At 66.6% G+C, this 111,030-nt stretch carries 115 protein-coding genes and 3 riboswitches (1 of these 118 only partly in view); of the genes, 56 read left to right on the top strand and 59 right to left on the bottom strand.

Translation table 11 applies throughout. The annotated features are described in order from the left end of the window. From AC5RWT_RS00575 to AC5RWT_RS00565, 3 genes are all read left to right on the top strand, one after another. A protein-coding gene (locus AC5RWT_RS00575) for an extracellular solute-binding protein (RefSeq protein WP_494078683.1) crosses the window boundary here: on the top strand, positions 1-234 show its 3' end. Its footprint begins 963 nt before the window's first position; only the last 234 of its 1,197 coding nucleotides appear in the window; its start codon lies beyond the left edge, outside the window; it ends in the stop codon at positions 232-234. A 212-nt stretch (positions 235-446) separates the two neighbouring features. Next, complete coding sequence (locus AC5RWT_RS00570) at positions 447-1,376, top strand: ABC transporter permease (RefSeq protein ID WP_494078682.1); 930 nt, start codon at positions 447-449, stop codon at positions 1,374-1,376. A gap of 10 nt (positions 1,377-1,386) precedes the next feature. After that, positions 1,387-2,190 carry an ABC transporter permease gene (locus AC5RWT_RS00565; protein ID WP_494044375.1) on the top strand — a complete coding sequence of 268 codons (804 nt, stop codon included), beginning with the start codon at positions 1,387-1,389 and terminating at the stop codon, positions 2,188-2,190. Between the two features lie 96 nt (positions 2,191-2,286). On the opposite strand, the gene AC5RWT_RS00560 is transcribed toward AC5RWT_RS00565, so the two are convergent. The 4 genes from AC5RWT_RS00560 to AC5RWT_RS00545 form a co-directional block, all read right to left on the bottom strand. Then, positions 2,287-3,354, bottom strand: coding sequence for an enoyl-CoA hydratase/isomerase family protein (locus tag AC5RWT_RS00560; protein WP_494078681.1), 1,068 nt, complete (start codon positions 3,352-3,354; stop codon positions 2,287-2,289). Between the two features lie 124 nt (positions 3,355-3,478). Continuing rightward, entirely contained in the window at positions 3,479-5,266 is a 1,788-nt protein-coding gene (locus AC5RWT_RS00555; protein WP_494078680.1) for a DUF4389 domain-containing protein, read from the bottom strand. Between the two features lie 44 nt (positions 5,267-5,310). Next, positions 5,311-5,841 carry a flavodoxin family protein gene (locus tag AC5RWT_RS00550; protein WP_494078679.1) on the bottom strand — a complete coding sequence of 177 codons (531 nt, stop codon included), beginning with the start codon at positions 5,839-5,841 and terminating at the stop codon, positions 5,311-5,313. A gap of 379 nt (positions 5,842-6,220) precedes the next feature. Further along, on the bottom strand, positions 6,221-6,658 hold the full coding sequence (locus AC5RWT_RS00545) for a glutaredoxin family protein (protein ID WP_494078678.1): 438 nt from the start codon (positions 6,656-6,658) through the stop codon (positions 6,221-6,223). Between the two features lie 152 nt (positions 6,659-6,810). Between AC5RWT_RS00545 and AC5RWT_RS00540 the strand changes: the two genes are divergently transcribed. After that, entirely contained in the window at positions 6,811-7,578 is a 768-nt protein-coding gene (locus AC5RWT_RS00540) for a SurA N-terminal domain-containing protein (RefSeq protein WP_494044370.1), read from the top strand. A 161-nt stretch (positions 7,579-7,739) separates the two neighbouring features. Here AC5RWT_RS00540 and AC5RWT_RS00535 read toward each other — a convergent pair whose 3' ends face one another. The 11 genes from AC5RWT_RS00535 to AC5RWT_RS00485 form a co-directional block, all read right to left on the bottom strand. Next, entirely contained in the window at positions 7,740-8,330 is a 591-nt protein-coding gene (locus tag AC5RWT_RS00535; RefSeq protein ID WP_494044369.1) for a GNAT family N-acetyltransferase, read from the bottom strand. A 189-nt stretch (positions 8,331-8,519) separates the two neighbouring features. Beyond that, the gene (gene fmdA / locus AC5RWT_RS00530) at positions 8,520-9,776 is read right to left on the bottom strand and encodes a formamidase (RefSeq protein ID WP_494078677.1); all 1,257 of its coding nucleotides are present in this window, start codon (positions 9,774-9,776) and stop codon (positions 8,520-8,522) included. A gap of 40 nt (positions 9,777-9,816) precedes the next feature. Continuing rightward, positions 9,817-10,101, bottom strand: coding sequence for an FmdB family zinc ribbon protein (locus AC5RWT_RS00525; RefSeq protein WP_494078676.1), 285 nt, complete (start codon positions 10,099-10,101; stop codon positions 9,817-9,819). A 31-nt stretch (positions 10,102-10,132) separates the two neighbouring features. Then, positions 10,133-10,768, bottom strand: coding sequence for an AmiS/UreI family transporter (locus AC5RWT_RS00520; protein ID WP_494044366.1), 636 nt, complete (start codon positions 10,766-10,768; stop codon positions 10,133-10,135). Between the two features lie 202 nt (positions 10,769-10,970). Beyond that, positions 10,971-11,336, bottom strand: coding sequence for a fluoride efflux transporter CrcB (gene crcB / locus AC5RWT_RS00515; RefSeq protein WP_494078675.1), 366 nt, complete (start codon positions 11,334-11,336; stop codon positions 10,971-10,973). Next, positions 11,333-11,812, bottom strand: coding sequence for a fluoride efflux transporter FluC (locus tag AC5RWT_RS00510; protein ID WP_494078674.1), 480 nt, complete (start codon positions 11,810-11,812; stop codon positions 11,333-11,335). The genes crcB and AC5RWT_RS00510 overlap by 4 nt, the downstream gene beginning before the upstream one ends. A gap of 178 nt (positions 11,813-11,990) precedes the next feature. Continuing rightward, positions 11,991-12,158 carry a hypothetical protein gene (locus AC5RWT_RS00505; protein ID WP_494078673.1) on the bottom strand — a complete coding sequence of 56 codons (168 nt, stop codon included), beginning with the start codon at positions 12,156-12,158 and terminating at the stop codon, positions 11,991-11,993. Further along, entirely contained in the window at positions 12,139-13,911 is a 1,773-nt protein-coding gene (locus AC5RWT_RS00500; protein ID WP_494078672.1) for a dipeptide ABC transporter ATP-binding protein, read from the bottom strand. Before AC5RWT_RS00500 ends, AC5RWT_RS00505 begins: the two co-directional genes overlap by 20 nt. Beyond that, positions 13,908-14,774, bottom strand: a complete 867-nt coding sequence (locus AC5RWT_RS00495) for an ABC transporter permease (protein ID WP_494078671.1) — start codon at positions 14,772-14,774, stop codon at positions 13,908-13,910. Before AC5RWT_RS00495 ends, AC5RWT_RS00500 begins: the two co-directional genes overlap by 4 nt. Beyond that, a complete protein-coding gene (locus AC5RWT_RS00490; protein WP_494078670.1) occupies positions 14,771-15,853 on the bottom strand; it encodes an ABC transporter permease in 1,083 nt (360 codons plus the stop codon). Before AC5RWT_RS00490 ends, AC5RWT_RS00495 begins: the two co-directional genes overlap by 4 nt. A 12-nt stretch (positions 15,854-15,865) precedes the next feature. Then, complete coding sequence (locus AC5RWT_RS00485) at positions 15,866-17,611, bottom strand: ABC transporter substrate-binding protein (protein WP_494078669.1); 1,746 nt, start codon at positions 17,609-17,611, stop codon at positions 15,866-15,868. 275 nt (positions 17,612-17,886) lie between these two features. Between AC5RWT_RS00485 and AC5RWT_RS00480 the strand changes: the two genes are divergently transcribed. Next, a complete protein-coding gene (locus AC5RWT_RS00480; RefSeq protein ID WP_494078668.1) occupies positions 17,887-19,317 on the top strand; it encodes an NtaA/DmoA family FMN-dependent monooxygenase in 1,431 nt (476 codons plus the stop codon). A 110-nt stretch (positions 19,318-19,427) separates the two neighbouring features. On the opposite strand, the gene AC5RWT_RS00475 is transcribed toward AC5RWT_RS00480, so the two are convergent. Further along, the gene (locus tag AC5RWT_RS00475; protein ID WP_494078667.1) at positions 19,428-19,988 is read right to left on the bottom strand and encodes a type 1 glutamine amidotransferase domain-containing protein; all 561 of its coding nucleotides are present in this window, start codon (positions 19,986-19,988) and stop codon (positions 19,428-19,430) included. 202 nt (positions 19,989-20,190) lie between these two features. Between AC5RWT_RS00475 and AC5RWT_RS00470 the strand changes: the two genes are divergently transcribed. From AC5RWT_RS00470 to AC5RWT_RS00455, 4 genes are read left to right on the top strand one after another with little or no spacing between them, the layout of a single operon-like run. Beyond that, complete coding sequence (locus AC5RWT_RS00470; RefSeq protein ID WP_494078666.1) at positions 20,191-21,249, top strand: iron-containing redox enzyme family protein; 1,059 nt, start codon at positions 20,191-20,193, stop codon at positions 21,247-21,249. Beyond that, the gene (locus AC5RWT_RS00465) at positions 21,246-22,286 is read left to right on the top strand and encodes a glycosyltransferase family 2 protein (RefSeq protein WP_494078665.1); all 1,041 of its coding nucleotides are present in this window, start codon (positions 21,246-21,248) and stop codon (positions 22,284-22,286) included. Before AC5RWT_RS00470 ends, AC5RWT_RS00465 begins: the two co-directional genes overlap by 4 nt. After that, the gene (locus tag AC5RWT_RS00460) at positions 22,216-22,425 is read left to right on the top strand and encodes a CDGSH iron-sulfur domain-containing protein (protein ID WP_494044355.1); all 210 of its coding nucleotides are present in this window, start codon (positions 22,216-22,218) and stop codon (positions 22,423-22,425) included. Before AC5RWT_RS00465 ends, AC5RWT_RS00460 begins: the two co-directional genes overlap by 71 nt. A gap of 42 nt (positions 22,426-22,467) precedes the next feature. Next, entirely contained in the window at positions 22,468-23,334 is an 867-nt protein-coding gene (locus tag AC5RWT_RS00455; RefSeq protein ID WP_494078664.1) for a phosphatase PAP2 family protein, read from the top strand. A gap of 38 nt (positions 23,335-23,372) precedes the next feature. On the opposite strand, the gene AC5RWT_RS00450 is transcribed toward AC5RWT_RS00455, so the two are convergent. Next, complete coding sequence (locus AC5RWT_RS00450; protein WP_494078832.1) at positions 23,373-23,717, bottom strand: ArsR/SmtB family transcription factor; 345 nt, start codon at positions 23,715-23,717, stop codon at positions 23,373-23,375. A gap of 237 nt (positions 23,718-23,954) precedes the next feature. Here AC5RWT_RS00450 and arsB point away from each other — a divergent pair, with 237 nt between their 5' ends. The 4 genes from arsB (at position 23,955) to AC5RWT_RS00430 (ending at position 27,350) form a co-directional block, all read left to right on the top strand. Continuing rightward, positions 23,955-25,010 carry an ACR3 family arsenite efflux transporter gene (gene arsB / locus AC5RWT_RS00445; RefSeq protein ID WP_494078831.1) on the top strand — a complete coding sequence of 352 codons (1,056 nt, stop codon included), beginning with the start codon at positions 23,955-23,957 and terminating at the stop codon, positions 25,008-25,010. A 90-nt stretch (positions 25,011-25,100) separates the two neighbouring features. Then, positions 25,101-25,532, top strand: coding sequence for an arsenate reductase ArsC (locus AC5RWT_RS00440; RefSeq protein ID WP_494078663.1), 432 nt, complete (start codon positions 25,101-25,103; stop codon positions 25,530-25,532). 33 nt (positions 25,533-25,565) lie between these two features. Further along, positions 25,566-27,020, top strand: coding sequence for an FAD-dependent oxidoreductase (locus AC5RWT_RS00435; RefSeq protein ID WP_494078662.1), 1,455 nt, complete (start codon positions 25,566-25,568; stop codon positions 27,018-27,020). Between the two features lie 30 nt (positions 27,021-27,050). Further along, the gene (locus AC5RWT_RS00430) at positions 27,051-27,350 is read left to right on the top strand and encodes a hypothetical protein (RefSeq protein WP_494044351.1); all 300 of its coding nucleotides are present in this window, start codon (positions 27,051-27,053) and stop codon (positions 27,348-27,350) included. 2 nt (positions 27,351-27,352) lie between these two features. On the opposite strand, the gene AC5RWT_RS00425 is transcribed toward AC5RWT_RS00430, so the two are convergent. From AC5RWT_RS00425 to AC5RWT_RS00415, 3 genes are all read right to left on the bottom strand, one after another. Next, entirely contained in the window at positions 27,353-27,901 is a 549-nt protein-coding gene (locus AC5RWT_RS00425; protein WP_494078661.1) for a DUF488 domain-containing protein, read from the bottom strand. A 14-nt stretch (positions 27,902-27,915) separates the two neighbouring features. After that, positions 27,916-28,344, bottom strand: a complete 429-nt coding sequence (locus tag AC5RWT_RS00420; protein WP_494078660.1) for a LapA family protein — start codon at positions 28,342-28,344, stop codon at positions 27,916-27,918. Between the two features lie 124 nt (positions 28,345-28,468). Then, complete coding sequence (locus tag AC5RWT_RS00415; RefSeq protein WP_494078659.1) at positions 28,469-29,260, bottom strand: hypothetical protein; 792 nt, start codon at positions 29,258-29,260, stop codon at positions 28,469-28,471. A gap of 118 nt (positions 29,261-29,378) precedes the next feature. On the opposite strand from AC5RWT_RS00415, the gene glsA reads away from it, so the two are divergent. Then, positions 29,379-31,193 (top strand): glutaminase A, encoded by a 1,815-nt coding sequence (glsA, locus tag AC5RWT_RS00410; protein WP_494078658.1) that lies wholly within the window; start codon positions 29,379-29,381, stop codon positions 31,191-31,193. A 2-nt stretch (positions 31,194-31,195) separates the two neighbouring features. Here the strand turns inward: glsA and AC5RWT_RS00405 are convergent, their stop codons facing one another. Then, positions 31,196-32,659: an aldehyde dehydrogenase family protein gene (locus tag AC5RWT_RS00405; RefSeq protein WP_494078657.1), complete on the bottom strand. Its 1,464-nt coding sequence runs from the start codon at positions 32,657-32,659 to the stop codon at positions 31,196-31,198. A 422-nt stretch (positions 32,660-33,081) separates the two neighbouring features. Further along, a riboswitch (cyclic di-AMP (ydaO/yuaA leader) is annotated at positions 33,082-33,245 on the top strand. Positions 33,246-33,249: 4 nt separating this feature from the next. On the opposite strand from AC5RWT_RS00405, the gene AC5RWT_RS00400 reads away from it, so the two are divergent. The 3 genes from AC5RWT_RS00400 (at position 33,250) to AC5RWT_RS00390 (ending at position 38,090) form a co-directional block, all read left to right on the top strand. Further along, positions 33,250-34,149, top strand: a complete 900-nt coding sequence (locus AC5RWT_RS00400) for an NlpC/P60 family protein (protein WP_494044345.1) — start codon at positions 33,250-33,252, stop codon at positions 34,147-34,149. Positions 34,150-34,681: 532 nt separating this feature from the next. Then, the gene (locus tag AC5RWT_RS00395; protein WP_494078656.1) at positions 34,682-36,208 is read left to right on the top strand and encodes an MDR family MFS transporter; all 1,527 of its coding nucleotides are present in this window, start codon (positions 34,682-34,684) and stop codon (positions 36,206-36,208) included. 142 nt (positions 36,209-36,350) lie between these two features. Then, on the top strand, positions 36,351-38,090 hold the full coding sequence (locus AC5RWT_RS00390; RefSeq protein WP_494078655.1) for an HNH endonuclease signature motif containing protein: 1,740 nt from the start codon (positions 36,351-36,353) through the stop codon (positions 38,088-38,090). Positions 38,091-38,167: 77 nt separating this feature from the next. Here the strand turns inward: AC5RWT_RS00390 and AC5RWT_RS00385 are convergent, their stop codons facing one another. After that, positions 38,168-38,524, bottom strand: a complete 357-nt coding sequence (locus tag AC5RWT_RS00385; RefSeq protein WP_494078654.1) for a hypothetical protein — start codon at positions 38,522-38,524, stop codon at positions 38,168-38,170. A 192-nt stretch (positions 38,525-38,716) separates the two neighbouring features. On the opposite strand from AC5RWT_RS00385, the gene AC5RWT_RS00380 reads away from it, so the two are divergent. Continuing rightward, entirely contained in the window at positions 38,717-38,842 is a 126-nt protein-coding gene (locus AC5RWT_RS00380) for a hypothetical protein (RefSeq protein ID WP_494078653.1), read from the top strand. Between the two features lie 44 nt (positions 38,843-38,886). Here the strand turns inward: AC5RWT_RS00380 and AC5RWT_RS00375 are convergent, their stop codons facing one another. Then, a complete protein-coding gene (locus tag AC5RWT_RS00375) occupies positions 38,887-39,258 on the bottom strand; it encodes a DUF3040 domain-containing protein (RefSeq protein ID WP_494078652.1) in 372 nt (123 codons plus the stop codon). A 290-nt stretch (positions 39,259-39,548) separates the two neighbouring features. Between AC5RWT_RS00375 and AC5RWT_RS00370 the strand changes: the two genes are divergently transcribed. From AC5RWT_RS00370 to AC5RWT_RS00360, 3 genes are all read left to right on the top strand, one after another. Then, positions 39,549-39,956 carry a ferritin family protein gene (locus AC5RWT_RS00370; protein WP_494078651.1) on the top strand — a complete coding sequence of 136 codons (408 nt, stop codon included), beginning with the start codon at positions 39,549-39,551 and terminating at the stop codon, positions 39,954-39,956. Then, entirely contained in the window at positions 39,953-40,774 is an 822-nt protein-coding gene (locus AC5RWT_RS00365; protein WP_494078650.1) for a family 1 encapsulin nanocompartment shell protein, read from the top strand. Before AC5RWT_RS00370 ends, AC5RWT_RS00365 begins: the two co-directional genes overlap by 4 nt. 242 nt (positions 40,775-41,016) lie before the next feature. Continuing rightward, positions 41,017-41,667 carry an SDR family oxidoreductase gene (locus tag AC5RWT_RS00360; RefSeq protein WP_494078649.1) on the top strand — a complete coding sequence of 217 codons (651 nt, stop codon included), beginning with the start codon at positions 41,017-41,019 and terminating at the stop codon, positions 41,665-41,667. 86 nt (positions 41,668-41,753) lie between these two features. Here AC5RWT_RS00360 and AC5RWT_RS00355 read toward each other — a convergent pair whose 3' ends face one another. After that, complete coding sequence (locus AC5RWT_RS00355; protein WP_494078648.1) at positions 41,754-42,056, bottom strand: DUF4193 domain-containing protein; 303 nt, start codon at positions 42,054-42,056, stop codon at positions 41,754-41,756. A gap of 262 nt (positions 42,057-42,318) precedes the next feature. Then, on the bottom strand, positions 42,319-43,068 hold the full coding sequence (locus tag AC5RWT_RS00350) for a M50 family metallopeptidase (RefSeq protein WP_494044337.1): 750 nt from the start codon (positions 43,066-43,068) through the stop codon (positions 42,319-42,321). 69 nt (positions 43,069-43,137) lie between these two features. Here AC5RWT_RS00350 and AC5RWT_RS00345 point away from each other — a divergent pair, with 69 nt between their 5' ends. Then, entirely contained in the window at positions 43,138-43,752 is a 615-nt protein-coding gene (locus tag AC5RWT_RS00345; RefSeq protein ID WP_494078647.1) for a GyrI-like domain-containing protein, read from the top strand. Between the two features lie 136 nt (positions 43,753-43,888). After that, entirely contained in the window at positions 43,889-44,317 is a 429-nt protein-coding gene (locus AC5RWT_RS00340; protein WP_494044335.1) for a DoxX family protein, read from the top strand. Between the two features lie 175 nt (positions 44,318-44,492). Here the strand turns inward: AC5RWT_RS00340 and AC5RWT_RS00335 are convergent, their stop codons facing one another. After that, positions 44,493-44,918, bottom strand: coding sequence for a helix-turn-helix domain-containing protein (locus AC5RWT_RS00335; protein ID WP_494078646.1), 426 nt, complete (start codon positions 44,916-44,918; stop codon positions 44,493-44,495). Positions 44,919-45,074: 156 nt separating this feature from the next. On the opposite strand from AC5RWT_RS00335, the gene AC5RWT_RS00330 reads away from it, so the two are divergent. From AC5RWT_RS00330 to AC5RWT_RS00320, 3 genes are read left to right on the top strand one after another with little or no spacing between them, the layout of a single operon-like run. After that, entirely contained in the window at positions 45,075-45,494 is a 420-nt protein-coding gene (locus tag AC5RWT_RS00330; protein ID WP_494044333.1) for a MarR family winged helix-turn-helix transcriptional regulator, read from the top strand. Positions 45,495-45,499: 5 nt separating this feature from the next. Then, positions 45,500-45,700, top strand: coding sequence for a helix-hairpin-helix domain-containing protein (locus tag AC5RWT_RS00325; RefSeq protein ID WP_494078645.1), 201 nt, complete (start codon positions 45,500-45,502; stop codon positions 45,698-45,700). 28 nt (positions 45,701-45,728) lie between these two features. Next, the gene (locus tag AC5RWT_RS00320; protein ID WP_494078644.1) at positions 45,729-46,592 is read left to right on the top strand and encodes a class II glutamine amidotransferase; all 864 of its coding nucleotides are present in this window, start codon (positions 45,729-45,731) and stop codon (positions 46,590-46,592) included. Between the two features lie 24 nt (positions 46,593-46,616). Here AC5RWT_RS00320 and AC5RWT_RS00315 read toward each other — a convergent pair whose 3' ends face one another. Next, entirely contained in the window at positions 46,617-47,093 is a 477-nt protein-coding gene (locus tag AC5RWT_RS00315; RefSeq protein WP_364646072.1) for an acyl-CoA thioesterase, read from the bottom strand. A gap of 110 nt (positions 47,094-47,203) precedes the next feature. Here AC5RWT_RS00315 and AC5RWT_RS00310 point away from each other — a divergent pair, with 110 nt between their 5' ends. The 3 genes from AC5RWT_RS00310 (at position 47,204) to AC5RWT_RS00300 (ending at position 48,404) form a co-directional block, all read left to right on the top strand. Further along, on the top strand, positions 47,204-47,518 hold the full coding sequence (locus AC5RWT_RS00310; RefSeq protein WP_494044330.1) for a hypothetical protein: 315 nt from the start codon (positions 47,204-47,206) through the stop codon (positions 47,516-47,518). A gap of 137 nt (positions 47,519-47,655) precedes the next feature. Beyond that, positions 47,656-48,054, top strand: coding sequence for a YidH family protein (locus AC5RWT_RS00305; RefSeq protein WP_494044329.1), 399 nt, complete (start codon positions 47,656-47,658; stop codon positions 48,052-48,054). 17 nt (positions 48,055-48,071) lie between these two features. Then, positions 48,072-48,404, top strand: coding sequence for a DUF202 domain-containing protein (locus tag AC5RWT_RS00300; protein WP_494078643.1), 333 nt, complete (start codon positions 48,072-48,074; stop codon positions 48,402-48,404). A gap of 97 nt (positions 48,405-48,501) precedes the next feature. Here the strand turns inward: AC5RWT_RS00300 and AC5RWT_RS00295 are convergent, their stop codons facing one another. Together AC5RWT_RS00295 and AC5RWT_RS00290 are read right to left on the bottom strand one after the other, a co-directional pair. Continuing rightward, positions 48,502-48,900: a YchJ family protein gene (locus tag AC5RWT_RS00295; protein WP_494078642.1), complete on the bottom strand. Its 399-nt coding sequence runs from the start codon at positions 48,898-48,900 to the stop codon at positions 48,502-48,504. A gap of 85 nt (positions 48,901-48,985) precedes the next feature. After that, positions 48,986-49,657, bottom strand: coding sequence for a TetR family transcriptional regulator (locus tag AC5RWT_RS00290; RefSeq protein ID WP_494078641.1), 672 nt, complete (start codon positions 49,655-49,657; stop codon positions 48,986-48,988). An 81-nt stretch (positions 49,658-49,738) separates the two neighbouring features. On the opposite strand from AC5RWT_RS00290, the gene AC5RWT_RS00285 reads away from it, so the two are divergent. After that, positions 49,739-50,236, top strand: a complete 498-nt coding sequence (locus AC5RWT_RS00285) for a CarD family transcriptional regulator (protein ID WP_494044325.1) — start codon at positions 49,739-49,741, stop codon at positions 50,234-50,236. Between the two features lie 169 nt (positions 50,237-50,405). Here AC5RWT_RS00285 and AC5RWT_RS00280 read toward each other — a convergent pair whose 3' ends face one another. After that, complete coding sequence (locus AC5RWT_RS00280; RefSeq protein WP_494078640.1) at positions 50,406-51,464, bottom strand: App1 family protein phosphatidate phosphatase; 1,059 nt, start codon at positions 51,462-51,464, stop codon at positions 50,406-50,408. Between the two features lie 111 nt (positions 51,465-51,575). Between AC5RWT_RS00280 and AC5RWT_RS00275 the strand changes: the two genes are divergently transcribed. The 3 genes from AC5RWT_RS00275 to AC5RWT_RS00265 all read left to right on the top strand — a co-directional run bounded on the left by AC5RWT_RS00275 (position 51,576) and on the right by AC5RWT_RS00265 (position 53,633). After that, positions 51,576-51,971 (top strand): SRPBCC family protein, encoded by a 396-nt coding sequence (locus AC5RWT_RS00275; protein ID WP_494044323.1) that lies wholly within the window; start codon positions 51,576-51,578, stop codon positions 51,969-51,971. Positions 51,972-52,221: 250 nt separating this feature from the next. Continuing rightward, on the top strand, positions 52,222-52,386 hold the full coding sequence (locus AC5RWT_RS00270; protein WP_494078639.1) for a DUF4383 domain-containing protein: 165 nt from the start codon (positions 52,222-52,224) through the stop codon (positions 52,384-52,386). Positions 52,387-52,490: 104 nt separating this feature from the next. After that, positions 52,491-53,633: a hypothetical protein gene (locus tag AC5RWT_RS00265; RefSeq protein ID WP_494078638.1), complete on the top strand. Its 1,143-nt coding sequence runs from the start codon at positions 52,491-52,493 to the stop codon at positions 53,631-53,633. Positions 53,634-53,705: 72 nt separating this feature from the next. Here AC5RWT_RS00265 and AC5RWT_RS00260 read toward each other — a convergent pair whose 3' ends face one another. Continuing rightward, positions 53,706-54,437 (bottom strand): NADPH-dependent FMN reductase, encoded by a 732-nt coding sequence (locus AC5RWT_RS00260; protein WP_494078637.1) that lies wholly within the window; start codon positions 54,435-54,437, stop codon positions 53,706-53,708. Positions 54,438-54,603: 166 nt separating this feature from the next. Then, entirely contained in the window at positions 54,604-55,113 is a 510-nt protein-coding gene (locus AC5RWT_RS00255; protein ID WP_494078636.1) for an Lrp/AsnC family transcriptional regulator, read from the bottom strand. Between the two features lie 132 nt (positions 55,114-55,245). Between AC5RWT_RS00255 and AC5RWT_RS00250 the strand changes: the two genes are divergently transcribed. Both AC5RWT_RS00250 and AC5RWT_RS00245 read left to right on the top strand, forming a co-directional pair. Beyond that, entirely contained in the window at positions 55,246-56,493 is a 1,248-nt protein-coding gene (locus AC5RWT_RS00250) for an NAD(P)/FAD-dependent oxidoreductase (RefSeq protein WP_494078635.1), read from the top strand. Between the two features lie 155 nt (positions 56,494-56,648). After that, a complete protein-coding gene (locus tag AC5RWT_RS00245) occupies positions 56,649-56,867 on the top strand; it encodes a FitA-like ribbon-helix-helix domain-containing protein (protein ID WP_494078634.1) in 219 nt (72 codons plus the stop codon). 66 nt (positions 56,868-56,933) lie between these two features. Here AC5RWT_RS00245 and AC5RWT_RS00240 read toward each other — a convergent pair whose 3' ends face one another. From AC5RWT_RS00240 to AC5RWT_RS00230, 3 genes are all read right to left on the bottom strand, one after another. Further along, on the bottom strand, positions 56,934-58,244 hold the full coding sequence (locus tag AC5RWT_RS00240; RefSeq protein ID WP_494044317.1) for an Nramp family divalent metal transporter: 1,311 nt from the start codon (positions 58,242-58,244) through the stop codon (positions 56,934-56,936). A gap of 310 nt (positions 58,245-58,554) precedes the next feature. Next, complete coding sequence (locus AC5RWT_RS00235) at positions 58,555-59,043, bottom strand: PIN domain-containing protein (protein WP_494078633.1); 489 nt, start codon at positions 59,041-59,043, stop codon at positions 58,555-58,557. Beyond that, complete coding sequence (locus AC5RWT_RS00230) at positions 59,040-59,189, bottom strand: hypothetical protein (RefSeq protein ID WP_241913561.1); 150 nt, start codon at positions 59,187-59,189, stop codon at positions 59,040-59,042. Before AC5RWT_RS00230 ends, AC5RWT_RS00235 begins: the two co-directional genes overlap by 4 nt. A gap of 29 nt (positions 59,190-59,218) precedes the next feature. Then, positions 59,219-59,342: riboswitch (SAM riboswitch) on the bottom strand. Positions 59,343-59,620: 278 nt separating this feature from the next. Here AC5RWT_RS00230 and AC5RWT_RS00225 point away from each other — a divergent pair. From AC5RWT_RS00225 to AC5RWT_RS00215, 3 genes are all read left to right on the top strand, one after another. Beyond that, entirely contained in the window at positions 59,621-63,202 is a 3,582-nt protein-coding gene (locus AC5RWT_RS00225) for a TM0106 family RecB-like putative nuclease (RefSeq protein WP_494078632.1), read from the top strand. 230 nt (positions 63,203-63,432) lie between these two features. Then, positions 63,433-64,062, top strand: a complete 630-nt coding sequence (locus AC5RWT_RS00220) for a superoxide dismutase (protein WP_494078631.1) — start codon at positions 63,433-63,435, stop codon at positions 64,060-64,062. Between the two features lie 229 nt (positions 64,063-64,291). Beyond that, a complete protein-coding gene (locus tag AC5RWT_RS00215) occupies positions 64,292-64,717 on the top strand; it encodes a pyridoxamine 5'-phosphate oxidase family protein (RefSeq protein WP_494078630.1) in 426 nt (141 codons plus the stop codon). A gap of 99 nt (positions 64,718-64,816) precedes the next feature. On the opposite strand, the gene AC5RWT_RS00210 is transcribed toward AC5RWT_RS00215, so the two are convergent. Both AC5RWT_RS00210 and AC5RWT_RS00205 read right to left on the bottom strand, forming a co-directional pair. Further along, on the bottom strand, positions 64,817-65,440 hold the full coding sequence (locus tag AC5RWT_RS00210; RefSeq protein WP_494078629.1) for an FMN reductase: 624 nt from the start codon (positions 65,438-65,440) through the stop codon (positions 64,817-64,819). Between the two features lie 170 nt (positions 65,441-65,610). Continuing rightward, on the bottom strand, positions 65,611-67,398 hold the full coding sequence (locus tag AC5RWT_RS00205; protein WP_494078628.1) for an FAD-binding dehydrogenase: 1,788 nt from the start codon (positions 67,396-67,398) through the stop codon (positions 65,611-65,613). Between the two features lie 161 nt (positions 67,399-67,559). Between AC5RWT_RS00205 and AC5RWT_RS00200 the strand changes: the two genes are divergently transcribed. The 4 genes from AC5RWT_RS00200 to AC5RWT_RS00185 all read left to right on the top strand — a co-directional run bounded on the left by AC5RWT_RS00200 (position 67,560) and on the right by AC5RWT_RS00185 (position 70,172). After that, complete coding sequence (locus AC5RWT_RS00200; protein ID WP_494078627.1) at positions 67,560-67,751, top strand: hypothetical protein; 192 nt, start codon at positions 67,560-67,562, stop codon at positions 67,749-67,751. A 33-nt stretch (positions 67,752-67,784) separates the two neighbouring features. After that, positions 67,785-68,186, top strand: a complete 402-nt coding sequence (locus AC5RWT_RS00195; RefSeq protein ID WP_127515560.1) for a GlcG/HbpS family heme-binding protein — start codon at positions 67,785-67,787, stop codon at positions 68,184-68,186. Between the two features lie 92 nt (positions 68,187-68,278). Beyond that, the gene (locus AC5RWT_RS00190) at positions 68,279-68,893 is read left to right on the top strand and encodes an HNH endonuclease (RefSeq protein WP_494078626.1); all 615 of its coding nucleotides are present in this window, start codon (positions 68,279-68,281) and stop codon (positions 68,891-68,893) included. A gap of 196 nt (positions 68,894-69,089) precedes the next feature. Then, positions 69,090-69,263, top strand: a riboswitch (cyclic di-AMP (ydaO/yuaA leader). Positions 69,264-69,266: 3 nt separating this feature from the next. Then, positions 69,267-70,172: a M23 family metallopeptidase gene (locus AC5RWT_RS00185; RefSeq protein WP_494078625.1), complete on the top strand. Its 906-nt coding sequence runs from the start codon at positions 69,267-69,269 to the stop codon at positions 70,170-70,172. A 122-nt stretch (positions 70,173-70,294) separates the two neighbouring features. Here AC5RWT_RS00185 and AC5RWT_RS00180 read toward each other — a convergent pair whose 3' ends face one another. After that, positions 70,295-71,239, bottom strand: a complete 945-nt coding sequence (locus AC5RWT_RS00180) for an aldo/keto reductase (protein WP_494078624.1) — start codon at positions 71,237-71,239, stop codon at positions 70,295-70,297. Between the two features lie 207 nt (positions 71,240-71,446). Here AC5RWT_RS00180 and AC5RWT_RS00175 point away from each other — a divergent pair, with 207 nt between their 5' ends. Further along, positions 71,447-71,875 (top strand): very short patch repair endonuclease, encoded by a 429-nt coding sequence (locus tag AC5RWT_RS00175; RefSeq protein ID WP_494078623.1) that lies wholly within the window; start codon positions 71,447-71,449, stop codon positions 71,873-71,875. A 151-nt stretch (positions 71,876-72,026) separates the two neighbouring features. Here the strand turns inward: AC5RWT_RS00175 and AC5RWT_RS00170 are convergent, their stop codons facing one another. The 5 genes from AC5RWT_RS00170 to AC5RWT_RS00150 all read right to left on the bottom strand — a co-directional run bounded on the left by AC5RWT_RS00170 (position 72,027) and on the right by AC5RWT_RS00150 (position 78,102). Next, positions 72,027-73,829, bottom strand: coding sequence for an MFS transporter (locus tag AC5RWT_RS00170; RefSeq protein WP_494078622.1), 1,803 nt, complete (start codon positions 73,827-73,829; stop codon positions 72,027-72,029). A gap of 4 nt (positions 73,830-73,833) precedes the next feature. After that, positions 73,834-74,319: a MarR family winged helix-turn-helix transcriptional regulator gene (locus tag AC5RWT_RS00165; RefSeq protein WP_494044304.1), complete on the bottom strand. Its 486-nt coding sequence runs from the start codon at positions 74,317-74,319 to the stop codon at positions 73,834-73,836. Positions 74,320-74,515: 196 nt separating this feature from the next. Beyond that, entirely contained in the window at positions 74,516-76,162 is a 1,647-nt protein-coding gene (locus AC5RWT_RS00160) for a thiamine pyrophosphate-binding protein (RefSeq protein ID WP_494078830.1), read from the bottom strand. Between the two features lie 65 nt (positions 76,163-76,227). After that, complete coding sequence (gene speB / locus AC5RWT_RS00155; RefSeq protein WP_494078621.1) at positions 76,228-77,292, bottom strand: agmatinase; 1,065 nt, start codon at positions 77,290-77,292, stop codon at positions 76,228-76,230. 234 nt (positions 77,293-77,526) lie between these two features. Next, a complete protein-coding gene (locus tag AC5RWT_RS00150; protein ID WP_494078620.1) occupies positions 77,527-78,102 on the bottom strand; it encodes a helix-turn-helix domain-containing protein in 576 nt (191 codons plus the stop codon). 232 nt (positions 78,103-78,334) lie between these two features. Between AC5RWT_RS00150 and AC5RWT_RS00145 the strand changes: the two genes are divergently transcribed. From AC5RWT_RS00145 to AC5RWT_RS00130, 4 genes are all read left to right on the top strand, one after another. Further along, positions 78,335-78,826, top strand: coding sequence for a cation:proton antiporter regulatory subunit (locus AC5RWT_RS00145; protein WP_494044301.1), 492 nt, complete (start codon positions 78,335-78,337; stop codon positions 78,824-78,826). Between the two features lie 60 nt (positions 78,827-78,886). Continuing rightward, on the top strand, positions 78,887-80,002 hold the full coding sequence (locus tag AC5RWT_RS00140) for a cation:proton antiporter (RefSeq protein WP_494078619.1): 1,116 nt from the start codon (positions 78,887-78,889) through the stop codon (positions 80,000-80,002). 272 nt (positions 80,003-80,274) lie between these two features. Next, a complete protein-coding gene (locus AC5RWT_RS00135; protein ID WP_494078618.1) occupies positions 80,275-81,414 on the top strand; it encodes a VIT1/CCC1 transporter family protein in 1,140 nt (379 codons plus the stop codon). A gap of 180 nt (positions 81,415-81,594) precedes the next feature. Further along, complete coding sequence (locus AC5RWT_RS00130) at positions 81,595-82,644, top strand: matrixin family metalloprotease (protein WP_494078617.1); 1,050 nt, start codon at positions 81,595-81,597, stop codon at positions 82,642-82,644. A 7-nt stretch (positions 82,645-82,651) separates the two neighbouring features. Here AC5RWT_RS00130 and AC5RWT_RS00125 read toward each other — a convergent pair whose 3' ends face one another. Further along, positions 82,652-82,852, bottom strand: coding sequence for a hypothetical protein (locus AC5RWT_RS00125; protein WP_494078616.1), 201 nt, complete (start codon positions 82,850-82,852; stop codon positions 82,652-82,654). Between the two features lie 56 nt (positions 82,853-82,908). On the opposite strand from AC5RWT_RS00125, the gene AC5RWT_RS00120 reads away from it, so the two are divergent. Then, positions 82,909-83,112: a hypothetical protein gene (locus AC5RWT_RS00120; protein WP_494078615.1), complete on the top strand. Its 204-nt coding sequence runs from the start codon at positions 82,909-82,911 to the stop codon at positions 83,110-83,112. 138 nt (positions 83,113-83,250) lie between these two features. On the opposite strand, the gene AC5RWT_RS00115 is transcribed toward AC5RWT_RS00120, so the two are convergent. The 9 genes from AC5RWT_RS00115 to glyA all read right to left on the bottom strand — a co-directional run bounded on the left by AC5RWT_RS00115 (position 83,251) and on the right by glyA (position 94,553). Beyond that, positions 83,251-84,918 (bottom strand): MDR family MFS transporter, encoded by a 1,668-nt coding sequence (locus AC5RWT_RS00115; RefSeq protein ID WP_494078614.1) that lies wholly within the window; start codon positions 84,916-84,918, stop codon positions 83,251-83,253. Then, positions 84,915-85,541 carry a TetR/AcrR family transcriptional regulator gene (locus AC5RWT_RS00110; RefSeq protein ID WP_494078613.1) on the bottom strand — a complete coding sequence of 209 codons (627 nt, stop codon included), beginning with the start codon at positions 85,539-85,541 and terminating at the stop codon, positions 84,915-84,917. Before AC5RWT_RS00110 ends, AC5RWT_RS00115 begins: the two co-directional genes overlap by 4 nt. A gap of 272 nt (positions 85,542-85,813) precedes the next feature. Continuing rightward, positions 85,814-86,701, bottom strand: coding sequence for a formyltetrahydrofolate deformylase (gene purU / locus AC5RWT_RS00105; RefSeq protein ID WP_494078612.1), 888 nt, complete (start codon positions 86,699-86,701; stop codon positions 85,814-85,816). After that, complete coding sequence (locus tag AC5RWT_RS00100) at positions 86,695-88,101, bottom strand: L-serine ammonia-lyase (RefSeq protein ID WP_494078611.1); 1,407 nt, start codon at positions 88,099-88,101, stop codon at positions 86,695-86,697. Before AC5RWT_RS00100 ends, purU begins: the two co-directional genes overlap by 7 nt. 1 nt (position 88,102) lies before the next feature. Next, complete coding sequence (locus tag AC5RWT_RS00095) at positions 88,103-88,747, bottom strand: sarcosine oxidase subunit gamma (RefSeq protein ID WP_494078829.1); 645 nt, start codon at positions 88,745-88,747, stop codon at positions 88,103-88,105. A 7-nt stretch (positions 88,748-88,754) separates the two neighbouring features. Then, positions 88,755-91,703 (bottom strand): sarcosine oxidase subunit alpha family protein, encoded by a 2,949-nt coding sequence (locus AC5RWT_RS00090; protein WP_494078610.1) that lies wholly within the window; start codon positions 91,701-91,703, stop codon positions 88,755-88,757. Beyond that, the gene (locus AC5RWT_RS00085) at positions 91,700-92,026 is read right to left on the bottom strand and encodes a sarcosine oxidase subunit delta (protein WP_494078609.1); all 327 of its coding nucleotides are present in this window, start codon (positions 92,024-92,026) and stop codon (positions 91,700-91,702) included. The genes AC5RWT_RS00090 and AC5RWT_RS00085 overlap by 4 nt, the downstream gene beginning before the upstream one ends. A gap of 14 nt (positions 92,027-92,040) precedes the next feature. Further along, positions 92,041-93,258, bottom strand: a complete 1,218-nt coding sequence (locus AC5RWT_RS00080; protein WP_494044290.1) for a sarcosine oxidase subunit beta family protein — start codon at positions 93,256-93,258, stop codon at positions 92,041-92,043. Further along, a complete protein-coding gene (glyA, locus tag AC5RWT_RS00075) occupies positions 93,258-94,553 on the bottom strand; it encodes a serine hydroxymethyltransferase (RefSeq protein WP_494078608.1) in 1,296 nt (431 codons plus the stop codon). Before glyA ends, AC5RWT_RS00080 begins: the two co-directional genes overlap by 1 nt. Positions 94,554-94,723: 170 nt before the next feature. On the opposite strand from glyA, the gene AC5RWT_RS00070 reads away from it, so the two are divergent. After that, a complete protein-coding gene (locus AC5RWT_RS00070; protein ID WP_494078607.1) occupies positions 94,724-95,392 on the top strand; it encodes a GntR family transcriptional regulator in 669 nt (222 codons plus the stop codon). A 9-nt stretch (positions 95,393-95,401) separates the two neighbouring features. Here AC5RWT_RS00070 and AC5RWT_RS00065 read toward each other — a convergent pair whose 3' ends face one another. Then, complete coding sequence (locus AC5RWT_RS00065; protein WP_494078606.1) at positions 95,402-96,907, bottom strand: PucR family transcriptional regulator; 1,506 nt, start codon at positions 96,905-96,907, stop codon at positions 95,402-95,404. 159 nt (positions 96,908-97,066) lie between these two features. Between AC5RWT_RS00065 and AC5RWT_RS00060 the strand changes: the two genes are divergently transcribed. The 5 genes from AC5RWT_RS00060 to AC5RWT_RS00040 all read left to right on the top strand — a co-directional run bounded on the left by AC5RWT_RS00060 (position 97,067) and on the right by AC5RWT_RS00040 (position 102,193). After that, positions 97,067-98,653, top strand: coding sequence for a purine-cytosine permease family protein (locus AC5RWT_RS00060; RefSeq protein WP_494078605.1), 1,587 nt, complete (start codon positions 97,067-97,069; stop codon positions 98,651-98,653). A 47-nt stretch (positions 98,654-98,700) separates the two neighbouring features. Further along, positions 98,701-99,954 carry a M24 family metallopeptidase gene (locus AC5RWT_RS00055; protein WP_494078604.1) on the top strand — a complete coding sequence of 418 codons (1,254 nt, stop codon included), beginning with the start codon at positions 98,701-98,703 and terminating at the stop codon, positions 99,952-99,954. A 113-nt stretch (positions 99,955-100,067) separates the two neighbouring features. Then, on the top strand, positions 100,068-100,895 hold the full coding sequence (locus AC5RWT_RS00050) for a creatininase (RefSeq protein WP_494078603.1): 828 nt from the start codon (positions 100,068-100,070) through the stop codon (positions 100,893-100,895). A gap of 4 nt (positions 100,896-100,899) precedes the next feature. Beyond that, entirely contained in the window at positions 100,900-101,322 is a 423-nt protein-coding gene (locus tag AC5RWT_RS00045; protein WP_494078602.1) for a cupin domain-containing protein, read from the top strand. 61 nt (positions 101,323-101,383) lie between these two features. Next, positions 101,384-102,193, top strand: coding sequence for an IclR family transcriptional regulator (locus AC5RWT_RS00040; RefSeq protein ID WP_494078601.1), 810 nt, complete (start codon positions 101,384-101,386; stop codon positions 102,191-102,193). Between the two features lie 95 nt (positions 102,194-102,288). Here AC5RWT_RS00040 and AC5RWT_RS00035 read toward each other — a convergent pair whose 3' ends face one another. After that, positions 102,289-103,428: an aromatic ring-hydroxylating oxygenase subunit alpha gene (locus AC5RWT_RS00035; protein ID WP_494078600.1), complete on the bottom strand. Its 1,140-nt coding sequence runs from the start codon at positions 103,426-103,428 to the stop codon at positions 102,289-102,291. A gap of 52 nt (positions 103,429-103,480) precedes the next feature. Next, positions 103,481-104,686, bottom strand: a complete 1,206-nt coding sequence (locus AC5RWT_RS00030) for an NAD(P)/FAD-dependent oxidoreductase (RefSeq protein ID WP_494078599.1) — start codon at positions 104,684-104,686, stop codon at positions 103,481-103,483. 258 nt (positions 104,687-104,944) lie between these two features. Between AC5RWT_RS00030 and AC5RWT_RS00025 the strand changes: the two genes are divergently transcribed. Both AC5RWT_RS00025 and AC5RWT_RS00020 read left to right on the top strand, forming a co-directional pair. Beyond that, positions 104,945-105,295 carry a bifunctional 3-phenylpropionate/cinnamic acid dioxygenase ferredoxin subunit gene (locus tag AC5RWT_RS00025; protein ID WP_494078598.1) on the top strand — a complete coding sequence of 117 codons (351 nt, stop codon included), beginning with the start codon at positions 104,945-104,947 and terminating at the stop codon, positions 105,293-105,295. 116 nt (positions 105,296-105,411) lie between these two features. Next, positions 105,412-107,895 carry a GcvT family protein gene (locus tag AC5RWT_RS00020; RefSeq protein ID WP_494078597.1) on the top strand — a complete coding sequence of 828 codons (2,484 nt, stop codon included), beginning with the start codon at positions 105,412-105,414 and terminating at the stop codon, positions 107,893-107,895. An 87-nt stretch (positions 107,896-107,982) separates the two neighbouring features. On the opposite strand, the gene AC5RWT_RS00015 is transcribed toward AC5RWT_RS00020, so the two are convergent. The 3 genes from AC5RWT_RS00015 to sucC form a co-directional block, all read right to left on the bottom strand. After that, entirely contained in the window at positions 107,983-109,038 is a 1,056-nt protein-coding gene (locus AC5RWT_RS00015) for a zinc-dependent alcohol dehydrogenase family protein (protein WP_494078596.1), read from the bottom strand. A gap of 117 nt (positions 109,039-109,155) precedes the next feature. Then, positions 109,156-110,076 carry a succinate--CoA ligase subunit alpha gene (gene sucD / locus AC5RWT_RS00010; RefSeq protein WP_494078595.1) on the bottom strand — a complete coding sequence of 307 codons (921 nt, stop codon included), beginning with the start codon at positions 110,074-110,076 and terminating at the stop codon, positions 109,156-109,158. Positions 110,077-110,095: 19 nt separating this feature from the next. Beyond that, on the bottom strand, positions 110,096-111,030 hold a 935-nt coding region (sucC, locus tag AC5RWT_RS00005), incomplete at its 5' end, for an ADP-forming succinate--CoA ligase subunit beta (protein WP_494078594.1).

Here is a 111,030-nt window from a genome sequence, read left to right as displayed (position 1 = left end):
GTGAACGCCAAGATCGCGCAGAACTTCGGCATGGCCCCGGCCAACGCGCAGGCGTGCGAGGGCTCCAAGGAGAACGAGGAGCACTGCGCCACCTACCACGCCACTGACGAGGACTACTACAAGCAGGTCTGGATGTGGACCACCCCGGTGGAGCAGTGCATTGACGGCCGCACCGACGTCACCTGCACCAACTACCAGGAGTGGACCAAGGCCTGGACCGAGGTCAAGGGCTAGCCCTCCCCCGGCAGCCCACCCAGAGGCAGGGGTACGGCACGCGGTGAGCACCGCCGTCGTGCCCCTGCCCTGGGGTCACTCCCCCAGCACGACGCCGGTGCCCCGCCGGCCGTGCGCACCGCACCTTGATTAGCACCGCACCTGATCTGCACCGCACCTGATGAAACACCGCACCTGAAGGAGGATCGGCGGCCAGCCCGCCGGAAACCGCCATGGCAGCACCCACGATCGAACCGGAGGCCGAAGCCGGCAGCGTCCCGGCGCCCGGCAGCACGCGCAGCGGACTGGGCGACATGCTCTCCCGGCTGCTCTACGCGCGGCCGAAACTGCGGCTGACCGCGCTCCTGACCCTGCCGCTGGCCTGGCTGGGCGTGCTGTACATCGGATCCCTGATCCTGCTGTTCATCACCGCGTTCTGGACCACGGACTCTTTCACCTCCAAGGTGATCCCGGCGTTCACGCTGGAAAACTTCGTCGAGATCCTCACCGTGCCGGCGTACCAGCTGACCGCGTTGCGGACCATCGGCATAGCACTGGCCGTGACCGTGCTGTGCGCGGTGCTGGCGCTGCCGCTGGGGTTCTACATGGCCAAGGTGGCATCGCCGCGGATGCGGGCCGTGCTGGCCATTGGCATCACGCTGCCGCTGTGGGCCGGATACCTGGTGAAGGTGTTCTCCTGGCGCATCACGTTCATGAGCGGCGGCCCGCTGGACTGGCTGCTGGCGCCGCTGGGCATGACCGGGCCGGGCTACGGCACCGCGGCGCTGGTGATCACGCTGGCCTACCTGTGGTTCCCGTACATGGCCGTGCCGGTGTACTCGGCGTTCCGCCAGATCCCGGACAACCTGTTCGACGCTTCCTCCGACCTGGGCGCGAAGGCCTGGTCCACGGTGCGGACCGTGGCCGTCCCGCTGCTGAAGCCGGCGTTCATTGCCGGCTCCATCTTCACCTTCTCGCTGAGCCTGGGCGACTACATCGCCGCCCAGTTCGTGGGCGGGAAGACGCAGGTGATCGGCACCGTGATCGCCTCCAACATCAACCTCAACCCGCCGCTGGCCGCCGCGTTCGGCACCGTGCCCATAGTGGTGGTAGTCCTGTATCTCTTCCTGGCCCGCAAGTCCGGCGCCCTCAAGCAGCTTTAGGAACAGACCGATGAGACTCTCCTCCTCCGCCAAGGTCACCCTGCGCTTGTTCGCCGGCCTGGTGATGGCCGCCATCTACCTGCCGTTGCTGCTGGTGATCCTCAATTCCTTCAACGCCACCACCTCCGGCGCCTTCCCGATCACGGAGTTCACCACCCGTTGGTGGGAGGCCGCCTTCCACAACGAGGGCGTGCGCGAGGCCCTCTGGACCTCGCTGCGGGTGGCCGCGGTAGCCACCGTGATTGCGCTGCTGCTGGGCAGCATGATCGCGTTCGCGCTCTCCCGCTACGACTTCTTCGGCAAGAACACCGTGAACCTGCTGGTGGTGCTGCCCATCGCCCTGCCCGGCATCGTCACCGGCGTGGCCCTGAACAACACCTTCAAGACCGTGCTGGAGCCGCTGGGCATCGGGCTGGGACTGTTCTCGGTGATCGTGGGGCACGCGACGTTCTGCATCGTGATGGTGTTCAACAACGTGCAGGCCCGGCTGGGCCGGATGAACAAGGGCCTGGAAGAGGCAGCCATGGACATGGGCGCCAACGTGGTCAAGACCTTCTTCCAGGTCACGTTCCCGGGTTTCCGCTCCGCGTTCGTGGCCGGCGGCCTGCTGGCCTTCGCGCTGAGTTTCGACGAGATTGTGGTGACCACGTTCACCGCCCCGCCCGGCACCGAGACACTGCCGATCTGGATCTTCAACAACATGGCCCGGCCCAACCAGGCGCCGGTGGTCAACGTGATCGCCGCCGTGCTGATCATCGTGTCGATGATCCCGGTCTACCTGAGCCAGCGGCTGACCGGCGACGACAAGAAGTAGATACGGAAACGGCCGGCCCACTGCCGGCCGTCTTCGAGCCCCTAATTCGGCTGTGGCGGCGCGGGTTCCCGACAACCGGGCCCGCGCCGTCGGCGTTTAGCTTCCCGCTGCCGGTTCCGCTTGCACCGACGCGGCCAGCCCGAGTTCGTGCTCGCCGAGATCGGCGAAGTAGGACTCGACGGTGGCGCGGTCAACCTCGGCCAGGGTGGCCGGGTTCCACGTGGGGTTGCGGTCCTTGTCGATCACCTGGGCGCGGACGCCCTCGGCGAAGTCCGGGGCGGCGACCAGCCGGACCCCCAGCCGGTAGTCCTGGTCCAGCACTTCTTCGAGCGTCTCCATCTTGCCGGCACGGCGCAGGGCTTCGAGCGTGAGCTTCACCGCCGTGGGCGACTTCGCCGCGATCTCCTCGGCAGCGGCCTGGGCGGCCGGCTCCGGCGATTCCCGCAGGGCGGCGAGGATCTGCTCCACGTCGTCGTGCGCGTAGCACTCGTCGATCCACCCGCGCTCCTTTTCCAGGTCCGACGCCGGGACGTCCGTCCGGGAGAAGGCCGCCATGGCTTCCTGGGCCGGGGCCTCGGCGAGCGCGGCGGCCAGGGCCGGAAGCTCGGCGCTGTCCACAAAGTAGTCGGCCAGGCCCATGGCGATGGCATCGGCCCCGGTGCCGGTGCCGGCAGTGAGTGCCAAGTGGGTGCCCAGCTCCCCCGGCGCCCGGGAGTACAAGAAGCAGCCCCCGACGTCGGGAATGAAGCCGATGCGGGTTTCCGGCATCCCGACCTTGGTCCGCTCGGTCACCACCCGGTGCGAGGCGTGCGCGGAGATGCCGATGCCGCCGCCCAGCACCACGCCGTCCATGAACGCGACGATCGGCTTAGGGTACCGGGAGATCAGCGAGTTCATCCGGTACTCGTCTTCCCAGAAGATCTCGTCGCCGCCGTCCTTCATATGCCGGTAGATGGCCACGATGTCCCCGCCGGCGCACAGCCCCCGCTCGCCGGCGCCGGAGATGAGGACGCTCTCCACCGCGTCGTCCTCAGCCCACTCGTGGAGCGCGGCCGTGACAGCGGTGATCATCGAGTCGTTCAGGGCATTAATGGCCTTCGGCCGGTTCAGCACAATGTGTCCCAAGCGGCCGGTACGCTGCAGCAGAATCTCTTGAGTATTCATCGCAGCACAGCCTACCGCGGCAGGGCGTCAACGGGCAGGGCGCTGCTCGGCCGAAAAGGCGCTGGACCGAATGAACGACGGAGCCCCAACCGCCTTGCTGAGGGACGGCTGGACGATGGCCGGCTTAGGTGCCGGGCGGGCGATTGCCCTGCTCCGGCTCCCCGTTCCCCGGCGCGGCCGACCCTGGCCGAGGCGCTGCCCCTGGCGCTCCGGGCGTTGATCCCGGTCCGCCAGCACCTGACCCCGACGCTCCCGGCGCTGTCCCCGGTCCGCCAGCACCTGGCCCCGACGCTCCCGGCGCTGTCCCCGGTCCGCCAGCACCTGGCCCCGGCGCTCCCGTCGCTGTCCCCGGTCCGGGCGCCCAGTTTCCCGTTGCCGTTCCGGGCGTTCCAGGCATCCGTGGACCCTCGGGCGGTGCGGAAACCGGGGGTTCGTCGGCGCCCTGGTCAAGGCGGAACGGCGGGTACTCGTCGCGCATCAGCAGCACGTAGGCTGCCAGCCGATAAGCCCAACGGTTGAGCCCCATGATGAAGGCAAACATTTCATAGCGGTAGCGCGCCGTGAACAGCAGGATCACAGCGGTGATCAGGATGAGCACTCCCAGCAGGGACAGTCCCCAGGAGGACACCGATGCACCGTCGCCCCAACTGCGGCTCCAAACGAGTCCGCTGCCGCTGGTGAAGATGCCGACGATCAGCAGGTGCGGAATCGCCAGCAGCCACCACTTCACCAGCACCAGCCCGTGCGAGAGTCGCTGCGGATAGGCAACGTCCAGGTCGGCGGGATATTCGGCCGTGGCCAGCGTGAACGGCGGGTACCGGTCGGTGCCCAGCGCCGAGTATCCGTAGAACCCCACCCGCCAGGACCAGCGCAACACCCCGACGTTGAAGCAGAACCAGGACCGCGGGTACCGGCCGGTGAACAGGATGACGATTCCGGCCGCGATGGTGCTGATCACCAGCGCGAACCAGAGCAGCGCCAGGACAATGTAGTGCGGGATGACCAGCAACCACTTGACCAGCCATAGCCCCCGCGAGAGCCGGCTGTCCAAGTAGCCTGCCAGCCGGACGGGATACACCGACGTCGGCGTCCTCTCCCAGCCCGCGTTTCCGGCCAGGGTGGCGCCCGGGCCTTGGCCGGGGCGGGGACGCGCGAGGTCGATATTCCGGCCCAACCCCGCGGAACCGAGCAGTAGCAAGGGAATTCCGATGACCAGCGCGATGATTCCGGGGATCAGCAAACCGCTGCCGATCGGCCCCAGCAAATCGGAGCGCGCGCCGGCCTGCAGGTCCACCCAGACCGGACGGCTGGCATCGGCGTTCATCACCACCAGAGACCATTGTCCGGGTTGCACCTTCCAGGAGATCGTTTGAGAACCGGCGCCGGAGGCGGATTGGGTCCAGAAGTCCTGCTCCGCCGGTGCGGCGGGAGCGCGGTTGCCCGGCGTCGTCCGGTCGCGGTTGTCCCGCCAGGACATCTGCCCTTCCCCGGTTTGGGACCAAGAGGCACTACTGAGCCGAGTAACGGGCACGTCCCGCAGATAGGTCTGGACGTCGGAGGCCTTGGCGATGCCCACGAAGACTTCCTGGTCCGGGACCACGGCCTCGGCGCGCACCTGCACACTGGCAAGGTCACCGACCGGTGGCATGCCCTCGGACCAGGGGTCGACCATCACGGAGGGACTGGTCAGCGCGTACCCGGTGCTCTGGTATTGCCTGGTGCCGCCGGTCAGGTAGCCGCCGTCGCTTTGCGCGGCAGCAGCGCCCAACACGATCGATCCGGCGATGGTCATCCCTATCCCAAGCATGCTCAGCAGCACGCCAAGGACCAACAGGACCCAGTTGCCGGGCTTCATACGGGCCCGCGGCGGCCCGGGAGGGGGTGCGTACGGTGGGGCTGGTTGGGCGGTCATGGCGATCCTTTCGCACCGCGCCAAACCGTGGTCGGCGCGGCCGCCTAGGGCTGGATGGGCAGAATCTTGGCGGCCAGATCGGCTCCCCACTGACGCGCCCGGGCCTCCTCCTCCGGCATCAATTGGTTGGTAGAGGTGACCAGAAAGCTTTCCGGTTCGGCCAACAGTTCGAATCCGTGCCGGCGCAGGGCCTTGGCAATCGTGTGGCTGGCCCGGCCGGTGAATAGCGCGGGAGCTTTGATCCGGGTGTCGAAGGCGGCGGCCTTGCCGCTGCTTTTTCCCAGCGACGCCAACCAGTCGCGCACCGCCGGCCCCTGGGCCGCCGGGTCCATCTCCAGCTCATTCTTCGGGGCTTCCTTCGCCGCTGCCTTGCGGGTGGAGTCCCGGCTGAGTCCGTGCACGTGGGTAGGCGCCCCCACCACTAGAACGTCTCCGGGGCGGATCTCACGATCCCGTGCCGCGTCGACGGAGAAAACTTCAGCCGGGCAATGCGCTTCGGTCAGGCCGTGGCCGATGGCTCTCGCAATGTGGTGGGTATTTCCGTACATGGATTCGTAAACCACAACTACTGCCATGCTGTGTACCCTCTGCCGTGCCCTGGAAGACTCACCAGACGCCTTGGAGTCCGGCCGAGCGAGGGTCTCGGGCTTCGATGATGAGCCGCACCGGTCCGGCAACCAGGGCTTCAGCATGCGGTGCCAGGCCCGCTTGTTTGGGCACTTCGGCGTTAAACTGCGCGATTCCGCCGGTAGAACGCTGGGCGCTGACAAGGCCGATCAAGACATGCACTGCGGCACCACCCCCCCTTGGTGTGCTCCCCCATCCCGTCACATGACCGGCCCCCCGGCCCGAACGGCTGCAGGCACCATGCTACTCAGCCGCCCGGTACGTGGATAGGCCTAGGTGCAATGCAGGAGTACCGCATGTTGGCCCGGTGACTAACGACGGCGGTGCTCACCTCCCGGCGAGCGCCCGGCTGACAAGCCCGGGTTCCGGATTGGTCAGCACCTCGCCGCCCACCAGCACGGTGGGAACAGTTTCGTTCCCGTCGTTGTGATCCCGCACGAAGGCAGCGCCTTCCGGGTCCCGCCAGATGTTCACCCAGTGCGCGCTGCGGCCGCTGCGACCTAAGGAGGCCTTCAGCCGCAGGCAATAAACGCAGCCGGGCCGCCAGAAGATGACCACCCCGCCGTCGTCGTTCTTGTCTTTCAGCAAAGCCCACGGCTCCTGCCGGCCGCCGAAGAAAGGACTTACCGACCATGCGGCGGCCAGCAGAAGTGCGGCAACGACGATGCCCGCCAGCCAGTCTCCGTCCTGCCCGGAAGAGACCAGCATGGCCACCGCCGCAGCAGCAAAAGCGGCCGCCCCAAACCAGCGCTCAAAGCGTTTCATGCCCACAGACTACCCGGGGGCGCAACCGCGCTCCCGGCCGTGTTGGCGGGCGACTTGGGCAGCGGCGTCAAGGTTCCTCCCAGCTTTTGCCTTGCCCGCGCCCATCTGCGCAGGCTAACGTCGCACACTGGCCACCGAGATGGGAGATCAGTGTGACTAAGAAATGGTTGTTGAGTCTGGCTGTTGCCGGCTCCATCGCCGTCCTCACCGCTTGCGGCGGGGCGCCCGAGGACGGCGGCGCCAGCCCGGCCGCGTCGGCCGAGTCGAGCGCAGGCGCCGAGGGACAGGCGCAGATGCCGGAGCCGGACCTCAAGGACGTCCCGGATGTAGTGGCGGAAGTCAACGGCACCAAGATCACCAAGGACAAGTTCACCGCCGCCTACGAGGGCCAGTTCCAGCAGATGGCCATGCAGTCCCAGATGACGGGCCAGGAGGTGGACCAGGACGCGCTGAAGAAGCAGACCGCCGAAGCGATGGTCGGCACGCAACTGCTGATCCAGGAGGCCGACCACCGCGGCATCAAGGCGCCGCAGAAGGACGTGGACGCCGAGCTGGAGAAGATGGCCAAGGCCAACCAGTTCAAGACCGTCGATGAACTCCTTGCCGCCATCAAGAAGCAGGGCATGGACCAGAACGAGGTCAATGCCGAGATGGAAACCCAGGTCAAGGTGAACAAGCTGATCGCCGAGGAAGCCGGCGACACCAAGCCCTCCGAAAAAGAGCTGAAGGCCGCCTACGATCAGGCCAAGCAGCAGCAGGAGGCAATGGGCGAACAGTCCGGCCAGAAGGCCGAAGTTCCCTCCATGGAGGAAATGCGCCCGAACCTGGAAGAGCAGGTGAAGGCGCAGAAGGAATCCGAGGCGACCCAGGCGCTGGTCACCGACCTGCGGGAGAAGGCGGACGTCAAGATCCACCTCTGATTCTTCCCAAGCCAGAAGCGTTCGACGCCGGTGCCCGCCTCAGGTGGGCATCGGCGTCGTCATCTGTGTGCGGCACGCGCTGGCGGCAGCGGTAGTCCGCGCGAGAAGGCGGGGCCGCACTCCTTACTGGCCGCAGTCCCTACTGGCGCTCCGCGGCCTGATCACTGGCGGGCCGCGGACTGGCTGGCCAGCAGGGCCGGCTGCCGGACCGCCGCGTAGAGCAGCATGTCCCGGCGTTCACCACCGATGACCTGGTAGCTGCGCAGCAGGCCTTCGCAGCTGAAGCCGGCCGCTTCGGCGGTGCGGAACGACGCCGTGTTCCACGGCTCAATGTAGAGCTCCAGCCGGTGCAGCTCCGGGATGGTCCAGCCGAAGGATGCCAGCGCCGCCAGCGCGTCGGCCGCGCGGCCCTGTCCGCGGTGCACCGGCGCCATCAGGTAGCCGGCCGTGGCCCGGCCCTCCGGCAGGTAGGTCAGCCACAGCCCAATCTGGCCCAGCGCCCGGTCCGTCTGCGCGTCCGCCACTGCGAACGAGTACCCCGCGCCGGAGGTGAACCGGCCGTTCTGGCGCAAGATCCATTCCACCGCCTCGTCCTGCGGGCACGGCAACGGGATGGAACTGATCAGCGGAATGTACGGGTCCTCGGCCAGCTCCATGGCCAGGTGTGCGTCCTCGCTGCGGAACTGGCGCAGCACCACCCCGCCATGCGCCGGCGGGACCTCTGGCCAAGCGAGCGGCAGGCGTGCATCCATGACTTCGATTCTGCCAGTTGCCGCCGGCTTGGCCAGCGGTTGCGTCTCCGGGCCGGGCCGCTGAGCCCGAAGAACTCGGCGAGCGACCCTGCTGGAATCACTGCCAGTGGCCCCGATCCTTTCCATCGGAGCCACTCGCAGTGCGACTAAGCCACGGCCTCGGCAGCTGCCGAGCCAGAGGAGCGTGTGCTATTTGTTGGCGGCCGTGGGCGCTGCCATCTGCGATTCGACCTGGTGCGGTCCTCCTGCGGAGGGCCGGACGTCGAAGTCGAAAATCGAGGTGGGCAGGTACACGGTGGAACACGAGTTCGGGATGTCGACGACGCCGGACAGCCGGCCCTCGATCGGCGCGGCACCGAGCAGCAGGTAGGCCTGCTCCGGGCTGTAGCCGAACTTGGTCAGGTAGTCGATGGCGTGCAGGCAGGCCCGCTGATAGGACAGGTGCGAATCCAGGTACTTTTGCTCACCATCCAGTGTCACCGACGTGCCGGAGAACGCGAGCCATTCGCTGAACCGTGGATCCACGATGCCCGGCATGAAGATGGCGTTCTCGCTGACCCCGTACGTGTCCATGCCTCCCTTGATGAGATCGACGCGCAGGTCCAGGAAGCCGCCCATTTCGATGGCACCGCAGAAGGTGATCTCGCCGTCGCCCTGGGAGAAGTGCAGGTCCCCCATCGACAGGTTGGCACCGTCCACGAAGACCGGGTAGAAGACCCGGGTGCCCTTCGAAAAGTTCTTGATGTCCTGGTTTCCGCCGTTTTCACGAGGAGGCGCGGTACGGGCCGCTTCCCCTGCCACCCGGTCGAAATCGGATTGCGGCACGCCACCGAGGACGGCGTCTTGGGGAAGAGGAGGCAAGGCCAGTGGCGGCACCCTGTTCGGGTCCTTCGCGATGAGGTCGCCCTCGCGCTTGTTCCATCTGGCCAGCAGTTCCGCGGAGGGAGCCGTGCCCATCAATCCGGGGTGGATCAGTCCGGTGAACGAAACCTCTGGAACGTGCCGCGACGCGGCCACCTGGCCGGTGAAGTCCCAGATTGCCTTGTAGGCGTCCGGGAACTGGTCGGTGAGGAACCCGCCGCCGTTGTTTCGGGAGAAGATGCCGGTGTAGCCCCAGCCCTGTCCGGCCAATGGCCCGGAATCTTCCTGCGGGATCGGGCCCACATCCAAAATGTCCACAACCAACAGGTCGCCCGGTGCGGCCCCCTCGATGGCGAAGGGGCCGCTGAGTTTGTGCACGGTCGGAAGCGGGGCGTTGAGGATGTCCTCCGCCGAGTCGTCATTGACGATCGCACCGTCAAACCATTCACGGCAATGCACACGGAATACGTCACCTGGCCTGACCGTGGCCACCGGCGGAATCTCCGGGTGCCATCGGTTGTGGCCGACTTTCTCCTGGTCCTCGAATTTCTTTGTCGAATCAAGGGGGAATATAACCTCGGGCATTGTTCTCTCTCCTTAGGATGTTCGGCAAAAATTAGTTCTCTCAGTGCCTGGGCAGCTTTTGGTGCAGCGGGTTGGCGGTGTACGCCGTGCGATTCTTTCGCTTACCGGGCAGGCCGGTGACAACCGGCGGCTCGTGTGCACTGCGTTTAGCGTCGTCGATTAGCCGAAATTCCGCCGACCCGGCACGGGAAAGGTGCGGCGCGCTCATTTTCCGATGTGACGAAGTACCGCAGGCAGGGCAGGGCATCGAATCCGGCGCTGCACCCATTCCACAGATCAGGTCGAAAACCGCACATTCGGGGCACCGGTATTCGTAAATAGGCATCAGAAGCGGTTTCCTTTCCTGCTGCAACTCCCTAAGCAGTGGAGGCCGTGGCTGTATCTTCAGCGGTTGTTGAATGAGGGAAGCCCCTGCTGGCCAGGAAGAACGCCACGGCCAGGCAGATTGCTCCCGCGAGCGCCATGATCAGGGCACTGCCCCCGCCGGTCTCATACCTGTTCAGCAGCAGGAGGAACGCCGGGATGGTACCGGTCAGGAAGCTGACGAGAATGGTGAACCAACCGGTTGCGAGGGTAAGCGATACCTTGTGCAACCCCAGCACAAGAAAGAACATGAACCAGAGCACCGCCCAGATGAGCCAGATGGAGCCGAAGACCGGATCATGGACCGACGTGAACTGAATGATTCCAATGATCACGGCGCAGATGGCCACGAACAGGGAAAACCAGCCCAGCCCCTCCCCGGGGAAACCAGTGACTTGAAGAATTCCAACGTACAGGTACGTAAAGCCGAAAAGATACAACCCGGCTGCACCGAAAATCACCGCCGGGTCGTTATTTGCCTGCAGAATAATAAGCGTCGGGAAGACTACCTGCATGGTCCCGACAAAAAAGTTGAGGACCGCCGCCGACTTGCCCGGAATAAGCCCCACCAGCATGAGACCGTTGATGAACAAAACCGCACCAACGTACAATAAACCGACACTGCCCATGTTCGCTCCATGCGATACAGGTGATGATTGAGGTGTAGCTCTGAAGATGTGGTGCAGATCCCCCGCTTCGAGGGTTGCACACCACGCACCGTAATCGGCGCCCGGATAGCACGTGTTGGATGTTCGGGCCCAGCATAGTGGCCCAATTTCTGGAGTGTCAACGACGCGGCGTTTAACCTGCAAGGACGGGTTTAACCGACGGTTAAAGCAGCGTCAGGGCCAGTCCGGCGGCAGCTGCCGCAACGGTAACGATCAGCGTGCCCGCCGCATTGATCATCGCCAGGATCGGGCGGCGGGCTTGCAGGAGGCGGACGGTGTCCACGCTCGCCGTGCTGAAGGTGGTGTAACCGCCCAGGAAACCGGTTCCCAACACGGTCTGCAGGGCAGCCGGGGCACCGTGAAATATGACCGCTCCGGCGAGCAATCCCATGAGCAGCGAACCGCTGACGTTGACCAGTATGGTGCCCAGGGGCAGCTCGCCGCGGAAGCGTGAACTGATCAGCCCGCCGAGCACAAACCGGGCAACGGCGCCCGCCCCGCCGGCAAGCATCACCAGAAGGATGGTCATTCCACGTCCGTTTCGGCCCCGCCGGTGTTCCCGGGCTGGTTGGCGGCACGGCGAGCGGCAGCCACCCACACCCCGGCCGCCCCCGTTGCCAGGCCACCGATCACGGACAGCAGCATGAAAGCCACGGCGTCGGCAATCCTGTCGCCCGCCCAGAGGAGGTTGGCGTCCAGGGCAAGGGTGCTGTAAGTAGTGAAAGCTCCCAAAAATCCCGTGCCGGCGAGCAGCCGCAGTCTCTGTCGTACGCCGACGTCGGGGCCGCTCCGTGCGAGTGCTTCCATCAGTAGGCCGAGCGCGAATGCCCCGGAGAGATTGATGATCAGGGTCGGCAACGGCCAGCCGCCCGGTGAGGGGATCGCGGTATTCAACCAGTATCGGCACAGGGTGCCCAAGGCGCCGCCGCCCATGACCACCAAGATGGCGGGCAACTGCAGGTGCAGCGGTCTGGAGCCGGGGCGTTCTCGGCCGCCGCGGCTCACAGTCTCACCCTGCTGGGCAAATGGCTACGCAACAGCACATCAGCAAGTCTAGGGTTTCCGGCCGGGTTCAAGGGATAACCGACGTGGCGGAATTCTGGCTCGACGCTGCGGTTACCCGCTGTGCGCGGCCGGAACAGCGGTCAACAGTTGCAGCAGCGCCTCGCCGGGGGCCACCCCGTTAACCACGTAGTCGCCCACCGCCTGCTGCCGGTAGATGGCGGGGTGGCAGTCTCCGGTCCCGCTCCCGCTCCAGAGCGCCTTCGCGGATCCGGCTGAACACCGGCTGGAATATCGCGTCCAGTTCCTGGTCCGTGGCGGCGCGGTATTCAGAAATGGTGTGGGTCATGAGAGAGCTCCTTCGTGGTCGGTGTCCCGGTAGTAGCGGGCGCGTTCCGGCTGGCCCGTTCCAGTCCAAGCTGGGGCAGCGAGGCCAGTAGTTCGCGGGTGTACGGGTGCCGGGGTCGGTTGAAGACGTCCTCCGCGCTACCTTGCTCCACGGCCCGGCCGTCCTTCATCACCAGCACCCGGTCGCTCATGTGGTGGATAACGCCCAGGTCGTGGGAGATGAACAGGTAGCTCAGGCCCAGTTCCTGCTGCAGATCGGTGAGCAGGTCCAGCACCTGGGCCTGCACGGAGACATCCAGGGCGGACACCGCCTCATCCAGCACGATGACTTCCGGTTCCGGTGCGAGCGCCCTGGCAATGGCGAGGCGCTGGCGCTGGCCGCCGGAGAGCTGAAGCGGGTGCTTGGCCAGGTGCTCCACCTGCAGGCCGACCTGGCCGGCCAGCTCCAGCACCCGGGCCGCCCGCTCTGCTTCGCCGGGATAGTCCTGCCGCGCGATGGCGTCGCAGAGAATCCGTTGCGCGTTCCAGCGCGGGTCGAACGAGCTCAGCGGGTCCTGGTAGACCACGGTGACCGAGCGACGGCGGGAACGCCGGGCGGCGGTCGAGATTCCGGTCCATGCTGCACCGTCCAGCAGCACCCGGCCGGCATCCGGTTCCAGCATCGCCAGCGCGATCTTGGCCGTGGTGCTCTTGCCCGAGCCGGATTCGCCGACGATCCCGAGCGTCTCCCCCGCCCGGAGTTCAAAGGAGACAGCGTCGACGACGGTGCGCACCACGCCGTCGTGACCTTGGTAGCTCTTCACCAGTCCCTCCGCCTGCAGCACCGGCGGGGCGTCACCCGGGCGTGCGGTCCGGCGACGGCGGCTGGTGGCGGTGATGCGGGCGCGGCCGTCCCTGCTCAGCGGGGTGCCCTTGGTGTGTTCGGACGGAATGGCGTCCAGCAATGCCCGGGTGTAGTCGTGCTGCGGGTGGTACAGCACCTGGCGGGCCGTGCCCTGCTCCACGATGGCGCCGCCCTGCATCACGGCCACGTGATCGGCCAGGGTGGCCACCACGGAGAGGTCGTGGCTGATCAGCACAATCCCGGTGCCGCGTTCCTTCATTCGGCCCAGCAGCTCCAGAATCTGCGCCTGCACGGTCACGTCCAGTGCGGTGGTGGGCTCGTCGGCGATCAGCATCTTGGGGTCCAGGGCGATGGCGGAGGCGATCAACGCCCGCTGGCGCAGTCCGCCGGAGAGTTCATCCGGGCGCTGCCCGGCGCGCAGTTCCGGCTGCGGGACGCCCACGCTGGCCAGGAGTTCGACGGCGCGCGCGGCCCGGGAGCGTTGGTTGCCCCAGCCGTGCAGCCGCAGCGCCTCTTCGATCTCCTTGCCCACCGGGCGCAGCGGATCCAGCGAGACCAGTGCGTCCTGCAGCACGAACCCCACGTCCTTGCCGCGCAGCCCGCGCCACTGCCGCTCCCCCAGCGTCCCGACCCGGTGGCCGGCCAGTTCCACCTGCTCCGCCTGCACCGACGCGTTGGCGCCGGGCAGACCCACCAGGGTGCGCGCGGTGACGGACTTGCCGGATCCGGATTCGCCGACGATGGCCAGGCATTCGCCCGCGGCCAGCCGCAGGTCCACGCCCTTCACCACATGGTTCAGCCGCGCGTCCCTGCCGCGGCCGGCGCGGAAGGAGACGTTCAGGTTCCGGACCTTCAGCAGTTCCTGCCGGAGGGTGCCGGCGGCTGCGGTGTGTTCCAGCGTGGCGGTCATGATCGGGCTCCTTCAAGCTTCTTCTGCAGGTGGTGTCCCAGCACGGTGGCAGCCAGCGCAATGGCGACGATCGCCAGACCCGGCATCACTTCCAGCCACCAGGCCCGGGTGATGAACATGCGGCCGGCATCCAGCAGCGCACCCCATTCCGGCGACGGCGGGGCAACGCCCAGGCCCAAGAAGGCCAGGCCGGACGCCCAGACAATGGACTGCCCGATGCCCAGCGTGACGACGGCGACCAGCGGGCGCATGGCGTTGGGGAAAACGTGCTGGCGCAGCACCGTCCGGCGGCTGTGTCCAAGCGCGTGCGCCGCCTCCACGTACCCGGAGTTCTTCACGGCGAGGACCTGGCCGCGGATCATCCGCGCGTAGCCGGGCGCGGTGCCCAGCCCGACGGCAACAATCTGGGTGGTGACGCTGGGGCCGTAGACGGTCACGAACAGCATGGCCAGCAACAGCACGGGGAAGGCGAACAGGACCTCGAGGCCGCGGTTGATCAGCCCATCGAAAACCTTCCCGCCGAGCCCGGACACCACGCCCAGCACCACCGCGATGGCCATGGACAGCCCGGTGGCGCCGAGCCCGATCAGCAGCGACTCCCGGGTTCCGTAGACCACCCGGGTATAGAGGTCGCGGCCGGACTGGTCGGTGCCGAACGGGTGGGCCAGGCTCGGCGCCTGCAGCGCGTTGGGCAGGTCGATGGCGAACGGATCGCGGCCGGTGAGCAGGTGCGGTGCCAGCGCGGCCAGCACAAAGAAGAGCACGACGGCGGCCGCCACCGCCGGGAGCAGCGGAACCTCGCGCAGCCGTTGCCACGCGACGGCGGCGACGTTCGCGGGTGCGTTCAGGGTGGAGGTGCTCATGAGTTCTTCAGCCTCGGATCTATGAGTGTGTAGGCGATGTCCACCAGCAGGTTGGCCAGCACGTAGATGGCGGCGATCAGGATGACGATGCCGCAGACCACTGGCAGGTCGCGGGAGTTGACCGCGGTGACCAGGACCTTGCCCAGTCCGGGGCGGCTGAAAATGCTCTCGGCAATCACCGCGCCGGAGAACAGCGAGCCCAGCGCCCAGCCGGACAGCGTGACGCCGGGCAGCACAGAATGCCTCAGCACGTGGCGGAGCCGCACGCCGGTGTCCCCCATGCCGCGCATCCGGGCGGACAGGGCAAACGGCTGGTCCATGCCCTTTTCGAATTCGGTCCGAGTGACCTGGCCGAGGAATCCGGCCAGCGGGATGCCCAGCGTCAGGGCGGGCAGGACCAAACCGTCCAGGCCGGTGCCGCCGACCACCGGGAACCAGCTCAGGTTCAGCGCGAACACCACCAGCAGGATCACGCCCAGCCAGTACTGCGGCAGCCCGGCCGCCACGGCTTCCAGCCCGGAGGCCACCGAGGAGACCACCCGGCTGCGTCGGGCCGTGCCCACGATCACCGTCGCGGAGATGAGCCAGGCGACCAGCAGCGAGGCGAAGGTCAATCCGATGGTGGGCCCGACCTGGTCGCCGATCACTTCGGTGACCGGCTTGTGCAGCTGGTAGGAGACGCCCAGGTTGCCGGTGGCCAGATCGGCCAGGAAGCGGAAGTACTGCACGATCAGCGGGTCGTCGAACCCGTACTTCGCGTTGATCGGTGCCAGTTCCGCCGCGGTGCGTTGCTGGACCTGACCGGCGAGCTGGTTCAGCAGCAGCGTGGCGCGGTCGCCGGGCAGCAGCGCCTGGATCAGGAACGTGAAGGTGGCGGCGGCCCAGACCACGCCGACGGCGGTCAGCAGTCGGCCGCCGGCCCGGCGCAGTCCCGGCGAGGTCAGCAGGTTGTTCGGCCGCGGCCGGCACCGTCCCGGGTGATCGCCCGCGCCGCCGGTGCCGCCGCCCGCGGTGGAGGCACCGCCGTCGTGCGTTGGATCCTGCGGGAGAAGGCCGGTGCTGTGCTTGAGGGTGCTCATGGCGGCCGCTCCTTACTCGGTGAAAAAGGCGTCGTGGAAGACCGGCTCGCCCTGCGATGCCTCCAGCCAGACGTCCTGCAGCTTCTGGCTGGTGGCCACGGAGGAGGTCTGCGTGTAGAGGCCCACGGCCACCGCCTCGTCGCTGAGCCGCTGCTGGGCCTGCGCGTAGAACGTGTTGGCTTCCTCGGTGCTGGGCGCCGAGTTCGCCTTCAGGATCAGGTCCTCGATCTCCGCGTTGTTGTAGAACGCCGTGTTCGCGTAGTTCGGGTTCTTGGCGGTGTTCTGCCGGAAGTTGATGTAGAGGATGCCGGCGGTGGGGCTGGTCCAGTAACCCAGCTGGGCGTCGTAGCTATCCGGCGTGGAATAGGCCCCGCCGAACAGGTCCGCCTGCGTGACCGGCACCAGGTTCACCTTGAAGCCGACCGGCTTGACCTGTTCCTGCAGGTTTTGCAGCGCGGTGGCGCCTTCGGTGGTGACGATCGAGTTCAGGCCGAAGGCGATGTCGATGGCCAGCTCCTGGCCGTCCTTGGTGCGGACGCCGTCCGCGTTGCGTTCGGTCCAGCCGGCCTCGTCCAGCAGCGCGTTGGCCTTGGCCTGGTCGAACGGATAGTCGTCGGCGATGTCCGGGTTGTAGCCCGGGGTGCTCTGGCTGACCGTGCCGTTGGGCTCGAACGGGACCACGCCCAGGAACGCCGAATCCACCACGGCCTTGCGGTCCGCGCTGTAGGCGAAGGCCTGGCGGACCTTGGTGTCCGTGAACGGGCCCTCCACGGTGTTCAGCGAGAGCGTGACCGGACGGCCCGGCGTGATGTACTGCTGCACCCGGAACTGGGACTTGGCCGTTTCGAAGTCCACGGTAGGTACTTCGCCGATGGCGTCCGACTCGCCGCTGGCCAGCGAGCCGAAGCGCGAGGTGTTGTCCTGCACGAAGGACCAGACCACCGAATCCACGTAGGCCGGGCCCTGGTGCTTGGCGTTCTCCGGCGCGGAATTGTAGTCCGGGTTCTGGTTGAACGTCACGGATTCGCCGCGCTTCCACTCGCCCACCGTGAACGGCCCGGAACCGATGGGAGCCTCGCAGTTCTGCTGTTCGGTCCGCTCCTTCAGGGCGGCGGCGGACTGGATGCCGAAGTAGCCCTGGCTGAGCGCCGAGAGCAGCGGCGAGTACGGCGCGGACAGCTTCACTTCCAGCGTGCTGGAGTCCAGGGCCTTGCTGGACTCGTAGTACTCCTGGATGTAGGCCTGCACGGTGCCGTTGCCGCCGCTGGTCCAGTATTCAAAGTTGTCGCTCACGGCCTGCGCGTCCACCGGTGTGCCGTCGGTAAACTTCACGCCCTCCTTCAGCTTGAAGGTCCAGGTCAACTGGTCCTCGCTGACACTCCACTCCTCGGCCAACCAGGGCACGATGCTGCCGTCCTCGGTCTGCGACACCAGCGAATCCAGCACCTGCCGCGACAGGTAGGCCTGCTGGACCCAGCCGCCGTAGATGCAGGGTGGTTCCTGCAGGTGGGCGTAGCGGATGGTCCCGCCGTCCACTTTCTCCCCCGCGGCGGCGCCGGCCGCTCCGCCGGAGCCGCTGCCGCATGCCGTCAGGGCCAGCACGCCGAGGAGTGCGGCGGCGGAGGACGCTCTGCCGCCCGGCCCCTTACCGCGTTTGTGGCGCAGGCTGGCGCCCAGGCTGGTGCCCAGGCTGGTTCGCAGCCGCGGGCGGCTCGAGTCGGAGGTGGGCGGCTGGTACGCCGGCTGGCGATTTGTCACGGTGCTGCTCCTTGGGACGGCCGATCTGGATCGGTCAGCTAGATGGGTGGAGACAGTCCAACCCACGCCCGGCACCCGGCCAAAGTTTGTTGCGGCAGCCGGCCTCCGCCGTCGTCATCCCGTCACGGCGGGACACAAAGCGGCAATGTTGCGTCACGCGGCGCCTTGGAAACTACGACGGCGACACACAACTTCCGCTGCCCCGGGGACGGACGCCAGCATCGTGGACACAAGGAAACCGCCACGAGGACACCCCGAGGACAAGGACAGCCGTCATGCCCAAGCCGCTGCATTTCAACGCGTTCGTCATGAACACCACCAGCCACATCCACCACGGCCAGTGGCGCCGACCCGATGCCGGGCAGACCGAATTCAACGACGTGGATACCTGGATTGGCCTCGCGCAGACGCTGGAGGCCGCCAAGTTCGACGCGATGTTCTTCGCAGACGTTTCGGGACTCTACGGTGACCCGGAGGCCGACTTCGACGTCTACGCACGCGAGGGCCTGCAGATCCCGTCGAACGATCCGACCGTGCTGCTCGCGGCGCTCGCGGTACACACCCAGCACATCGGGTTGGCTACGACGTCGAACGTTGTGCAAAACCACCCGTTCAACTTCGCCCGGCAGATGAGCACTCTGGACCACATCTCCCGCGGGCGGATCGCCTGGAACATCGTCACCGGGATTAACGAGAACGCCTCGCGCAACTACGGCCTCCCGGCGCTGACGGACCACACCGAGCGCTATGCCTGGGCCGAGGAGTACGTCGACGTCGTGTACAAGCTTTGGGAGGGTTCTTGGGACGAGGGCGCGCTGCTGAAGGACAAGGAGGGCGGCCGCTTCTCCGACCCGTCGAAGATCCACAAGATCTTCCACCAGAGCGCCCGCTACCGGGTGGAGGGCCCGCACCTGCCCGCACCGTCGCCGCAGCGCACACCGGTGCTGTTCCAGGCAGGTTCTTCCACATCCGGCCGCGAATTTGCCGCGCGCAACGCCGAGGCCGCGTTCATCATCGCGCCGACCCGGGAGGTCGCACGGCAGATCGTCGCAGATACCCGACGCCGGGCTGCCACCCACGGCCGGCTGCCGGAGGACATCAAGTTTTTCGCCGGGCTGTCCTTCATCATCGGCGAGACGGAGGCCGAGGCGAAGGCGAAGGAGGCAGAGTACGACTGCTATGTCTCCGTCGAGGGCTACCTCGCGCACATGGCCATCCTGGACCGCACGGGCCGGGTCTACCCGCCAAAGACCCCACTGTCGGAGGTGGACACGAACACATCCAAGGGCTTTACCGAGTGGCTTTCCAAGGCCATCACCGGCCGCGAGCCGCTGATCGAGGACCTGGCCTGGCTGCAGGCCCGCAACTCGAGAATTGTCGGCACACCCGAGCAGATCGCCGACGAACTGGAGCTGTGGCGCGACGCCGGTGTGGACGGCATCAACGTGATCAACTGGGTGATCCCGGGCTCCTTCGAGGAGTTCGGCGAGAAGGTCATGCCGGTGCTGCGCGAGCGCGGCCTGGCCCAGAGCGAGTACGCCGAGGGCCCGCTGCGGCAGAAGCTGTTCGGCTCTCCCCTGCTCAACGACCGCCACCCCGCTGCCGGCTACCGCGGTGCTTTTGCCAACGGCCCGGCCAGCTGGGAGGAAGCCGGAACTGCCGGGGATGGCGGCGCGGCGGTAGTTTCAGACTCTGCCGCGGTCTAAGGAAAGCTGCCGTCCGGCTCTCACGAAGGGCCGCCGGGATCTTCTCGCAAAAGTGTGCGGTGTGAAATCGACCTTCACACCGCACACTTTTGAGACCTTTGGGTCGCCGTTCAGGCGGTTTCGGCGAGTACCTGCTTGATCCCGTCGACGAACTGGTCCAGGTCACCGGGGTTGCGGGAGGTGATCAGCGTCCAGCCCTGTTCACGGTCGATCACCACGGGTTCGTCGTTCCATTGGCCGCCGGCGTTCGTGATGTCCGCCTTGAGCGAGATGTACGAGGTCAGCGTCTTTCCTCGGGTGCGTTCGGTTTCCACCAACAGCCACGGCCCGTGGCAGATGGCGGCTATCGGCCGGCCGGATTCGGAGAAGGACCGCACGATTCCCTGGGCATCCGGGTCCAGCCGCAGCGCGTCCGCATTCAGCGTGCCGCCGGGCAGCACCAGCAGGTCGTAGTCGCCGTCGGACACATCGGGCAAGGGCTTGTCCACCGCGATTTTCTCGCCGCGTTCCCAGTCTCCGACCAGGGTTTCCACCTCGCCGGCTTCGGGTGCCGCGATGAGGACATCGACTCCGGCTGCCCGCAGTTTTTCCACCGGAACCTTCAATTCGTCCTGCTCGACGCCTCGATTGCTGACCGCAACCAAGACTTTTTTGCCTGTAATTTCGGGCATGGTTTTCCGTCCTTCGTTCGGGGATCTTGGGACGCTTTCCACCTTGCCACCGTTGGGAAGTGGTGCCAAGGACCCTGTCCCCAGCCAGGCCCGCCGTGGGGGCCTCGGCGCCATTGTGCCTCTTGACGTACCGAAACCGCCGGGATGCACTTGAAATCAGCGCACCGCCGCTTTCCCTGCGCCGGTTCAGTAAGGAGACGCCGTGAAGCTTCCACATCCCCGGGGTCCGGTCAGCCAGACTCTGCTTAATGCCCTGCCACGCAATGATGCTTCGGATGCGCTGCCGCAGTTGCTGACCGCCGCCGGGCACGCCTTGGCCGCAACTGAGGATGTGCTGTACGACGACGATCTGCAGTTGGCGCTGTTCTGCCTGTACGAACTGCATTACGGCGGGCTGGACGGCGTGGACGACCGGTGGGAATGGGACGTGCAACTGCTGCAGGTCCGCGCCCTAATCGAGCAGCAGGTGGAGGCCAGGCTGCGCGAATCCGTCCATGTTTCCGCCCCGCACCAGCTGACGCCGCAGGCCGTGGCGGACCGGCTCTTCGAGCTCGCGGCGGACGACGACGGGCCAAGCGTCTCCGCGTTCCTGGCCCGGGAAGCCACGACGGAGCAGGCGAAGGAATTCGTGCTGCTCCGCTCGGTGTACCAGCTCAAGGAGGCCGACCCGCATACCTGGGCCATCCCGCGGCTGCGTGGCCGGGCAAAGTCGGCGATGGTGGAAATCCAGGCAGATGAATACGGCGGCGGCAAGCCCGGCCGGATCCACGCGGAGCTTTTCGCCAACACCATGCAGGGACTGGGGCTCGATCCGTCCTTCGGAGCCTACGTGGACCGCATTCCGGCTATCACCCTGGCATCCGTCAACGCCATGTCCCTCTTCGGGCTGCAGCGCCGCCTGCGCGGAGCCATCTGCGGCCACTTGGCCATCTACGAAATGACCTCGTCGATTCCGAACGGCAAGTACGCCCGCGGATTCCGCCGGCTGGGATTCGGCAACGAAGTGACCGAATACTTCGACGAGCATGTGGAAGCCGATGCGGTGCACGAACAGATTGCCGGGCGGGATCTGGCCGGCGGGCTGATTGCCGAGGACCCGTCGCTGGCCGCGGATGTGTTCTTCGGCGCCGGCAGCGCCCTGTATCTGGACGGTCTGGCGGGCGGCTGGCAACTGGATGCCTGGACCGCCGGCCGCTCCGCGCTGCGGCAGCCGCTTGATCCGGGCCGGGAGGTGGCGGTCGCCGTCGGTGCATCCGCGTGAGGATCGAGTATGTCCTGCCGCTGAAGTGGCAGGACGGCGCCGGCGACGCCGAACTGACCGCCTATCTGGAGTCGCTGCCGGAGTGGGCGGACCTCACGGTGGTGGACGGCTCGCCCGATCCGGTGTTCGCCCGGCATCACCTGCTTTGGCGGCAGCGTGCGCAGCATGTGCGCCCGGACGGGCCGCCCACGCCCAACGGGAAAGTGCAGGGCGTGCTCACCGGGCTGCGGCATGCCCGGCATGAGTGGGTGGTCATTGCCGACGACGACGTCCGCTACACGCCAGAGTCCCTGGCTTCAGTGGCGGAATTGCTGGAGCATGCCGAGCTGGTGCGCCCGCAGAATTACTACGAGCCACTGCCCTGGCACGCCCGCTGGGACACGGCCCGGTCGCTGCTGAACAGGGCCTTCGCCTCCGACTACCCCGGCACGCTGGCGGTCCGCCGCTCGATGCTGCTGCAGACACAGGGGTACCGCGGCGACGTCTTGTTCGAGAATCTGGAGCTCATTCGGACCGTCCAGGCCGCCGGCGGCCGCCGCATCAGGGCCAACGGGGTGTATGTCCGCCGGCTGCCGCCGACGCTGCGGCACTTCGCCGGCCAGCGGGTCCGGCAGGCCTACGACTCGCAGACCCAGCCGGCCCGGCTGGCCGTCGAGCTGCTGCTGCTCCCACTGATGCTGGTCTTGGTCCGCCGCCCCGCGGCCTGCACCGCGCTGGCGGCCACCGCCGTCGTACTGGCTGAGGCAGGACGGCGGCGCGCCGGCGGTACGCAGGTGTTCGATACCTGGGCCGCGCTGTGGGCGCCGCTCTGGCTGCTGGAGCGGGCGGTGACGTCGTGGATTGCGCTGGCCTGGCGATGCGCGGGGGGCGTGCCGTATTCCGGCCGGCGCCTGCGGACCGCGGCCAGCAGCCCGGCGGCGCTGCGGCGGCAGCTGAGCCATCACAATTTCACGATAGGAGAACCGGATGACGAGCAAGGAACCGACGGAGATCGTGGTGTGCCCCGACGGGCCGTTGCTGGTGCGCGGCGCCTTTGACCTGGTGGATGGCGACGGCGAGGCGGTAGCCCGCTCGCGGGAGACCGTAGCGCTGTGCCGCTGCGGCGGATCGGGCATCAAGCCGTACTGCGACGGCACGCACAAACTGTTGGCGGCCCGCCGCAAAGCGGCCCAGTAGTGCGCTGGCGGCACCGTGCTTCCGGGGCGCTGAGAGCCAGCTATGCCTGAGGAGTTCAACCGGGGACCCGCCGACGAGCCGTCCGCGCCCGTCCGCGGGCTGGCTGACGAGCGCTTTGTGGGCGGGCGGGACCTGACCAGGTGGACCACGCCGCCAGGAAAGTTGCTGGCGCGGTGGATGCACCGGATCAGCAGCATCCTGGGCCCGCACGCGGTGCTGATCCTCACGCTGGCAGCCGGCGCGCTGGTCGCCGTGCTGCTCACCGTCGCGTCGACGGAGATCTATGAGGCCGTGACCGAGGGCGACGGGGTTGCCGAATTGGACCGTCCGGCCCTCGACGCCGCCGAAAGCCTCAGGTCACCCTGGCTCAACACGGCGGTGACCACGTTCACGAACATCGGCGGCCCCATCGGCATGCCCATCCTCGCGGTCCTGGTTTTGGTCATCCTGACGTTCCGGCGGCGGTCCCGGACACCGGCCATCTTGATCATCACTGCTGCCGGAGGGTCCCTGTTGATGACCGTGGTGGCCAAGCAGTTCATCGGGAGGGCCCGGCCGGCGCTCGCAGATGCCGTGCCGCCCTTCGAATCTTCCGCGTCCTTTCCCAGCGGACATTCGCTGAACGCGGTGGTCATCGCCGGGATCGTGGCCTACCTGCTCATGCTCCGCCAGACGACCCGACGAGCCCGGTTCCTCACGGGCGGCGCCGCCGTTTTGTTTGCGCTGGCCATGGGGTTAAGCCGGGTCTACCTCGGCCATCACTGGTTCACCGACGTTCTGGTCGCCTGGACCCTCGGAGTAGCGTGGCTTGCCCTGGTCATCACCGCCCACCGGCTGTACCTGACGGTCTGGTATCGCCGGGAGGGACCGGTCCACAGCCATCGGAAGTCCCCGCCCGCCGAGCGCTGACCAACTGCCGGCGGGTGCGCGCTCGCTGCAGACGGCCTTCATCGGGACTCGGCCAGGACCCCGGCAAGATGGTCGAGCGCGCCGGGAACCAGCGAGAAATAGGCCCACACCCCGCGCTTTTCCCGGTGCAGGATGCCGGCGTCCACCAGGACCTTCAGGTGGTGAGATACCGTAGGCTGCCCCAGCCCGAGTGGCTCGGTGAGATCGCAGACGCAGGCCTCTGATCCGTCGCTGGCGGAGATCATGGAGACCAACCGCAAACGGTTCGGATCGGCCAGGGCCTTGAACTGCGCGGCCAGCGAGCCGGCACGTTCGGCGCTCATCGGGCGCGCGCCGCTTGGCGTGCAGCAGGAAACATCGTCCCCCTCCGCGCCGGTCGGCATCCGTTCGCCGTCGGGACCGGTTTGCGTGGGACCGATTTGCTCGGGACCGGGCACCAGATCGGTAACTGACGTCATGCCATCCATTATGCACAGATTGACAGTTGTCGATGTGTCCGCGGATACTCTGTATCGACGAACATCGATGCCTGTCCGTCGCCCCAACGCCGTGTCCCCGTCCTGAGGAGCCTTGTGAGCACCACCGTTGCAGCACCGGATACCAGCCAGGTGGCGGCCCGGATGTCCACCCTCGACCGTTTCCTTCCGGTCTGGATCATCGCGGCCATGGTCGTCGGCCTGCTGCTCGGCCGCTTCGTCCCCGGCATCGGACCGGCTCTCGATTCCGTCCAGATCGCCGACGTTTCGCTGCCCATCGCCGTCGGGCTGCTGGTGATGATGTACCCGGTGCTGGCCAAGGTCCGCTACGACGAAACCCACCGGGTGGTCGGCGACAAAAAGCTCATGGTCGCCTCACTGGTGATCAACTGGCTGGCCGCGCCCGCGTTCATGTTCGCGCTGGCCTGGATCTTCCTGCCGGACCTGCCTGAATACCGGACCGGCCTGATCATTGTGGGACTGGCCCGCTGCATCGCCATGGTGATGATCTGGAATGACCTGGCCTGCGGCGACCGCGAGGCCGCAGCCGTGCTGGTGGCGATCAACTCCTTGTTCCAGGTCTTCGCTTTCGGCGCGCTGGGCTGGTTCTACCTGCAGCTGCTGCCGTCCTGGCTGGGCCTGCCGACCACCAGTGCCGAGTTCTCTTTCTGGGCGATCACGGCGTCCGTGCTGGTGTTCCTGGGCATCCCGCTGCTGGCCGGATTCCTGACCCGCACGCTGGGTGAAAGGGCCAAGGGGCGCCAGTGGTACGAGGGCAAGTTCCTGCCGAAGCTGGGGCCGTGGGCGCTGTACGGCCTGCTGTTCACCATTGTGCTGCTGTTCGCGCTGCAGGGCGACGAGATCACCTCCCGCCCGCTGGACGTGGCCCGGATCGCGCTGCCGCTGCTGGTCTACTTTGTGGTGGTGTTCGGCGCCGGCATGGTGGTGGGCAAGCTGCTGAAAATGGGCTACGAGCGCACCACCACGCTGGCCTTCACGGCGGCCGGCAACAACTTCGAACTGGCCATCGCGGTGGCGATTGGCACCTACGGGGTGACTTCCGGGCAGGCGCTGGCCGGCGTCGTCGGCCCTTTGATTGAAGTTCCGGTGCTGGTGGCCCTTGTCTACGTGGCGCTCTGGGCCCGACGCCGGTTCTTCGCCTCGCCGGCCGAGGCGCCGCGTGCCGCTATGTCCCGCTAAACCGACATCCGGCCCGCCTTCCCCGGCCGGCCCTCGACAGACCCGGCCCCGGCCGACGCCCACTTCCCACCCTCCAGGAGCATCCAGCACATGACCGCCGAAACCACTCAGAAGCCTTCCGTCCTCTTCGTCTGCGTGCACAACGCCGGCCGCTCGCAGATGGCCGCCGCCTACCTCGGCCATCTGGCCCAGGGCGCCATCGAAGTCCGCTCCGCCGGATCGCAGCCGGCCGACCAGGTGAATCCCGCCGCGGTCGAGGCGATGCGTGAGGAGGGCATCGACATTTCGGCCGAGCAGCCCAAGGTACTCACCACCGAGGCGGTCAAGGTCTCCGACGTTGTAGTGACCATGGGCTGCGGCGACGAGTGCCCGTATTTCCCCGGCAAGCGCTACGAGGACTGGGTGCTGGAGGACCCCGCCGGCAAGGGCGTGGATTCCGTCCGGCCGATCCGCGACGAGATTAAGGGCCGCATCCAGCAGCTAATTTCCGAACTGCTGCCCGCCGCGCCGGACGCCCGTTAGACCGATCCCCTTTCCACGGTGAGGACGCCGACCATGAGCCAGGATCAGAATCGCGCGGAACTCCCCGTCGTCGTTGTTGGCGCCGGCCCCATCGGCTTGGCTGCCGCAGCTCACCTGCTGGAGCGCGGACTGGTGCCGCTGATCTTCGAAGCCGGCGATGCCGCCGGCGCCGCCATCAGCGCATGGGGGCATGTCCGGCTGTTCTCCCCGTGGCGCTACAACATCGACGCCGCGTCCCGCCGGCTGCTTGAGGCTGCCGGCTGGGAAGAGCCGCGGTTGTCGGCTTTGCCCTACGGTGCCGAGTTGGTGAAGCACTACGTCGAACCGCTGGCCGCCGTGCCGGTGCTGCGAGACGCACTCCGCACTGCGTCGCGCGTGGTGGCGGTGAGCCGGGCGGGTCTGGACAAAACCCATTCACGGGACCGGACCGCGACGCCGTTCCTGGTTCGGGTTAAAAATACTGCGGGCACCGTCACCGACCATTTGGCCCGCGCCGTCATCGATGCGTCCGGCACGTGGAGCCGGCCGAACCCGCTGGGCCAAGCCGGGTTGCCCGCTCCCGGTGAAGCCGACGCCCTCGCCGCCGGCTTCATTACCGAACCACTGCCCGACGTCACCGGCCGGGACCGCGAACGCTTTGCGGGCAAGCACGTTGTGGTGGTCGGAGCCGGCCACTCGGCCGCCAACACCCTGCTCAACCTCGGCCAGCTGGCCAAGAACGAGCCGGGCACCCGGATCAGCTGGGCTGTCCGCGGTTCCACCGTGACGCGGCTCTACGGCGGCGGCGATCTGGACGGACTGCCGGCCCGCGGGCAGCTGGGCACCCGGTTGCGCAAGCTGGTCGAAGACGGCCATGTTGAGCTGCACACCTCGTTCACCATCATGGGGTTCAAGAGCGCGGACAGTTTGGTGGTCATCGGCAGCACGCCCGACGGCGAGGTGCAGCTGGATGTGGACCTACTGATCCCGGCTACCGGCTTCCGGCCCGATCTGGACATGCTCCGCGAAGTCCGGCTGGAGCTGGACCCCGCCGTCGAAGCGCCCCGGGAGCTAGGCCCGCTGATCGATCCGGAATTCCACAGCTGCGGCACCGTTCCTCCGCACGGCGCCAGGCTGCTGGCCCATCCCGATGTGGATTTCTACCTTGCCGGAATGAAGTCCTACGGCCGCGCACCGACATTCCTGCTGGCCACCGGCTATGAACAGGTCCGTTCCATCGCCGCGGCCCTGGCCGGGGATACTGCGGCCGCCGACAACGTGGAGTTGGACCTTCCGGAGACCGGCGTCTGCTCCACCGACGTGGGCAGCAGTTGCGATGTTCCGGCCGCCGTGACCGTGGGACATGAGGCCTCTGCCGCGGAAGCGTCCGTTCCCGAGGAAGCAGCCGGAAGCTGCTGTTCCGCGCCGGAGCCGGTTTCCCTCGGATTCCCCACCGGGTTGCTGCATGGCCGCTCGGGCGAGGCTTCATCATCAGATGCTCAGCGATAGGCTGGAAGTCCCGAACTTGAGGAGAGTTCCATGGCTTCCGTTGCCCCTACCCTGTTGACCAGCGCCGGCCTGATCGGCGGTTTCCAAACCGCCCGCGCCACCAAAAACCGACCACTCGGCGGGGCCGTGCTGGCCGCGGCCGGCGCCGGTGCCTTTGCGCTGTGGAAGCGCGACGCCGGTGCGGGCCGGGCTGCTGCGCTCACCGCCGGATACCTGGCCGCCTTCGGGCTGTCCCACCCGCTGGCCAAGAAGATCGGCGCCTGGCCGTCGGTCTATACAGTGACGGCGACGACGGCGGTGGCGTCTCTGGTCTTCGGCCGCAAGCGCTGACCTTAGTCCTCCGCACGGTCCCAGAAAAGCACACCGTCGTCGCTTCTGGCGCCGGCCGACGGCTCATGGACTGATTCCTTGCCGCCCGGCAGCAGATGCACCACCTCGAAATCGTGCAGGAGCACCAGCACATCAGAGATGAGCCGGCGATGGCATCGCCACCACACGCTCTCGCTGCACATGATCGCCACCTCTGCGGCCTCGGCATCCGACAGCAGCCCATCCAGGCCATCGGCGAATTCCGGAGTGCGGGTGTAGGCGGCATAAGCGCGGAAAGCAGCAACCCGCCACCAACCGTCGGGCTCCGGCTCCCCTGCCGGAATCCTTCGTCGTCCGCCCAAGGCTTTTTCCCAGCGGTAGCCGAGACCGGCCTCGCGAAGCCATCCGGCGAGCGCTTCGCTGCCCATTTCCGGGTGCTTGCGGCTGCCCGGGAAACGGCGGACGTCAAAGACTTTCTGCACGCCGGCTCCGTTGAGCAGTGCAACCAGTTCGTCAGGCGTGCTGGTGCCGTGACCAAACGTGAACAGCCGGCGGGCAGCGTCCCGTGTCATCTGCGCCACCGGCGCTAACGCGGCTTCGTACCGTTCTTGCGGATCTTGCGGTCCCTGTGGCGCAATTGGATGATGCGGGCGGCTCCGGAAGCGGCAACGACAATGCCGCCAGCAACCGAGGCGATGAACAGCGCGAGTCCCAAGGCGACCTGCCCCTCGAAACCGAAGTAGCGCAGCAGGACCTGATCCTGGTTCTGAGCAATGAAGACGATCAGCAGCACCAGGAGGATCAGCGCGATGACAACCGCCGTCCAGATCACCCCCAGGCGTGTGCCTAGCTGCTTCGCCGGTGTTCGCTCCGGCCGGTCGCTGACGGGCCCACCGGGCCTGGGCTCAAATGCGTCGGACCCACTCCGGCCGGAGCCGCCGGACGGTCCCGTGCCCGATCGGCCGCCCTCAGCCTCCACGTCGTCCGGCCCCGTGCCCTGAGGATTGGAAGTCATTGCTGTCCCGCCTTTCGCCGCTGCCGCCGTTTCCCACAGCGTAGACGAACACCCCGCCGGGCAACACCGCGCCCGGCGGCAAAGGCCCTATTGTCGCTCCTCCACAGGCTGCTTTTCACTCGATTCACTCCGCCAGGTTGCTGCGGAGGAGCTTGAAAAAGCGCTTCTGGTACTCCGGCCATTCGTCGCTGGCCAGCACACGTTCTACGCTGTGCCGGACCCACTCGCCGTCCCAATAACCCAGCTTGACCAGCTGCGGCAGCAGCACGGACAGCCTGCGGTCCTCGGGGTTGGCCTCGTCGAACTGCATGGCGCTGGCGCCTTTGACTCCGGGCACGCGGAACAGCTCTTTCAGCGTCACCTCGATCAGTGCGGGCCGTTCCCGCAGGAACTTCAGGAAGTTGATGCGCTGCACCTGCGTCTCGCTCAGCAGAAGCAGCATCGCCCCGCGCTGGGCCGGTGCGGGGACCAGCCCGTCACGGACCCAGTCAAACATTGCCTCAATACCTCGGTTGCGGTCCCAGCCTTTCGGGTTCCGTTCATACCGGTCCGACCAGGATTCAACGAACAGCTCCAGCCGGTCCGGGAACAGCGCCGGCGGCGCATCGCGGGCCACCTTGCGGTCGGTGTAGGACAGGCCGGCCGCACGTTCCGCCCCGATGCACGCCATGTGCGCGATGTCCGCGGCGGCCCAGTGGTCTGCCTGCAGCTCGCCCAGCCACCACCCGCCGGGAGAGCGTGCGCCAGTTGGCTCCGCCGACACCACCAAGCGGAGCTTCCGGACCAGGGACTTCTGCCGCTGCTTCTCGTCGTCGTCCATGGCTGCCGCGTAAGCGAGCGTCCCGGCGCGGTCGCCGGCCGCCAGCAGATCGAACAACGGATTGTCGACCGCCGCCGTCGGCAAAGAATCACTCATGCAGCAAATCTAGCCCGACCAAAGGCCGGACCGGGTGAGCGGCAGGATCCGGTTCGCGGGCGGTCTCCGCACGCCTGCGCGGCCTGGCTCCTGCGTCCAACCGCATAGGCTGGCAAGCATGGACTCCCCTATCCAGAGCTACCTGCGCACCTTGCACACCGAGCTCGCCGGACTCAAGGACGGCAAGCCCTACGGCGGCATCCCCGCGATGGCGGGGGTGGACCCTGACAAGTTCGCCATCTGCCTGGCCACGGTGGACGGCTACGTATACGAGGTGGGCGACTCCCGCGAAGAGTTCACCATCCAGTCCATTTCCAAGCCCTTCACCTACGGGCTTGCACTGTCCGATCTGGGCCTGGAAGCCGTGGACCGGAAGGTCGACGTGGAGCCGTCGGGCAACGCCTTCAACGAGATCTCACTGGCTCCCGGTACAGGCCGCCCGGCCAACGCCATGATCAACGCCGGGGCGCTAACCGCCACATCGCTGATCAAGGGCAGCGGCGGCAAGGCCGGCTTCCGCCGCATCTTGGAGCACTATTCGGCCTTCGCCGGCCGGGAGCTGTCGGTCAGCGAGCGCACCTACCAGTCGGAGGCGCGGCACGGCTACCGCAACCGGGCACTGGCCCACCTGCTGCGCTCCTTTGAGATCATCGAGCAGGAGCCGGACCCGGTGGCAGAGGACTACTTCCGGCAGTGCTCGGTACTGGTCACCTGCCGCGACCTGTCCATCATGGCCGCCACGCTGGCCAACGGAGGCAGCAACCCGCTGACGGGCAAACAGGTGCTGGACCTGGAGGTGGAGGAACGGGTTCTATCCGTCATGGCCACCTGCGGCATGTATGACGACGCCGGGGCGTGGCTCTCGGACGTGGGCATGCCGGCCAAGTCAGGAGTCGGCGGCGGACTGCTCGCGGTGCTGCCGGGCCAGCTGGGCCTGGCCGTCTATTCACCGCCGTTAGACGATCACGGCAGCAGCGTCCGCGGCGTGGAGGCGAGCCGGCGGATCTCTCACGACATGGGGCTGCACTTCGTCCGGGCGGCCCGCACCGGCCGCAATGCCATCCGCGCCAGCTACGACATCGCCGACGCCCCGTCCGGCATCCGACGCACCGACGAGGCCGCAGACGTGCTGCGGGACAACGCGCACCGCTCCCGTGTGATCGAGCTGAACGGTGACCTGCTGTTCGCCGGCACGGAATCCATGGTCCGCGAGGTCAGCGACCTGGACGAGTCGGTGGAACTGATCGTCCTGGACATGCGCCGGGTGGATGAAACCGCCCCGGTCGCCCTGGACATGCTGGAGCAGCTCCGGACCTCGCTCGCGCAGGCCGGACGCAGTCTGGTGCTCATCGACGGCGAAGGCGCCCTGGCGCAACGGTTCGAAGAAGACGGCCGGGCGGTGCCGTCGTTCGCCACCCGCACCGCCGCCGTCGAATTCGCCGAAAACCAGTTGATCGCCAGCTACGGGGACGAACTCTGCCAGCCGGCCACTGTGGACGTTGCCGACTCGCCCGCGCTCAGTCCGCTCGCCGCCGAGGACGCCGCTGCGCTCGCCGAACTGATGGAAGAGTACAGCTACGACGACGGCGACGTGATCCGCCGCATCCGCCAGCGCTTCGGCGGCGTCTACTTCATCCTGTCCGGCAGCGTCGTCACCACGTCGCCCGGTCCGGAGAACAGCCGGGTCAAACTCACCACCCTCAGCGCCGGCATGACGTTCGGCGAAATGGCACTGGGCAGCGCCGACCGGCAGGAAACCACCGTACGCGCCCACGGAAAGGTACGGGTCAAACTTCTCCCGGCCGAGGCGATCAGTAGGCTGGAGAGCGAAAACCCCCGCCTCGCCGTCGAGCTGTGGAAGGCGCTCACCCGCGACGCGTACGCCCATGTAGACCGCTACATGCGCGAGACCGCCGTACGGATCCGCGACTGAAGCTAGAACGGGTACTGGGCGTGTCCGCTCTGTTGGATGGTGATCCAGCGCTCCTCGGTAAACGAATTGATGCCGGCCTGGCCGCCGAACTTGCCGTAGCCCGACTCGTGGATGCCGCCGAACGGGGCCATCGGCTCGTCCTGCACCGGCTGGTCGTTGACGTGGCTGATGCCGGTCTTGAGCTGCTGCGCCACATTGAGGCCTTCTGCAATGTTCTCGGTGATGACGCCGGAGGTGAGTCCGTAGTTGGTATCGTTGGCCAGCTTCACCGCCTGTTCCGGGCCGTCCACCTCCATCACGGTGGTGGCTGAACCGAAGATTTCCTCCTCGTAGATCCGCATCTCTTCCGTGATGCCTGACAGGACCGTCGCTGGCACCACCGCTTGGCCCGCTTTCTCTCCGCCGGCCAGAACCTGCGCGCCCTTGGAGACGGCGTCGTCGATCAGTGCGTACTGCCGGTCCGCCGAGCTCTGGTTGACCTGCGGCCCAATGACGGTGGCCTGGTTCATCGGGTCGCCGGTGGGCAGCTTGGCCACCTTCTCTGCAAAGCGGCTGGAGAATTCCTCGGAGATGCTGCGGTCCACGATCACCCGGTCGACGGACATGCAGATCTGCCCGGCGTTCATGAACGCGCCGAAAGCCGCCGCCTGGACGGCGTAATCGATGTCTGCGTCTTTCAGCACCACCAGCGAGTTCTTGCCGCCAAGCTCGAGCACCGCCGGCTTCAGGTTCTGCGCGGCCAGCGTGCCAATGATTCGTCCGACTTTGGTGGAACCGGTGAAGTTCACGTTCCGCACGCGCGGGTCGGAGATCAACGTGCTGACTACGTCGTTCGCGTCCGCGCGGTCGTTCGTGATCACGTTGAGCACGCCCGGCGGCAGTCCGGCGTCCAACAGGGCGTCCGCGAGGAACAGGCCGCAGGCGAGCGGTGCGTCCTCGCTGGGCTTGAGCACCACCGTATTGCCCACGGCCAGCGGGATGGCCATGGCGCGGATGCCCAAGATGAAGGGCGCGTTCCAGGGCGAGAGCGCCGCCACCACACCATAGGGCTGGCGGACCGAGAGCGAGAACTTGCCCGGCAGGTCGGTGGCGAGCACATCACCTCGCGGAGCGGTAGTGGCCGCCGCGGCCGAGCGCAGGATGTTGGCGGCCAACTGGACGTTGAAGCCGGCCCAGACCGCTACTCCCCCGACCTCTCCGGCCATCAACTCGATGCCCTGCTGCATCCGTTCCTCCAGCAGATCGGCTGCTTTGAGGAAGATTTTCGCCCGCTGAGTGGGAGGGGTGGCGGCCCAGGAGTCGAAGGCCGACGACGCCGCGTCGACGGCGCGCGTGACATCCTCCGGACCGGCGGCGGCGACGGTGGCGTAAGTGTCACCGGTGTAGGGGCTGATGTCCTCGGTGGTCTTGCCGGAAACCGCCGGGACGTGCTCGCCGTTGATGATCAGATCGCGGGTGATGGGCATGGCGCTTCATTCCTCTCCGAAGTGGCTGGGCCACGCCGCCGGCCAAGCCGAAGCGCCGGCCGTTCCCGCGGCCCGGATAATCCGGAGCCTACTCCCGCCGGCGGACTCCGACAATGGCAGTCAAGTGCCTTGTGGGAGAGGGTCGAGACGGCCCCATTTGGTGATGATGTTCACTCGGGAAGCGCGGAAATGGACCTAAAAAAGGGGTGGCGACCGCTGTCTGTTCCAAGGGATGTAGCAGTCCGGCTCTTTCGTTTCGGCGCGAAACGGGCCTTGGATCATTAAAGTTTTCGGGCTTTCAGGTTATCCACAGGTAAATTTCAGGACTTGGACAGTTATCGAACCGTTATGTAACGTAATCATCACGTCGGCGATCATAGCCGTCGTCCTCGGAAGGTATTGCTGAGCTCTGCCAACCTTCCCGAGTTAGTTCGCTAGACATCTGGCAGAGGCGGGGGACCCACTTTCCGGGCCCTCTTGGGGCCCTTGGGGTTAAGTCGCGTGGAGTGCATACCGCACTGCCGCACGACCGGGTGACTCCCATCCGAATCCGACAGCTCACCTCGTAGGCATTGGGAGAGGTTTACTTCTTGCTGCTCAAAAACAACCGTGCACGCCACCGCGCCACCCCCGTTCGCAACACCACCGTGGCTGGCCTGTCCAACGCTATTTCATCCCACGCCGGCACCGTCGGCCGCAGTGCCGCCGTTGTCACGGCCGCCGGTGGCCTGATGCTGGGCGTCGGCATGCCGGCCAACGCCGCCGCCGATGTCACCGTCCCGACCTACGGTGCAGCCGATGTGGCCGACACCGTTGCCGCCCCGGCCAACGCCGGCCTCGAGGTGGAGCGGGCCTCGGTTACCACCGAAGCTGCTTCCGACGCCGCCACCCACACCGTGGTCGCCGGCGACACCGTAGGCACGATCGCCGCCCAGTACGGGAAGAACGTGCAGGATGTGCTGGCCGCCAACGGGCTGAACGCTTACACCCTCATCTACCCGGGCGACGAGATCGCACTGACCGGTTCCGCGCAGGCCCAGTCCGGCGGCCAAGCTGCCCAGGGCGCCGGCGTAGCCACCGCGGCGACGCAGGCTGCACCGGCCGACACCGCCACGGTCTCGTTGGCCAGCGCCGACATCAAGCCTGCCTCCACCGGCGGCAACAAGAGCATCGTGGACATCGCGATGACCGGCCTGGGCACCCCCTACGTTTGGGGCGGCACCAGCACCGGTGGCTGGGACTGCTCAGGATTCACCCAGTGGGTCTACGCCCAGGTCGGCGTGGACCTGCCCCGCACCAGCCAGATGCAGGGCGGCGCCCTGACTCCGACCAGCAACCCGCAGCCGGGCGACCTGGTGGTGCAGAACGGCGGCGGCCACATCGGAATCTACTTGGGCGACGGCAAGATGATCAGCGCGCTCAACCCGAGCCAGGGCACCTTGGTGCACGACGTGAGCGCCATGCCGGTAACCGGGTACTACACCATCTAGCACCCACAGTCTCCTGGGCCGGTTATTCCCCCAACGGCCGGGCCAGGATCACAGGGAGCCCCGTCGGCCATGCGCCGGCGGGGCCTCTCCTCTTTAATGGCGTTTAAAGGCGGGGCATCCTCTTCGACCGCGCCCCTGGATTCAAGAGGTTTATCGCTCGTCCTCTCCTCTTTAACCTGCCGGCACCTCCTCCACAACCCGCGGGCAGCTCCTCCTTACCTCGCGGGCTCGTCTTTAAGCGGGCGCTCCTCTTTAACAGCGGAGCTTCTCTTCTTTAGCGGGGGCATGCACCACACCGTCCAGCGCTGGCCCAAGGCCAGAACGTCAGGACCGGGCCCCCGGCTTCCCCGCCCAACTCCCAGGTGACGCGGCCGCGGCGGCGAGCACCGCCGTCGTTATGTGGCAGAGCTTGGAGCGGAGCGGGAATAGGCGCTGGTGACCGAGAGTTAGACTACTATTCCGCCGTTTCTGCGGCGTTCTTGGCCCCTACCGGCCGACCACAACAGCACGCAATCCACCCGAGGATTCTCCCGTGAGCAATGAACCGTTGACGAATAGTGCCTCGGCGCAGCCCAGACAGACCAAGGGCGGTTTGACGGCGGACGAGTCGCGCCGCAACCGACGCGTGATCGGCATCCTGCTGGTTTCCGCGTTTGTGGTGATCTTGAACGAAACCATCATGTCCGTGGCCCTGACCGACCTGATGGAAGACCTGAACATCAGCGCCCGCGCGGCCCAATGGCTGACCACCGCATTCATGCTGACCATGGCGGTGGTCATCCCGGTGACCGGATTCCTCTTGCAGCGTTTCACCACGCGCCAGGTGTTCACCGCCGCCATGCTGCTGTTCTCATCGGGCACGCTGCTGGCCGCGCTGGCTCCGGGGTTCGAGGTGCTGCTGGTGGCGCGCGTGGTGCAAGCGTCGGGCACGGCGATCATGATGCCGCTGCTGATGACCACGCTGATGAACCTGGTTCCGGCGGAGGACCGCGGCAAGACCATGGGCAACGTCTCGATTGTCATTTCGGTGGCACCGGCGATCGGCCCGACCATCTCCGGCCTCATTCTGAACACGCTGTCCTGGCGCTGGATGTTCTGGCTGGTGCTGCCGATCGCGCTGGCCATGCTGTTGGTCGGCAACCGACGGATCCAGAACGTCAGCGAGCCCAGGCAGGTGCCGCTGGACGTGCCGTCGGTGGTGCTGTCCGCTATTGGCTTCGGCGGTCTGATTTACGGCCTCAGCCAGGTGGGTTCCGGGCACGGAACAACGACGGCGGAGCCCACCTCGGGTGCCGCGATGTGGATCGCGTTCGCGGCCGGTGGAGTGGCGCTGCTGGTGTTCCTGCTGCGCCAGCTGCGGCTGCAGCGCGCGGACAAGGCGCTGCTGGATCTGCGGCCCTTCCGCACGGTCAATTTCTCCATGTCCGTGGGGCTGATGGCCCTGAGCATGGCGGCCCTGTTCGGCACCATCATTCTGCTCCCTATATATATGCAGCAGGTTCTGGGGCTGGAACCGCTGCAGATCGGCCTCATGATGCTGCCTGGCGGACTGCTGATGGGTCTGCTGGCGCCTTTTGTTGGCCGGCTGTACGACAAGTTCGGGCCAACGGTGCTGTTGGTGCCGGGCACAGCAGTGGTCAGCGCCGTGCTCTGGTACTTGTCCACCGTCAGCGAGAATACGGTTCCGCTGACTCTGCTGGCCGCGCATATCGTGCTGAGCGTCGGGCTGGCGCTGCTGTTCACGCCACTGTTCACGGCTGGCCTGGGCTCGGTGCAGCGGCCACTGTACTCGCACGGCAGCGCGATCATCGGAACCGTGCAGCAGGTGGCCGGCGCGGCCGGCACCGCCATGTTCGTCACCGTGATGTCCATGCAGACAGCTGCGCTTGCCGCTGGCGGCGCGGAAACATCGACGGCGGTGGCCGGAGGCGTGCGGGCTGCTTTCTTCGCCGGGGCAATCATCTCTGTGGTGGCCGTGGCGGCCGCGTTCTTTGTCCGGAAGCCGGTGGAAGAAGAACCCGCGGAGGTCGCCCAGGAAGGTGCGCCAGCCGCGCACTAAACCTGCTTGAGGTGCGCGGCCACTCTGCTCCATGGCACCTGCCAGGGGCACCCCACCTCCACAGGCGCCAATCGCCGGCACCTCTTCCACATCAGCGTTTCCATCTCTCCTGCCCCTTTTGAGTCCTCCTTAGGCTTGATCTATGGCGATCGAGGTGCTGAGTATGGCTCAGGGAGCGGAGCAGGATGATTCCGCTCTGCTGGCCCGGCTGCGTGCCGAAGTCGCGAGTTTCAACGATAAGCTTCGTGCCAGCGGGCTGGCCCGCAGCACCAAATCCGTGGCCCGGACTGCGGCGCAGGTGGAGGAGCTGGCCAATACCGTTGCCCAAAGCCAACTCATACTGGCCCGGATCATCAAAGAGCAGAACATCGCCGCCGTCGGCGAAACCGAGAAACCCCACGACCCTGATGACCCGAACCGGCAGAAGCGTGGCGCCTTCAAGTCGAATGAGGATTTTCTGCGGGCCAAGCTGGGCATCGCCCGGCAGGAAGCCGCGCGCCGGTTCCAGCTGGCCGAGGCCACCGAAGCCCGGCCTGTTCCCGACGGCACACCGACCGCGCCGCCCCGGCTGCCGGTACTCGCCCGCGCGCTGGACGAAGGGCGGGTGTCCGGCCTGGCAGCGAACCTTATCCGCAAGGCGGTGGACGGGCTGCGCCGGATCGCTGAACCGGACCGGTTGCGCAAGATGGAAGAGGCACTGGTGAAGCACGCCTCCGAGTACGACGCCGACTCGTTACGGGACCTGATCCGGCACTGGGAGGGCGGCCTGAACCCCGGCGGCGCCGACCCGACAGCCGCCGAGCTGAAAGCACGCCAAGGATTGTTCTACCGCGGCCGCCGCAACGGTCTGCACTGCTACGAAATCAACGCCACCGATGAGCAAAACGAGGTTCTGGCAACCGTCTACAACACGGCCACCAATCCGCGCCTGCGGGAAGGGACCGCAACGGCCGGCACTGTCGGGTTCGAAGGCACAGGCACGCCCGGTGCCGCCCCCGAGACCAGGGACGACGCTTCCGTCGAAGACGCTGCTGCGTCCAGCCAGGAGTTGGACGGGCGGACCCGTCAGCAGAAGCAACTCGACGGACTCATTGGTGCCTGCAAGGTCGCTCTGACCACAGACCAGCTGCCGGCAGCCGGCGGACGCCGGCCCCAGGTACTGGCCACCATTGGCTACAAGGACCTGGCCACCGACCTTGGCCGCCCAGGAACCGGAACCTTCTCCGGACCGCTCAGTGCCAAGACCATCCGCCGGATTGCCTGCGACGCAGACATCATTCCGGTGGTCCTCTCCGGCACGGGCGTGATCCTGGACGTCGGCCAATCCCAGCGGCTGTTTCCCAAATACATGCGGCTGGCGATCATCGCCAGGGACGGAGGCTGCGCCTTCCCCGGCTGTACCGCACCGTCACCCTGGACGGAAGTGCACCACATCCGGTGGTTCGAAAAGGGCGGCCCAACATCCACCGACAACGGCGTGATGCTATGCAGTCACCACCACCACCTCATCCACGAAGGAGACTGGCGGATCGAAGTCATCAACGGCGTCGCCTGGTTCTTCCCACCGCCCGACATGGATCCGGCACAAAAACCACTACGCAACCACGTCTGGCTGAAGAACGCCCACCTGCCCGAATGCCAGCCGGAACCGGCGGTGCTCGGCATCAGTTCCGGGCAGTCCACCGACCCGCCGTGTGAAGACTTGGGTGGTTCTGACGCTGATGTTCGAGGAACGCCAGTTCACCATTCGGGCGCAACGGAGCGTGCGGAGCAAGAAGAACTTGATATTGGCTTGGCCTCCGGCTTAGAGACCGACAGCCCAGGCAGATGTTCCAGCCCGTTCCGCGGGTGGCCAGATCAACCGGCAGCGCCGCCGTTCTGAGGGCGCTGGGCAGCTAGGCAATCGAGGCGCCCGTCAGGTCCTAGCCGCACGATGACAAGGCGCGGGCAGTCGGAACTCTAGCCGGCGCTGTAGTCGTCGCACGCCTTTTGCATGGAGGCGACGGTTTCGGCCGGGATCTGATCGCCGGATTCGGCGATCTGCGACATCGGACCGGTGATCTCGGCGGGAACGCCGGCGGCGTCTGCGGCCGAGACCAGTCCGCCGAGCAACTGCTGTTCTTCCGCACCGATGCTGCCGTCCCGGATCGGAGCGCACGCCTGCTTGACGGCTTCGCCCACGGCGGCGTTCGCCAGATCGGACGCGGCTTGGCTGACGGCCTCGGAAGCAGCGTTTGCGGCCTGGTCGGCGGCGTCGGAGGCGGCCTGTTCGATCTGTCCACAACCGGTGGCGACCAAGGCCACGAGCGGGAGCATCAGCAGAGCAGAGTATCGGCGAATCACCCCGCAACATTACTATGCGGCACTCGCTTTCCCTCATTCGGGGAATGCTGCTCGCCCGGGTAGCAAGTCCCGCCACCGCGTTGCTGCTGCCGGGCTCAGCAGCCGCGAAGCCGAGGTCCTCCGTCACTTGGCCAGCGGCTAAAACAACGCGGAAATTGCGTCGGGATGTTTCGTGGCACCGAGACCATCAAGACCCACATCGAGTCGATTCTTTCCAAGGTCCGGGTTCGGGACCGCACGCAAGCCGTTATCGCGGCCTATGAATCCGACTTCATGCGGCCCGGCGCCTGAGTCTCCGGCTTTGATGGAGGGCTTTGGTCTCGCAGCGCTCGGTTCTAGACGTCGGCGGTGTACTTGCCCGCGGCGATGAGCATTAAACCGCCAACGGCGACGACGACGGTCCCGGTCAAAAGGCTCGCAGCTACCGTTGCGGCGCCAGAAGCCATCAACCAGCGGCCCAGTCTGCGCCGTTTCGACAGGGATTCGGGCTGTTGCGCGGCCAGCGGCTCTTGCTGGCTGACGATCGGTAAAGACAAGGTGATCACTGCGCCGGTGTCGCCCGGAGGTTCGGTCTCGCTTGGATGCCGGGTCCCAGTAGGCCACGGCATTCCCGGCATCGACAGCATCCGGGCCAACACCGGATTTTCGGCGGCGAAATGCCGTTCGATTCTTGCTAGTTCACGCTGTTCTGCGTCAGAAAGTTTCATCGTTGGTGCCGGCCCGTTCTGTGAAGGACGCGGGCACCTGCGTGTGGCTGTTCATGGGATTCTCCCGGTGGGGCAACTGCTAAGGGACTTTAGAGTATGAAAATCACAGCCGGCACAACAGTCGGTTGAGAACTGTTACGCGGAGGGCTCGCGCATCATGAAATCCGCGGACAATTCCAGCCCCGGACGCCGCCGCAAATGCCTGGGCGTGCCCGCCGCGGTCAGGGGTAGTCAGGTGGCCGGGCCGTGGCTACGCTGACTCAGAGGCACAACCTCACGGAGGAATCCAGATGGGCTTTGACCAGTATCACGAACCCGCCCAAGAGCTCTCCGCCGAAACGCGGACGTTTGCGCGCATGTGCGCCAACCTGACCGAGGAAGCCGAGGCGATCGGCTGGTACGAGCAACGGATGTCGCTGGAAAAGGATCCGGAATCGGTCGCCATCATGGAGGATTCCTTGGCGGAGGAGTTCAAGCATTTCAGCATGGACCTAGAGTTCCTGCTCCGGCGAAAGCCGAAATGGCGCCAGATTGCCCGCGGCACGTTGTTCCAAGACGGCGACATTGTGGCCAACGGCGGCGCCGCCGAGGCTTCGGCTGCAACCGGATCGAACCCCGAAGGGCCGGGCACAGGCTCCGGGCCGGGGCGCCCTGATTCGTCGCTGGGGATCGGCAGCCTCAGGGAGGACTTCGCATGACCGCTAACCACCTGCTGCGCGAGCATGCCCCGATTTCCGACGGCGGCTGGAGGCTGTTGGACCAGGAAGCCAGGGAACGGCTCACCGTGGCCTTGGGTGCTCGCAAGATGGTCGATTTCGCAGGCCCCTACGGCTGGGAGTATTCGGCCACGAATTTGGGACGCACGGAACGGGTGACCGGGCCGGCGCCCGCCGACGGCGTGGCGGCGCGACGGCGCGGAGTGCTCCCCTTGGTGGAGGTCCGGGCACCGTTCAAGGTTTCCCGCATGGAACTGCTGGACCATGATCGAGGAGCGGCCGATGTGGACCTTACCGATCTGCGTGAGGCTGCACTCCAAATTGCCATTGCGGAGAACTCAGCCGTCTTCCACGGCTGGAAGCAGGTGGGTATCACCGGAGTCACCAGCGCCACACCGCACGCGCCCATACCGCGCGTGCCAGACTTCAACGACTACCCCAAGCGCGTGGCCAAGGCGGTCTCGGCCCTGCTGCAGGTGGGCATAGGCGGGCCGTTCGGACTGGCGCTCGGCCCCGGACACTACACCGCCGTGGTGGAGGCGACGGAGCGCGGCGGATATCTGCTGTCGGAGCACCTGCGCAAGCTGCTGGGCGGCCCGATTATCTGGGCGCCCGGGGTCCGCGGGGCGATAGTGATGAGCCTGCGCGGCGGGGACTTTCTGTTCGAGTCGGGCCAGGACCTGTCCGTGGGCTACGACCGGCACGACGAAGAGTTCGTTTATCTGTACATCGAGCAGTCGTTCAGCTTCCGCGTGGCCACTCCGGAGGCCGCGATCCACCTGACCGGCAGCGACGGTTAGCCGGCGGACGGCTCACGCCAGACACCCTACGGGTAACGGCGCGGGTTGACCGCAAAGACACCGCCGCCCAAGCCAGCGCCGCACCCGCCAGGCGGTCCGGCCCGAGGCGAGCACCGCCGTCGTACTTCATGGCCCTCCGGCCCGAGGTGGGCACCACCGTCGTACTTTCGGACGTGAGGGGCGCTGGCGTGGGGCCGGTTGGCGTGCCTAAGTTGGAGAGAGACCGCAACGGAAGGAATCATATGTCCCGCATTGCCATTATTGGCGGCCACGGCAAGGTCGCGCTGCACCTCTCCCGCATCCTCGCCGGCCAGGGCCACGAAGTCAGTTCGATGATCCGCAATCCCGATCAGGCCGCCGATGTCCGGGACGCGGGCGCCACGCCGGTGCTTGCCGACGTCGAGACCGCCACCGCCGAGGAGTTGGCCGATCAGCTGCGTGGGCACGAGGCCGTTGTGTGGTCGGCGGGTGCCGGCGGCGGCAATCCGGAACGGACCTATGCCGTGGACCGCGATGCGGCCATCCGGTCGATGGATGCCGCGGCGGCGGCCGGTGTGCAGCGGTACATCATGGTGTCCTACCTGGGCGCAGGCAAGGATCATGGAGTTCCGCAGGACAATTCGTTCTTCCCCTACGCCGAGGCGAAGGCGGCCGCGGACGAGTACCTGAAGTCAACGTCGCTGGATTGGACGATTCTGGGTCCCGGCGCTCTGACGATGGAGCCGGCGACCGGAAAGATCCAGGCCGGACCGGGAACGCCGGGCGGTCAGGTGAGCCGGGAGGACGTCGCGATGGTCGCGGCGGAGGTGCTGGCCGTTCCGTCCACCACCGGCAAGGTGATCGAATTCATCAACGGCAGCACCCCGATCGGCCAAGCAGTCCGCGACGTGTAAGGCACGCGCTGTCCCGGCAACCGCCGCTTTGCCTTAAACAACAGAACCCCGCGCTGCCATCAGCGCGGGGTTCGGAATGTGAAAGTTTAGCCTTCGCAGTCGCGGCAGTACTTCTCGCCGTTCTTATCGCGGGCTACCTGGCTGCGGTGGCGGACCAGGAAGCAGGAGGAGCAGGTGAATTCGTCCTCACGGGGAGGAACAACCTGCACTACCAGTTCTTCGCCGGAGAGATCAGCACCCGGAAGGTCAATGCCCTCGGCGGTGTCCGAATCCTCGACGTCGATCAGCGCGGTCTTCGCACCACCGGAGCGCTGGGCCTGAAGGGCTTCGAGCGACTCATTGTTGTTGTCGTCGTCCTTGTTGCGCGGTGCGTCGTAATCGGTTGCCATGCGGGTTTAGAACTCCTGATGCTCTCGTTTGTTTTGACCTATCTGCGAGCGCCCATCATAGCTGCTCATCTAGACATTTCAACATCGATTCCACAACGTCTCGCGCAGGGCGATAATTCCCGCCCCTCGGGAACCCCGGCAGTACGCCGGGAAGGCGGAATTGACTGTGGGCAAGACCACCACGAGCGGCGGTTGCAGTCGACGGTTCGCGGGGCACCAGTGAGGGGTTTGCGCAGGTCGGTGAGCGTTTACGCGGCAGCGGTCAAAGGTTCACCAGGTCGCCAACGCCGGCCACTGTTGCCACTGCCCCGGCCCAGCAGGCCAAAATGACCAGCGCGAACCCGGCCAGCCAGAAAGCGGCAGGAATCCCGGTCCGCTTGGCGATGATGAACGCATCCGAATTCGCCAGCTGATGTCGGCGCCGTGTGTGGACGCTCAGCAGATTCAACCAGTCCCGCACGGCCCCCACCAGCAGCCCGATGCCAATGGCCAAAGTCACATGGCCCAGGAACTCCGCCGGCGCAAACCAGACCAGCAGTTGGGAGGCAACCGCCAGTCCCACGGCGATCACGATGCCCTCGAGGTTCCGGATGAACAGCAGCGTGGCCAGCAGCAGGAGCGCGCTCACCGACAGCGCTGCGCCAGACCAACCGGTGAATGCGGCCCACACCAGCACCGCCCCCACCAGCGCGGGCACCGGGTATCCCCAGAACCCTGCCCACGCGGCCGAGGCACGGCCCGCCCCGCGGCTGATCATCGCGCCGGACTGGTCGAACCGCAGATGGATGCCGCGCACCAGCCGACCGGTGGTCAGCGCCGCGAAAGCGTGCCCAAGCTCATGGACCGCCGTGACGAACAACCCGAAGTACCGCCAGCTGCTGCGCGGAACCGACAAGACCAACGCAGCAGCCAGGATGAGGGCCAGTTCCAGGATTCCGGTTTCCAGCGGTTCACCGCGGGTGAACCCGTCGGTGATCCTGCGCCACCATTCGGCGGCGAACTGCTGCAGCATTTTCCCTCGTCTCAGCCGGTGACTTACGCGATATAACTAGACCACATTCACCGACTGCGGAAAGCAAACATGGACAAGCTGGATTTCAAGAAAGACCAGAAGGAGCTCTATTCCTCGGGCAAGGATTTCCGCTTGGTCACCGTCCCACCGATGCAGTTTCTGCAGGCAGACGGCCACGGCAATCCGAACTCGTCCGCGTGGTACGGCCAAGTGATCGAAGCACTGTATTCCGTCTCTTACGCGTTGAAGTTCGCCAGCAAGAAGCAGTTCGCCCGCGACTATGTGGTCGGCCCGCTGGAAGGCCTGTGGTGGGCCAAGGACATGTCCGCCTTCACCCGCCGCGCCAAGGACGAGTGGTCGTGGACGCTGATGCTCCGCCAGCCCGACTGGCTGGGCGCGGACCACATCGAAGACGCGATGCTGCAGGCAGCGGCCAAGAAGGAACTCCCGGCGGTGGACTCGCTCAGGCTCGGGTCGCTGGATGAAGGGCTGAGCGTCCAGGTCATGCATGTTGGCCCGTACGACGACGAAGGCCCCGTGCTGGCCCGGCTGCACGATGAATACCTGCCGTCTAACAAGCTGGAACCGGTGGGCCGCCACCACGAGATCTACGTCAGCGACCCCCGGAAGACCGAACCGGCCAAGCTCAAGACCATCCTGCGCCAGCCGGTCCGCCGGGCCTGAGGCGCTGCCTCCGGACGCGAAAGTTGACACTTCAACATTATTTCTGTCAAGATTTACTTGAAGCGTCAACCTCCTGATGCTTATCGCTCGTTCCTGACGGCCGAGTTCCCCTGACCATCGAAACGGTGACAACATCATGACCAATTCAGCTTTGACCACCACCGCACGCACCGTCCTCCGCGTTATCTTGGGCTTCCTCTTCGCAGCCCACGGCTGGCAGAAGTTCAACGAATGGACCATTGCCGGCACCCAGGCCGCGTTTGGCCAGATGGGCGTCCCCGCCGCCGACCTCGCTGCCCCGATCGTCGCCGGACTGGAACTGGGCGGCGGCATTGCCCTGATCCTCGGCGTACTGACCCGAGTGGTCGCCGCTCTGCTGGCCCTGGACATGATCGGCGCGCTGGTGCTGGTTCACGCTTCCGCCGGTGTCTTCGTTGATGGCGGTGGCTACGAATTGGTGCTGCTGCTCGGCGCCGCCGCACTGGCACTGGCACTGGTCGGCCCCGGCCGGATCTCGGTTGACCGCGCCGTCTTCGGCAAGACCAAGCTGGCGGCCATGGCCTAATCTCCGCCACACATAGCAACTTCAACGGGCAGGCGCAGCCGCAAGGCTGGACCTGCCCGTTTTGCTGTCCATCGGGGGCATGCCGGTGAGGTTTAGCACCGGGATGCCCGGACCGTGCGTGGAGTCGGGCGCCGGCGGCGTGGCCACCGGCCACAGGCCAGCGTGACTTCGGAGCCTAAGCGGCCATCAGGATGGACGACGGCGGAGGCACAGCCTGGGCGCCCGAGCCCGGGCCTGGGTCACGTTCCGAGCCGAGGCCCAAGGGAGCCGGCGTCAATGAACTCGGCGGAACCGATTGGGTCAGATCCAGTACCGGCCGGCGCTCGGCCGCAGCCAGTTCACGGTGCGCCGCTGCCAGGAAAGCCGCCAGCCCGGAGCCCAGCGATGCACAGACCGCCGCGAGAATCTCCGAGGAGGCTTCTTTGCGTCCGCGCTCAATCTCCGACAGGTACTGAATGGACACCCCGGCGCGACTGGCAACGTCGTCGAGCGTGCGCCGCTGGCGACGACGTTCCCGGCGCAGCACGGTTCCGTAGACGTCGCGAAGCAGCGGGACCGGTCCGGATGCGGGATGGCGATGCAGCTTTTGAAGTTCGAGCACGGTGGAACTCCCTCCTGGCTGGTTCCATCGTAGAAAGCTGCGGCACAGGAGTCAGCATGGTCTGCTGACGGCAGAAAAGGGTGCAAGCTAACAGATCCGCGGCGAAATCGACGGATTTAGTCGATCAGCATGAGGTCGCCCTTGTAGGGTGGCGGCATGGCACCTCTACGACCCATCGGATTTTGGCTGAAGCTCGTTGACCGCCTGATCGACGAGCAGTTCATCGAGACCATGGAAGAACACGGAATCACGCGCCGGCAGTGGCAGCTGATGAACCTGCTGGCGGACAAGCCGTCCACCGCCGAGGAGCTCACCGATGCCTTGGGCCCGTTCATCCCGGAGACGGAAGACGAAGGGCCGCAGGCGCCGGTAGAAGAACTGGTGGAAAGCGGCTGGGTGAGTTCCACGGACGGGCACTACGCGCTGACCGACACCGGCCGGGCCAGCCTGGCCTCGCTCGGCGACGTGGTTGACCGCACGCGGGCCGTCCTGGCCCAGGGCATCAGCGACGACGAGTACGCCGCCACCCTGGACGTCCTGGAACGCATCGCCCGCAATCTCGGCTGGGACGGCTAGGACCCATGGCCGCGCCGCACGAATTGCCGGCGGTCGGCGGACCGGCCACCCGCGCCCTGGTCGCGGCCGGCATCACGGACTTGAATACGGCGGCCCGCCGCACCGAGGCTGAACTGCTGGCGCTGCACGGCGTGGGGCCAAAGGCGGTACGGATTCTGGCGGAAGCACTCGCGGCCTCCGGACAGTCCTCGCGGAGGGAAGACTAGAAGCGCCTGAGGACGGAGGGCATTACTGATGTGCAGGTTGTTTGGGCTCCATGCGGGCGGACACCGCGTCCACGCCACCTTCTGGCTGCTGGGTGCCCCTGACAGCCTTTCCGAGCAGGGCAGACACCAACCCGACGGAGCAGGCATCGGCATCTTCACGTCGCTCGGCGCACCGATTGTCAGCCGGCAAGCCGAATCCGCCTGGCACGGGCGGACGTTCGAACTCGCCGCACGGGACTTCACGTCGTCCACGTTCCTGGCCCACGTGCGGTATTCGTCGGGCAGCAAGGCCTCCGTTGCCAATACCCACCCCTTCGAACAGGACGGCCGGTTGTTCGCGCACAACGGCGTCTGCCGCGGGATGGACCTGCTGGACGAGCGGTTGCAGCACCTTGGAGCCGCGCACCTGGTGCGCGGCCAGACCGACAGCGAACGCATCTTTGCGCTGATTACGGCGGAAACACGCCGCAGCCATGGCGACGTGGCCCAGGGCATCAGCGACGCCCTCGGCTGGATCATCGACACCCTGCCGCTCTACAGCCTGAACATGATCCTGACTACGCCGGACCACTTGTGGGCGCTCCGCTACCCGGAAACCAATGAGCTGTACATCCTCGAGCGCGCTGCCGGCGATCCTGCTGGACACCAACTCGATGCCCGAAGCAGCCGCATCCGGGCGCACTTTCCTGACCTGGCACGGTATCCCGGCGTCGTGATTGCCAGCGAAATCATGGACGGCGAAGCCGGCTGGCGGCTGATGGAACCAGGGGAAATGGTTTGCGTCGGCCCGGACCTGCACGTGGAATCGAGCAAGCCGTTCCCGTCCAGCCCCACGTTCCCGCTGGCACTGTCCCAGCTGGGCCGGCATGCCCTCAGCCAACAACCCGACTGAACCCGGCCCACCGCCGTCGTTGTTTCAGCGGAAGTTGGGCTCGCCCAGGTAGGGTTCCAGGATCTTCCGCTGGCGGTCGCTCAGGCGCAGCAGGCGGCCGGAGTCCGTGTGGAAGAACGCCAGCGTGGTTTCGGCCAGCACGCACTGCTCTGCGGTCACCGGGTCCATGATCATGTACGCGATGGTCAGGCTGGCGCCCTTGATCGCGCTGATCCAGACCTCCACATGGGCCGGGATGTTGCGGTAGTTCAGCGGCCGGACGTACTTGACCCGGTGCTCGGCCACCAGCGCCTGGGTGGATTCCGGCAGGTCGGAAAAGACCGGCAGGTCCACCTCGAGTCCGGGTCCGCCGGTCCCGGCCGGCGGACCGAACGCGTGGATGCGCGCTTCCTCCAGGATCCGCAGGATCTCCACATTGTTGATGTGCCCGTAGGCATCCATGTCGCCCCAACGCATCGGAACGTTGCAGGACAGTCGCTGGGCGGAAGGTGTCTCGGTCATGGCCCGATTTACTTTACCGGCCGTTTACGCTGTGGAAACTGTTTGGCATTCCGGATCCGGAACCCTATAGTGGGAGGGCGCCGCAGAGTGTGATGCGCAACACAAGTCTCATGATGAATACATATAAAACAGAAGATACAGCCAGCGAGGCACCGGGTTTCGACGTTTGGGTGGACGTCGAGCTCCATGTTGATACCCAACTGGGCCTCATACAATTCTGCCTCGAAGGCGAGCGCGTCCTGGGGTGGTCCGACAATATCGCCGCCATCGCGGCGGCGACGGCGGATTCCGCCGGCACCGCCCAGTGGTGCGAAAAATACTCCAAACTCCTGGTGCCGAGTTCCCGCAAGGGGGCGGGAAACCGCTTCTTCACGGTGACGAGGATGGACCAAGAGAACGACGACGGGGACCGGCCAGCGGCGTAACCGCGCACTTCTGGCTGGCCGCGGCCGGTTGGTTCGCGGGTCGTTCGTCCGCCGGCCCGACGCTGACACGAACGTGCCCGGGCCTGACACGTCCGTCATGAACGCTGCCCCGCCGCGGACATGACTACCATGAAGCCGTGCCTACTTCATCGCCTTCGCCCCGTCCGGAACGCGGCAAATTCGCCGCCAAGCTGCTCCGCGGTGGCACCGAACCTGATCCGCGGTTCACGCTGGCCAACGAGCGCACGTTCCTCGCCTGGATCCGCACCTCGCTGGCCCTGGTGGCCGGCGGAATTGCCGTGGAGGCCTTTACCACCGACATTTTCGTTCCGGCGATCCGCACCACCATCGCCGTCGTCCTCTTGGTCCTGGCGATGGCGATCGGCTGCGGTTCCTTCTTCCGCTGGCTGAACATCGAACGGTCCATGCGGCACAAGACTCCCCTGCCGCTTCCGCTGATCGCCCCGATTCTGGCCATTGGCGGCGGCGTGGTGGCGGCACTGCTGCTGGTCTTTGTCCTCCTGCGGCTGACGTGATGCAACGCGCCCGTCCCATGCCCGAGCCGGAACACCACGACCCCGGCCTGCAGCCCGAGCGCACCTCGCTGGCCTGGAGCCGGACAACCCTGGCCATGATCGTGGCGACGGCCATGTTCCTGCGTTGGTTTCCGGAATACGGCTGGTTCACGGGAATCCTCGTGGCCGTGGCATTGTGCACGGCCTCGGGCATCTACATCACCCAGCGGCTGCGCTACCGCCGGGCGGTCTCCGGCATCGCCAACGAAAGGATCCACGCCGATGCCGCCGCGGCCGCGTGGGTCGCCGGCAGCGTGGTGGTGCTCGGCGCGCTCGGCCTTTACGCCGTCCTGTTCCTGGCCTTGGACTAATCGACGACGACGGCGCGCCTTCCGTCCGGCGGGCGGCGGGAGCACACCGCTGGGCGGAGCCGGTAGCGGCCGCCTGCAACGGGCATGCCGTCCGGAGTCAGGACTGTGACAACGCGTCGCGGTAGACCCAGCGGCCATCTTCGCGAACGAACGTACTCTTCTCCTGTTGCGCTCGGTCCTGGCCGCCTTCGCGATAGGTAGCGCGGAACTCCACCGTGCCCGCGCGGTCCGATTCCCCGCCGCGTACGGTCCTCAGGATCTGCAATCCGGTCCATGCCAGCGTGGGATCCAGCCCAAGACTCGCCGGCCGCGTTTCCGGATGCCAGGTACCGAGCAGATAGTCGATGTCGCCCGTCACAAACGCCGTGTAGCGCGAGCGCATCAGGGCTTCCGCCGTCGGGGCCTCGGCGTCGCCGCGATGGTAGGGGCGGCAGCATTGGCCATAGGCTTGCCCGCGCCCGCACGGACAGGACGCATCGATCGGCACGGTCTTCATTCGGGCACCTCCGCGGTCTTCACGATGTCGGCCTGCACGGGGTCGGCGCCGCCTCGCTGAGGCCCGCTCCGCTCGTAGCGCGCGTTCAGTGGGCCAACTGCCGGGCGGAAGCGTAGATGTCGGGCAGGTTATCGTCCCGGCCCGCCTCGCGCCGGGTCACCCACACTTCGAAGGCGACGCGGACCACTGCCGCGCAGGTCTCGAAGGCGAGCCTGATCTGCAGATCGCTGATGCCGTCACGGCCGAACCGGTCCATCAGGGCGTCCACCAGCCCGGTGGTCCGGGTGGCATTGTGCTTGAGCAGGGCCGCCCTCAGCAGCGGCTCCTTCCGGATGAGCTGGTTGACCAGCAACATGCTGCGGGCCTGCGGCGCATCGTTGTCCGCATACCCCTGCATCACCTGCTCGTAAACGCGCTCCAGCTCTTCGCGCGGATTGCCGGCAGGGTCGATGGTCAGCAGCCCGGCTTCGAGTGCGGCGTCGAAATCCTGGTGTGCCGGCAGCGCGGCCTCTTCCTTGCTGGTGAAGTACCGGAAGAAGGTCCGCTGGGAGATCCCGGCCGCGTTGGCAATGCCGTCCACGGTGGTGGCATCAACGCCGTATTCCTGGAACAGACGCAGCGCGGCCTGGCTGATTTCCGCCCGGGTCTGCCGCCGCCGCCGCTCCCTTAATCCGGGTGCAGCAGCAGGGAGCTCAGCCGTGGAAGGGCCGGGCACATCGGTTCTGGAAGCGCCGCTGATGGGCGATTTCTGTGGCATAGCAGCTTCCAAGATACCCCAATATTTGAGTATTCGCTGCCAATGTGGCAGTATCTGCCATAATGGCATGAAAGGGCATCAATGAACATTAAAGTTGGCGACACCCTCGTCTACCCCCCGCACGGCGCAGTCACCGTGACCGATCTCCGCACCCGTCCGTTCAAGGACTGCCAGACCAAGTTCGTGCAGTTCCGCGCGCATCATGACGGACTGATGATCGAACTGCCGCTGGGCAACGCGGAAACGGTCGGCGTACGCAAGGCCATCAGCAAGAAGGGCGTCAAGGAGGTCTTCGCGATCCTCAAGGCGAAGGTGCCCGAGGACCAGGAGAACTGGTCGCGCCGCTTCAAGGCCAACCAGGAAAAGATCAACAGCGGCGACATCTACAGGGTCAGCGAAGTGGTCCGCGATCTCTCGCTGCGGGCCCTCGGACGCGGCTCCTCGGCCGGCGAAAAGCACCAGCTCGAGCAGGCCATGCGGATCCTGTGCTCCGAGATTGCACTGGCCGAGAAAACCGACAACGATGCGGCCCGCGAGATGATCGAAGCCGTCTTCGGCCCGGTCGACGCCACGGCCTAACCATTCACTATTCACCAGGCGGCCTTCTCAGCTCTGAGAAGGCCGCCTGTTGAATACTCGATGCTGCGCACGACACCGGCGCCCCGCTTCGCACTGAACCGGGGCGCCGGTTTCGTTGGCTCTGCTGCCGGGCCCCGGTTTCGTTGGCCCTGCCGCCGGGGCGCCGGCGCTACAGGATTCCCAGCTGCTGGAGCTGGTTCGCCAGCCCCTTCCCGTCGGGGGCATAGATCCAGGGGATGCTGCGCGCCGGGCCGCTGGGGCGGTCCTGTGAACGGCCGCCGGCCAGCACCGCTTCGCTGACCGACAGTTGCCGGATGGCGATGGCCGCCACGTGCCCCGGATAGCGCAGCGCGAAGCCCGCGTAGATGGCTTCGTCGTGCTGTCCGTCGTCGCCGATCAGCAGCCACTTGATGTCCGGGAACTCTTCGGCCAGCCGGCGCAACTGGTCGACCTTGTGCCCCTGGCCGCTGCGGAACCAGCGGTCCTTGGTGGGGCCCCAGTCGGTGAGCAGCAACGCGCCGTCGGGATACAGGTTCCGGGACAGGAACCGCGTCAAGGTCTGCGCAACATTCCACGCGCCGGTGGACAGATACAGCACCGGGCTGCCCGGATGTTCACGCGTGACCCGCTCCAGCATCACCGCCATGCCCGGCGTGGGATTGCGCGCATGCTCATCCAGCACAAAGGTATTCCAGGCCGCCAGCAGCGGACGCGGCAGAGCGGTGACCATCACCGTGTCATCGACGTCGGAGACCACCCCGAAGCGCTCCCCCGGCGGCACCACGTAGACCGCTGCCTCCACGGGCTCGGAGTCCTCGCAGCGCAGCGTGACGGTGTGCCAGCCGGGCGCAAGGTCCACTGACACTTTCGCATCCACCACCCCGCCGCGGTCGGCCACCACATGGTGTTCCACGCCGGCGGCGGAGATGGTCACGCGCGCGTTGGCCACCGGCGGGCTGATGAAGTTCCGCCAGCCGCGGATGCCGTCGGCCACCAGCTTGGAGGGCATCCGGCCGTTGTCGAAGGCGCCGGGCCGGGCCATGACCACCCGGCCAAGCACGCGGACCCAGCCGGCCGTGCCGTAGCCGGTAAACGACATTACCGTGGCCACGTCGCCGCGCCGCCGTGCCCGCCGTTCCCGGTACGCCTGCCAGCGGTCCTCAACGCGCATGCCGATGTGGGCTGCCTTCTCCTGGAGATCGTCGCCGTTGCCAGTCCTGGATGCCATGGTTCAAGTCTGTCATGCACTGCGGCCCGAGCCTCCATCTTTGACGCTTGCGGCCGGCAGGACCGGCCATCGGGTCTTGTCCGCGCCGGAGCGAACCTGAAGACTGGTCCCATGACCTTTGCAGCGCGGCACATCAGCATTGCCATCAACCGCCCCGTTGGGGAGGTCTACGAGTTCGCCAGCAACCCGGAGAACCTGCCGAAGTGGGCCGCCGGCCTCAGCTCCTCCATCGGCATGGTCGACGACAACTGGGTGGCCGAAACGGACGCGGGACCGGTGCGGGTGAAGTTTGCCGAACGCAACGAGTTTGGCGTGCTGGACCACCACGTCATCACCGCGTCCGGGGAGTCCATCTACAACCCGCTGCGCGTGCTCGGCAACGGCGATGGCGCGGAAGTGGTGTTCACGCTCTACCGCCGCGAGGGCATGGATGAGACAAGCTTCGACGCCGATGCGGCCGCGGTGGACCGGGACCTGCACACACTCAAGCGGCTGCTCGAGGCCTGAGCCGGCCGCCGACGTCGCACTCCACAGGACCACCGCGCGGCCGCAATGACGCACCCAAACCGGCCGCCGCCGTCGTGATTTTTACCCGCCGTAGTGGGCAAACGGACGTACTCTGACAGCGCTGGTTCCGACGTCAGATTCGCCCTACCAACGGCCGAGTTGCACCTCAACGAAGTTCCGAAACTCATTGTTTGGGAGGAGAAATGGCCTTCGCGGGCGGCTCCGAAGCCAAGTGCTCAACGTGTTCCAAGTGTCCGTGTTGCTCAACATCATCTACCTGGTGGTAGGCGTGGTGGGCTACATCATGAGCCGCACCGCCAGTGGTGCGCGGGAATTCCTGATGGGAGCAGGCATCCTGTACCTGGGGATCACCTACATGATGCGCCGCGGGGACGAGGCGCACGAAACAACATAATCGCTGATACCCTGCCGGGTCTCCCGGCAGGACGGTGAGCCCGCGGACCCCAGTCGCCGATGACTGGGGTTCGCTGGCGTTCGGGTCCATCGGATACTAAGCGCGTGATGATCATGATCGCCTGCGGCCTGCTGCTGGCCGCGGGACTGGCGCTCGTGCTGTTCCGGGGCGGGGAGCACTTCCAGCTCCCGGTGGGCACTAACGACGGCGGCGCCCTCCTGGGCGGCGCCGGTCCCGTCCCCGACCGCCGCTCCCCCGCGAGCGACGGCGGCGCGCTGCTTGCGCAAGCGGCGCGCCGGGTGCTGTGGTGGGCCAACGTCCTGCTGGTGGGCGGCGGCGTGGCCGGACTGTGCATGGCCGGTGCCGGCGGGCGGCTGGTGATGCGCCTGCTGGCGGTGACGTCGCCGGAGGACGAGGGCAGGCTGACCGACGCCGGGCAAACCATCGGCGAGATCAGCTTGGAGGGGACCTTCGGCTTCGTTGTTTTCGGCATTGCCATCGGCTGCGGGACGGCACTGCTTTATGGCGCGGTCCGTTGGTGGCTGCCTGCCGGGCGGGTCGGCGGAGCCGCCTTCGGGCTGCTGTTGCTGCTGGGACTCAGTACCGTGTTCGGGCCGCTGGAGCCGGACAGCCGGGATTTCCAAGTTGTGGGTCCCGCTTGGCTGTCCATAGCCACGTTCTCCGCGCTGGCCGTTGCCCACGGCATGCTGGTTGTGACGGCCAGTACGTGGCTGTCCCGGCGAGTGCCGCTGCTTCAATCGGCGCAGGACGTGCGGTGGTACCTTCCGCTGCTGCTGGTTCTGGCCCCGCTGGGCGCTGCCGCGGTGGTTGTTGCGGCATGGGTGCTTGCCGCTATCGGCTTGGCTTGGGCCGCGGCGGTCTTCAGGCTGAAGGTGTCGCGGGGCCGGCGGCGTGGGTCGGATCTGGAGTCCGGGCTGGCGGTCGGGCCAGGAGTGCCGGGCGGGACGGAACAAAAGCCCGGTGAGCCCGAACTTTCCGGCGTGGCATCGGGTGGAGCCCCGGCACAGACCGGGGCCCAAGTACAGACTGGGGCGGCGGCACGGACGGGGGCCGTGCCGCTGTCGGGAGCCCCGGTGCTAGGCACCGAGGCCGGGGCCGGGGCGGGCATTTTGCAGGGACGCTGGCTGCTTGTCGGCGGACGGATAGCTTTGGCTGCGCTGGCCGTGGCTTGGCTGCCTGGTTTCTTGGCGTCGATGGCCACCATTGTGGCGGCCGGCGGGCCGTAGTCCGGCGCGCGGTTAAAGCGAATCGCTCCGCCGGATGGGGATACGGCGGAGCGATTCGGTCAGCAGGCAGTCTTAGACAGCTGCGGCCTGCGGGGTGCGGATGGTGGCGAAGCCTTGGGCCCAGGGAATGAGCTGGTCGATCATCGGGGCAAGCGTTCCGGCGTTCTGCTCGGTCGGCTTGAAGTCGGCGAAATTCTCGAAATCGGTGAACAGCGAGAACATCACCTGGTTGCGGACCACTGCCACCTGCAGCTCAGCCAGGAGGTTGCGCAGGTGCTCGGCAGCGCGGACGCCGCCCATCGAACCGTAGGACACGATGCCGGCGGCCTTGTTGTTGAATTCCACGTTCACGTAGGACAGCGCGTTGGCCAGTGCCGCCGAGACCGTGTGGTTGTATTCGTTGGCCACGAAGATGTAGCCATCGAACTCGCTGATTTTGGCCGACCAGGCCTTGGTGTGGTCGCCCTGGTAGTTCTGGTAGGCGGCGGGGAATGCCTCATCCAGCAGCGGAAGGTTGAAGTCGGCGATGTCGACCACCTCGAAAGTGGCGTCAGTCCGGCCGGCCAGTTCCGCGGCCACCCACGCGGCCACCGAGTCGTTGACCCGGCCGGGGCGGGTGCTACCCGTGATGATGGCGATCTTGGGGAGGCCGGCGACGGCTGCTGCCGGGGCCGAAGCCGCCGGGGCCGTCGAGGCAGCAGCACCGGCTGTTGCGTTCTCTTTGGATTCGGCCGCTGCGGGCGCGGGGTTGGCGGCGGACCGGCGGGCGTTGGACTTGCTGAAAAGATTCTTAAACCAGGACATGGCAGCCTTCGATAGATTGCTTGACGTTTCAACCATCGTAGCGCCGTGAAGAATGACATGTCAACAAACGTGGTAATGGAGCCCTGCACCCTGCGAGGTGAGGATGGGCCGCCTCAGCGAGCGGAGAACTAGACCGCACCACACCTGGCCGCAGGTTCAGGCCCATTCAAGGGGCGAGGGAACTTCCCGGCGGGCGGACATGTTCGAAGATGACGGTGGTATTGGTGCCGGCAACCTCCGGGCGGAGGCTCAGGTTGTTCGCCACCAGATTTCGCAGCGCATTCGAGTCTGCCACGGCTACGTGGATCAGGAAATCGCGGTCTCCGGTCACAAAGAAAATCCCCTCCACTGCGGGCAGTCCGGCCAAATAGTCCTTGAACTCGGTCAGGTTCGACCGGGCATGCGCCTGCAGCCGTATGGAGATCAGCGCCTGCAGGCCGCGCCCCACCGCAGCAGGGTCGACGTCGGCATGGAAGCCTCGAATCACACCCCGCTCGCGCAGGGAACGGATCCGACTTAAGCAGGTTGAAGGGGCAATGCCTGCAGCCGCCGCGATTGCGTTGTTGGGGGTCCGGGCATCGTTCTGGAGCAGCTCGACGATCAACCGGTCGATGCGGTCCAATCCGGACCCGGTTGGAGCCCCGAAAGTGCGTCGAACATCATTCGATTCCGCCATGTGACAGCCACCACTTTCTGAACTTTAGATCAGCAATAACTAGTGTCGCAGAATCTTCTCCGAGTCACTTGAGATACAGCTAAACATTGTTCACGATGGTGCCGATGGTAGATACAAACCCGAGGAGCACCGATGTACTCTCGCGCACACACCCCGAGCACCGCCGTCGTTGTTGGGGCCGGCATGGTGGGACTGGCCACCGCTTGGCATTTGCAGGAACGCGGCGTGGAAGTGACCGTCGTGGACAGGTCAGGCGTCGCCGCCGGTGCTTCCTGGGGCAATGCCGGCTGGCTGACGCCGGGCATGGCCATGCCGTTGTCGGACCCGAGCCTCTGGACCTACGGCCCGAAGGCGCTGGTTGATCCTGCGGCGCCGCTGCACGTTCCAGCCCGGATGGACCCGCAGTTGTGGCAGTTCCTGGCCCGCTTTGCGCTGCACGGCACGCAGAAGGCGTGGGACCGGACCATGGCCGCGCTGACGCCGATCGACCGGATGGCGCTGGAGAGCTTCGACGAGTTGACGGACAACGGCGTGGAATCCTGGACGCGGAAGGGTCCTTTCATCGTCGGCTTCGAGGACGAGAAGGAGAGCCGGCATTTTGTCCACGAGCTGGCCAATGTGGAGAAGGCCGGCCAGTCGGCTCCGCTGACCCGCCTGGAAGACGCCCAGATGAAGGTGCCGCAACTGTCCGCCGCAGTATCGACGGTGTTCGAGCTGGAGGGACAGCGGTTCCTTGAGCCCGGTCCGTTTGTTGAGGCCCTTGCCGCAGCGGTGGTGGAACGGGGCGGGAAGATCATCCCCGGCGCGGAGGTCCGCTCGCTGCGCCACGGCCACACCGGGATCTCGGTGGAGACCTACGCCCAGGAGCCGTTCCACGCCGACGTCGTTGTGCTGGCCACCGGGGCCTGGCTGCCTGAGCTCGCCAAGCCGCTGGGCGTGCGCACCATGGTGCAGGCCGGCCGGGGGTACTCCTTCAGCGTGGCCACCGACCAGCCGGCCGAGTTCCCCATCTACTTCCCCGCCCGCCGCGTGGCCTGCACGCCGTATCAGGGACGGTTGCGCATCGCCGGAACAATGGAGTTCCGCGGCCCCGACGAGCCGCTACAGACCGGGCGGATCGACGCCATTCTGGCCGCGGTCCGGCCGCTGTTCACCAACATGGACCTGGAGCATCTCGAGGACATTTGGGTGGGGCCGCGCCCGGTCACTCCGGACGGGCTGCCGCTGGTTGGCGCCACCCGCTCCCCCGGCGTGTACGTTGCCGGCGGCCACGGGATGTGGGGCATTGTGCTGGGCCCGGCCACCGGCAAGCTGCTGGCCGAACAGATCGTCACCGGCCGCGTGCCCGACGAGATCCGGCCGTTCGACCCGTTGCGCTGACAGGCGCCGCGTGCCGGACGCGGATCCGCCCGTTTGACCCGGCGCACTGACCGGCGCCCGCGTTTCGCCCATCCAACCCTCCGCTGACAGCCGGCCCGCATGGGTCTACCATGGGCGGCATTGGGAGCGGTACGTCCCGAGGAAGGGTGGCTGTCATGGAATCGCTGACCGTGCCGGATCTGGATGCGAGGACGCTGGAAGGACTCCGCATCCTCGCCGATTCGCACCATCGCACGCCCGAGGCCGAAGCCCGGGCCATCCTGGTCCAGACAGTCCGGGGGCTGGGCGAAGCCGACGATCTGCTCGCGTCGATGGTCGGCGGCGACGAAACGGAAGGCCACACCCGGCGGGGCGCACCGCCGTCGTCGTCTTAAACAGTGCTGCTTAAAGAGTGCTGCCCCGCACCGAAACGGTACGGGGCAGCAGAGTTTTGCAGGAAATCAGCCGCCGAAGAGCGGGGCGATACTGTTCCACAACTGGTAGACGCCAAGGACAATGAACAGCAGGGCACAGATGCCCAGCGCGATGTTCGTGTGCAGCCGGTTGGCCCATTCCTTCGGGATCCGCTTGCCATTGAGCAGGCCCAGCAACGTCAGTGCCAGGAACGGCATGAACAACGATCCCAAGGCACCGTAAATCAGGATCAGCGCGATCGGCTTGCCCAGCATGAACAGCAACATGGGCGGGAACGTCAGCCAGAGGACGTAGAACTTGAAGTACTTGCCGCCGACGCGGGTGTCCGGATGGCCGGACTCCTTCTTGCGCATGTTGCCCCAGAAGTCGGCGAACATGAGGGACACGCCGTTCCAGACGCCGATGATGGAGGAGAACGATGCGGCCCAGAAACCGACCAGGAAGCCGGTGCCGACCACGTCGCCGTACTCCGCCTTGAGCACTTCGTACAGGTCCAGCAGTCCTTCGTCGCCGGCGCTCAGCGAGACGCCCGCGGTGCGGACCACCTCGGCGCCGACGATCAGCATGGCGACCACGAAGATGCCGGTCATGATGTAAGCAACTGAATTGTCGATCCGCATGACGCGCATCCACTTTGGCGTGTGCCAGCCCTTCTCACGCAGCCAGTAGCCGTAGGCCGCCAGCGTGATGGTGCCGCCGACGCCTCCGGCCAGCGCCAGGGTGTAGAACACGGCGCCTTCCTCCTGCGGGATCATCGGCACCAAACCGCCGATCATCTCCGGGATGTTGGGCACGGCGATGATGGCCAGCCCGACGACGGTGACGAACATCAGCCCGACGAACACGGCGGTGATCTTCTCGAAGGTGGCGTACTTTCCGAACCAGACCATGACAAATCCGGCCAGGCCCATCAAGATGGCCCAGGCCCACAGCGGCAGCACCGGGAACACCGCGGCCAACGGCAGCGCCGCCGATGACATTGCCGTGGCCCCGTAGACGAAGCCCCAGATCATGATGTACGGACCGAAGTACCAGGTGGTCCAGCGGCCCAGCGAGCGCCAGCCCTCGAAGATCGTCTTGCCGGTCGCCAGCGAGAATCGCCCGGCGCCTTCGACCAGGATGATCTTCAGAATGACGCCGACAATCACCGCCCAGAACAGGCCGTAGCCGTAGCGGGAACCCGCCACCAACGTGGCCACCATATCCGCGGCGCCGACGCCGGTGGCCGCGACGACGAGGCCGGGACCGACGATCTTCCACTTGGCGGGAGCCCCGCCGTCGTTGTCCACCCGCGCAGCGGCATCTAGCGCGCCCGGGGCGTTGTTCTCAGTGGCCATGAGCCATGTATTCCTTACCGTGATGGAGCTTGTCCGCAGAAAACGGGCGGCAACAGTGCCGCCCGTCACCGGACCCCGTTTAGTTTCTCACGCGTTCCGAACGCCCGGTCAGTAAAGCAGCGAAGGGGCCACAGGGGGAACCGTTCGTCGCTAGGAAGGCCCCGTTGGGCGGAAAATCGCGGCAGGACTGTGGCCGTTCGCATACCTGATGTGCCCCGTCCTGAGGGCAGGCCCATCGGTGGGCTAGCCGTCGGGACTACCCGTTGGTGCTAGCCGCCGCGGGGCAGCCGACCGGTACTACCCGCCGGCGCTAGCCGTCCCGGGCAGACTTCCACGGGTCACACGCCTCCACCGACAGCCGCCGGTAGCCTTCGGCGTTGCCGGACACAACGGTCAGGCAATGCTTGACGGCCGTCGCGGCGATCAGCGACTCCACGGCCGGCACGTCCTGGATCGCCAGCGGCGCCCAGGCCTCGGCCACCTGCAGGTCCACCGGAAGGATGTAGGCGGCGAACCGTTCGGTCAGCTCGACCAGCCAACTGTCCGCCCGTCCGGACAGGGCGCTGTCCTGGGTGCTGAGCGCGTGCAGCTCCCCCAGTGTCAGCGCCGAAATGTAGACGCGCGAGCGGCGGCGCCGCTGCAGGAACTCCACGACGGCGGGGTCCGGGTTCTCGCGCCTGAGCTCGGCCACCACGTCGGTGTCCAACAGCAGCCCGCGGGCACGGCGCGGCCCGGAGGGGTCAGCGGGTTTCGGCGCGGGACCGGTCGCCGTCGGTGTTGGTTCGGTGCTGGTGGTCATCGGGCCGCGGCGACGGCGCGCTGCTGCCCGCGGGTTTGCAGCGCCGCATCCAGCAGGAAGTCCACAAAGGCTTCCCGGGCAGCGGAAATCTGCTCGTAGTCGGCCAGACTCAAGACCTGGAGTTGCGGGGATTCAAGGGTGTCCATAGCAGCCGGCGCCGGGCGCCGCGTCCTTTCGCATGCTCTTGCCCGCACCGGTAGCTAGTGGCTGATGCAGGCCGCTTCGTCATCCGAACCACCCAACGAGCGTGGGGTTGGTATGTGGCCAAAGTCGGAGCTTGGCGGCCACAATTCTTGAAGCTATGGCTACTCTAGCCAGTCCGAGTGCCGCGTGTCAGAGACCGCGGTCACATCGCGTAACAGGCTGCGTAACGTTCCACCTCCCGGGCGGGCACCGCCGAATCTCTGGTGCGGGTCCGGGCACCTGTGGCGGCCGCCCCGGCGCATCCTTCCGAAACTGTCCGCGCCGGCTGGTACATCTTTACTTGCCGGCAGGCACCGGACGGCGGCGGGATATCGTTGGGGGGACCCCGCCGCCGGCCGGGTTGGCAGCTGCCGTACTTGTGCAAGGAGGCACCGTGTTTCTGCTCGACTCCGACGCCGCCGGGGCTGACCGGGACCTGGTCTACACGGCCACCGACCTGGTCACCGCCGCCCAGTGCGAGTACCAGTTGCTGCGCAAGCTGGACGAGAAGCTGGGCCGCACCCCGGTGCCGGACTTCGGCCGGGACGAGATGCTCGAGCGCACCGCGGCGCTGGGCGATGTGCACGAACACCGGGTGCTGCAGCAGTTCCGCGACGCGTTCGGCTCCGGCGTGGTGGAGATCGCGGAGACCCGCAGCTACTCCCGCGCAGACCTGCAGGCCAAGCATGCCGAATCGATTGCGGCGCTGCAGTCCGGCGCGGACGTGGTGTTCCAGGCCTCCTTCTTCGACGGCAGTTTCCATGGTCGGTCCGATTTCTTGGTCAAGACCCAGCACGACGACGGCGGTGCCCCGGCTTACGCCGTCTACGACACCAAGCTGGCCCGTCATGCCAAGGTCACCGCGCTGCTGCAGTTGGCCGCCTACGGCGACCAACTCCTCCAGGCCGGCATCAGCGCGGTGCCCACGGTGACGCTGGTGCTCGGCGACGGCCGGCACAGCGACCACAGCCTGACCGACCTGCTGCCGGTCTTCCGCGAACGCCGCAGCCGCTTCCTGGATCTGGTCGCCGGACACCGCGCGCAGCCGGCGCCGGTCCGCTGGGGAGACGAGCGGGTGAAAGTGTGCGGCCGCTGCGACTACTGTGCCGAACAGGTTGGGCTGCACCGGGACCTCCTGCTGGTGGCGAACATGAGCACGGTCCGCCGCCGCAAACTCCGCGCGGCGGGAATTCGCACGATCGACCAACTGGCCGCGCTGGAATTGCCCGCCGGCGAATCGTCGAATGGAGCGCTGGCCCGGCTGCGGGACCAAGCGCGCATGCAGACCGGCACCGCCGAACCGGACGGCCAGGTCACCTTCCGCAAGGACGGTGCCGAACACACCGTTGCCTACCGCGTACTGGAACGGCACACCCTGTGGCGGCTGCCCGCGCCGGACCCGGGCGACATTTTCTTCGACTTCGAGGGAGACCCGCTCTGGCAGGACGAAAACGGGGTATGGGGGCTGGAATACCTCTTCGGCGTGGTGGAGAACCCGCCGGCCGGTGGCGGCACCGCACCGTTCAAGCCCTTCTGGGCGCACAGCCGCTCGGGTGAACGAAAAGCGCTGGCGGACTTCCTGGACTACGTGTCCGAACGGCGCCGCAGCCACCCCGGCCTGCACATCTACCACTACGCCAACTACGAGAAAGCCGCCCTGCGCCGGCTGTCGTTGCAGCATCTGGTCGGCGAAGAAGCAGTGGATGAGCTGCTGCGCGAGGGCATCCTGGTGGACCTCTACGACACGGTCCGGCACAGCCTGCGGATTTCGGAAAACTCCTACAGCATCAAGAAGCTGGAACCGCTCTACATGGGCGAGAACCTGCGCTCCGGCGACGTCAAAGACGCCGGCGCATCCGTCGTGGCATACGCGCAGTACTGCACTGCCCGGGATGCAGGCAATGACTCCGAAGCAGACACCATCCTCAAGAGCATTGCGGACTACAACGAATACGACTGCCTGTCCACGCTGGAATTGCGCAACTGGCTGCTGCGGCTGGCCGCCGAACGCGGCGTTGTACCGGGACGCCTCGCCGCGACCGCGCCGGCCGCGGCCGGCGCCACCACAACTGACGACGACGGTGGGCCGCGGCCGCCGCAGGAACGGCGGCTGCTGGACTTCGTGGCGGCAGCGGCCGAAACGGCCGCGGGGCGCAACCAGACGCTGTCCGCGGACGAACAGGCGGTTGCCATGGTCGCGGCGTCCGTCGGCTACCACGGGCGCGAAGAGAAGCAGTTCTGGTGGGCGCATTTTGACCGGCTGGATGCCCCGGTCGAGGACTGGGCCGATGTCCGCGACGTCTTCACCGTCGATTCCGCTCGCGTGGTTTCCGAGTGGGCGAAGCCGACCTCCCGCAGCAACCCGGTCCGTGTTCTGGCGCTGTCCGGCCGGCTGGCTCCCGGTTCCACCATCAAGGAAGGCAGCCTGCTCTGCCGCCTCTACAACCAGCCCTACCCGGCGTTCCTCTGCGAACAGAACGACGGCGTCAACCACCGCGCCTTCTGCTTCGGCGCCGAGGTGCTGGAACTGGGTGCGGACGGCGGGAAGGACACGCTGCTCATCCGGGAGCGGTTGCCGCGCGACGCCGAAGAATACACCGAGTTCCCGGTGGCGTTGACGCCTGACCGGCCGGTGGGCACCGCGTCCATCCGCCAGGCGCTGGCCGACCTCGCCGCTGCAGTTGCCGGTGCGCTGCCCGCCTTCCCCGCCGAACCGGCGTTGGAGCTGCTGCGCCGGCGTCCGCCACGCCTGGCAACGCTGGCCCAGCTGCCCGAAGTCCAGGGCCACCCGGACGGTTATGTCGACGCGATCACCGCCGCCGTCGCTGATTTGCAGGACTCCTATCTGGCGGTCCAGGGGCCGCCGGGCACCGGCAAGACCTACGTCGGGTCGCACGCCGTCGCCCGCATGGTGGCACTGGGTTGGAAGGTCGGCGTGGTCGGCCAGTCGCATGCCGTGGTGGACAACATGCTGCGTGCGGCCATCGAAAAGGCCGGTGTGCCGCCGGAACTGGTCGCCAAAAAACCGAACGGCGACCACGACCTTCCCTGGCCCAACCGGAGCACTGCAGATGTGACCCGGTTGCTCGAGTCCCCCGGAGGTGCGCTGATCGGCGGCACCGCGTGGACCATGACCGGTTCGGCGGTCCCGCTCAAGTCGCTGGATCTGCTGGTCATTGACGAGGCCGGCCAGTTCTCGCTGGCGAACACCCTGGCCGTTTCCCGCGCCGCCAAGCGGCTGCTGCTGTTGGGCGATCCACAGCAACTGCCGCAGGTCACCCAAGGCACGCACCCGGAACCGGTGGACGAGTCCGCACTCGGTTGGCTCTCCGCCGGGCATGCCACCTTGCCGCCGGAGCTGGGCTATTTCCTCGCCCGGAGCTGGCGCATGCATCCGGACCTTTGCCGGGCCGTGTCGGTCCTGGCCTATGACGGGCGGCTTGAATCGGCGCCGGCCGCGGCCCTGCGGCAGCTAGAGGGAGCTCCGGCCGGAGTGGAGTGCGTCTACGTGGACCATCAGGGCAACGCCACATCGTCCCCGGAGGAAGCCGCCGAAGTGCTCGCGCAGGTCCGCCGGCATGTGGGTTTGCCCTGGCGCGAAGATGGCGCAGCGCAGCCGCGGCCGCTGACCGGGGCGGACATCCTGGTAGTGGCCCCCTACAACGCCCAGGTCCAGCTGATCCGTTCGGTACTCGACGGCGCCGGGCTGCCGGACGTCAGGGTCGGCACGGTAGACAAGTTCCAGGGCCAGGAAGCCCCTGTCGTGATCGTGTCCACCGCCGTGTCCGCCGCGGCCGAAGCCCCGCGCGGAATGGAATTCGTGCTCAACCGGAACCGCAACAACGTGGCTGTCTCGCGCGGCCAGTGGCGCGCGGTCGTCGTCCGCTCCCGCGCCCTCACGGACTACCTGCCGGCACGCCCCGCGGGCCTAGAGGAACTCGGCGCCTTCGCCGGGCTCTGCGACTGCGTGAATTAACCACTAGCCCGGCCCGCGGGCTAGCGGTGGAATGTCGCCACAGGGCCAAACTGCCCCGTCAGGCTGCGGACGTCGTGCTACGTTACGGGCGAAATCCGCTACGGTGCGGACCCCGGTCATGTTTGAATGAGAATTGGCAGCCTGGCGGGCCAACCACCCATTGTCCGTGCCGGCTGGAAGTGTGCACGTAGTAGTTTCCGCACAGTAATTCCGACGAGAAGAGGAAGAACATGAGCAAGTACGAACTGCCCGAGCTCGATTATGATTACGCAGCCCTGGAGCCGCACATCTCGGCCCGGATCATGGAGCTGCACCACTCCAAGCACCACGCCACCTACGTGGCCGGCGCGAACACCGCGCTGGAGCAGCTGGCCGAGGCCCGCTCCAAGGGTGAATTCGGCAACGTGCCGAAGCTGTCCAAGGATCTGGCCTTCCACCTGGGCGGCCATACCAACCACTCGATCTTCTGGAAGAACCTCTCCCCGGAAGGCGGCGACAAGCCCACCGGCGAACTCGCTTCCGCCATCGATGAGTACTTCGGGTCCTTCGATGCGTTCCGCGGCCACTTCGGCGCCGCGGCGCTGAGCCTGCAGGGCTCGGGCTGGGCCGTGCTGGCCTACGAACCGCTGGGCGGCAACCTGGTCATCGAGCAGCTCTACGACCAGCAGGGCAACATCCCGGTGGGCACCATCCCGCTGCTGATGCTGGATATGTGGGAGCACGCCTTCTACCTGGACTACGTCAACGTCAAGGCCGACTACGTCAAGGCGTTCTGGAACATCGTCAACTGGGCGGACGTCGCCGCCCGTTTCGACGCCGCCCGGACCGGCGCTTCCGCGCTGATCACCCCGGCCAAGTAACACCGGCCTGCCGTGCCGCTGCACGGTGATTGACCCAGCAGGCACCGCCGTTGGGCCGGACACCCGGCCGAACGGCGGTGCCTCGCCGCTTAATCCGCCGCCGCCCCACCCAATGGGAGGCACGCAGCCCGGGCCGGGCTTGAGTGCCGCGACACTTTTCAGTCCGGTGCCCTCCCACTGATCCCCCAAGGGCTTCCATCCTTCTACGTACATGTAGAAGGATGACGGCATGATGTTTGAACATGACGACCCCATCCTTGAGCTCACCGACGAGCAATCTTGGAAGCTGTTGGAGAATACCAAGCACGGCCGCCTCGTCCTCACCGCCGCCGGCGAAACCGACATCTTCCCGATCAACTTTGTAGCCCGTGACAGCAGGCTGGTCCTGCGGACGGCGCCGGGCACCAAATTGGCCGAGCTGACCATCAACGAACGAGTGCTGTTCGAGGCGGACGGCATCGGCAGCGGCGAAGCGTGGAGTGTGGTGGTCAAGGGCACCGCACGCGTCTTGCAGACCCAGGAGGAAATTGCGGCTGCAGAGGCGCTGCCAGTCGAGACATGGATTCCCACGCTCAAGGACTTCTACGTGGAAGTGAAGCCGACCAGCGTCAGCGGCCGACACTTCAAGTTCGGCCAGCAGCCCGAACGCTTTTAGCTCTCGGGTTCGGCCCGTCCGGGGGCGCTCAGCAAGCGCTGGTGCGCCTGCGGCCAACCCCTGACCGGGCCGTCGTCGGGCTCAGTGGTGGACGCTGGCTCAGTGGCCGACGCTGGCGAGGATCTCCTCGAAGCTCTTGGACTCGACGCCGCCGCGGCCGCGCTCTGTTACCGGAGCACCCTGCACCAGATCAACCAGTTCGGCAGCCGCACGGTCCGAACGCTCGGACAGTCCGCCGGTACCGGTCTCGCCTGCGCCCCAGTCTTCCGGTGCGGCGAAGACTGTGGTCTGCGCGGTCCGCGCCCGGAGGTAGCTGAACAGCGGGCGGACGGCGTAGTCCAGCGCCAGCGAGTGCCGGGCGCTGCCGCCGGTGGCACCCATCAGCACCGGCTTGCCGGCGAGCGCGCGCGGTTCGACCACATCGAAGAAGGACTTGAACAGGCCGCTGTAGGAAGCGCTGAAGACGGGAGTCACTACGATCAGCGCATCCGCCGCAACGGTCGCCTTAAGCACCTCATCCAGCTTAGGCGCCGCGTAACCGGTCACCATGTTGTTGGCGATATCCACCGCGTAATCGCGCAACTCCACCATGTGGATCTCGGCTTCAACGCCCTGCAACCGGAACTGGTCCACCGTGGAGGCAGCCAACTGGTCGGCCAGCATCCGGCTGGAGGACGGTACGCCGAGTCCGGCTGAAATGACTACGATCTTGCGTTCTGACACTGCGGGTCTCCTTGGTAGTTCATGCAATTGCATCTACAAGGAAAACCCGTGTTCGGTCCGGTTTATTCCGGCCGCCTTGTGGCCTCCGTCTCACCGGCCTGGCGCGGCCGAGGGACGGCCAGAACAGGCGAAGCTGCCGGTGCGTCGGGAACCGGCCGGGCACGACTGCCTCAGGAGCCGGCGGCGCGGCCGGCGGCGCGACCGCTGAAGAGGCAGCCGCCCAGGAAAGTGCCTTCCAGCGAACGGTAGCCGTGCATGCCGCCGCCGCCAAACCCTGCAGCCTCCCCGGCGGCGTACAGTCCGGGAACCGGCTGCCCGTACGCCGTCAGCACGCGTGACTGCAGGTTCGTTTCCAGTCCGCCGAGTGTCTTGCGGGTCAGCACCGAAAGCCGCACTGCAATCATCGGCCCGGCATCGGGATCCAGCAATCGGTGCGGCTTGGCCGTGCGCACCAGCTTGTCGCCCAGGTAGCGCCTCGCCGCGCGGATGGCCATCACCTGCGCGTCCTTGCCGTAGGCATTTTCCACCTCGCGGTCCCGCGCCAGGATCTCGGCCTCGACCTGGGCCGGGTCCAGCATCGGACCGTCCCGGTGTTCACTGAACGCCGGCAGCACGGGTTCGGCGGGCATCGCCGCGTCGGGCCGCCCGTCCCGGGAATCTCCGGCAGTGGCCAACCCATCCGATTCGCCGAGCGGGTGATTCCGCACCAGCTCGTTCATTTTGGCCACCAGCTCCGACACGGTGTCCGCCTGCAGGAAGTCCACGCCGTGGTCCAAAAAGGCCTGCACGGGTACGGGCACGTCCGTGGTCGCCCGCTTGAGCACTTCCCGCACCGACTTGCCGGTCAGGTCCGGGTTCTGTTCCGAGCCGGAGAGCGCGAACTCCTTCTCGATGATCCTCTTGTTCAGGATGAACCAGCTGTAATCGTGCCCGGTGGAACGCAGGTGGGCTAGCGTGCCCAGAGTGTCGAATCCGGGAAACAGCGGCGCCGGCAGCCGCTTGCCGGTTGCATCCAGCCAGAGCGAGCTGGGGCCGGGCAGAATCCGGATGCCGTGCCGGGTCCAGACCGGATCCCAATTCCTGATCCCCTCCACGTAGTGCCACATCCGGTCCGGGTTGATCACCCGCCCACCGGCCGCCTGCGCAATGCCGAGCATCCGCCCGTCCACGTATTCGGGTACGCCGGCGACCATGTCCCCGGGCGGTGTGCCCAGACGCTGCGGCCAGTTCCGCCGCACCTCGTCCAGATCCGCCCCGATTCCGCCGGAGGTCACCACGACGGCACCGGCCGGGTATTCGAATTCCCCCACCACAGTGCGTGAGGACGCGCGGCCGCGCTCCGCCGTGGTTGGTTCCAGGATGCTGCCGCGCACTCCGGTGACCGCGTCGTCTTGTGTGAGCAGCCCGTCCACCCGGTGCCGGAAGGCGAAGGTGACCAGTCCGGCGTCGGCCGCTTCCCGCACCCGGCGCGCGAACGGTTCCACGATGCCGGGACCGGTCCCCCACGTGATGTGGAAGCGGGGCACCGAATTGCCCGGGCCGCTCGCTTCGTAGCCGCCGCGTTCGGCCCAACCGACCACCGGGAAGATCCGGTGTCCGCGCTCGCGCAGCCACGCCCGCTTCTCGCCCGCGGCGAAGTTCACGTAGGCCTCGGCCCAGCGGCGTGGCCAATAGTCCTCCGGCCGGTCGAAGCCGGCGGTGCCCAGCCAGTCCTGCCAGGCCAGCTCGACCGAATCCTTGACGCCCAGCCTCCGCTGTTCCGGCGAATCCACCAGAAACAGGCCGCCGAAGCTCCACCAGGCCTGGCCGCCCAGATTCGCTTCCGATTCCTGATCCACCAGCAGCACGTGGCGCCCGGCCTCGGTCAATTCGGCGGTGGCGACCAGCCCCGAGAGCCCGGCACCCACCACGATGACATCCGCGCCCACTATCCGGCCTGCCGCTGCGTTCGCACCCATGGGGTCCACCCTTGCGGATGGCGTTCGGGCCCACAAGGGGGCCGGGCGGAATTCGCGGGGTCGAGGGCGGGGAGATCCAACCCTAGCCAGCCCGGCGCCTCGAGGTCTACGGTGGCTCCTATCCACCCCTTGGCTCCGGTCCGGATCAGAGAGGATCCTCCATGAGCAGCAATCGAGCGGTCGCTTACAAGGAAACCGGCAAGGTCGAAGTGAGCGGTCGTGACAGGGTGCAGATCGCCAAGACGGTCAATCCGTCAGCCCTTCCCGTGGGGGATGCACCGAAGGGCTACGCGGAGTTCGGCGCCGGAGTCGCCACCCAGTGCGTGCTCAATCGCCACGATGACATCAAATAGGACCGCCCCGCGGCCTTCGATCAAGGAGGAAACATGGACACTGTCACTCTGGAAGATGCGCGCCGGGTCATTGCCGCCGCGGAGGCCAAGGCAGCGGAGATCGGCCAGCCGATGAACATTGCCGTGGCCGACGCCGGTGGGAACCTGGTCTCGCATGTGCGGATGGACGGGGCTTGGCTGGGCAGCATCGACATCTCGATCAACAAGGCCTTCACATCCCGGGCATTCGACATCCAGACCAAGGACCTGGGCGACAACGCCCAGCCGGGCAATCAGTTCTACGGTATCCACGCCAGCAACCACGGACGGATCATGATCTTCGCCGGCGGCCTTCCGCTTTCCCGCGACGGCCAGGTGGTGGGGTCGATTGGCGTCAGCGGCGGCTCCGGCGAGCAGGACCAGTCCGTGGCCGAGGCTGGAGCGGCCGCGTTGTAGGCGGGGCTGGTTCGGGCGAGGAATTCACAGGGTGCCTCGGCTAGCCTAGGCGGCGGATGGACTGGCGGAGCTGGGGGACTTCGGATGGGCAGATGTCTGAACTGGGGATGATCTACTGGTCGCGGCGGATCACGCTGTGGGCCTTGGTCGCGGCCTTGGCGTGGCTGGCCTATGCAGTGGTCTCGGCGCTCCTGGGTACCGAGCTGCTGCAAGGGATCCGGCAGCTTTTCACGGGCGGCGCCCCCGCGGCGTTACTCCAGGCGGCTTGGCCTGTGCTGGGCTGGATCGGAGCGCCTGTCCTTGTCTTGGTGGCAGTCGCCGTTGCCGTACGCATCCGCCGCTCCCGCGATGTGCGCCGCAGGGATCCGCTGCGCACATTTAACCGGCAGCAACGCCGCGAAGGGCTGGCGCGTGCCGGCGGCCAGTGCGAACTGGAGGTTGGGCCGCACCGCCGTTGCCCCAACCCGGCCACCACCGGCGACCACTTCTTCCCTTGGAAGAAAGGCGGGGCCACCGTGATGACCAATTTCGTGGCGGCCTGCGCAAGCTGCGACCGGCGCAAGGGCACATCGATTCCCTCGCCACAGTCCCGGCAGCAGCTGGAGGAACGGCGGCGCAGCTACTTTCCGGCCGGCGTTCCGGTTCAGGCCGGCGAGCGCAATGAGATTTCCGGCCGCACGCACACAGCTGCCTGGTTGATGGGCTGAGCTACCGCTACTGGCGGTCAGACCGGCGGCCTGGACGTTGGGCGCCCCGTACCCGCTCGCAACCCTGCCGCACTCCGGGTGATAAGGAACACGGATAACGAAGTTGTAACACCGCGTGTCGCTCCCGTAAATTGGATGGTGTTCCTACTATGAAGGTGGGCGCCCGGTCCGCCCGTCGAACCCTGCCGGCGGACCGTAAGATATCGAGCTTTATGTCGAAGGCAGGGGCGGAGGAACCACGTACGGTGCTTGGGGGCACCATGGGGTGAAGTCCTCAGAGGCAGGCCGGCTTCCCGCGGCTATGCCGGCAGGACCGAGTGAACTCTCGCTCGAATCCGACAGCTAACTTCGCAGGCGCATGAGAGGAATACCTGTGAACACCCCTGTCCGCGGTCGTCGCCGTTCCGACACCCGTACGTCTCCCCTTTCCCTGATCTCTCGCGCTTTCGGCGAGCCCGAAGGCCGCCGCCGCGCAGAAGCGCCCGCCGCGGCTCACGCGGTTGCCCGCAAGGCAGGCATTGCGGCCGCAACAGCCGGCATGCTGGCCGTGATTGCCATCCCGGTCGCCCATGCAGGTGGCGCGGACGAGTTGGTTCGCGCCGATCGCGTGTCCAGCAACAGTGCGGTCAGCGTCCAAGCCACCAAGGATGCCGACCTTCGGTTCGACCGGCCCTGGGCCGCCAGCAAGGCCGCCCAGGAAGAGATCAAGGTTGCCGCCGCGTCCGCCGAGAAGAAGAAGGCGGCAGCGGACAAGAAGGCCGCAGCCGATCAGAAGGCCGCAGCGGACAAGAAGGCAAAGGCCCAGGCTGCCGCCAAGAAGAAGGCAGCCGCCATCGCTGCAGCGAAGAAGGCGGACGCAGCCAAGGCCAAGACCGCCGGCTTCGCGACCGGCAGCCTGAAGGCCCCCATTCCACACATGAAACAGACTTCCGGCTTCGGCTACCGCCTGAATCCGATCACCGGCGCGGCCGGCGAACTGCACACCGGCATCGACTACGCGATGGGCTGCGGCACCCCGGTCAACGCTTCCGACGGCGGCAAGGTGGTTGAGGCCGGCTGGCAGGTCGGCGGCGGCGGAAACCGCATTGTGGTCGAGCACCGCGGCGGCTTGAAGACCACCTACAACCACCTGCAGTCCATCGGCGTTTCGCTGGGCCAGAAGGTTGCCCAGGGCGAGCGCATCGGCGAGCTGGGCACCACCGGCAACTCCACCGGCTGCCACCTGCACTTCGAGGTTGTGAAGGACGGCCAGACCGTGGATCCGGCAGGCTGGCTCTAAACCCCACAGCAACGACGGCGGAGCTTCCGCTACCTGACGGCGATGCCCACCCCGGTGAACTGATCACAGGCGGTGGGCATCGCCGTCGCTCGTTTGAGAGTCGCTCGCTTGAGGAGGAGTGCTCAGGCGAAGGACTGCGACGCTTGGTCCAAGGCGGAAACCTCGTCGGCGGTCAGCTGCACATCCGCGGCAGCCATCAGATCCGGCAACTGCTGCGGCGTCCGGGCGCTGGCCAGCGGCGCGGTGATGCCTGGCTTGCTGAGCAGCCAGGCGAGCGCCGCCGTCGTGATGGAGATCCCGCGGGAGGAGGCGACCGTTTCCACGGCGTCCACCACTGCAAAGCCCTTGGCGGTGAGGTAATTCCCCAACATGCCGCCGCGCGCGCTGGCCTCGGCATCGTCGGTGCTGTGGTACTTGCCGGTTAGGAAGCCTGCGGCCAGGGAGAGGTAGGGGAAGACCGAGAGGTTGTGCTCCCGAGCCAACGGCGCATAACCCTGCTCGTAGTCCTTGCGGGCCACCAGGTTGTAGTGCGGCTGCAGCGCCACAGGCAGCGCGAATCCGTTTTGCTGGGCGATGGTGATCCACTCCGCGATCCGCTCCGGGGGCAGGTTGGACAGCCCGATCTGGCGGACTTTGCCCTCCTTGACCAGGGCGTCGAAGGCCGCGGCCGCCTCGATGAGCGGCGTGCCCTCGTCGTCGTAATGGGCGTAGTAAAGGTCTATGTGATCCGTGCCCAGCCGCTGTAGCGAAGCCTCCGCGGCGGCAGCGATGTTCACCGCCGACAGGCCCTGAAGCTCCGGGTGTCCACCGACTTTGGTGGCGATGACCACCGAATCACGGTTCTTCCGCTCGGCCATCCAGCGGCCAATGATGTATTCGGACTCGCCGCCAGTGTTTCCCGGAACCCAGGAGGAGTAGCTGTCCGCGGTGTCTATGAAATTGCCGCCTGCATCGGCGAAGGCATCCAGTACCTGCTGCGAGCCGGGCTCGTCGGAGGTCCAGCCGAAGGTGTTGCCGCCCAAAGCGAGCGGGAAAATCTTGAGGTCCGAAGTGCCGATCAAGCGCATCGAGAGTCCTTTCGAAAGGGAAGGGCGGCGGATCTTCGCCCGCCGCTTCAGCGTTTAAGGATAGTGTGGCGGCTGCCGTTCCGGTCGCGAATGAGAGCGCAGTCACGCGCAAAACTTCACGTTTCTTGGGCCGGCGCCCCAGTCCGGTCGCCAAACCTGCGGTGGATGGCCTCCGGCTCCTTTGTCCGTGCAACCTAGACTTAATCCATGGCTGACTCGCTGACCCCACTGCAGCGCAGCGCCAATATGGCCAAGATCCGCGGCAAAAACACCAAACCAGAGTTGCTGGTCCGGAAGCTGCTGCATGCCAGGGGTTACCGCTACCGCCTGCACGGCAGCGCCGGGAGCCAGAAGCTGCCCGGCAAACCGGATCTGGTGTTCGCGGGGCGCCGCAAGGTCATCTTCGTCAACGGCTGCTTCTGGCATGCCCACGACTGCAGGGTCGGCCAGCATGCACCTAAGTCCAACGCCGAGTTCTGGGATGCCAAACGCTCCCGGACGGCGGCCCGAGACAAGGTCCAGGAGGCGGCGCTGCAGGAGGCCGGCTGGCAGGTCCTCACCGTGTGGGAGTGTGAGTTCAAGAAGGCTGGCGATCTGGCTGCCCTCGAGGATCGGCTGGTGGAGTTTCTGGGTTGAACAGGCTCGTGGACCGGCGGTTGTGACACGATAGTCCCGCGCAATCCCGCACATCCAAGGCCGCGCACCCTAGTACTCGGGAGTTACAGCAGCCGATGCAAGAGCGCCCCGCCCCGATGGTGTCCACCAGGGGCGAGGCGCTTCGTCGTCGTTATTTTCTGCGCTCTCCGCCAGCGGCCGCATCGTGCCCGCCGCCCGTGGGCCGGGCGCCGTCAGGCCGGGCGCCGTCAGGCCGGGCGCCGTCGGCTACCGGGAGCGAACCGGTCATCACCGGTCCGGCGCCACCGACGATGCCAGGTTCCACCGGGCTCGCGGTGGTGGGCTTGATGTCGATAGTGCGGCGCAGCGGCTGTTCCTTGATGAAGAGCACGGCGATCAGCGCCACGACCGCGATGACGGCGGACAGCTGGAAGATCAGGGCCGTGCCGTCTCCGTAGGCCGACCGCATGACCTCTACAGCGGCGGGAGGCAAGGACGCGAAGTCCAGCGTGGCACCGGCACCCTCGCCGGAGACCGGGATGCCGGCCTCCTGCATTCCCGCGGTGGCCAGGGTGTTGACCCGGCCGGCGAGCACGGCGCCGAGCACGGAGACGCCGATGGCGCCGCCGAAGGAGCGGAAGAACGCCACGGAGGCGCTGGCCGCGCCGATGTCCTTGGCCCGCACGGTGTTCTGCACGCCGAGCACCAGGTTCTGCATCAACAGGCCCATGCCCAAGCCGAGCAGCAGCAGGAAGATGCCGGCCAGCCACAGCGACGTTTGATGATCCATCATGCCGGCCAGGCCGGTGCCACCGATCACCAGAATGGCCCCGATGACCAGGAAACGCTTCCATTTGCCGTAGCGGGTGATCAGCTGCCCGGAGACCGTGGCGCCGATCAGGTTGCCGGCCACCATCGGCAGCATCAGCAGGCCGGCCTCGGTCGGCGTCGCACCGCGGGCCACCTGGAAGTACTGGCCGACGAACGTGGCGGAGCCGAACATCGCCACACCCACCGAGAGGGAAGCGATGATGGACAGCGCCGTGGTGCGCTCGGTGATGATCTTCAGCGGGATGATCGGCTGGGCGGCTTTGGACTCCACCCAGACCAACGCGACCAGAAGCACGACGCCGATGCCCACCATCAGTGCGCTGGTTCCGGAGAGCCACTCATAGTGGCCGGGCTGGCCGGCGAAGGAGACCCAGATCAGCAGGATGGACACGCCTGCCGTCAACAGCACGGAGCCGAGCCAGTCGATCTTCACGTGGCGGCGGACGTGGCTCAGCTTCAACGTCTTCTGCAGCATGAACAGCGCGATGACGGCCAGCGGGACGCAGACGAAGAAGGTCCAGCGCCAGCCCAGCGGGCTGTCCACGATGAAACCGCCCAGCAGCGGGCCACCGGCCGTCGCCACGGCCATGACGGCACCCATGTAGCCGGCGTAGCGTCCGCGTTCACGCGGCGGGATGACGGTGCCGATGATGGCTTGGACCAGTGCCGTCAGGCCGCCCATCGCAGTGCCCTGGACCACCCGCGCGGCCAGCAGGGTGGTCATGTCCGGGGCGAACCCAGCCAGCACGGAGCCGGCCACGAAAATCACGATGGATAGCTGGACCAACAGTTTCTTGTTGTACAGGTCGGCGAACTTGCCCCAGATCGGCGTGGTGGCCGCGTTCGCCAGCAGCGCCGCAGTGACCACCCAAGCGAAGTCTGTCTGGGTGCCGTGCAGGTCGGCGATGATGGTGGGCAGCGCGTTGCCCACGATCGTGCTGGATAGCATCGCGGTGAACAGGGCGGCGAGCAGGCCGGTGAGGACCTGCAGGATCTGCTTGTGGCTCATCAGATCGCCGTCGGCGGAGATCCGCTTGGCGGGCGCCTGTTCGGCTTTCGTCCGTTCGGCGGGAGCGTTCTCATGCAGCGTGCGCTCCTTGAGCAGCACCGCTGAGGTCTGGTTTGGTTCGGTGGATTCGTTCAACGAGTCAGACTCCTGCGGGTTCGTAACGGTGGGTTCCCGGCTTCGTTGACAGGATCGAGGTGTGGAGGGCCTCGGCAAGGCGGCCGACGGCGATGATGGCGGCTTGGGCTTCGCCTTCGGACCAGTCCCCGAGCATGCCCTGCATGAGGGCTGCCCGGCGGATCGCCTCGGCCCGCATGCTGGCCTCGCCGGCCGTGGACAGCGAGATCAACGACGCCCTGCCGTCGTCGGGATGTGGTCTCCGCAGCACAAAGCCGGACGCCTCAAGGTCCGCGATGTGCCGGCTCAGGGCCGCCGGACCGATGCCCAGCTTGGCCGCCAACTCCGTGGCACGGAGCTCCCCCGCTTCGCCAATGATGCGCATAACGCCTTGCAGCGCGAAGCCAGGCCCGGACGGATCCGCCATGTGGTGCGTCGCGGCACGCAAGGAACGCTGCAGGGAAAAGACGCTTGCCACTAGTTCCTGGGCGGTTTCGGTTTCAACAGCCACGGCACACCTCATTCTTATACTTGCCTGAAGCAACTATAACTTCCGACTAGTTGTCTTAGCAAACTAAATGAATGGGATCTGGCGCACACCTCGCTGCCTCGAAGAGTCAGCAGGCGGCCTTCTCAGATCCGAGAAGGCCGCCTGCTGATACCTCGACTGGCCTGCGGGACCGGTCTATGCCAGCCCGGCCCTTGGGTCAGCCGTCGAGATGTGTGGGTGCGAACATCTTGAGCAGGGTCTCCACGACGACGACGTTCGGCCCCTCGGCGGCGAAGCTCTCCTCGAGCGCGGTGCGGATGTTCTCCGGCGCTACCCGGCGGGCGGGTACGCCAAAGGACTCAGCCAACGCGACGAAGTCGGGCCGGGCCAGCTCGGTGGCGGTTGCTTTGCCGAAGGCGCCTTCCATGTATTCGCGCAGGATGCCGTAGCCGCCGTCGTCCACAATCAACCATGTCACCGGCAGGTTGTGCTGGCGCACGGTGGCCAGCTCGCTGATCGAGTACATGGCCGAACCGTCACCGGAGACGGCCAGCACGCGGGCCGGCTTTCCCTGGCTGGCCAAGCCGACGCTGCCGCCGATGGCGCCGGGGAAACCGAACCCGAGGCCGCCGGCGCCCTGGGCGGAATGGAACTGGCCCTCGCGCGAGTCCCAGCAACTCCAGGCCCAGTAGGCGGAGATGGTCATGTCCCAGAAGGTCTGCATGGTGTCCGGGACGGCCTCGCGGATGTCCGCCATGAAGGCCCGTTCCTTGGCCAGGTCCTGGCTGTCCAGCCGGGCCTGGACCTTGGCGAGTGTGTCCTTGACCAGCTGTTCGGGCGTCTGGCCGTGCCAGTCCGGCCGGTTCCGCAGCTCCCGAGAGAAGGCGTCGTCGAGCGCGTGCAGTGCCTGTCCGGCGTCGGCGCGGATGCCCAGCGCCGGTCCGTTGGACTCGAGCACGCGGGGTTCGGCGTCGATCTGGATGATCCGGCCGCGTGGCTCCATGGTGAAGTAGTTGCTGGTCACTTCGCCCAGCGACGAGCCCACCACCACGAGGACGTCGGCCTCTTCCAGGACATCCGTGACATGCCGGTCCTCCACCCAGGACTGCAGCGACAGTTCGTGATTCCAGGGGAACGCACCGTTGCCGCCCGGAGAGCAAACCACCGGGGCGTGCAGTTTCTCCGCGATGGAGAGCAGCCACGGTTCGGCCTTGCCCCGCCGGGCGCCGCCGCCGGCGATGATGGCCGGCCGCTTGGCTTCGGTGAGCCAACGCACCGCTTCCTTGACCAGCTCGGTCCGCGGCGGATTGTCGAACGCTTCGGCCAGCGCATCCTCCACCGGCGGCACCATGATGGGGTCCAGCAGAACATTCTGCGGCACTTCCACCCAGACCGGCCCCTGCGGCGAGGAGATGGCCTCGGTCCAGGCATCCTGGATGGCCGACGGAATGCCGGAGGCATGCTGGATCAGCCGCTGACTCTTAGTGACATTTGCGGCCGAAGCCTTCTGGTCGTCGAGTTGGTGCAGCATCCCCTTACGGCGGGCACCGAGACCTTCCAACGGGATCTGGCTGGCGATCACCACCATCGGCACACCCGTGGCGTAGGCCTCCTGCAGCCCGGCCAACGAGGTCAGCGCGCCCGGTCCGGTGGAGAGGAACAGCACGCCAACATCGCCGGTGGCACGGGAGAAGCCGTCGGCAGCAAACGCCGAGTTGTTCTCCACCCGGGAGGAGACGAAGTGCAGCGGAGACCTGGACAAAGCGTCAAACAAGCCCAAGGCGTGCTGCCCCGGGATGCCGAACACCGTCGTCGCACCCAAGGCACTGAGGGTTTCGACGACGAGGTCCCCGCCGTTGCGCACGGCGGGCTTGGCGGGCCCCGCATGGGCAGCGCCTGCGCCGGGAAGCGCCCCGCTCTTCGGCGCCGTCACTCGAAGGACTCCTGCTCCGATGCGATGCCCTGCGGCTGCAACGGCCGCGGAGCCTCCAGCGCTTGCGCGGCGTAACCATTGCGGGAGCCGCCGCCGGCGGCGTTGTCGGCCATCAAAGAGACGAGTTCGTAGGCCACATGACTGCCGGCCACCCCGGTGATTTCGGCGTGATCGTACGCCGGAGCCACTTCCACCACGTCGGCGCCGATGAGGTTCATGCCGCGGAAGCCGCGGATGATCTCCAGCAGTTCGCGGCTGGTCATGCCGCCGGCTTCCGGGGTGCCGGTGCCGGGCGCGTGGGCCGGGTCCAGCACGTCGATGTCAATGGAGACGTAGAGCGGGGTGTTGCCGATCCGGTCGCGCAGCTTGGCCACCACTTCGCGGACGCCCTGGTAGTAGACGTCCGCGCTGGTGACGATGCCGAAGCCGAAGCGGTGGTCGTCGTCGAGGTCCTTCTTGCCGTAGAGCGGTCCCCGGGTGCCCACGTGGCAGATGGATTCGGTATCCAGGATGCCCTCCTCCACCGCGCGGCGGAACGGCGTGCCGTGCGTGTATTCGGCGCCGAAGTAGGTGTCCCAGGTATCCAGGTGCGCATCGAAGTGCAGCATGGCCACCGGGCCGCCGGCGCTCTCGGCGGCCGCCCGCAGCAGCGGCAGGGCAATCGTGTGGTCGCCACCGATCGTGACCAGCTTGGTGCCGGAGGCGGTCAAGTCCAGCGCGTTCTGCTGGATGGTCTCGATGGCCTCGTTGATGTTGAACGGGTTGACGGCCATGTCGCCGGCGTCCGCCACCTGGACCTCTTCGAACGGGCTGAGATCCCAGGCGGGGTTGTACGGGCGCAGCAGCCGCGAGGCCTCGCGCACATGGTTGGCGCCGAAGCGGGCGCCCGGACGGTAGGAAACGCCGGAATCGAAGGGAACACCGACGACGGCGATGTCCGCCTGCTGCACTTGGTCCAAGCGGGGCAGCCGGGCGAAGGTGGCGGCGCCGGCGTAGCGCGGGATCCGGGACGAGTCGATCGGGCCGAGGTGGCCGTTGGCTTCCACACGAAGCTCTTCCATGGTTCTCCTTCGATGCGCGGACGGCACGGGATGTGCGGCGGCGTCCGGCGCGGGGCAAGGTTGCCCTATGTGCAACATCTGTTGCCTGAAATGGTATTTGTGGTGCCGGTAACAGTCAAGGTTGCCGGTCTGGTCCGCTTAGGTCGGTGTGAACGCCCGCGCCAACCACAGATGAGCGTGGAAGTGCACCCACCGATGCGCGCCGACTCGAACTATGCCCCTGCGCAGCGGGGGTCAGCGGGCCGCGGCGGGAACCAAAGTCCACGTGACGATGGCTTCTTCGTCGGTCTCGTTGATCCACGTGTGTGGCTCGCGGCCGGAAAAGGAGATGGTGTCGCCCGCGGCAAGTTCGTAACGTTCGGACGTGAAAACCAACGTGATGCGGCCGGCAATCACGTGGAGGACGTCCACATCGCAATCCACCGCATAGAGGTCTGCTTCGCCACGGCCGCGCGGTGCGATCACGGCGCGGATGATCTGCAGCCGGCGCTCGTGCCGCGCGGTCAGCAGTTCCTCCTTGATGCCTTCGCCGCCCAGGCTGATCCGCGGTCCCTGCCCCGCGCGCGAGAGGTGCGTTTCCGGCATGGAGAAGAGGTCGCCGATCGAAATGGACAGCACCTGGCACAAGGTGACGAGCGACGCGACAGACGGCGAGGTCAGGTCCCGCTCCACCCGGCTGAGGAAGCCCTTGGTGAGCCCCGTTGAGTCCGCCACCTGCTCGATGGTCATGCGCTGCCCTTGGCGGGCTGCACGGATCCGAGACCCGATGGCCACCGGGTCGTTACTGGGTTCGACGGGCAGTGCCTTCACTAAACATCCTTCGGGGGCAAGTGGTGGGAGCAGGTACGCGGCGGCCGGGAAAGACTGGCGCCGCGGCGACCGAAGTCGGCGTGCCACAGACCACAAATAGCTTAACATTCAACACTTGTTGCCTGCTGGGCAAGGACCTGGGTCATTACGCTGGCACCGTGCTCGCGGTCACCGCCATGCCCAACCGCCCGGGCCTATCCACGGCGAGGGCCCGCGAGCCTAAGATCGTGGTGTGGACATCGAGGAAACCATCCTTCCGGGCGTTGGCATCCGTTATGACTTCACCGCCAATTCCGGAGTCAGGTTCGCTCTTGTCATTGACCGCGAAGGCGGGGCCGACCTGTTCACGTTCGACGAGGACGACCCGGACCGGGCGGTCAGCCGCCTACAACTGGAACCGGAAGAGGCGTCACAGCTCGCAGACCTTCTCGGCGCCCCGCGGATAACCCAGCGCTTCGCCCAGCTCTCCAAGGAAATTCCGGGGCTGGAAACCAGACGCATCACGGTTCGACCGGACTCGCCCTACGCGGGCCATCCCCTTGGCGACACCAAGGCCCGAACACGGACGGGCTGTTCCATTGTGGCGGTAATCCGCGGGGAGTCCGTGATCACCGCACCGACTCCGCAGCAGCGCCTGCTGTCCCACGACGTCCTCATCGTCGTGGGCGGAGCCGACGGGCTGTCCGCGGTTGAAGAACTGATCAGTCCACCGCCAACTGGATAGCCGTCCGCCGCCGTGCAGCATCTCTCACTTCTACTGATCGAACTGGGGATACTGTTCGCCGTGCTGTCTGGGCTCGGTCTCCTCGCGCACCGGCTCGGCCTTTCACCGATACCGTTTTACCTGCTGTCCGGGCTGCTCTTCGGCGAGGGCCGGTTACTGCCGGTGAACGCGGCGGGCCCCTTCGTGGAGGCCGGCGCGGAGATCGGCGTCATTCTTTTGCTGCTCCTGCTCGGGCTCGAATTTACGGCAACCGAACTGATGCACAGCCTCCAACGGCACCGAAGCTCAGGCATAGCGGATTTCCTCTTGAACGCTGTCCCCGGATTCCTGTTCGGACTGCTGCTGGGCCTGCCCTGGCAGGCGGCTTTGGCCCTTGCCGGGGTCATCTGGGTCTCGTCTTCGGGCATCATCGCCCGACTGCTGGATGATCTCGGACGCTTGGGGAACAGGGAAACTCCGGCCGTCCTGTCGGTGCTGGTGCTCGAGGACATTGCGATGGCCTTGTACCTGCCGATGCTGGTGGTTTTCCTTTCCGGCGGCGGGGCCTGGCAGGCAGCTGGCGGCGTTGCCCTGGCGCTTGGCGCGGTGTCCCTTATCCTGGCCGCGGCGCACAAGGCGGGGCATCGGGTGGGGCGCCTGCTCTCCCACCCGCAGGACGAACAGGTCATGCTGCGGCTGCTGGGCATTGCGCTGGTGGTGGCAGGCATCGCCGAAGGAGTAGGAGCCGGAGCGGCCGTCGGTTCCTTCTTGGTCGGTATTGCGATTCCACAGAGTTTCGCGGACCGCGCACGGCAGATCCTCAGCCCCTTGCGTGACCTCTTCGCGGCGTTTTTCTTCCTGACCTTTGGGCTGTCGATCAGTCTGGCCGATGTCTTGCCGATCCTGCCTGCGGTGCTGCTGCTGGCGGTTATCACCACCGCCACCAAGATGGGCACCGGCTGGTATGCGGCCGGGAAGGAGGGAGTCCAGCTCCGCGGACGGCTACGGGCGGGGACAGCCCTGACCACCCGTGGCGAGTTTTCCGTCATCATAGCCGGGCTGGCGGTTTCAGCCGGCTACACGGCGGTCGGTCCCTTCGCCGCTGCCTATGTTCTGATTCTGGCCGTGGCCGGCCCCGTCCTCACCCGATTCATTGACAGCTGGACCGACCCGAGCCGGCGCAAACGCCCGCATTAGGATCCCGAGGCCGTCGCCACGCGCTAACAGGCAGCGCTCCCCGACCGGCTACAATGGAGGTTGCGAAGGGGAGTAGCTCCACCGCCGCGCGGCGACGCGCACGGGCGTGGAGGCCTGTCGACATACTGGCCAGCATGAGCGGCCCGGCAGTCCACCTGGGCGCACGAAAAGGCATGACCTGATCCTGCGCATAGGCGAGCGAGACCTTCGGTCAGTTGATTGTTAACTGACCGGAGATCATCGAACCGTCTCCGGTCCGACTCAGGAGCAGCGTGACAACGAGCCCCGATCCAGCCGGCCCCCACTCCCTGGACCCCCACTCCGACGGCCAAGCACCGCCGTCGAAATCCGACATCAGGCTATGGCGCCGCTATTTAGCCGACGAACGTGCCGAAGCCGCCATTTACCGTGACTTGGCCCAGCGCCGCGACGGCGAGGAGCGCGAGATCCTGCTGGCCCTGGCCGACGCGGAAGGCCGGCACGAAAAGCACTGGCGCGATCTGCTGGGCGACCACGGCCACCAGCGGCTCCGTCCGTCCTTCCGCCGCACCGTGCTGCGTTTCCTGGCCCGCCGCTTCGGCTCGGTGTTCGTGTTGGCCCTGGCGCAGCGGGCCGAAAGTCGCTCCCCCTACGCCACCGAACCCGCGGCTACCGAGGCCATGGCCGCCGACGAGCTGATCCATGAAGAGGTCATCCGCGGCCTGGCCACCCGCGGCCGGGCACGGCTCTCCGGCAACTTCCGCGCCGCGGTCTTCGGCGCCAACGACGGCCTGGTCTCCAACCTGGCGTTGATCATGGGCATCGGTGCCACCGGCGTTTCGAGCGGGTTCATCCTGTTCAGCGGCTTCGCCGGACTGCTGGCCGGTGCGCTCTCCATGGGTGCCGGCGAATACGTGTCAGTCCGGTCCCAGCGGGAACTGCTCTCCGCCACCCGGCCCACCCAGATCACGCTGCGGGCGGCACCGGACCTGGACCTGAAGGCCAATGAACTGGTGCTGGTGTACCGCGCCCGCGGCATGACCCTGGAAGCAGCCGAGCACCGCGCCGCCGAACGAATGGGCTACCTGGACTGCGACTGCGATCCCAGCCTGTCGCTGCAAGAGCCAGAAACCTACGTGAACGACTATCAGGAGATCGGCACCGGCTGGAATGCCGCCGTGTCCAGCTTCCTGTTCTTCTCCTCCGGCGCGCTGATCCCCATCCTGCCGTACATCTTCGGCCTGCAGGGCACCGCAGCCGTGGTGGTCGCGCTGATACTGGTCGGCCTGGCACTCCTGGTGACCGGCGGCATCGTCGGACTGCTCTCCGGCGCGTCACCGGTCAAGCGTGCCCTGCGACAGCTGGCGATCGGCTTCGGCGCGGCGCTGGCCACCTACCTGTTGGGCTCATTGTTCGGCACCGGCGCAGCCTGACCCCCGGCCTGCTGGTCAGTTCATCCCCCGGCCATCTGGCAGACACCTACCGTTTGTCCCGAGGCTTGGTTACTCTGAGGCAAGCGGGGCAACGATGCTCCCGCTGTCCGCCATGCGAGGGGGACCATGAGCTGGCCGCCGACCGACGGCCCGAGCGAGGCGCCGGGTCCTAATCGGCGCGTGCCCAGCTCACGGACCGGTCGGGTGCCGCAGTGGGCCCTGACCGAGTATGACGGACACCAGCGGTCTGATGACGCCACGGAACAGCCAGATGTCTGGGTCAACCCGACCGCGCGGCAGGGCCCGCTTCCGTGGCACCAGCCCGTCCTTCCGCTGCCATCGGCGCGGCACGCCTCGGTCGCTCGGCCGGAGCTGAAGCCCACAGGCGGTCCGTCACCGTTCGGCAAGTTGATCCTGCTTGCCGCCATCGCGGCCCTGGTGGCCTGGGCCTTCATCTGGCTGGCTCAGCCGCGGCTCGCGTCGGCGGTGCAATCCAGCGGGACGGCTCACGGCGCCCCGTTCGACGGCGGATCCACGGCCGAAGGCCTGGGCCACGGCGGGTTTCCGCCGTCGGGCGTCGACATCGCGGAGTCGCCGCTGGGCGTTCCCGCGCCGCTGTACGCGGAGAGCAATTCGTATCGCTTCCTCGCCTCGCCGTCCACAGGGCAGGACTACATCGCCTACGACCCGTGCCGGCCGATCCGTTACGTGGTCCGAGCGGCGGGCTCCCCCGCGGGCGGCGCGGACCTGGTCCATCAGGCGGTGCAACGTGTCTCCGATGCCACCGGCCTGCAGTTCATCTACGAAGGCACCACCACCGAGAAGCCCACCGAGCGACGCCCGTCCTACCAGCCCGACCGCTACGGCGAGCGCTGGGCCCCGGTGCTGATTGCCTGGTCCGATCCCGAGCACAGCCCCGCGCTGGCCGGCCCGACCATTGGCCTGGGCGGCAGCGGCTGGGCCTCGCGGGGCGGGGTGTCCGCGTACGTCTCCGGCCAGATAGAACTGGACACCCCGCAATTCCGCCAGCTGCTCGGTGCCCCCGCTGGCAAAGATTCCGCCCGGGCCATCATCATGCACGAACTGGGCCACCTGATCGGCTTGGACCACGTGGATGACCCCAACCAGCTGATGTATGCGCAGGCCTCCCATGACATCCTGGAATTTGCCGACGGGGATCTCTCCGGCCTGTCCTTGCTGGGTCAGGGCGAGTGCGTTCCCGAGCTATAAGACGTCGCTACAGGACGTCCAGGGCCTGATCCACGGTATCTACGAGATGCACGGAGTTCTCCATGTCGCGCCCGCGGGCCAGCGCCTGCAGCAGCGGCCAGGCCGGCAGCTCCTCGGTCCAGTATTTCCGCCCCACTAGCACCATCGGCGAGAGCGCTTCCGGCGTGGCGTAGTAGTTTTCGCAGGCGTCCTGGAATATCTCCTGCACCGTGCCGCCGGATCCATGCTGCGCAGGGCGTCGGTGCGCGCCGTGAGGTCCACCGATTGAAAGTGCCAGCCGTTCATCGACGGCTGGCTAACGGCCTGCTGCCTGCCGGCGCGGAGTTTTCCGGCCTGCTGCAGTTGGGCGTGCCGTCCGCCGCCCGGCCGCTGTTCGGTCTCCTGCCAAGCGCCGCGCGGTGCCCGGGCAATCATCCGGTCGAAGTGCTCCAGCGACTCGATCTCGACGATGCGGGGTTCTTTATGTAATGCAGCTGATGCGCCCATCGAGCAAGCATAGCCACCGGGCACGGGCTCCCCGCGCTGCCCGGGCTGGCTCCGCGCCGCGAGACGGACACTCCAAGCGTGCCGCCGCTGCCGGAGCGGCGGCACGCTACCGGACGGGTGCTACCGGTGGCCGGCTTCGGCTCCGCGCAGATCCGTATTCGCCGGATGGTTGCCTTCGGTCTCGGCGGTGATCATCACGTTCCCTTCCGATATTGCCTCCGGCATGACATCCGGTTCCAGCGTCGTGGCCAGCGGCTTTTCCACCACGAACAGGCAGAGCACGGTGGCGGCCACGGCCAGCGGGACCATGTAGAGGAACAACGGCATCAAGGCCTCGTTGTAGGACGCGACGATGACGTCGTGCACGGGTGCCGGGAGGTGCTCCACCATGTCCGGAGTCAGCGAGTTGCCGCCGCCCGTGGCTGCGACCGCGGCGGACGGCAGCCTGTCGGTCAGCAGATCCACCAGGCGGTGGGCGAACAGGCTGCCCACGACGGCCGACCCAAGCGTGGCGCCGATTTGGCGGAAGAAGTTGTTCGCCGCCGTCGCCGTTCCCACCTGCCGCAGCGGGAAGGAGTTCTGCACGATGAGCACCAGGATCTGCATGTTCAGGCCGAGACCAAGACCAAGCAGGCCCAGGTAGGCGCAGAGCACCCAGACACCGGTATCCGCGTGAACAAAGCTCATCAGCAGCAGGGCGACGGCTACGATGGCGGAGCCGACGACCGGCATCCACTTGTAGCGGCCGGTCTTAGACACCAGGACGCCGGAGATCAAGGATGAAGCCAGCAGCGCCGCCATCATCGGGATCATGAGCAGGCCCGCCGCGGTCGCGGATACCCCGGTCGCCATCTGGAAATAGGTGGGCATGTAGCCGAGCGCGCCGAACATGGCCACGGAAACCAGCAGGCCCGCGATGGTGGTCATGATGAAGTTGCGGTCGCGGAACATGGACATGGGAATGATGGGTTCGGCCGTCTTCCGCTCCACCAGCACAAACCCGACGGCGGCCAGCACGGTTCCGGCGATCAGCCCGATAATCATGGGATCCGACCAAGCGTAGGTGCTGCCGCCCCAGCTGCTCACCAAGACCAGCCCTGTAGTTGCAGCCGCCATCAGCAGCATGCCCCAGAAATCCAGCGTCGGCCGCACTGTGACCGGCCGCGACTTCAGGAAGAACAGCGCGCCAACCAGTGCCAAGGCGCCCACGGGGAGATTTATCCAGAAAGCCCAGCGCCAGCCTGGCCCCTCGGTGAACCAGCCGCCCAGCAGCGGGCCCACCACGGAGGCGAGCGCGAAGACGCCACCCATCGCTCCCATGTACTTGCCGCGCTCCCGGGCGGGAACCACGTCGGCGATGATGGCCTGCGACAGGATCATCAACCCGCCGCCTCCCAGGCCTTGAACCACCCGGGAGGCGATCAGCCAGCCCATGTCCGGTGCCAGGGCACCGATCACCGAACCGATCAGGAACACGATGATCGCGCCGACCAGCAGATACTTGCGGCCAATCTGGTCGCCCAGCTTGCCGTAGATGGGCATCATGATAGTGGCCGCCAGAATGTAGGCGGTGATCACCCAGAGCATCAGGTTGGCGCCGTTTAATTCGCCCACGATGGTGGGTAGGGCGGTCGCCAGGATGGTCTGGTTCAGGGCGGCCAGCAACATGGCCATCATCAACGCTGCGATCACCAGCAGCAGGTTGCCATGGCTGTGGCCATGCTGACCCGACTGCAACGGTTTGGATGCCGCGGGGCGCTGTTGCGCCTGCAGGCTCTCGTTCTTCATTCGGATTCCTTCAGGACTGCGCGCAGCAGGGCCAAGCTGTGCTCGAGCGCCTCGGTCTGCGATTCCAGGGTGGGTTGGGACATGGTTTTTTGCATGGCAAAGCGGAGTGCTGTGCCCGCCGTCATGACGAGCATGCGTGCAGCGTCTTCGGGGGTGTATTGCCCGCCGATGGGGTGTGCGGCCAGAATCCGTTCAGCGTCCGCGAGTCGGTCGGACCCCGCGAGCAGTTCGGAGACGGCCTTGGTAACCAACTGCTCCACCTTGACCACGTATTGGACGCGGCGGTGCAGCAGGTGCGGGTACTTCTGCATGATTCTGTGGCGGATCGCATCGTCTCCGCCTTGGATAGAACGGGTGACCGCCAGCATCAGCTTGCCGACTTCGTCCAGCAGGTTGGCGTCGACGTCGAATCCGGACAGCATGGCCTCGTCGAGCACCGGCTCGCGCAGGCCGAGCACCGCGTCTTCCTTGCACGGAAAGTAGTTGAAAAACGTGCGCGGGGAAACCCCGGCGGCGTCGGCTACCCCGTCCACCGTGACGCTCTCAATTCCGTCTTGCAGCGCGACCTCGGCCGCGGCATCATGCAGCGCGGCCCAGCACTCGGCGCGCTTACGCTCACGCAAGGAATTTAGTTGACTCACCGAACCAGTGTGCCAGCGCCCAAAAACATTCACAAGTGCAAACTTGCACTCCTGCAAAAACTTAGACGAACATCACACCCGCAGGGCGGTGGTCGGCGCCTATCACGGGGCCGATTTCATAAGCACGCATCGCCGAGCGATGAAGGAGCGAGATGTCTCAGTGGGATGGGTAGTTTCCATAAGCGCGCATCGTCGAGCGAGGAACGAGCGAGATGTCTAAGCGCGTTGGAAATTACCCATCCCACAGCCGAAAACTACCGCAACACCACAGTCCGGTTCCCGTGCAAAATAACCCGTCCCTCGCAGTGCCACTTGACCGCATTCGTCAGCGCCTTGCACTCCGTATCGCGGCCGGCGGCCACCAGGTCCTCGGGGCCGAAAGTATGGTCCACCTCCACCGTCTGCTGGGCGATGATTGGCCCCTCGTCGAGTTCGGCGTTGACGTAGTGGGCGGTGGCGCCGACGGTTTTGACACCCTTTTCATACGCCTGGTGGTACGGTTTGGCACCCTTGAAGCTCGGCAGGAACGAATGATGGATGTTGATGGTGCGCCCGGTCAGTTCCCGGCTGAGGTGGTCGCTGAGCACCTGCATGTAGCGGGCCAGCACCACCAGCTCCACGTCGTGCGCGTCGATCAGCTCCAGCAGTTCGGCTTCGGCGGCAGGTTTTGTTTCCGGCGTGACCGGCACATGGTGGTACGGGATGTTGTGCCATTCCACCAGCCCCTTGTGGTCCAGGTGGTTGGAGACGACGGCGACGATCTCCACCGGCAACTCCCCCATCCGGGAGCGGAACAGCAGATCGTTCAGGCAGTGCCCGAACTTGGACACCATCACCAGCACCCGCCGCTTGCGGCCCTTCGGTTCCAGCTGCCAGGCCATGCCGTACTGTTCGGCCAGCGGCGCAAACGCCGCGCGCAACTCCTCGGTGGATGTGCCCCCGCCCCTCTGCCCGGCGAAGTCCGTGCGCATGAAGAAATGCCCGGACCGCCGGTCGTCGAACTGGGTGAGCTCCTGGATGGTCTGCCCATACTCCACCAGGAAGCCGGAGACAGCATGCACCAGGCCCAGCCGCTCCAGGCAGTCAAGCGTCAGGATGTGCTCATTGTGGATCGACATGGTGTTCCCGTTCTCGTTCAGCATTCAACGACGTTCACGGCCAGCCCGCCGCGGGACGTCTCCTTATATTTAGCCTTCATGTCCGCCCCGGTATCGCGCATGGTCTTGATCGCCATGTCCAGGGATACCCGGTGGTCACCGTCGCCGGCCAGCGCCAGCCGCGCGGCGTTGATGGCCTTCACGCTGGCAATGGCATTTCGCTCGATGCAGGGAATCTGCACCAGCCCGCCCACCGGATCGCAGGTGAGGCCCAAGTTGTGCTCAATGCCCACCTCGGCGGCATTCTCCACCTGCTCGGGTGTCCCGCCCAGCACCGCGCAGAGGGCACCGGCGGCCATCGAACAGGCCGAACCGACCTCGCCCTGACAGCCGACTTCGGCCCCGGAGATCGAGGCGTTGGTCTTGAACAGGATGCCGATGGCGGCCGCGGTGAGCAAGAAGTCCACCACCGCATCGTCGTCAGCGCCGGGCACGAACCTCGTGAAGTAGTGCAGCACTGCGGGCAGGATTCCGGCCGCCCCGTTGGTGGGTGCGGTGACAATCCGGCCGCCGGAGGCGTTCTCCTCGTTGACCGCGAGCGCGTACAGGTTCACCCATTCCATCGCCCACAGCGGGTCCGCATCCCGCGTGCCTTCCGCGGCACGCGCCGCCTCCGCGGCGCGCAGCCTCCGCCGCAGTCCGGGAGCACGACGGCGGACCAGCAGTGAGCCGGGCAGCCTCTCCTCGGTGCGGGTGCAGCCGTTTTCGACGCACTCCTGCATCACGGCCCAGATTCGCAGCAGCGCGGCCCGTAGTTCTGCCTCGCTGCGCCAGGTGAGTTCGTTGGCCAGCATCACGCCGGCGATAGACGTCCCGGCCTCGCGGCAGCGGGTCAGCAGTTCGGCGCCGCTGCTGAACGGATACGGGATCTGTCCGTTGTCCGCCGCCGCAGCACTGACCGCTTGCTCGGCTTCCTCGGCCGGCACCACAAACCCGCCGCCCACCGAATAAAAGGAGGATTCGCGCAGCGGCGAGCCACCGGCGTCGTACGCGGTGAAGGTCATCCCATTCGGGTGGGCCGGCAGCGAGCGGCGGCGGTGCAGCACCACGTCCGCCGCCCGGTCAAACTCCACCGGATGTGTGCCGGCCAATTGCAGCTTCCGGCCCGCGGCAGCTTCCTCCACCTGGGCATCCGCCGCGTCCGGGTCCACGGATTCCGGGTCCTCGCCTTGCAGACCCAGGACCACCGCCTTGTCCGAGCCATGGCCGATGCCGGTGGCACCGAGCGAGCCGAACAGCTCCGCCTTAACCCGGGCCACCGACTCCAGCAGCGCGTCCTCGGCCAGCGACTCGGCGAACTGCCGGGCGGCCCGCATCGGACCGACCGTGTGCGACGACGACGGTCCGATGCCGATCGAGAACAGGTCCAGCGCGCTCAGTGCCATCTCAATCAACCTCGGGCGCAGCGAACTCCGTCATGGCGTCCAGCAGCCAGCGGGCGGTGAAGTCGGCGAACGACGCCCGCGGCATGATCCGGTACACCTGGCCGCCGTCAGGCTCGGCGGTCTGCCACAGCAGCACCGGCACCGTGGCCAACTGCGTGGTGACCGCCGTGCCGGGACCGAAGACCCGGGGATGCAGGTCCGCATGGCAGCCCTTTTCCAGCACCAGCCGGGCCGACGGTCCGGACAGCTCCAGCGTGGTGCGGTTGGCGGAGAGATCGACGACGGCGCCCGGCTCACCGCCGAGCGCGGCAGCCAGGTCCGCGCCGGCTGCCGAGCCATCCGGGGCGACCAACAGGTACTCGTCCGGCCCCAGCCAGAGCACCGCGGTGCCCTCCGGTTCGCCGGTGACCTGGCCAACCTTGGTGGGCAACGGCACTCCGGCTGCTGCCTCCAACGAGGCAGCGGCGGCCGAACCTGGCTCGGCGCGCAGGCCCACCATGGTCAGGAACGGGACTTCGCGCAGCGCCACGCCGCGCTCCCCCGCCACCTCGCCGCCGCGAATGGCTTCCGCCATGTGGGCCAGCGGGCTGCTCCGCAGGTGGACCGGCTGGCCGGACCGCGTCACGTTGTGTTCGGACTGTTCCATCAGCTGCTCAGCCATCTCGGCGGCTTCCTTCCGGGTCGAAGAGTACGGTGTCTGCCACGGTGACCTCCACCAGCTTGCCGTCCAGCGGGGCCAGCAGGGTTTCGCCGATGCGGTCGCGGCCGTTTTTGATCAGCGCCAGGCCGAAGGTGCGGCCCAGTGCCACGCTGCGGTAGCTGGAGGTCACGTGGCCCTCCATCGGCACCGGAGCCTCGGCCGGGGCGACCCGGGTGCCCTGCTTGACCAGCTGCGAGCCCTCGGGCAGCAGCACGTCATGGTCCACCGGGAGTACACCGACCAATTGTTTGCGGTCGGCGCGCACGTTGTCGGCCCGGCTGTAGGAGCGATTGCCCACAAAGTCCTTGGCCTTGGAGACAATCCACTCCATGCCGGCGTCCTGCGGGGTCACGGTGCCATCGGTGTCTTGGCCCACGATGATGAAGCCCTTTTCGGCGCGCAACACGTGCATGGTTTCGGTCCCGTAGGGGGTGATGCCGAACTCGGCGCCGGCCTCGGCCACCGACTCCCACACGACCCGTCCGTACCAGGCGTCCACGTTGATTTCGAAGGCCAGTTCGCCGGAGAAAGAGATGCGGCAGATCCGCGCCGGGATGCCGTTGGCCAGCGTGACGTCGCGGAAGTCCATGAACGCGAACGCCTCGTTGGAGACATCCAGGTCCGGCGCCAACTTGGCCACCACCGCCCGCGACTTCGGCCCGACAACGGCCACGGTCGCGAATTGCTCGGTGACCGAGGTGCAGACCACGTCCAGTTCCGGCCACTCGGTCTGCAGCCATTCTTCGAACCAGTCCAGCACTTTCGCCGCACCGCCGGTGGTGGTGGTCAGCAGGAACCGGTCCTCCGCCAGGCGCATCACGGTGCCGTCGTCGAAGATCATCCCGTCCGGCGTGCACATCACGCCGTAGCGGCATTTGCCCACCTTCAGCTTGGTGTAGCCGTTGGTGTAGATGCGGTTCAGGAATTCGGCCGCGTCCTTGCCGCGGACCTCGATCTTGCCCAGCGTGGTGGCGTCCATGAAGCCCACCGAGGAGCGCACCGCGGCACATTCGCGCAGCACGGCAGTCTCCATGTCCTCGCCAGCCTTCGGGAAGAACCAGGGCCGCTTCCACTGGCCCACGTCCTCGAACTCCGCCCCGCTGGCCAGATGCCACTCGTGCATCGGGGTCAGCCTGGCCGGATCGAACAGCTCGCCGCGCTTGCGGCCGGCGAGCGCCGCGAAGGCCACCGGGGTGTACGGCGCGCGGTACGTAGTGGTGCCGATCGAGCCGATGTCTCCGCTCTTGAGCGCATGCCCGATCACGCCGATCACGTTCACGCCGGAGGTCTTGCCCTGTTCGTCGCCGGTGGAGATGGAGGTGTATCGCTTGACGTGCTCCACGCTGCGCATGCCGGCTCCGGTGGCCCGCAGCACGTCGGCCACGGTCTGGTCCCGGTGCAGGTCCACGAAATGGCTGCGCCAATCCGCGTCGGCACCGTCCTGGACCGCGGCCGGCACCAGCCACAGCTGGCGGACTTCACCCGCTGCCGTCTTCCGGTCTTCCGCGGAAAGAACGACGGCGGCGCCCGGCTCTGCGTGATGCGTCGCCTCCGCCCCGTCTGCCGGGAAGCCGGCGGCCAGTGCTGCCGCACGGCCCGCGGCCGCACCTTCCTGGACGCAGTGCGCGGTGTCGTAGGTGCCGTTCAGCGCTCCGGCTACCTGCTGGCCTGCCACCGGAGCGACCGGGACAAACGCGGCAAGATCCTCGTCCCAACGGGACTTGCCCTGGCGCTGGCTGTGCAGGTGGATGGTCGGAGTCCAGCCGCCCGAGACGGCCAGTAGATCGCACTCGATCCGCCGGGTAGCGCCGGCGGGGCCACCGCCGTCGTCAATTGCACTCACCGTGACGGCCGAGAGCCGGCCGTCGGGGCCGGCCTCCGTGCCCACCACGGCGGAACCGGTGATGACCTCGACGCCGGCGTCGCGGGCCGCCGCCGCCTTGGCGGACAGCTCGGCGCGGGCGTCCACCACGGCGGCGACAGCGATGCCCGCGGCCCGCAGGTCCGCCACGGCGTCGTACACGCTGTCGTTGGTGGTGAAGAAGACCGATGCGCGGCCCGGGGCCACGGCGTAGCGGTTGAGGTAGCTGCGCACCGCGCCGGCCAGCATGATGCCTGGTCGGTCGTTGTTGGCGAAGGTGACCGGCCGCTCCAGGGCTCCCGGTGCGAGCACAATCTGCTGGGCCCGGATGTGCCAGAGCCGGCTGCGCGAGACACCTTCCGGAGCGTCGCTCAGGTGGTCGGTGCGGCGCTGGCTGGCCAGCAGGTAGTTGGAGTCGTAGCTGCCGAAGGCCACGGTGCGGCGCAGCAGCGTGCAGTCCTCGGCCGCGGCGAGTTCGGCCAGTACCTCCGCAGCCCACTCGGCTGCCGGCTTGCCCTCGATCAGCTGGCCGGGGGCGGACAGCAGCGAGCCGCCGAATTCGGTGTCCTGCTCAATCAGGATCACCCGGGCGCCGCCGCGGACTGCTTCGTGGGCGGCCGCCAGGCCGGCCGGGCCGGAACCGACGATCACCACGTCGGCGTGGACGTATTTCTTGTCGTAGCGGGCGGTGTCGTCGCGCGGATCCAGCGTGCCCAGCCCGGACAGGTAGCGGGCCTGCAGGCCGTCACGCAGTTCCACGGTGGTGGCGGTCAGCATGGACTCGTCCACCGGGTTGGCCGGCCCGGAGGCGGACACATGGATCAGCGCGTTGGCTTCTTCCACGCCGGCGCTCATGATGCCGCGCGGGCGGTCCAGGTACATGGAGTTCCCGCAGCGGATCACCCCGTTGGCCAGCAGCGCGCTGGCCACGGTGTCGCCCCGGTAGCCGGTGTAGGCAGTGCCGTCCACGGTGAAGCTCAGCTGGGTTCCGCGGTCGATGCGACCGCCGTCGGCCAGGCGGTGGGTCTGGGTGGTGCTCACTTCGCGGCTCCTTCCGGTGCGGTTGCGGTTGCCGGGGCGGCGAGCGCGGCCAGGTCAGGCTGCGGTTCGCCGGCCTTGTAGACGGCCTTGATTTCGTAGCTGACGGTGTCCCGGATGGCGTTGAACCAGCGCCGGCAGCCGCCGGCGTGGGACCACCGCTCGGCGAAGAGGCCCTTGCGGTTCTCCCGGTAGAACAGGTACTGGGCCCATTCCCGGTCGCTCAGCGCGTGCGGGTCGGCAGGGTAGGCCACATGGGCCTGGCCGCCGTAGTGGTATTCGGTTTCGTCGCGTGGCCCGCAGTAGGGGCATTCGATCAGGATCATCGAGGAAGTCCTTCCTAGTGGGCCACGGCAGCGGCGCCGTGCTCGTCGATCAGGTGGCCGGTTTCGAAGCGCTCCAGCGCGAACGGTGCGTTCAGCGGATGCGCTTCTCCGGTGGCGATGGTGTGGGCGAAGGTATAGCCGGCGCCCGGGGTGCCCTTGAAGCCGCCCGTGCCCCAGCCGCAGTTGACGAACATGCCGTCCACTGGTGTCGGGCCGATGATGGGCGAGGCATCCAGGGTGGTGTCCACGATGCCGCCCCAGGTGCGCAGCAGGTGTGCGCGGGCAAAGATCGGGAACAGTTCGACGGCGGCGGCCATCTGTTCCTCGATGACGTGGAAGGCGCCACGCTGGCCGTACCCGTTGTAGCTGTCGATGCCCGCGCCCATCACCAGTTCGCCCTTGTGCGCCTGCGAGACGTAGACGTGGACATGGTTGGACATCACCACGGTGGGGTGCACCGGCTCGAAAAGCTCGGAGACCAGGGCCTGCAGCGGATGCGACTGAATCGGCAGCCGGAAGCCGGCCAGTTCCGCCAGCACCGAACTGTGCCCGGCGGCCGCGAGCCCCACCTTGTCCGTCAGGATCCGGCCGCGGGTGGTTTCGACGCCGGTCACGCGGTCGCCGTCCTTGAGGAAGCCGGTGACCTCGCAGTTTTGGATGATGTCCACGCCCATCTCGTCGCACTTGCGGGCGAAGGCCCAGGCCACATGGTCGTGCTTGGCGATGCCGGCGCGCGGCTGGTAGGTGGCACCCATGACCGGATAGCGGATGTCATCGCCGATGTTGACGATCGGGCAGACCTCTTTGACCTGCTCGGGCGTCAGCCATTCGGCATCCACTCCGTTGAGCTTGTTGGCCTCCACCCGGCGGACGGATTCGCGGACGTCGCCCAGCGTGTGCGCCAGGTTCAGCACGCCGCGCTGGCTGAACAGGAAGTCGTATTCGAGCTCCTCCGGCAGTTGCTCCCAGAGCTTGAGCGAGTGCTCGTAGATGGCCGCCGACTCGTCCCACAGGTAGTTGGAGCGGATGATCGTGGTGTTGCGGGCCATGTTGCCGCCGGCAAGCCAGCCGCGTTCCAGGATGGCGATGTTGGTCATGCCGTGGTTCTTGGCCAGGAAGTAGGCGGTGGCCAGCCCATGGCCGCCGCCGCCAACAATGACGGCGTCGTAGGACGATTTCGGCTCCGGATTCCGCCACAGGAAATCGGGATGCTCGGGCAGCAGATCGGCCATTATGCGGCTCCGTTCGGCTCGGCGTTCAGGGTGGGGTACAGCGGGAACTTCTCCGCCAGCACGGTGACGCGGCTGCGAAGTTCGGCCAGCAGGTCCGCGGCAGGATCGCGGCTCAGTGCGGTGGCGATGATGTCGGCGACCTCGGTGAATTCGGTCGAGCCGAAGCCTCGGGTGGCCAGCGCCGGGGTACCGATGCGCAGGCCGGACGAGACCATCGGCGGGCGCGGATCGAAGGGCACGGCGTTGCGATTCACCGTGATGCCGATCGAGTGCAGCCGGTCCTCGGCCTGCTGGCCGTCCAGTTCCGAGTGGCGCAGGTCCACCAGGACCAGATGCACGTCGGTGCCGCCGCTGACCAGGCTGATGCCGGCTGCGGCAACGTCGTCTGTCAGCAGCCGCTTGGCCAGCAACTGCGAGCCTTCCAGCGTCCGGCGCTGCCGGTCGGCGAACTCGTCGGAGGCGGCGAATTTGAAGGCCACGGCCTTGGCCGCCACGACGTGCTCCAGCGGGCCGCCCTGCTGGCCGGGGAACACCGCCGAATTGATCTTCTTGGCCAGCTCCTGCTTCGAGAGGATGACTCCCCCGCGCGGGCCGCCCAGCGTCTTGTGCGTGGTGGTGGTGACCACGTCGGCGAAGGGCACCGGGTTCGGGTGCAGTCCGGCGGCGACGAGCCCGGCGAAGTGCGCCATGTCCACCATCAGGTAGGCGCCAACCTTGTCCGCAATGCGGCGGAACTCGGCGAAATCCAACTGCCGGGTGTAAGCGGACCAGCCGGCCACGATCAGCTTCGGTTCGTGCTCGACGGCGAGCCGCTCTACTTCCGCCATGTCGATCCGGTGGTCGGTCTCGGACACTCCGTAGGAGACCACGTTGTAGAGCTTGCCGGAGAAGTTGATCTTCATGCCGTGGGTCAGGTGGCCGCCGTGCGCCAGGTTGAGGCCCAGGATGGTGTCGCCGGGCGTCAGCAAGGCGAACATCGCCGCCGCGTTGGCCTGGGCACCGGAGTGCGGCTGGACGTTGGCGGCCTCTGCTCCGAAAAGTTCCTTCACCCGGTCGATGGCCAGCTGCTCAATCACGTCGACGTGCTCGCAGCCGCCGTAGTAGCGCCGGCCCGGATAGCCCTCGGCGTACTTGTTAGTCAGCACCGATCCTTGGGCTTCCATCACGGCCTGGGGCGCGAAGTTCTCCGACGCGATCATCTCCAGCGTGGACTGCTGGCGTTCCAGCTCGCGGCCAATGGCTGCGGCAACCTCGGGATCCGCGGCCGCCAAGGTGGCGGAAAGGGTGTTCACCATCCGATAACTCCTTTGAACAAACTGATCCATCACGACTAATGTGTGACTGATATATCAGAACTGGTTGCAATAGTATGATGGACATCACAACGAGTCAAGAGGTTGGTCCAGCAGCCATCCTCTACCGCCCCGCCCGACCATCCGTGGCCCCCAGCCCAGCAAGGAGCACCATGAGCGTCACCGCCGAATCCGATGCCGGCACCGAGTCCCTGTCGCTGGCGGAGCAGGCCTACCGAGCCCTGCGGGACAAGCTGATCATGCTGGACATCCGGCCCGGCGCCCCGATCAACGACGGCCAGCTGGCGGCCCAACTGGGCTTCGGCCGGACTCCCGTGCGCGAGGCCCTGAAGAAACTGGAGATCGACCACCTGGTCATCTCCTATCCGCGCCGCGGCACCTTCGCCACCATCGTGGACATCACCGAACTGGCCGCGGTATCGGAGCTGCGCCGCGTGCTGGAACCCCTCGCCGCCCGCAAGGCCGCGGAATCCGCCGGCGCCACCATGCGCACGGAACTCTCGGAGCTAGCCCGGGAGATCGAGAAGCTCGACGACGACCGGCCGGAAAAGCATGACCTGATGCGCTACGACCTCAGCGTGCACCGGGCCATCTACCGCGCCGCCGGCAACCCGCACCTCGAAGACACGCTGATCCGGCTGGACAACCTGGCCACCCGGATCTGGTGCCTGGTGCTGGACAAGGTGCCCTCCGTCGCCGGCCACATCACCGAGCACGTGGAACTGCTGGACTCAATCGTCGACGGCGATGCGGACCGCGCATCCGGCCTCGCCCTGGAACACATCACCAGCTTCGAAAAAACCATCCGCGCCGTGCTCTAGCCCGCCGCCCTAGACGCCGACGCCTACCGGCGAGGGGTTCTTCGCCAGATGGACTGCCAAATAGAGTCCGGGCAATTTCGCGCTGCCGCGCGGGTCGCCGCCGATCAGATCGAAAATTTTGCGCAGCCGCTTGTGCAAGGTTTGGCGCTCTATAAAGAGGACCCGCGCAGCTTCGGCAGAATTGCATCCGCTGATCAGCCAGGCATCGAGGGTATCGAGCAGCCTCGTTCCCCGCTTGCCGTCATAGTCCATCAGTTCGCCCAGCAGTTCTTGGGTGATGCGGCCGATCACCGGCCCGGAAAGCTCACGGGCCGCCAGCCGATCGAGGAGGAAATCTTCGCAATCGCGGAGGTTGGACTCCAGATCGTCGGGAGCCCCAACCGCTTGGGTGAGCCGGGCTTCGACCAGCGACGAGTGGGCGTGCAAGGGTGTGGCGACTGTTGGCCCGAGTGCCCCAGCCACGGCCAGGCCGCGAAGGTCGGCACGCAGCCCTTCCAGAATTTCCCGTCGCTCCTGGCGCGTCCCACTGACACTGAGTTGGACCATGGCCCAGAGGCTTTCGCCATCCAAATAGGTCAGGGCGTCGGGACACCTGGCCCTGAGGATTTTTTCTGCCACTCCCCGCACTCTGCTCTGTCCGATCCGGCGAAACACCATGACGAAGGCCGGCTGAGCCGTCGACACTCCGGCAGCTGTGCACAGTTCGTGGATCTGTGAGGCACCGGCCCCACTGACGACGGCCCGCATGAGAGCTGTATGGGCAATCTGCTGTGCCGTGGGCCGGTGCTGCTGTGACACGGCCAGAGCCAGGATGCTGCCAATCCGCTCCCCCACCGTCTTCAACAACTCCGGCGGGACATCCATCCGGCTTTGCAGCCGCAACCGGGCGGACACCAGGCTGCCGACAAAAATGTCGGATTCCACATTGACAGAGGTGGAATCGGGAGGGAAACCGCCGGCGAACTCCAGGACGCTCCCACTGGGATCCAACAGTGCCACTTCGATCCGCAGCGCGTGGGAAACGATGTCGACCAAAGGCTTTAGCGCGGGACCGGACGTAGCAAGGTGTTCCGCCAGGCGCTGTGAGATGGAATCCGCAGTCTGCAGGGCCGTGACGTGTTCGGAGACCACTTTCCGGTTGACCGCCTCCGCGATCTCCACGAACGGCACTACGCGCCGCAGCTCAATCAACGGCAGCCCGGCTTCCTCGGCCGCCTCGACGAGCTCGGCCGACAGGGAGCGGCCACCCGCAGTTTGAATCGCCAAGGCGGTCACGTGCCGCGCCGCAAGGCTCCGCACGTACTCCTGCTGGGCGGCCGGCCGCAGGTTCAACACTGCATCCCCGCCGCTGAGCAGCAACTCCTGACCCCGCAGAAGCGGCGCAATCTCAAGCACTTCGCTCGAATGGACCCACCTCACCTTGCCGGCCTCGATCAGATCCTTCCCGGCCCGCACTAAGGGGTTGGCGTGCTGCATCAGTTCGAGCTGCAGCACTTCCGACAACATCACGACCATAAAAGCCCCTTTTGCACGACGGGCCCAGTCGGATGACAGAGTGTCACCTTCGGAGGAGCCAAGTGGTTACGCTCCGAATATACACTGTGAGCTACATCACCCCCTACTCTGGATGCAGTCCTGCTCCGCCTCCCGTTCCATACCCTCAGGAGAACTGCTATGAGCCAGAGATCCGCCACGAAGTCCGAACAAAGCACCCAACACGTAGAAGACATCCTCCAGCCGGTTCCCGAATCGGCCCGGACCACCAAGCTCTCCGGCCAGTTCTGGATCTGGGCCGGCGCCAACGTCGCGCCGATCAACTGGATCCTCGGCGCGCTGGGCATCCATCTGGGCCTCGGCCTGGCCGACACGCTCACCGTGCTGATTGCCGGCAATGTCATCGGCATGCTCGGGTTCGGCTTCTTCGTCTTGCTGGGGCAGCGCACGGGCGCCACCGGCATGCTCTTAGCCAGGGGCGCTTTTGGCCGCCGCGGCGCATACTTGCCCGCGGCGATCCAAGCGGTGATCGCCATTGGCTGGTCTGCCGTCAACACGTGGGTGATCCTGGATCTCATCATGGCCCTGTTCGGAATGATCGGCTGGGTCGACCCCGCTCAAACGAACCTAGGTTGGCGGATCGCCACAGCAGCGGTCATCATGGGCATTCAGGTAGCCATCTGCTACCGCGGCTACCGGGCCATCTCCCGCTTCGAGCGCATCACGATGCCGCCAACGGTACTGGTTCTGATCGCCATGTCGATCGTGGCCTGGACTCAGCTCGATATCGACTGGTCCTACCAGGGCCCGGTGGGCGAGGTACTCACCGGAATGCCCCGGATCGCAGCCATGTCGTCCATTATGACCGCCATCGGCATCGGCTGGGGCATTGGCTGGTTCACCTACGCTCCTGATTACTCCCGCTTCGTCAGCAAGAAGATCCGGCCGTCCAAGCTCTACGTCGTCAGCGTTTTGGGTCAGTTCCTCCCGGTCGTCTGGCTTGGTGTCCTGGGTGCAAGCCTGGCCACGAAGAACGGCACCGCCGATCCCGGCCACCTCATCGTCGAAAGCTACGGAACCTTCGCGATTCCGGTCATCCTGCTGGTCATCCACGGCCCCATCGCCACGAACATCATCAACATGTACACCTTCAGTGTCGCCACCCAGGCGCTGGACATTCAGGTCTCCCGCAAGAAACTCTCCATCCTGGTGGGCTGTCTCGCCATGGCAGCGGTCATCGGTTTCATGTTCGCTACCGACTTTGCCCACCTGCTGCACAACTGGATCATCGCGATCGCAGCGTGGGTCGCCACCTGGGGCGGCATCATGGCCGTGCACTACTTCGTCTTCGAGCGCCGCCACAGGAACTTCAGCTACCTGTTCCGCTCAGTTGACGACACCCAGCTCAAGGCATTCAACCCGTCAGCCTTCATCGCCTTCTTCGCCGGCATCTTCATGACCTGGATGTGCATGTACGGCTCCGTCCCGGCCCTGCAGGGTCCCCTCGCCCGAGCAGTCGGCGGTGTCGATTTCTCCTGGCTGGGCGGAACCGTGACGGCAGCGGGTGTCTACTTCATCCTCGGATACCCCCGGTTCAAGTCACGCATCGCCGCCGGCATCCCGCTTGGCCTCAAGGAGAGCAGTTCCGACGAGGAGTTCCTGAAGAACCACGGCAGCTGCGAAACAGCCTTGACGGAAGCTGAAGAAGCTGTCGGCACCGACACTCCTCCCGCTCCCGAGAACCGGACGGCTGCACCCACCCCTTAATCCTTACCCCTTCGACTACATGTAAGAACTGCACTAAAGGAGAATCCATGACCATCGCCCCCAGCTCAGCCAACAGCGTTTCCGAACTCGAGCGCCTGAAAGTCCTGCACAACGGAGAAAAGCAGCAGCTGACCTTCTCCGATGCGGAGTTCGAACGCCGCCTGACCGGGCTGCGTGCCATCATGGCCGCCAAAGAGCTCGACGCGGTCATCCTGACCAGCTACCACGGCATCAAGTACTACTCCGACTTCCTGTACACCACGTTCGGCCGCAACTACGCCCTGGTGGTCACCGCCGACGACTCGGTCACGGTCACCGCGAACATCGACGCCGGCATGCCGTGGCGCACCAGCTACGGCGAGAACATCGTCTACACCGACTGGCGCCGGGACAACTTCTACTTCGGCCTGCAGGAAGCCCTGCGCCAGCGCGGCGTCAGCGCCCGCCGGCTCGGTGTCGAGGACGACGCACTGCCGCTGATGACCCGCCAGCGCATCCAGGCCGCCTTCGAGGGCGCCGAACTGCTCGACGTCTCCCAAGACGCCATGCGCCAGCGGATGATCAAGTCGGCCGAGGAAATCGAGGTCATCAAACACGGCGCACGGATCGGCGACCTTGGCGGCGAGGCCATCAAGGCCGCCATCCGCGAAGGCATCCGCGAGTACGAAGTGGCGCTGATCGGCACCGAAGCCATGGTGCACGAGATTGCCCGCACGTTCCCGCACCGCGAAGTCCGCGATACCTGGGTCTGGTTCCAGTCCGGCATCAACACCGACGGCGCGCACAACTGGGCCACCACGCGCAAACTGCAGCGCGGAGACATTCTGTCCCTGAACTGCTTCCCGATGACCTCCGGCTACTACACCGCACTGGAACGGACCCTGTTCCTGGGCGAGCCGGACGAGCGTTCCCTCGAACTGTGGAACGTCAACGTGGAGGTCCACCGCCGCGGCCTGGAACTGATCAAGCCCGGCGCCGTCTGCAAGGACATCGCAGCGGAGCTGAACGAGATCTACATCGGCCACGGGCTGCTGCCGAACCGCACCTTCGGCTACGGCCACTCCTTCGGCGTCCTCTCGCACTACTACGGACGCGAAGCCGGCCTGGAACTGCGCGAGGACATCGACACCGTCCTGGAACCGGGCATGGTCGTTTCCATGGAACCGATGATCACCGTAGCCGACGGCGAACCCGGTGCCGGCGGCTACCGCGAACACGACATCCTCGTGATCAGCGAAGACGGCGTCGAAAACATCACCAAATTCGGTTTCGGCCCGGAAAACAACATCATCCAGGCCTGACCCTCACCCTGCTGTGGCGGGACCGCTCGGTCCCGCCACAGCAGCACCTTATTTACGGCATTAACAGGCCCTGCCCTCGCGGCCGGACCGGCAACCACGATCTTGGAGACAGCATGCGCACCAGCGTGTACATGGAAGAACTCGACGCCTTTACCTATCGCGAACGCATCACCCAGGACAACGCCGTGGTGCTGATACCCGTTGGATCCATCGAACAGCACGGCCCGCACATGCCGCTCAATGTCGACGTGCTCCTCTCCAAGGCCCTGGCCGGAGCAACAGCCGAGGCCATCGACGGGTTGGTGGCCGCACCGGTGGTCTACGGCTACAAGTCCCAGCAGCGTTCGGGGGGCGGCAACCACCTCCCCGGCACCACCAGCCTGGACGCCTCCACCATGATTGCCATCGCCAAGACCCTGACGCTGGAATTTGCCCGGCACGGAGCGCGGAACATCGCCTTCATCAACGGCCACTTCGAGAATTACCAGTTCCTCTACGAAGGCGTCGACTTGGCGCTCCGCGAGCTGCACCAGAGCGGCATCGACGATGCCAAGGTGGTCCTGCTCTCCTACTGGGACTTTGTTGACGACGCCACCATCGCCGAGTTGTATCCGAACGGCTTCACCGGCTGGGACCTGGAACACGGCGGCGTGCTGGAGACATCGCTGATGCTGCATCTGTATCCGGAGCGGGTCCGGATGGACAAGGTGGTGGATGCCCCGCCGGCCGTCCTGCCCAACTACGACGTCCTGCCGGTCAGGCCCGAACTGACTCCGGCCTCCGGCTGCCTCTCCTCCGCCGCCGAGGCTACGGCTGCCAAGGGCATCATCCTGCTGGAGCGGGCCTCCGCCGGGATGGCCGCGGCCCTGTCCCACGAGTTTCCCGTCGTGGCGCCGCAGCCGTCCCGTCAAATCGATCCCGAAGCCGTCGGCGTACGCTGAAGCCATGCTGGAACGACGCGGCGATTATGCCTTTGACTACAACCTCCACGGCGGCACGGCACCGGTGAAGATGCAGTGGCTGTTCCAGGAACAGTCCCGCCTGCCGGTGGCCGTGCAGACCTGGGAGCTGCCGCCGGGCGGGACTGAAGGCATGCATTCCCATCCGGACAGCAGCCGCGCGCTCGAGGAACTCTATGTGGTGATGGAGGGGACTGCGCGGATGACGGTGGACGGCCAGGTTCACGATGTGGCCGTTGGAGATGCGGTGCTGGCGCCGGTGGGCTCGGAGCACGATCTGGCCAATACCGGCTCCGGCCCGCTGCGCGTGCTGGTCGTCTGGGGCGAGCCCGGCACGGCCGACTACACGGCGTTCGGTTCGCACCGCTCGGCGAAGGCGGCCCGCGCCGGCGACGCCACCACCGGCTAGGCGACGCTCCCTGCCATGCCCCAACAGCGTCGATCCGGAGGGAATTTGAGACTATGGTCCCATGGCTGAACCTGAAGAGCTCGACGACGAGGCATCACCGGACAACCTGAACCGGGGAGTGCAGTCCGTGGACCGCGCCATCACCGTGCTGGAGATCCTGGCCCGGCGCGGGGAATCCGGGGTCAGTGACATCGCCGAGGAAATGGGCGTGCACAAGTCCACCGCCTCACGGCTGCTGGCCTCGCTGGATCACCGGGGCATGGTCCAGCAGAACACCGAGCGCGGAAAGTACCAGCTGGGGTTCGGCATTCTGCGACTGGCCAATTCCATCCCCGGGAATCTGAGCCTGGTCCGTGAGGCCCGGCCGGTGCTGGAGCAACTGGCTGAACAGTACAAGGAAACTGTGAACCTGGCCGTGCTGCGTTCAAACTTTGCCGTCAACGTGGACCAGGCCCGGGGCACCTCCACTCTGGCGATGTCCGACTGGATCGGCAGCCTGACCCCCCTGCATGCCACCTCCAGCGGCAAGGTGCTGCTGGCCGGGCTCAGCTCGGAAGACCGGTTGAAGATCGTCAAGCAGACGCGGTTGCCGGCGCTGACGGCCAAAACGACCACGTCCCGGCAGAAGCTGGAAAAAGAGCTGCTGCAGGTCTCCGCCAACGGTTACGCCATTGTCCAGGAAGAATTCGAGATCGGCCTCAACTCCATTGCCGTCCCCGTCTGGGACCACTTGGGATCCGTGATCGGTTCGGTCAGCATTTCCGGTCCCGCGTTCCGGTTCAAGCCCCAGGAGATGCCCGGCCTGATCGAGGACATCAAGCAGGCAGGGCAGGACATCAGCGCCCGGATGGGCTACTCCCGGGAGAGCTGAACCGTGCCGGTGTGGCGACGTCTACCCGGTTGAAGTGGCCCCGTCTACCCGATCGAAGGCGGTCGCCGGCCGGCCGCCAATATAGGCCGCGGCCGTCAATTGACGACGGCGGCCGGCTCGGCCAGACGGGCCGTGACCCACTCGTGGAACGCGCTGATGTGGTGTTCGCTGGGAACCAGAACCCCGCCCTTGGCGTAAATCTTGGAACTCATCGCCGGCTGGCAGCGTTCGCAGGCGTCGAAGTCCTGCTGGTTGACCCGGTGGAACAGTTCCACCGATGCGGTGAGGTCCCTGCCTGCTTCCACCACGCTGGGCATGTACAGCCAGTCGCATTCCACCACGGTCCGGTCGGCGGCCAGCGGGAACATCCGGTGGATGATCACATGGTCGGGCACCAGGTTGACGAAGACCGTTGGTTTGATGGTGATGGCGTAGTAGCGCCGGTCTTGGTCCTCGCTGATGCCCGGAATGCGTTCAAGCCCTTCGGAGCCGTCCACGGTGAAGCCCTGGATGTCCTCACCGAATTCGGCGCCGTGGCCCACGAAGTACTGCGCAGCCAGTCCGTCGGCGAATTCGGGCAGGACTTCCGTCAGCTCCGGGTGGATGGTGGCGCAGTGGTAGCACTCCATGAAGTTTTCGATGATGAGCTTCCAGTTGGCCTTCACGTCGTAGCTGATCCGCCGGCCCAGGCTGAGGTTCGCGATGTCGTAGCCGGCGATCGCACCGGCGTCACCCAGCCGCTCTTCGATCGCTCCGACCACATCGTCGTCGAAGGACGGCGGTTCCTCCGCCAGGCACAGCCAGACGTAGCCCATGTATTCACGGACCGGCACGTCCACCAGCCCATACTTCTGCCGATCGATGTCCGGCATCTTGGTCAGGTTGGGCGCCGCGATGAGCTTGCCATCGAAGTCGTACGTCCAGGCGTGGTAGGGACATTGGAACGACCGTCCTGCTTCCCCGCTCTCTTCCATGCAGAGTTTGACGCCCCGGTGCCGGCAGATGTTGTAGTACGCCCGGACCGCGCCCTTGCGGTTACGGGTCACGATGACCGATTCGCGTCCTATCTGCACGGTCCGGTAGGCGCCGGCTTTGTCCAGATCGGCGGACTTGACCGCACAGAACCACATCTGTTCGAAAATGCGTTCCTGCTCGGCACGGAAGACGTCATCGTCAACGTAGGTATGGCCGGGCAAGGTGGCGATCAGGCTGTCCGAGACGATCTCAGCGGTCATGCGGTACTCCTTGTGTACAGAACGGTCAGCGATGCTGGTTAGGGGAAGCCGGTCAGGAGGCTGCGGCCAACGCGCCCGCCGGCGCATCCACGTAGCGTTCGGCTTCCCGGTTCAAGAACTTGCGCCACTTGGTGAACTGGCGGACCTGGTTGACACCTAGCACGGCGACCGCCTCGTCACCGGCGTAGTAAACGGCCAGGAAGCTGTGGTCTTCGAGGCATCCGTGCTCAACCTGGACACGGTCGTGGCCGTGCACATGACCGGCGAACTGGATGCGCGAGCCGTACTGGTCGGACCAGAAATACGGCGGGTTGACCGCCCGCGGCGGCGCTCCGCCCTGCAACAAGGCGGCAATAGCCATGGCCGGACGCTCCAGGGCACCGGTCCAATGCTCAACCCGGTGGTGCGCCTGCAGCCGAGGGTTCCACCAGGCCGCGCAGTCGCCGACGGCCACTATCGACGGGATGTTGGTGCGCCCCATGGCGTCGCAGAGCACGCCGTTGCCCAGTTGGATGCCGGAACCGATCAGCCAGTCGGTATTCGGTTGTCCACCGACGCCCACCAGCACAAGGTCTGCCGGAAGCTCCCGGCCGTCATCGAGCACTACATGGCTGACGCTGCCGCCCTGCATCCGGAACGACGCGATGGACGTGCCGCACAGCATCTGCACTCCCCCGGCGGCATGCAGACCGGCCACGGCAGCGCCCATTTCGGCTCCCAATGCAGCGGAGAGCGGGGCCGCGGAACGCTCGATGACCGTGACGTCGAGGCCCGCGGCACGGGCCGTCGACGCGGTTTCGGCACCGATGAAGCCGGCGCCGATCACCACCATTTTCCGGCCGGGCTGCAACTGACCGCGCAGCGCGCGGGCATCGTCGAGCGTGCGGAGAGTGAAGACGTTGGTGCAGCCATCGACTTCAGGCAGTACCCGGGCCGAGGCGCCGGTGGCCAGGACCAATCCGTCCGCGGCCAGACTCCGCCCGTTGCTGAGCTCTACGGTCATCGACTCAGGGTCGAGACGTTCGGCCTTCGCGCCGAGGATCCACTCCGCTCCCAGATCGTCGTCGACCTCAGACAGCGCCAGGTCCGCCTCAGAGATCCGCCCGGCCAGGAAGTCCTTGGACAGCGGCGGACGGTCATAGGGCGGATGGAGTTCGTCTCCCACGATGACCAGTCGACCTGCAAATCCCTGCGCGCGTGCCGCGCGGGCAGCGGAGAGACCGGACAGGGAAGCCCCGATGACGACGAGGGTCTGCATAAGGAGGCCTTTCGCAACAGCAGCCGGTGGGTTCTTCAAGAAGCGCTCTACGCAACAAGAAGCGCTATGTGAAACAGAATGAAGATTCACGGCCCTGCTGTCAAGAGGTTTTGCGATGCCTCTTTTTTGCGCCTGGAAAAATACCGGCTGCCCCTTGACAACAGAATGTGACGGGGCACACTGTTGCCTATTGTGAGCATCGTTGTTCATAACGGAACTTTCCGCGTTACGCGGAGGCTAGAAAGAAGGCGCCCCCCCATGCACGAAGCCTGCCCTTTGAGCCAGTTGGCACCCGGCGACGCCATCCGGCTGGACACGTCGCCTCCCATCGCGGTCTTCCACACCGAAGAAGGCGAACTCTTTGCCATTGACGACACCTGCACTCATCAGGACGCCTCGCTCGCCGACGGCTGGGTGGAGGGCTGTGAGGTCGAGTGCCCGCTGCACGCGTCGAAGTTCAATCTGCGCACGGGCGGGGTGGACGCGCCACCGGCCAAACTCCCGGTCCGGGTCCACGAAGTGACCGTCGAGGACGGCACCATCATGGTCCGGGAATCGGAAGAGGCACCGAACCTCCCGCCCGGCCTGAAGGTCGACGGGTACGTATAGCAGGGGCGTCCGACAGCCAGCAATGAATCAGCCCGCCGCCGCCTGGACATTCCACCGTGGCACTCCGTCCCCTCCAACCCCTTGTCCCGTCCGGCTATCTGAAGGAGCATTGCCGCATGAGCAGCACCCCGCGCGTCGTCATTATTGGAGCCGGGATCGTCGGTGCCAACCTGGCGGACGAACTGGCCGCCCGCGGCTGGAGAAACGTCACCGTCCTGGAGCAGGGCCCGCTGCATCTGGCCGGCGGCTCGAGCTCACACGCCCCGGGGCTGGTGTTCCAAACGAACCCGTCCAAGGCCATGACCGAATTCGCCGGCTACACGGTGGGCAAAATGCTCTCGCTGACGGCGGACGGCATCTCCTGCTTCAACCAAGTGGGCGGACTGGAGGTGGCCACCACGCCCGCCCGGTTCGAAGACCTCAAGCGCAAGGCCGGTTTCGCCGCGTCCTGGGGAGTGGAGGCCCGGCTGATTGATCCGGATGAGTGCGAGAAACACCATCCGCTGCTGCCGGCCGGCAACGTGCTCGGCGGCCTGCACATCCCATCCGACGGCCTGGCGCTGGCTGCCCGCGCCGTCCGGCTGCTGATTGCCCGCGCCTCCGCCGCGGGGATCGAGTTCCGCGGTTCCACCACCGTGACAGGCATCGAGCACGACGGCGGACGGGTCACCGCGGTGGCGACCGACACCGGGAGGGTGCCGGCCGACGTCGTTGTTTGTTGCGCAGGATTTTGGGGCGCGAAGGTGGGCGCGATGGTCGGCATGACCGTGCCGCTGCTCCCGCTGGCGCACCAATACGTCAAGACCTCCGCCTTGCCGGAACTGGCCGGCCGGAATGAGCTGCCCAATGGTGCCCGGCTGCCCATCCTGCGGCACCAGGACGCGGACCTGTACTTCCGCGAGCACGGCGACCGGCTGGGGATCGGGTCCTACGCCCACCGCCCCATGCCGGTGGACCTGGCCGGACTGCCCGCCGTCCCGGCCGCCGACATGTCCGACGACCGGATGCCGTCGCGGCTGGACTTCACGCCGACGGACTTCGACCCGTCGTGGCGGGAAAGCCAGCGGCTGCTGCCCGCGCTCCACGGCGCCAGCATCACCGACGGCTTCAACGGCATCTTTTCCTTCACCCCCGACGGCGGTCCGCTGATCGGCGAGTCACCGGAGGTCGCCGGGTTCTACGTGGCGGAAGCCGTGTGGGTGACCCATTCCGCCGGTGTGGCCAAGGCGGTGGCGGAGCTGTTGGTGGACGGCAGGTCGCAGACGGACCTGCACGACGGCGATGTCCGCCGGTTCGAAGACGTGCAACTGGCGTCGGACTACATCAGCCAGACGTCACAGCAGAACTTCGTGGAGATCTACGACGTGCTGCACCCGCTGCAACCGCGTGAGTCGCCGCGGAACCTGCGCACCAGCCCGTTTTTCGGCCGCCAGCAGGAACTCGGGGCGGTGTTCCTGGAGTCCGGCGGCTGGGAGCGCCCGCATTGGTACGAAGCCAACGCGCCTTTGCTGGCCGACCTGCCGCAGGACTGGCGGGAACCTGACCGCGAGGCCTGGGCCGCCCGCTACCACTCCCCCATCGCCGCCGTCGAAGCATGGAAGACGCGCACCGCCGTCGCCATGTATGACATGACCCCGCTCAAGCGGGTTGAGGTCTCCGGCCCGGGCGCACTGCCGTTGCTGCAGAGGCTAAGCACCGGGCAGCTGGACAAGCGGCCCGGCGCGGTGACTTACTGCCTGCTGCTGGACGCCGCGGGCGGCGTCCGCAGCGACATCACCGTGGCGCGGCTGGCGCCGGAACGGTTCCAGGCCGGCATCAACAACAACGCGGACTACGAGTACCTGCGTGGCGAGGCGGCCGCGCAGTCGGCGGCCGATCCGGCGCGGTGGGCACAGGTCAAGGACATCACACCGGGAACCTGCTGCATTGGACTGTGGGGGCCGCTGGCGCGCGAGGTCATGGCCAAGGTCAGCAGCGACGACTTCAGCAACGCCTCGCTGAAGTACTTCCGGACGGCACAGGTGCGCATCGCCGGGCTCACGGTCACGGCCATGCGGCTGTCCTATGTGGGCGAACTGGGCTGGGAGCTGTACACCTCCGCGGACCAGGGCTTGAGGCTCTGGGACGCCCTGTTCGAGGCCGGGCAGGAGCAGGGCCTCGTCGCCGCCGGCCGGGCGGCCTTCAACAGCCTGCGGCTGGAGAAGGGGTACCGGCTCTGGGGCACCGATATGACCACCGAGCACACGCCGGAGGAAGCCGGCGTCGGCTTTGCGGTCAAGGCGGACAAGGGCGACTTTGTTGGCGCCTCCGCGCTGGCGGCCGCCGGGGCGCCGACCCGCCGGCTGCGCTGCCTGACCATCGACGACGGCCGGTCGGTGGTGATGGGCAAAGAACCGGTCTATGTGGACAACGTCCTGTCCGGGTACGTCACCAGCGCCGCGTTCGGCTACACGGTGGGGCGGCCGGTGGCCTATGCCTGGCTGCCCGCGGACACGTCCGAAGGCGACGCGGTGGAAATCGAGTACTTCGGCCGCCGGGTTGCCGCCACGGTCGCCGCCGAACCGCTGGTCGATCCCGGCATGGAACGGTTGCGCAGCTGACCCTGGGTTGCGCAGACGGCGGACGGCGTGATGATCCAGGCTTCGTCCGCGGTCAGGGCCGCGTGCTGGTCCGGGCAGCAGCCGTGGTCAGGGCCGCAGCAGCACCTTAATGGCGCGACGTTCGTCCATGGCGCTGTAGGCTTTCGCAGCGTCCTCCAGCGGCATCACGGCGTCGAAGACCCTGCCGGGATCGATCGTGCCGGCCAGTACGCTCTCGAGCAGCTCGGGCAAATACTCGCGGGTGGGGGCGGCGCCGCCGGCCACGGCAATGTTCTTCTGGAACAGGGTCCAGACCGGCAACTCGGCGCCGCCGACCGGTACGCCCACGAACCCGACCGCACCGCCCGGCCTGGTGCAGCGAAGCGCCTGGTCCATCGACTCCGCCGTGCCCACGCATTCGAGCACGGAATCGGCCAGGACGCCGCCGAGCAGTGCCTTGACTTGGTCCGCTGCGGCCTTGCCTCGTTCGGCGACGATGTCCGTGGCGCCGAACTCACGGGCCAGCGCCGCACGGTCCTCGTGGCGTGACATGGCGATGATGCGCTCCGCGCCCAGCCGCTTGGCGGCCAGTACTCCGCAGAGTCCCACGGCGCCGTCGCCCACCACCACGACGGTGCGCCCCGGGCCGGCCTTGGCGCTGAGGGCAGCATGGTGGCCAGTGCCCATCACGTCGGAGAGCGTGAGCAGGCTCTTGGCCAGGGCGTCATCCGGCTGGGTTACTCCGGGAACGGCCACGAGCGTGCCGTCGGCGAGCGGCACCCGGACCGCCTCGCTTTGGCCGCCGTCGACCGGCAGGCCGTGCTCATCGCTGCCTCCCCAGCTGGCCCGGTGCTCGCACGACGTCTGCACGCCGTTACGGCAGGGCGGGCACTGGCCGCAGCTGATCGCCCACGGCGCGATCACCAAGTCGCCGACGGACAAGGTCCTGACTTGATCGCCGATGGCCTCCACCATGCCGATGAACTCATGGCCGATCGGATGCGGCTCCCCTGGCTCCCGCGCGCCGCGGTACGGCCACAAGTCGGAGCCGCAGACGCAGGAGGCCGTCACCCGCACCACGGCGTCGGTCGGGGCGAGGATTTCCGGGTCGGGGCGGTCTTCAACCCGGATGTCGCCCGGTCCGTGGATGATGGCAGCGCGCATGTGGCCTCCTGAGCAGTGGTGTTGTGTCCAGCCTAAACGGGTTTCCGCGGCCGTCAGAAACAGTGAAGCCCGCCACCGTGTGCAGGTGGCGGGCTTCATCAGCGGGTGGCGGTGTGCCTAGAGGTTGGAGGCTGGCTCGTGCTCCGGGTACACCTCACGCAGCAGGTGCGCGGTCTCGGACGGGGTCTTGCCGACCTTGACGCCCGCGGCCTCGAGGGCTTCCTTCTTGGCCTGTGCGGTGCCGCTGGAGCCGGACACGATGGCGCCGGCGTGGCCCATGGTCTTACCCTCCGGTGCGGTGAAGCCGGCCACGTAGCCGACAACCGGCTTGGTGACGTGGTTCTTGATGTACTCGGCGGCACGTTCCTCGGCGTCGCCGCCGATTTCGCCGATCATCACGATCGCCTTGGTCTCCGGGTCCGCCTCGAACGCAGCCAGGGCGTCGATGTGGGTGGTGCCGATGACCGGGTCGCCGCCGATACCGATGGCGGTGGAGAAGCCAAGGTCGCGCAGTTCGTACATCATCTGGTAGGTCAGCGTGCCGGACTTGGAAACCAGGCCCACGCCGCCCTTGCCGGTGATGTTCGCCGGGGTGATGCCCACCAGGGACTCACCTGGGGTGATGATGCCGGGGCAGTTCGGCCCGATGATGCGGGTGATCTGGTTGCCGTTGGCATCCTTCTTCGACTGTGCCAGGGCCCAGAACTCGGCGGAGTCCTGCACGGGCACACCCTCGGTGATCACCACGACCAGGCCGATTTCAGACTCGATCGCCTCGACCACGGCGTCCTTGGTGAAGGCCGGCGGCACGAAGACGATGGAGACGTCGGCGCCGGTCTCGGCCATGGCTTCCTTGACCGTGCCGAACACCGGCAGGGTCTTCTCACCATGGGTGACGGTGGTGCCGGCCTTGCGGGAGTTCACGCCGCCAACAATGTTGGTGCCGGCGTGAAGCATGCGCGCGGTGTGCTTGGAGCCTTCGCCGCCGGTGATGCCCTGGACGATGACCTTCGAGTCCTTGTTGATGAAGATAGACATATTCTTAGTTCCTCGGTCCTTAGGCGTTGGCCAGTTCGGCGGCCTTGTCGGCGCCCTGGTCCATGGTCAGGGCCAGGGTGACCAGCGGGTGGTTGGCGTTGAGCAGGATCTGCCGGCCTTCGTCGACGTTGTTGCCGTCGAGGCGGACGACCAGCGGCTTGGTGGCCTTCTCGCCCAGGATTTCCAGCGCCTTGACAATGCCGTTTGCCACGGCGTCGCAGGCGGTGATGCCGCCGAAGACGTTCACGAACACGCTCTTGACTTGGCTGTCATTGAGGATGACGTCCAGGCCTGCAGCCATGACCTCGGCCGAGGCGCCGCCGCCGATGTCCAGGAAGTTGGCGGGCTTGACGTTGCCGTGGTTTTCGCCGGCGTAGGCGACGACGTCCAGGGTGGACATGACCAGGCCCGCGCCGTTGCCGATGATGCCAACCTGGCCGTCGAGCTTGACGTAGTTCAGGTCCAGCTCCTTGGCCTTGGCCTCGAGCGGATCCGCGGCGTCCTTGTCCTCGAGTTCCTCGTGGCCGGGCTGGCGGAAGGAGGCGTTCTCGTCCAGCGAGACCTTGCCGTCCAGGGCAACAATGTCGCCGGCGCCGGTCTTGACCAGCGGGTTGACCTCAACCAGCGTGGTGTCTTCCTTCTTGAACACGTCCCAGAGCTTGATGATGACCTCGGCGACCTTCGGGCGCAGTTCCTCGGCGAAACCGGCTTCGGCGACGATCTCGTCGGCCTTGGCCTGGTCGATGCCGACGGCCGGGTCAACGGCAACCTTGGCGAGGGCGTCGGGCCGCTCGACAGCCAGCTGCTCGATCTCCATGCCGCCCTCCACCGAGCACATGGCCAGGTAGTTGCGGTTGGCCCGGTCCAGCAGCACGGAGAAGTAGTACTCCTCGGCGATGTCGGCGCCCTGCGCGATCATGACCTTGTTGACGGTGTGGCCCTTGATATCCATAC

The sequence above is a fragment of the Arthrobacter sp. Dra40 genome, from assembly GCF_059091905.1.
This window is presented reverse-complemented; position numbering and strand designations above follow the sequence as displayed.

Excerpts from the sequence above, each read along its gene's own strand:
- AC5RWT_RS00570 (WP_494078682.1), top strand. The coding sequence starts at position 447 with ATGGCAGCACCCACGATCGAACCGGAGGCCGAAGCCGGCAGCGTCCCG.
- AC5RWT_RS00565 (WP_494044375.1), top strand. The coding sequence starts at position 1,387 with ATGAGACTCTCCTCCTCCGCCAAGGTCACCCTGCGCTTGTTCGCCGGC.
- AC5RWT_RS00560 (WP_494078681.1), bottom strand. The coding sequence starts at position 3,354 with ATGAATACTCAAGAGATTCTGCTGCAGCGTACCGGCCGCTTGGGACAC.
- AC5RWT_RS00555 (WP_494078680.1), bottom strand. The coding sequence starts at position 5,266 with ATGACCGCCCAACCAGCCCCACCGTACGCACCCCCTCCCGGGCCGCCG.
- AC5RWT_RS00550 (WP_494078679.1), bottom strand. The coding sequence starts at position 5,841 with ATGGCAGTAGTTGTGGTTTACGAATCCATGTACGGAAATACCCACCAC.
- AC5RWT_RS00545 (WP_494078678.1), bottom strand. The coding sequence starts at position 6,658 with ATGAAACGCTTTGAGCGCTGGTTTGGGGCGGCCGCTTTTGCTGCTGCG.
- AC5RWT_RS00535 (WP_494044369.1), bottom strand. The coding sequence starts at position 8,330 with ATGGATGCACGCCTGCCGCTCGCTTGGCCAGAGGTCCCGCCGGCGCAT.
- fmdA (WP_494078677.1), bottom strand. The coding sequence starts at position 9,776 with ATGCCCGAGGTTATATTCCCCCTTGATTCGACAAAGAAATTCGAGGAC.
- AC5RWT_RS00525 (WP_494078676.1), bottom strand. The coding sequence starts at position 10,101 with ATGCCTATTTACGAATACCGGTGCCCCGAATGTGCGGTTTTCGACCTG.
- AC5RWT_RS00520 (WP_494044366.1), bottom strand. The coding sequence starts at position 10,768 with ATGGGCAGTGTCGGTTTATTGTACGTTGGTGCGGTTTTGTTCATCAAC.
- crcB (WP_494078675.1), bottom strand. The coding sequence starts at position 11,336 with ATGACCATCCTTCTGGTGATGCTTGCCGGCGGGGCGGGCGCCGTTGCC.
- AC5RWT_RS00505 (WP_494078673.1), bottom strand. The coding sequence starts at position 12,158 with ATGACCCACACCATTTCTGAATACCGCGCCGCCACGGACCAGGAACTG.
- AC5RWT_RS00500 (WP_494078672.1), bottom strand. The coding sequence starts at position 13,911 with ATGACCGCCACGCTGGAACACACCGCAGCCGCCGGCACCCTCCGGCAG.
- AC5RWT_RS00495 (WP_494078671.1), bottom strand. The coding sequence starts at position 14,774 with ATGAGCACCTCCACCCTGAACGCACCCGCGAACGTCGCCGCCGTCGCG.
- AC5RWT_RS00490 (WP_494078670.1), bottom strand. The coding sequence starts at position 15,853 with ATGAGCACCCTCAAGCACAGCACCGGCCTTCTCCCGCAGGATCCAACG.
- AC5RWT_RS00480 (WP_494078668.1), top strand. The coding sequence starts at position 17,887 with ATGCCCAAGCCGCTGCATTTCAACGCGTTCGTCATGAACACCACCAGC.
- AC5RWT_RS00475 (WP_494078667.1), bottom strand. The coding sequence starts at position 19,988 with ATGCCCGAAATTACAGGCAAAAAAGTCTTGGTTGCGGTCAGCAATCGA.
- AC5RWT_RS00460 (WP_494044355.1), top strand. The coding sequence starts at position 22,216 with ATGACGAGCAAGGAACCGACGGAGATCGTGGTGTGCCCCGACGGGCCG.
- AC5RWT_RS00455 (WP_494078664.1), top strand. The coding sequence starts at position 22,468 with ATGCCTGAGGAGTTCAACCGGGGACCCGCCGACGAGCCGTCCGCGCCC.
- AC5RWT_RS00450 (WP_494078832.1), bottom strand. The coding sequence starts at position 23,717 with ATGCCGACCGGCGCGGAGGGGGACGATGTTTCCTGCTGCACGCCAAGC.
- arsB (WP_494078831.1), top strand. The coding sequence starts at position 23,955 with ATGTCCACCCTCGACCGTTTCCTTCCGGTCTGGATCATCGCGGCCATG.
- AC5RWT_RS00440 (WP_494078663.1), top strand. The coding sequence starts at position 25,101 with ATGACCGCCGAAACCACTCAGAAGCCTTCCGTCCTCTTCGTCTGCGTG.
- AC5RWT_RS00435 (WP_494078662.1), top strand. The coding sequence starts at position 25,566 with ATGAGCCAGGATCAGAATCGCGCGGAACTCCCCGTCGTCGTTGTTGGC.
- AC5RWT_RS00430 (WP_494044351.1), top strand. The coding sequence starts at position 27,051 with ATGGCTTCCGTTGCCCCTACCCTGTTGACCAGCGCCGGCCTGATCGGC.
- AC5RWT_RS00425 (WP_494078661.1), bottom strand. The coding sequence starts at position 27,901 with ATGACACGGGACGCTGCCCGCCGGCTGTTCACGTTTGGTCACGGCACC.
- AC5RWT_RS00420 (WP_494078660.1), bottom strand. The coding sequence starts at position 28,344 with ATGACTTCCAATCCTCAGGGCACGGGGCCGGACGACGTGGAGGCTGAG.
- AC5RWT_RS00415 (WP_494078659.1), bottom strand. The coding sequence starts at position 29,260 with ATGAGTGATTCTTTGCCGACGGCGGCGGTCGACAATCCGTTGTTCGAT.
- glsA (WP_494078658.1), top strand. The coding sequence starts at position 29,379 with ATGGACTCCCCTATCCAGAGCTACCTGCGCACCTTGCACACCGAGCTC.
- AC5RWT_RS00405 (WP_494078657.1), bottom strand. The coding sequence starts at position 32,659 with ATGCCCATCACCCGCGATCTGATCATCAACGGCGAGCACGTCCCGGCG.
- AC5RWT_RS00390 (WP_494078655.1), top strand. The coding sequence starts at position 36,351 with ATGGCGATCGAGGTGCTGAGTATGGCTCAGGGAGCGGAGCAGGATGAT.
- AC5RWT_RS00385 (WP_494078654.1), bottom strand. The coding sequence starts at position 38,524 with ATGCTCCCGCTCGTGGCCTTGGTCGCCACCGGTTGTGGACAGATCGAA.
- AC5RWT_RS00380 (WP_494078653.1), top strand. The coding sequence starts at position 38,717 with ATGTTTCGTGGCACCGAGACCATCAAGACCCACATCGAGTCGATTCTT.
- AC5RWT_RS00375 (WP_494078652.1), bottom strand. The coding sequence starts at position 39,258 with ATGAAACTTTCTGACGCAGAACAGCGTGAACTAGCAAGAATCGAACGG.
- AC5RWT_RS00370 (WP_494078651.1), top strand. The coding sequence starts at position 39,549 with ATGGGCTTTGACCAGTATCACGAACCCGCCCAAGAGCTCTCCGCCGAA.
- AC5RWT_RS00365 (WP_494078650.1), top strand. The coding sequence starts at position 39,953 with ATGACCGCTAACCACCTGCTGCGCGAGCATGCCCCGATTTCCGACGGC.
- AC5RWT_RS00360 (WP_494078649.1), top strand. The coding sequence starts at position 41,017 with ATGTCCCGCATTGCCATTATTGGCGGCCACGGCAAGGTCGCGCTGCAC.
- AC5RWT_RS00355 (WP_494078648.1), bottom strand. The coding sequence starts at position 42,056 with ATGGCAACCGATTACGACGCACCGCGCAACAAGGACGACGACAACAAC.
- AC5RWT_RS00350 (WP_494044337.1), bottom strand. The coding sequence starts at position 43,068 with ATGCTGCAGCAGTTCGCCGCCGAATGGTGGCGCAGGATCACCGACGGG.
- AC5RWT_RS00345 (WP_494078647.1), top strand. The coding sequence starts at position 43,138 with ATGGACAAGCTGGATTTCAAGAAAGACCAGAAGGAGCTCTATTCCTCG.
- AC5RWT_RS00340 (WP_494044335.1), top strand. The coding sequence starts at position 43,889 with ATGACCAATTCAGCTTTGACCACCACCGCACGCACCGTCCTCCGCGTT.
- AC5RWT_RS00330 (WP_494044333.1), top strand. The coding sequence starts at position 45,075 with ATGGCACCTCTACGACCCATCGGATTTTGGCTGAAGCTCGTTGACCGC.
- AC5RWT_RS00325 (WP_494078645.1), top strand. The coding sequence starts at position 45,500 with ATGGCCGCGCCGCACGAATTGCCGGCGGTCGGCGGACCGGCCACCCGC.
- AC5RWT_RS00320 (WP_494078644.1), top strand. The coding sequence starts at position 45,729 with ATGTGCAGGTTGTTTGGGCTCCATGCGGGCGGACACCGCGTCCACGCC.
- AC5RWT_RS00315 (WP_364646072.1), bottom strand. The coding sequence starts at position 47,093 with ATGACCGAGACACCTTCCGCCCAGCGACTGTCCTGCAACGTTCCGATG.
- AC5RWT_RS00310 (WP_494044330.1), top strand. The coding sequence starts at position 47,204 with ATGATGAATACATATAAAACAGAAGATACAGCCAGCGAGGCACCGGGT.
- AC5RWT_RS00300 (WP_494078643.1), top strand. The coding sequence starts at position 48,072 with ATGCCCGAGCCGGAACACCACGACCCCGGCCTGCAGCCCGAGCGCACC.
- AC5RWT_RS00295 (WP_494078642.1), bottom strand. The coding sequence starts at position 48,900 with ATGAAGACCGTGCCGATCGATGCGTCCTGTCCGTGCGGGCGCGGGCAA.
- AC5RWT_RS00290 (WP_494078641.1), bottom strand. The coding sequence starts at position 49,657 with ATGCCACAGAAATCGCCCATCAGCGGCGCTTCCAGAACCGATGTGCCC.
- AC5RWT_RS00285 (WP_494044325.1), top strand. The coding sequence starts at position 49,739 with ATGAACATTAAAGTTGGCGACACCCTCGTCTACCCCCCGCACGGCGCA.
- AC5RWT_RS00280 (WP_494078640.1), bottom strand. The coding sequence starts at position 51,464 with ATGGCATCCAGGACTGGCAACGGCGACGATCTCCAGGAGAAGGCAGCC.
- AC5RWT_RS00275 (WP_494044323.1), top strand. The coding sequence starts at position 51,576 with ATGACCTTTGCAGCGCGGCACATCAGCATTGCCATCAACCGCCCCGTT.
- AC5RWT_RS00260 (WP_494078637.1), bottom strand. The coding sequence starts at position 54,437 with ATGTCCTGGTTTAAGAATCTTTTCAGCAAGTCCAACGCCCGCCGGTCC.
- AC5RWT_RS00255 (WP_494078636.1), bottom strand. The coding sequence starts at position 55,113 with ATGGCGGAATCGAATGATGTTCGACGCACTTTCGGGGCTCCAACCGGG.
- AC5RWT_RS00250 (WP_494078635.1), top strand. The coding sequence starts at position 55,246 with ATGTACTCTCGCGCACACACCCCGAGCACCGCCGTCGTTGTTGGGGCC.
- AC5RWT_RS00245 (WP_494078634.1), top strand. The coding sequence starts at position 56,649 with ATGGAATCGCTGACCGTGCCGGATCTGGATGCGAGGACGCTGGAAGGA.
- AC5RWT_RS00240 (WP_494044317.1), bottom strand. The coding sequence starts at position 58,244 with ATGGCCACTGAGAACAACGCCCCGGGCGCGCTAGATGCCGCTGCGCGG.
- AC5RWT_RS00235 (WP_494078633.1), bottom strand. The coding sequence starts at position 59,043 with ATGACCACCAGCACCGAACCAACACCGACGGCGACCGGTCCCGCGCCG.
- AC5RWT_RS00230 (WP_241913561.1), bottom strand. The coding sequence starts at position 59,189 with ATGGACACCCTTGAATCCCCGCAACTCCAGGTCTTGAGTCTGGCCGAC.
- AC5RWT_RS00220 (WP_494078631.1), top strand. The coding sequence starts at position 63,433 with ATGAGCAAGTACGAACTGCCCGAGCTCGATTATGATTACGCAGCCCTG.
- AC5RWT_RS00215 (WP_494078630.1), top strand. The coding sequence starts at position 64,292 with ATGATGTTTGAACATGACGACCCCATCCTTGAGCTCACCGACGAGCAA.
- AC5RWT_RS00205 (WP_494078628.1), bottom strand. The coding sequence starts at position 67,398 with ATGGGTGCGAACGCAGCGGCAGGCCGGATAGTGGGCGCGGATGTCATC.
- AC5RWT_RS00200 (WP_494078627.1), top strand. The coding sequence starts at position 67,560 with ATGAGCAGCAATCGAGCGGTCGCTTACAAGGAAACCGGCAAGGTCGAA.
- AC5RWT_RS00195 (WP_127515560.1), top strand. The coding sequence starts at position 67,785 with ATGGACACTGTCACTCTGGAAGATGCGCGCCGGGTCATTGCCGCCGCG.
- AC5RWT_RS00190 (WP_494078626.1), top strand. The coding sequence starts at position 68,279 with ATGTCTGAACTGGGGATGATCTACTGGTCGCGGCGGATCACGCTGTGG.
- AC5RWT_RS00180 (WP_494078624.1), bottom strand. The coding sequence starts at position 71,239 with ATGCGCTTGATCGGCACTTCGGACCTCAAGATTTTCCCGCTCGCTTTG.
- AC5RWT_RS00175 (WP_494078623.1), top strand. The coding sequence starts at position 71,447 with ATGGCTGACTCGCTGACCCCACTGCAGCGCAGCGCCAATATGGCCAAG.
- speB (WP_494078621.1), bottom strand. The coding sequence starts at position 77,292 with ATGGAAGAGCTTCGTGTGGAAGCCAACGGCCACCTCGGCCCGATCGAC.
- AC5RWT_RS00115 (WP_494078614.1), bottom strand. The coding sequence starts at position 84,918 with ATGAAGAACGAGAGCCTGCAGGCGCAACAGCGCCCCGCGGCATCCAAA.
- purU (WP_494078612.1), bottom strand. The coding sequence starts at position 86,701 with ATGCTGAACGAGAACGGGAACACCATGTCGATCCACAATGAGCACATC.
- AC5RWT_RS00100 (WP_494078611.1), bottom strand. The coding sequence starts at position 88,101 with ATGGCACTGAGCGCGCTGGACCTGTTCTCGATCGGCATCGGACCGTCG.
- AC5RWT_RS00095 (WP_494078829.1), bottom strand. The coding sequence starts at position 88,747 with ATGGAACAGTCCGAACACAACGTGACGCGGTCCGGCCAGCCGGTCCAC.
- AC5RWT_RS00085 (WP_494078609.1), bottom strand. The coding sequence starts at position 92,026 with ATGATCCTGATCGAATGCCCCTACTGCGGGCCACGCGACGAAACCGAA.
- AC5RWT_RS00080 (WP_494044290.1), bottom strand. The coding sequence starts at position 93,258 with ATGGCCGATCTGCTGCCCGAGCATCCCGATTTCCTGTGGCGGAATCCG.
- glyA (WP_494078608.1), bottom strand. The coding sequence starts at position 94,553 with ATGGTGAACACCCTTTCCGCCACCTTGGCGGCCGCGGATCCCGAGGTT.
- AC5RWT_RS00070 (WP_494078607.1), top strand. The coding sequence starts at position 94,724 with ATGAGCGTCACCGCCGAATCCGATGCCGGCACCGAGTCCCTGTCGCTG.
- AC5RWT_RS00065 (WP_494078606.1), bottom strand. The coding sequence starts at position 96,907 with ATGGTCGTGATGTTGTCGGAAGTGCTGCAGCTCGAACTGATGCAGCAC.
- AC5RWT_RS00060 (WP_494078605.1), top strand. The coding sequence starts at position 97,067 with ATGAGCCAGAGATCCGCCACGAAGTCCGAACAAAGCACCCAACACGTA.
- AC5RWT_RS00055 (WP_494078604.1), top strand. The coding sequence starts at position 98,701 with ATGACCATCGCCCCCAGCTCAGCCAACAGCGTTTCCGAACTCGAGCGC.
- AC5RWT_RS00050 (WP_494078603.1), top strand. The coding sequence starts at position 100,068 with ATGCGCACCAGCGTGTACATGGAAGAACTCGACGCCTTTACCTATCGC.
- AC5RWT_RS00045 (WP_494078602.1), top strand. The coding sequence starts at position 100,900 with ATGCTGGAACGACGCGGCGATTATGCCTTTGACTACAACCTCCACGGC.
- AC5RWT_RS00040 (WP_494078601.1), top strand. The coding sequence starts at position 101,384 with ATGGCTGAACCTGAAGAGCTCGACGACGAGGCATCACCGGACAACCTG.
- AC5RWT_RS00035 (WP_494078600.1), bottom strand. The coding sequence starts at position 103,428 with ATGACCGCTGAGATCGTCTCGGACAGCCTGATCGCCACCTTGCCCGGC.
- AC5RWT_RS00030 (WP_494078599.1), bottom strand. The coding sequence starts at position 104,686 with ATGCAGACCCTCGTCGTCATCGGGGCTTCCCTGTCCGGTCTCTCCGCT.
- AC5RWT_RS00025 (WP_494078598.1), top strand. The coding sequence starts at position 104,945 with ATGCACGAAGCCTGCCCTTTGAGCCAGTTGGCACCCGGCGACGCCATC.
- AC5RWT_RS00020 (WP_494078597.1), top strand. The coding sequence starts at position 105,412 with ATGAGCAGCACCCCGCGCGTCGTCATTATTGGAGCCGGGATCGTCGGT.
- AC5RWT_RS00015 (WP_494078596.1), bottom strand. The coding sequence starts at position 109,038 with ATGCGCGCTGCCATCATCCACGGACCGGGCGACATCCGGGTTGAAGAC.
- sucD (WP_494078595.1), bottom strand. The coding sequence starts at position 110,076 with ATGTCTATCTTCATCAACAAGGACTCGAAGGTCATCGTCCAGGGCATC.